The sequence below is a fragment of the Peribacillus sp. FSL E2-0218 genome (assembly GCF_037992945.1).
In the GTDB taxonomy this organism is placed as follows: Bacteria; Bacillota; Bacilli; order Bacillales; family DSM-1321; genus Peribacillus; species Peribacillus simplex_B.
In genome coordinates this window covers 2,224,084-2,339,426 of record NZ_CP150304.1, presented here as the reverse complement: position 1 = coordinate 2,339,426, position 115,343 = coordinate 2,224,084, and the positions used below count along the sequence as shown (strand labels likewise).

At 43.0% G+C, this 115,343-nt stretch carries 108 protein-coding genes, 1 pseudogene and 2 riboswitches (2 of these 111 only partly in view); of the genes and pseudogenes, 13 read left to right on the top strand and 96 right to left on the bottom strand.

All coding sequences use genetic code 11. The annotated features are described in order from the left end of the window. The 4 genes from MHI53_RS11320 to MHI53_RS11305 all read right to left on the bottom strand — a co-directional run. On the bottom strand, positions 1-165 hold the start of the coding sequence (locus MHI53_RS11320; RefSeq protein WP_340373515.1) for a DgaE family pyridoxal phosphate-dependent ammonia lyase. 945 nt of this gene lie to the left of the window's left edge; 165 of the gene's 1,110 nt are visible here — the first part of the coding sequence; the start codon lies at positions 163-165; its stop codon lies beyond the left edge, outside the window. Beyond that, positions 143-1,252: an amidohydrolase/deacetylase family metallohydrolase gene (locus tag MHI53_RS11315; protein WP_340373514.1), complete on the bottom strand. Its 1,110-nt coding sequence runs from the start codon at positions 1,250-1,252 to the stop codon at positions 143-145. The genes MHI53_RS11320 and MHI53_RS11315 overlap by 23 nt, the downstream gene beginning before the upstream one ends. A 711-nt stretch (positions 1,253-1,963) precedes the next feature. Further along, on the bottom strand, positions 1,964-3,556 hold the full coding sequence (locus tag MHI53_RS11310; protein ID WP_340373513.1) for a long-chain-fatty-acid--CoA ligase: 1,593 nt from the start codon (positions 3,554-3,556) through the stop codon (positions 1,964-1,966). Between the two features lie 238 nt (positions 3,557-3,794). After that, complete coding sequence (locus MHI53_RS11305) at positions 3,795-4,238, bottom strand: MarR family transcriptional regulator (protein WP_061141490.1); 444 nt, start codon at positions 4,236-4,238, stop codon at positions 3,795-3,797. Positions 4,239-4,323: 85 nt separating this feature from the next. Here MHI53_RS11305 and MHI53_RS11300 point away from each other — a divergent pair, with 85 nt between their 5' ends. Then, the gene (locus MHI53_RS11300) at positions 4,324-5,544 is read left to right on the top strand and encodes an MFS transporter (protein ID WP_340373512.1); all 1,221 of its coding nucleotides are present in this window, start codon (positions 4,324-4,326) and stop codon (positions 5,542-5,544) included. Between the two features lie 162 nt (positions 5,545-5,706). Here the strand turns inward: MHI53_RS11300 and MHI53_RS11295 are convergent, their stop codons facing one another. From MHI53_RS11295 to MHI53_RS11190, 22 genes are all read right to left on the bottom strand, one after another. Continuing rightward, complete coding sequence (locus tag MHI53_RS11295; RefSeq protein WP_340373511.1) at positions 5,707-6,750, bottom strand: oxidoreductase; 1,044 nt, start codon at positions 6,748-6,750, stop codon at positions 5,707-5,709. Positions 6,751-6,803: 53 nt separating this feature from the next. Then, complete coding sequence (locus MHI53_RS11290) at positions 6,804-7,235, bottom strand: DUF1801 domain-containing protein (RefSeq protein ID WP_061141493.1); 432 nt, start codon at positions 7,233-7,235, stop codon at positions 6,804-6,806. Positions 7,236-7,663: 428 nt separating this feature from the next. Beyond that, positions 7,664-9,139: an N-acetylglucosamine-specific PTS transporter subunit IIBC gene (nagE, locus tag MHI53_RS11285; RefSeq protein ID WP_340373510.1), complete on the bottom strand. Its 1,476-nt coding sequence runs from the start codon at positions 9,137-9,139 to the stop codon at positions 7,664-7,666. Positions 9,140-9,529: 390 nt separating this feature from the next. Next, on the bottom strand, positions 9,530-10,768 hold the full coding sequence (locus tag MHI53_RS11280) for a DUF1343 domain-containing protein (protein WP_340373509.1): 1,239 nt from the start codon (positions 10,766-10,768) through the stop codon (positions 9,530-9,532). Then, on the bottom strand, positions 10,765-12,726 hold the full coding sequence (locus MHI53_RS11275) for a glycoside hydrolase family 3 protein (RefSeq protein WP_340373508.1): 1,962 nt from the start codon (positions 12,724-12,726) through the stop codon (positions 10,765-10,767). Before MHI53_RS11275 ends, MHI53_RS11280 begins: the two co-directional genes overlap by 4 nt. A gap of 138 nt (positions 12,727-12,864) precedes the next feature. After that, on the bottom strand, positions 12,865-13,884 hold the full coding sequence (locus tag MHI53_RS11270; protein ID WP_340373507.1) for a MupG family TIM beta-alpha barrel fold protein: 1,020 nt from the start codon (positions 13,882-13,884) through the stop codon (positions 12,865-12,867). Next, positions 13,881-15,251 (bottom strand): PTS transporter subunit EIIC, encoded by a 1,371-nt coding sequence (locus MHI53_RS11265; RefSeq protein WP_340373506.1) that lies wholly within the window; start codon positions 15,249-15,251, stop codon positions 13,881-13,883. Before MHI53_RS11265 ends, MHI53_RS11270 begins: the two co-directional genes overlap by 4 nt. Positions 15,252-15,286: 35 nt before the next feature. After that, positions 15,287-16,144, bottom strand: coding sequence for a MurR/RpiR family transcriptional regulator (locus MHI53_RS11260; RefSeq protein WP_061141498.1), 858 nt, complete (start codon positions 16,142-16,144; stop codon positions 15,287-15,289). Positions 16,145-16,159: 15 nt separating this feature from the next. Next, positions 16,160-17,068 (bottom strand): N-acetylmuramic acid 6-phosphate etherase, encoded by a 909-nt coding sequence (murQ, locus tag MHI53_RS11255; RefSeq protein WP_340373677.1) that lies wholly within the window; start codon positions 17,066-17,068, stop codon positions 16,160-16,162. 356 nt (positions 17,069-17,424) lie between these two features. Continuing rightward, positions 17,425-18,606, bottom strand: coding sequence for an ABC transporter substrate-binding protein (locus MHI53_RS11250; protein WP_340373505.1), 1,182 nt, complete (start codon positions 18,604-18,606; stop codon positions 17,425-17,427). A gap of 19 nt (positions 18,607-18,625) precedes the next feature. Further along, positions 18,626-19,333, bottom strand: coding sequence for an ABC transporter ATP-binding protein (locus MHI53_RS11245; RefSeq protein ID WP_061141500.1), 708 nt, complete (start codon positions 19,331-19,333; stop codon positions 18,626-18,628). Next, on the bottom strand, positions 19,326-20,090 hold the full coding sequence (locus MHI53_RS11240) for an ABC transporter ATP-binding protein (protein ID WP_340373504.1): 765 nt from the start codon (positions 20,088-20,090) through the stop codon (positions 19,326-19,328). The genes MHI53_RS11245 and MHI53_RS11240 overlap by 8 nt, the downstream gene beginning before the upstream one ends. A gap of 3 nt (positions 20,091-20,093) precedes the next feature. Beyond that, positions 20,094-21,089 (bottom strand): branched-chain amino acid ABC transporter permease, encoded by a 996-nt coding sequence (locus MHI53_RS11235; RefSeq protein ID WP_340373503.1) that lies wholly within the window; start codon positions 21,087-21,089, stop codon positions 20,094-20,096. 1 nt (position 21,090) lies between these two features. Then, positions 21,091-21,954 (bottom strand): branched-chain amino acid ABC transporter permease, encoded by an 864-nt coding sequence (locus MHI53_RS11230; RefSeq protein WP_061141503.1) that lies wholly within the window; start codon positions 21,952-21,954, stop codon positions 21,091-21,093. Positions 21,955-22,338: 384 nt separating this feature from the next. Continuing rightward, complete coding sequence (locus MHI53_RS11225; protein ID WP_260320150.1) at positions 22,339-22,464, bottom strand: hypothetical protein; 126 nt, start codon at positions 22,462-22,464, stop codon at positions 22,339-22,341. Positions 22,465-23,017: 553 nt separating this feature from the next. Beyond that, a complete protein-coding gene (locus MHI53_RS11220; protein WP_340373502.1) occupies positions 23,018-24,715 on the bottom strand; it encodes a sigma 54-interacting transcriptional regulator in 1,698 nt (565 codons plus the stop codon). A gap of 129 nt (positions 24,716-24,844) precedes the next feature. After that, on the bottom strand, positions 24,845-25,246 hold the full coding sequence (locus MHI53_RS11215) for a MaoC/PaaZ C-terminal domain-containing protein (RefSeq protein WP_340373501.1): 402 nt from the start codon (positions 25,244-25,246) through the stop codon (positions 24,845-24,847). Next, complete coding sequence (locus MHI53_RS11210) at positions 25,243-25,695, bottom strand: MaoC family dehydratase N-terminal domain-containing protein (RefSeq protein ID WP_061141506.1); 453 nt, start codon at positions 25,693-25,695, stop codon at positions 25,243-25,245. The genes MHI53_RS11215 and MHI53_RS11210 overlap by 4 nt, the downstream gene beginning before the upstream one ends. An 18-nt stretch (positions 25,696-25,713) precedes the next feature. Continuing rightward, complete coding sequence (locus MHI53_RS11205) at positions 25,714-26,478, bottom strand: SDR family NAD(P)-dependent oxidoreductase (protein ID WP_061141507.1); 765 nt, start codon at positions 26,476-26,478, stop codon at positions 25,714-25,716. 19 nt (positions 26,479-26,497) lie between these two features. After that, positions 26,498-27,673 (bottom strand): acyl-CoA dehydrogenase family protein, encoded by a 1,176-nt coding sequence (locus MHI53_RS11200; RefSeq protein ID WP_340373500.1) that lies wholly within the window; start codon positions 27,671-27,673, stop codon positions 26,498-26,500. Positions 27,674-27,700: 27 nt separating this feature from the next. Continuing rightward, a complete protein-coding gene (locus tag MHI53_RS11195; RefSeq protein ID WP_061141509.1) occupies positions 27,701-28,852 on the bottom strand; it encodes an acyl-CoA dehydrogenase family protein in 1,152 nt (383 codons plus the stop codon). 40 nt (positions 28,853-28,892) lie between these two features. Further along, positions 28,893-30,494: a long-chain fatty acid--CoA ligase gene (locus MHI53_RS11190; RefSeq protein WP_340373499.1), complete on the bottom strand. Its 1,602-nt coding sequence runs from the start codon at positions 30,492-30,494 to the stop codon at positions 28,893-28,895. Between the two features lie 549 nt (positions 30,495-31,043). On the opposite strand from MHI53_RS11190, the pseudogene MHI53_RS11185 reads away from it, so the two are divergent. Then, positions 31,044-32,401 (top strand): annotated as a pseudogene (locus MHI53_RS11185) (IS1182 family transposase). A gap of 150 nt (positions 32,402-32,551) precedes the next feature. Here the strand turns inward: MHI53_RS11185 and parC are convergent. From parC to MHI53_RS11170, 3 genes are all read right to left on the bottom strand, one after another. Further along, positions 32,552-34,996 (bottom strand): DNA topoisomerase IV subunit A, encoded by a 2,445-nt coding sequence (parC, locus tag MHI53_RS11180; protein ID WP_340373498.1) that lies wholly within the window; start codon positions 34,994-34,996, stop codon positions 32,552-32,554. Beyond that, complete coding sequence (gene parE / locus MHI53_RS11175) at positions 34,986-36,971, bottom strand: DNA topoisomerase IV subunit B (protein WP_340373497.1); 1,986 nt, start codon at positions 36,969-36,971, stop codon at positions 34,986-34,988. Before parE ends, parC begins: the two co-directional genes overlap by 11 nt. A 370-nt stretch (positions 36,972-37,341) precedes the next feature. Continuing rightward, positions 37,342-37,752, bottom strand: a complete 411-nt coding sequence (locus tag MHI53_RS11170; RefSeq protein ID WP_061141513.1) for a CoA-binding protein — start codon at positions 37,750-37,752, stop codon at positions 37,342-37,344. Between the two features lie 479 nt (positions 37,753-38,231). Between MHI53_RS11170 and plsY the strand changes: the two genes are divergently transcribed. Continuing rightward, the gene (gene plsY, locus MHI53_RS11165) at positions 38,232-38,825 is read left to right on the top strand and encodes a glycerol-3-phosphate 1-O-acyltransferase PlsY (RefSeq protein ID WP_061141514.1); all 594 of its coding nucleotides are present in this window, start codon (positions 38,232-38,234) and stop codon (positions 38,823-38,825) included. Between the two features lie 49 nt (positions 38,826-38,874). Here the strand turns inward: plsY and MHI53_RS11160 are convergent, their stop codons facing one another. Next, entirely contained in the window at positions 38,875-39,018 is a 144-nt protein-coding gene (locus tag MHI53_RS11160; protein ID WP_155645409.1) for a hypothetical protein, read from the bottom strand. A 476-nt stretch (positions 39,019-39,494) separates the two neighbouring features. Here MHI53_RS11160 and MHI53_RS11155 point away from each other — a divergent pair, with 476 nt between their 5' ends. After that, complete coding sequence (locus MHI53_RS11155) at positions 39,495-39,644, top strand: YycC family protein (protein ID WP_081092342.1); 150 nt, start codon at positions 39,495-39,497, stop codon at positions 39,642-39,644. A 16-nt stretch (positions 39,645-39,660) separates the two neighbouring features. Here MHI53_RS11155 and MHI53_RS11150 read toward each other — a convergent pair whose 3' ends face one another. Beyond that, positions 39,661-40,005: a PadR family transcriptional regulator gene (locus MHI53_RS11150; protein ID WP_340373496.1), complete on the bottom strand. Its 345-nt coding sequence runs from the start codon at positions 40,003-40,005 to the stop codon at positions 39,661-39,663. 208 nt (positions 40,006-40,213) lie between these two features. Next, positions 40,214-40,702, bottom strand: coding sequence for an 8-oxo-dGTP diphosphatase (locus MHI53_RS11145; protein WP_340373495.1), 489 nt, complete (start codon positions 40,700-40,702; stop codon positions 40,214-40,216). Between the two features lie 89 nt (positions 40,703-40,791). Here MHI53_RS11145 and MHI53_RS11140 point away from each other — a divergent pair, with 89 nt between their 5' ends. Beyond that, complete coding sequence (locus MHI53_RS11140) at positions 40,792-41,088, top strand: HesB/YadR/YfhF family protein (RefSeq protein ID WP_061141516.1); 297 nt, start codon at positions 40,792-40,794, stop codon at positions 41,086-41,088. A 40-nt stretch (positions 41,089-41,128) separates the two neighbouring features. Here the strand turns inward: MHI53_RS11140 and MHI53_RS11135 are convergent, their stop codons facing one another. From MHI53_RS11135 to acnA, 7 genes are all read right to left on the bottom strand, one after another. Further along, the gene (locus tag MHI53_RS11135; RefSeq protein ID WP_061141517.1) at positions 41,129-41,425 is read right to left on the bottom strand and encodes a hypothetical protein; all 297 of its coding nucleotides are present in this window, start codon (positions 41,423-41,425) and stop codon (positions 41,129-41,131) included. A gap of 19 nt (positions 41,426-41,444) precedes the next feature. Beyond that, complete coding sequence (locus tag MHI53_RS11130; RefSeq protein ID WP_340373494.1) at positions 41,445-41,876, bottom strand: thioesterase family protein; 432 nt, start codon at positions 41,874-41,876, stop codon at positions 41,445-41,447. A gap of 139 nt (positions 41,877-42,015) precedes the next feature. Continuing rightward, positions 42,016-42,261, bottom strand: coding sequence for a small acid-soluble spore protein Tlp (gene tlp, locus MHI53_RS11125; protein ID WP_061141519.1), 246 nt, complete (start codon positions 42,259-42,261; stop codon positions 42,016-42,018). 66 nt (positions 42,262-42,327) lie between these two features. Continuing rightward, positions 42,328-42,471 (bottom strand): acid-soluble spore protein N, encoded by a 144-nt coding sequence (locus MHI53_RS11120; RefSeq protein ID WP_061141520.1) that lies wholly within the window; start codon positions 42,469-42,471, stop codon positions 42,328-42,330. Between the two features lie 135 nt (positions 42,472-42,606). Then, on the bottom strand, positions 42,607-42,735 hold the full coding sequence (locus tag MHI53_RS11115) for an FbpB family small basic protein (protein ID WP_081092343.1): 129 nt from the start codon (positions 42,733-42,735) through the stop codon (positions 42,607-42,609). A gap of 268 nt (positions 42,736-43,003) precedes the next feature. Then, the gene (locus MHI53_RS11110; RefSeq protein WP_061141521.1) at positions 43,004-43,537 is read right to left on the bottom strand and encodes a redoxin domain-containing protein; all 534 of its coding nucleotides are present in this window, start codon (positions 43,535-43,537) and stop codon (positions 43,004-43,006) included. Between the two features lie 213 nt (positions 43,538-43,750). Beyond that, complete coding sequence (acnA, locus tag MHI53_RS11105) at positions 43,751-46,462, bottom strand: aconitate hydratase AcnA (RefSeq protein ID WP_061141522.1); 2,712 nt, start codon at positions 46,460-46,462, stop codon at positions 43,751-43,753. Positions 46,463-46,851: 389 nt separating this feature from the next. Between acnA and sspO the strand changes: the two genes are divergently transcribed. After that, a complete protein-coding gene (gene sspO, locus MHI53_RS11100) occupies positions 46,852-47,004 on the top strand; it encodes a small acid-soluble spore protein O (protein ID WP_061141523.1) in 153 nt (50 codons plus the stop codon). A gap of 85 nt (positions 47,005-47,089) precedes the next feature. On the opposite strand, the gene MHI53_RS11095 is transcribed toward sspO, so the two are convergent. Next, positions 47,090-47,350: a hypothetical protein gene (locus MHI53_RS11095; protein WP_061141524.1), complete on the bottom strand. Its 261-nt coding sequence runs from the start codon at positions 47,348-47,350 to the stop codon at positions 47,090-47,092. Positions 47,351-47,464: 114 nt separating this feature from the next. Between MHI53_RS11095 and MHI53_RS11090 the strand changes: the two genes are divergently transcribed. From MHI53_RS11090 to MHI53_RS11070, 5 genes are all read left to right on the top strand, one after another. Beyond that, positions 47,465-47,608, top strand: coding sequence for a small acid-soluble spore protein P (locus MHI53_RS11090; protein ID WP_061141525.1), 144 nt, complete (start codon positions 47,465-47,467; stop codon positions 47,606-47,608). Between the two features lie 212 nt (positions 47,609-47,820). After that, complete coding sequence (locus tag MHI53_RS11085) at positions 47,821-48,594, top strand: MurR/RpiR family transcriptional regulator (RefSeq protein WP_061141526.1); 774 nt, start codon at positions 47,821-47,823, stop codon at positions 48,592-48,594. Positions 48,595-48,764: 170 nt separating this feature from the next. Beyond that, a complete protein-coding gene (malX, locus tag MHI53_RS11080; protein WP_340373493.1) occupies positions 48,765-50,048 on the top strand; it encodes a maltose/glucose-specific PTS transporter subunit IIBC in 1,284 nt (427 codons plus the stop codon). Next, positions 50,045-50,326 carry a glucose PTS transporter subunit EIIB gene (locus tag MHI53_RS11075; protein ID WP_340373492.1) on the top strand — a complete coding sequence of 94 codons (282 nt, stop codon included), beginning with the start codon at positions 50,045-50,047 and terminating at the stop codon, positions 50,324-50,326. The genes malX and MHI53_RS11075 overlap by 4 nt, the downstream gene beginning before the upstream one ends. 17 nt (positions 50,327-50,343) lie before the next feature. Continuing rightward, on the top strand, positions 50,344-51,537 hold the full coding sequence (locus tag MHI53_RS11070) for a MalY/PatB family protein (protein ID WP_340373491.1): 1,194 nt from the start codon (positions 50,344-50,346) through the stop codon (positions 51,535-51,537). Positions 51,538-51,753: 216 nt separating this feature from the next. Here MHI53_RS11070 and MHI53_RS11065 read toward each other — a convergent pair whose 3' ends face one another. From MHI53_RS11065 to MHI53_RS10905, 33 genes are all read right to left on the bottom strand, one after another. After that, positions 51,754-52,086: a PTS lactose/cellobiose transporter subunit IIA gene (locus tag MHI53_RS11065; protein WP_340373490.1), complete on the bottom strand. Its 333-nt coding sequence runs from the start codon at positions 52,084-52,086 to the stop codon at positions 51,754-51,756. Between the two features lie 12 nt (positions 52,087-52,098). Beyond that, positions 52,099-52,431 carry a PTS sugar transporter subunit IIB gene (locus MHI53_RS11060; protein ID WP_340373489.1) on the bottom strand — a complete coding sequence of 111 codons (333 nt, stop codon included), beginning with the start codon at positions 52,429-52,431 and terminating at the stop codon, positions 52,099-52,101. Positions 52,432-52,447: 16 nt separating this feature from the next. Beyond that, a complete protein-coding gene (locus MHI53_RS11055; RefSeq protein WP_340373488.1) occupies positions 52,448-53,893 on the bottom strand; it encodes a glycoside hydrolase family 1 protein in 1,446 nt (481 codons plus the stop codon). A gap of 100 nt (positions 53,894-53,993) precedes the next feature. Beyond that, entirely contained in the window at positions 53,994-55,337 is a 1,344-nt protein-coding gene (locus MHI53_RS11050) for a PTS transporter subunit EIIC (RefSeq protein ID WP_340373487.1), read from the bottom strand. A gap of 164 nt (positions 55,338-55,501) precedes the next feature. Next, the gene (locus MHI53_RS11045) at positions 55,502-57,433 is read right to left on the bottom strand and encodes a BglG family transcription antiterminator (RefSeq protein WP_340373486.1); all 1,932 of its coding nucleotides are present in this window, start codon (positions 57,431-57,433) and stop codon (positions 55,502-55,504) included. Between the two features lie 184 nt (positions 57,434-57,617). Then, complete coding sequence (locus tag MHI53_RS11040) at positions 57,618-58,508, bottom strand: ROK family protein (RefSeq protein WP_340373676.1); 891 nt, start codon at positions 58,506-58,508, stop codon at positions 57,618-57,620. A 25-nt stretch (positions 58,509-58,533) separates the two neighbouring features. Next, positions 58,534-59,247 carry a GntR family transcriptional regulator gene (locus tag MHI53_RS11035; protein WP_340373485.1) on the bottom strand — a complete coding sequence of 238 codons (714 nt, stop codon included), beginning with the start codon at positions 59,245-59,247 and terminating at the stop codon, positions 58,534-58,536. 206 nt (positions 59,248-59,453) lie between these two features. Further along, positions 59,454-60,869: a glycoside hydrolase family 1 protein gene (locus MHI53_RS11030; protein ID WP_340373484.1), complete on the bottom strand. Its 1,416-nt coding sequence runs from the start codon at positions 60,867-60,869 to the stop codon at positions 59,454-59,456. 89 nt (positions 60,870-60,958) lie between these two features. Continuing rightward, positions 60,959-62,260 (bottom strand): PTS cellobiose transporter subunit IIC, encoded by a 1,302-nt coding sequence (gene celB / locus MHI53_RS11025; protein WP_061141533.1) that lies wholly within the window; start codon positions 62,258-62,260, stop codon positions 60,959-60,961. A gap of 27 nt (positions 62,261-62,287) precedes the next feature. Further along, positions 62,288-62,620 carry a PTS lactose/cellobiose transporter subunit IIA gene (locus tag MHI53_RS11020; RefSeq protein WP_061141534.1) on the bottom strand — a complete coding sequence of 111 codons (333 nt, stop codon included), beginning with the start codon at positions 62,618-62,620 and terminating at the stop codon, positions 62,288-62,290. Next, positions 62,620-62,931 (bottom strand): PTS sugar transporter subunit IIB, encoded by a 312-nt coding sequence (locus MHI53_RS11015; RefSeq protein ID WP_061141535.1) that lies wholly within the window; start codon positions 62,929-62,931, stop codon positions 62,620-62,622. Before MHI53_RS11015 ends, MHI53_RS11020 begins: the two co-directional genes overlap by 1 nt. A 204-nt stretch (positions 62,932-63,135) precedes the next feature. Continuing rightward, on the bottom strand, positions 63,136-64,086 hold the full coding sequence (manA, locus tag MHI53_RS11010) for a mannose-6-phosphate isomerase, class I (RefSeq protein WP_340373483.1): 951 nt from the start codon (positions 64,084-64,086) through the stop codon (positions 63,136-63,138). Between the two features lie 581 nt (positions 64,087-64,667). Next, positions 64,668-65,687 (bottom strand): thiazole biosynthesis adenylyltransferase ThiF, encoded by a 1,020-nt coding sequence (locus MHI53_RS11005; RefSeq protein ID WP_061141537.1) that lies wholly within the window; start codon positions 65,685-65,687, stop codon positions 64,668-64,670. Continuing rightward, positions 65,684-66,451, bottom strand: coding sequence for a thiazole synthase (locus tag MHI53_RS11000; RefSeq protein WP_061141538.1), 768 nt, complete (start codon positions 66,449-66,451; stop codon positions 65,684-65,686). Before MHI53_RS11000 ends, MHI53_RS11005 begins: the two co-directional genes overlap by 4 nt. 1 nt (position 66,452) lies before the next feature. Next, positions 66,453-66,656 carry a sulfur carrier protein ThiS gene (thiS, locus tag MHI53_RS10995; RefSeq protein ID WP_061141539.1) on the bottom strand — a complete coding sequence of 68 codons (204 nt, stop codon included), beginning with the start codon at positions 66,654-66,656 and terminating at the stop codon, positions 66,453-66,455. Between the two features lie 14 nt (positions 66,657-66,670). Continuing rightward, positions 66,671-67,795: a glycine oxidase ThiO gene (gene thiO, locus MHI53_RS10990; RefSeq protein WP_061141540.1), complete on the bottom strand. Its 1,125-nt coding sequence runs from the start codon at positions 67,793-67,795 to the stop codon at positions 66,671-66,673. 1 nt (position 67,796) lies between these two features. Next, a complete protein-coding gene (tenI, locus tag MHI53_RS10985) occupies positions 67,797-68,408 on the bottom strand; it encodes a thiazole tautomerase TenI (protein WP_340373482.1) in 612 nt (203 codons plus the stop codon). 32 nt (positions 68,409-68,440) lie between these two features. After that, on the bottom strand, positions 68,441-69,217 hold the full coding sequence (locus MHI53_RS10980) for an energy-coupling factor transporter transmembrane component T (RefSeq protein WP_061141542.1): 777 nt from the start codon (positions 69,215-69,217) through the stop codon (positions 68,441-68,443). Then, complete coding sequence (locus MHI53_RS10975) at positions 69,218-70,696, bottom strand: ATP-binding cassette domain-containing protein (protein WP_340373481.1); 1,479 nt, start codon at positions 70,694-70,696, stop codon at positions 69,218-69,220. It lies immediately after the preceding gene. A gap of 12 nt (positions 70,697-70,708) precedes the next feature. Beyond that, positions 70,709-71,293, bottom strand: a complete 585-nt coding sequence (locus MHI53_RS10970; protein WP_061141544.1) for an ECF transporter S component — start codon at positions 71,291-71,293, stop codon at positions 70,709-70,711. 15 nt (positions 71,294-71,308) lie between these two features. After that, on the bottom strand, positions 71,309-71,992 hold the full coding sequence (tenA, locus tag MHI53_RS10965; protein ID WP_061141545.1) for a thiaminase II: 684 nt from the start codon (positions 71,990-71,992) through the stop codon (positions 71,309-71,311). Between the two features lie 129 nt (positions 71,993-72,121). Next, a riboswitch (TPP riboswitch) is annotated at positions 72,122-72,249 on the bottom strand. 483 nt (positions 72,250-72,732) lie between these two features. Further along, entirely contained in the window at positions 72,733-73,770 is a 1,038-nt protein-coding gene (locus MHI53_RS10960; protein ID WP_340373480.1) for a LacI family DNA-binding transcriptional regulator, read from the bottom strand. Positions 73,771-74,432: 662 nt separating this feature from the next. Beyond that, positions 74,433-77,183, bottom strand: a complete 2,751-nt coding sequence (locus tag MHI53_RS10955; protein ID WP_340373479.1) for a pullulanase — start codon at positions 77,181-77,183, stop codon at positions 74,433-74,435. 827 nt (positions 77,184-78,010) lie between these two features. After that, positions 78,011-78,784 (bottom strand): 4-oxalocrotonate decarboxylase, encoded by a 774-nt coding sequence (locus MHI53_RS10950; protein ID WP_340373478.1) that lies wholly within the window; start codon positions 78,782-78,784, stop codon positions 78,011-78,013. Next, entirely contained in the window at positions 78,781-79,842 is a 1,062-nt protein-coding gene (gene dmpG, locus MHI53_RS10945) for a 4-hydroxy-2-oxovalerate aldolase (RefSeq protein ID WP_061141549.1), read from the bottom strand. The genes MHI53_RS10950 and dmpG overlap by 4 nt, the downstream gene beginning before the upstream one ends. Then, a complete protein-coding gene (locus tag MHI53_RS10940) occupies positions 79,835-80,719 on the bottom strand; it encodes an acetaldehyde dehydrogenase (acetylating) (RefSeq protein WP_340373477.1) in 885 nt (294 codons plus the stop codon). The genes dmpG and MHI53_RS10940 overlap by 8 nt, the downstream gene beginning before the upstream one ends. A gap of 16 nt (positions 80,720-80,735) precedes the next feature. Continuing rightward, a complete protein-coding gene (locus MHI53_RS10935) occupies positions 80,736-81,518 on the bottom strand; it encodes a 2-keto-4-pentenoate hydratase (protein WP_061141551.1) in 783 nt (260 codons plus the stop codon). Positions 81,519-81,535: 17 nt separating this feature from the next. Further along, positions 81,536-83,011: an aldehyde dehydrogenase gene (locus MHI53_RS10930; RefSeq protein WP_340373476.1), complete on the bottom strand. Its 1,476-nt coding sequence runs from the start codon at positions 83,009-83,011 to the stop codon at positions 81,536-81,538. 46 nt (positions 83,012-83,057) lie between these two features. Beyond that, positions 83,058-83,519 (bottom strand): RidA family protein, encoded by a 462-nt coding sequence (locus MHI53_RS10925; RefSeq protein ID WP_340373475.1) that lies wholly within the window; start codon positions 83,517-83,519, stop codon positions 83,058-83,060. Between the two features lie 10 nt (positions 83,520-83,529). Next, positions 83,530-84,528 (bottom strand): amidohydrolase family protein, encoded by a 999-nt coding sequence (locus MHI53_RS10920; RefSeq protein ID WP_185113045.1) that lies wholly within the window; start codon positions 84,526-84,528, stop codon positions 83,530-83,532. After that, positions 84,513-85,073 (bottom strand): 3-hydroxyanthranilate 3,4-dioxygenase, encoded by a 561-nt coding sequence (locus tag MHI53_RS10915; RefSeq protein ID WP_061141555.1) that lies wholly within the window; start codon positions 85,071-85,073, stop codon positions 84,513-84,515. Before MHI53_RS10915 ends, MHI53_RS10920 begins: the two co-directional genes overlap by 16 nt. Before the next feature lie 40 nt (positions 85,074-85,113). After that, positions 85,114-85,863, bottom strand: a complete 750-nt coding sequence (locus MHI53_RS10910; protein WP_061141556.1) for an IclR family transcriptional regulator — start codon at positions 85,861-85,863, stop codon at positions 85,114-85,116. A 32-nt stretch (positions 85,864-85,895) separates the two neighbouring features. Beyond that, positions 85,896-87,383: a 4-hydroxyphenylacetate 3-hydroxylase N-terminal domain-containing protein gene (locus MHI53_RS10905; protein WP_340373474.1), complete on the bottom strand. Its 1,488-nt coding sequence runs from the start codon at positions 87,381-87,383 to the stop codon at positions 85,896-85,898. Between the two features lie 902 nt (positions 87,384-88,285). On the opposite strand from MHI53_RS10905, the gene MHI53_RS10900 reads away from it, so the two are divergent. Further along, positions 88,286-89,071, top strand: a complete 786-nt coding sequence (locus MHI53_RS10900) for a protein kinase (RefSeq protein ID WP_340373473.1) — start codon at positions 88,286-88,288, stop codon at positions 89,069-89,071. On the opposite strand, the gene MHI53_RS10895 is transcribed toward MHI53_RS10900, so the two are convergent. The 9 genes from MHI53_RS10895 to hutG form a co-directional block, all read right to left on the bottom strand. Beyond that, the gene (locus tag MHI53_RS10895; protein WP_155645410.1) at positions 89,068-89,235 is read right to left on the bottom strand and encodes a hypothetical protein; all 168 of its coding nucleotides are present in this window, start codon (positions 89,233-89,235) and stop codon (positions 89,068-89,070) included. The two genes, MHI53_RS10900 and MHI53_RS10895, sit on opposite strands and share 4 nt — an antisense overlap. Positions 89,236-89,397: 162 nt before the next feature. Continuing rightward, on the bottom strand, positions 89,398-89,670 hold the full coding sequence (locus MHI53_RS10890; RefSeq protein WP_061141559.1) for an HU family DNA-binding protein: 273 nt from the start codon (positions 89,668-89,670) through the stop codon (positions 89,398-89,400). A gap of 84 nt (positions 89,671-89,754) precedes the next feature. Further along, on the bottom strand, positions 89,755-91,284 hold the full coding sequence (locus MHI53_RS10885) for a cobyric acid synthase (protein WP_340373472.1): 1,530 nt from the start codon (positions 91,282-91,284) through the stop codon (positions 89,755-89,757). Between the two features lie 724 nt (positions 91,285-92,008). Continuing rightward, on the bottom strand, positions 92,009-92,209 hold the full coding sequence (locus MHI53_RS10880; protein ID WP_340373471.1) for a YozQ family protein: 201 nt from the start codon (positions 92,207-92,209) through the stop codon (positions 92,009-92,011). A gap of 213 nt (positions 92,210-92,422) precedes the next feature. After that, entirely contained in the window at positions 92,423-93,850 is a 1,428-nt protein-coding gene (locus tag MHI53_RS10875; RefSeq protein ID WP_061141562.1) for an alanine/glycine:cation symporter family protein, read from the bottom strand. 294 nt (positions 93,851-94,144) lie between these two features. Beyond that, positions 94,145-95,461 (bottom strand): Na+/H+ antiporter NhaC family protein, encoded by a 1,317-nt coding sequence (locus MHI53_RS10870; RefSeq protein WP_340373470.1) that lies wholly within the window; start codon positions 95,459-95,461, stop codon positions 94,145-94,147. Between the two features lie 130 nt (positions 95,462-95,591). Beyond that, positions 95,592-95,698: riboswitch (SAM riboswitch) on the bottom strand. Positions 95,699-95,998: 300 nt separating this feature from the next. Beyond that, positions 95,999-96,670, bottom strand: coding sequence for an SOS response-associated peptidase (locus MHI53_RS10865; RefSeq protein WP_340373469.1), 672 nt, complete (start codon positions 96,668-96,670; stop codon positions 95,999-96,001). Between the two features lie 61 nt (positions 96,671-96,731). After that, positions 96,732-96,887, bottom strand: coding sequence for a hypothetical protein (locus MHI53_RS10860; RefSeq protein WP_340373468.1), 156 nt, complete (start codon positions 96,885-96,887; stop codon positions 96,732-96,734). A 194-nt stretch (positions 96,888-97,081) separates the two neighbouring features. Further along, positions 97,082-98,041, bottom strand: a complete 960-nt coding sequence (hutG, locus tag MHI53_RS10855) for a formimidoylglutamase (RefSeq protein ID WP_340373467.1) — start codon at positions 98,039-98,041, stop codon at positions 97,082-97,084. A 122-nt stretch (positions 98,042-98,163) separates the two neighbouring features. Between hutG and MHI53_RS10850 the strand changes: the two genes are divergently transcribed. Beyond that, the gene (locus tag MHI53_RS10850; protein ID WP_340373466.1) at positions 98,164-99,054 is read left to right on the top strand and encodes a LysR family transcriptional regulator; all 891 of its coding nucleotides are present in this window, start codon (positions 98,164-98,166) and stop codon (positions 99,052-99,054) included. A gap of 75 nt (positions 99,055-99,129) precedes the next feature. On the opposite strand, the gene MHI53_RS10845 is transcribed toward MHI53_RS10850, so the two are convergent. The 14 genes from MHI53_RS10845 to MHI53_RS10780 form a co-directional block, all read right to left on the bottom strand. Then, complete coding sequence (locus tag MHI53_RS10845) at positions 99,130-99,885, bottom strand: IclR family transcriptional regulator (RefSeq protein ID WP_340373465.1); 756 nt, start codon at positions 99,883-99,885, stop codon at positions 99,130-99,132. 151 nt (positions 99,886-100,036) lie between these two features. Further along, positions 100,037-101,032, bottom strand: a complete 996-nt coding sequence (locus tag MHI53_RS10840; RefSeq protein ID WP_340373464.1) for a biotin-dependent carboxyltransferase family protein — start codon at positions 101,030-101,032, stop codon at positions 100,037-100,039. 1 nt (position 101,033) lies between these two features. Beyond that, on the bottom strand, positions 101,034-101,780 hold the full coding sequence (pxpB, locus tag MHI53_RS10835; RefSeq protein WP_340373463.1) for a 5-oxoprolinase subunit PxpB: 747 nt from the start codon (positions 101,778-101,780) through the stop codon (positions 101,034-101,036). Further along, complete coding sequence (locus tag MHI53_RS10830; protein WP_340373462.1) at positions 101,780-102,571, bottom strand: putative hydro-lyase; 792 nt, start codon at positions 102,569-102,571, stop codon at positions 101,780-101,782. Before MHI53_RS10830 ends, pxpB begins: the two co-directional genes overlap by 1 nt. A gap of 63 nt (positions 102,572-102,634) precedes the next feature. After that, positions 102,635-103,774, bottom strand: coding sequence for an NRAMP family divalent metal transporter (locus tag MHI53_RS10825; RefSeq protein WP_340373675.1), 1,140 nt, complete (start codon positions 103,772-103,774; stop codon positions 102,635-102,637). A gap of 112 nt (positions 103,775-103,886) precedes the next feature. Next, entirely contained in the window at positions 103,887-104,645 is a 759-nt protein-coding gene (locus MHI53_RS10820) for a 5-oxoprolinase subunit PxpA (protein WP_061141572.1), read from the bottom strand. Positions 104,646-104,925: 280 nt separating this feature from the next. Next, on the bottom strand, positions 104,926-106,053 hold the full coding sequence (gene solA, locus MHI53_RS10815; RefSeq protein ID WP_340373461.1) for an N-methyl-L-tryptophan oxidase: 1,128 nt from the start codon (positions 106,051-106,053) through the stop codon (positions 104,926-104,928). 106 nt (positions 106,054-106,159) lie between these two features. Next, positions 106,160-107,719: a histidine ammonia-lyase gene (gene hutH / locus MHI53_RS10810; RefSeq protein ID WP_340373460.1), complete on the bottom strand. Its 1,560-nt coding sequence runs from the start codon at positions 107,717-107,719 to the stop codon at positions 106,160-106,162. Between the two features lie 51 nt (positions 107,720-107,770). Next, entirely contained in the window at positions 107,771-109,159 is a 1,389-nt protein-coding gene (locus MHI53_RS10805; protein WP_061141575.1) for an MFS transporter, read from the bottom strand. A 34-nt stretch (positions 109,160-109,193) separates the two neighbouring features. Next, on the bottom strand, positions 109,194-109,355 hold the full coding sequence (locus MHI53_RS10800) for a hypothetical protein (RefSeq protein ID WP_340373459.1): 162 nt from the start codon (positions 109,353-109,355) through the stop codon (positions 109,194-109,196). After that, positions 109,330-110,661, bottom strand: coding sequence for an MFS transporter (locus tag MHI53_RS10795; protein WP_340373458.1), 1,332 nt, complete (start codon positions 110,659-110,661; stop codon positions 109,330-109,332). Before MHI53_RS10795 ends, MHI53_RS10800 begins: the two co-directional genes overlap by 26 nt. Before the next feature lie 149 nt (positions 110,662-110,810). Beyond that, positions 110,811-112,070, bottom strand: a complete 1,260-nt coding sequence (gene hutI, locus MHI53_RS10790) for an imidazolonepropionase (RefSeq protein WP_061141577.1) — start codon at positions 112,068-112,070, stop codon at positions 110,811-110,813. Further along, positions 112,067-113,743 (bottom strand): urocanate hydratase, encoded by a 1,677-nt coding sequence (gene hutU, locus MHI53_RS10785; protein WP_340373457.1) that lies wholly within the window; start codon positions 113,741-113,743, stop codon positions 112,067-112,069. Before hutU ends, hutI begins: the two co-directional genes overlap by 4 nt. Positions 113,744-113,960: 217 nt before the next feature. Beyond that, a protein-coding gene (locus tag MHI53_RS10780; RefSeq protein ID WP_340373456.1) for a helix-turn-helix domain-containing protein crosses the window boundary here: on the bottom strand, positions 113,961-115,343 show its 3' portion. Its footprint extends 99 nt past the window's final position; only the last 1,383 of its 1,482 coding nucleotides appear in the window; the start codon falls outside the window, past its right edge; the stop codon is at positions 113,961-113,963.

Genomic DNA, 115,343 nt, shown 5'->3' with positions numbered 1-115,343 from the left:
TCCTGACTTATCGACTAATTCAGAGATTTCAACATAATTTTGTCCACCTGTTTTCATCGCATCCATCACTGTGTCAGTCGGAGCAGAAACACCAAGTATACTCATTCTTCCGCTAGCATTAATGACTCTTTTCAAACCGTATTTAGCATTCATTGAACTCTCCATTAATAACCACTCCTTTTACGACCACTCTTTTTTCCGCCATCCTTTTTTCGCCTTCGGAATCCTGCAGAAGGGTAGACTCATCCTCAATGGAAAATAGAGTCAGATTCCCCATATCCCCAACTGAAATCCTTCCTAGCTCTGGCTTATGCAGCCACACTGCTGCATTGACCGTAACTGCATCTATTACCTCTTTTAAGGGGTATCCCAGATACAAGAATTTAGTAAGCACATTTGCCATACTATAAACAGGTCCATTTAATCGGTTTCCCCGATATATATCTGTACTGATCGTATTGAAACGAATATCCCTCTTTTTCGCCATTTCTGCAGTTGGAAAAGAAAAGCTTGCTGTTCCATGACCAACATCCAGATGAACCCCCCGTTCAATCGCTTTATTGAACTCAGGTAGGGGCTCTCCTTTTTCATCAAATAAATTATTGGCTTTACCATTTAAGTAGTGCGTAATAATATCTTTTTCCTCTAATAAATTAAGGACGTCTCTAATATCAGGCGGCCCTGAACCGATATGGACCATTAAAGGCAATCCAGTATCGGCAGAGAATTTCCTAGCGATCTTTAATGGTTCGATCCCATTCGGACCAACCACACTCTTACTAATTCTGGCTTTAAGTCCAACGACAAAATCACCATACTGTGAGATTGCCTTTTTTAATTCCGTTTCATCAAGCCATGAAGTATCCGATAACTCATCGATCCTTTTCAAACCAATCCGCGAAATATTCAGAAAGGCGAAAACATTCGTTTTGGATTTTTCACAACTGTTAACTAAATCAGATATCCTATCTGCCCCAGTACTTCCTGCATCAACGATCGTTGTTACACCTGTTTTACAACCAATCTCATCAACATCATCACCATAAGGGTCTAATTCAGGAAAGGCATGTACATGCATATCAATCCAGCCGCTGGAAACAAAAACCTTATTCTCGTAATCAATCATTTCAGCTCCAGTTGCACTTGCAGTCCCTGCCAGAGTGATATCCTTAATCACCCCATTTTCCAAGATGATATCTGCTCCGTTACCATCTAGCATCCTTACATTTTTCAGTATTAACCTACTTGTCATTTCCCTCATCCTTTTTAAGAACGTCCTATTGATTGTAAGTAAAATTCGTAAACGGTTACAATGGAATATGAGAATTCATGATATTCTCTTTACAAAAATAGATTAACATATTTCCCTGAACTAATCAATATAACGTTATAATGTTTAAATGCACCTTCATAAGTTTTGCATATATAAAGTGATTTTTCATGGCTCGTTAAGCATTAACAATCAATATTTTTTATCTTTTCTTCTTTATTTACGACACTATATGGGTCTATGTTGTAGATGGAAAATACATTTCGATCAGCTATCATTGATGGAGACATCCTGATGATAAAACATGGACATAAAGAGTAATTATTAGCAATCATGGCTACTAATGCCCATTTAGGAAAAATGATAACGGCACACCAAAAGGGAACAACCTGGTCAAGCATTGTAAGTACGCTTGTGTTTGCAGATGGCCCAACTGTAGCACTTGCATCGGCACTCGCCGCCAGTCCTAATGGTTAAATAGCAGCATATCATTCCAGAAACGCGCTTACGGTCTATGCGAGGGGTAAAAAGCCAGATTTATCAAAAAACCTTTTATTTATTACACTGAATCCACCCTTTCCTTTAGAAGCCCCGATTTGTCGTGGAAACTGATACAAGCATTCCTCCCAAATAGAATGCAAGAAAAAAACCAAACATGCTGCTTCCATAGCATGCTTGGTTTTACTTTAGACATTAATTCACCTTTTTTGTTCCTTTCCAATGGATTTCCCTCAGACGGTACTTTTGGAGTTTGCCTGTTGCGGTTTTCGGAAGGTCTTCAACGAATTCAACCGTTGTAGGCGCTTTAAAATGAGCCATTCGCGAGCGGCAAAAGGTAATGATCTCGCTTTCCGTCACAAGGGCGTTATCTTTCAGGACTAGTATTGCCTTTGGCGTTTCACCCCAGTTATCATGAGGTACGGCAATGACCGCTGCCTCCAATACATCAGGATGCTTATATAAAATCCCTTCAATTTCAGTTGAGGAAATATTTTCACCACCGGATATGATCAAATCCTTAGCCCTGTCCTGAATTTCAATATATCCGTCAGGATGGGTCACGGCCAGATCACCTGTATAAAACCAGCCGTCCCTGATCGCTTCTGCCGTCTTCTCCGAATCTTTATAATATCCTTCCATCACGACATTGCCACGTGTAATGATTTCCCCTAACTCCGTTCCATCCCAGGCAACTTCTGCCCCGTCTTGATTGACGACCATCGTCTCCCCATTAAAAACCAATTCAATGCCTTGTCTTGCTTTTATCATCGCTTGTTCGTCCGCTGATTTGGCGTCATATTCACCTTTCCATTCATTATATAGGATGAAAGGGGATGTTTCCGTCAGTCCATATACGTGGATCATATTCAAGCCAAGGATCTCCTCTGCTTTATGTATGAGGGCGGCTGATGGCGGGGCTCCCGCCGTTGCCATGCGCGGACGCACCTTGATATCGGTTTCCTTTGCCCCAGGTTCATTCACCAGCATATTGACGACTGTCGGTGCGCCGCATAATAATGTAATTTTGCATTTTGAGAATAATTCAAGAATTTTTGGGGGATCCACTTTTCTTAAACATACATGGGTCCCCCCAGTGGCCGTAATCGCCCATACGCCTCCCCAGCCGTTGGCATGAAACATCGGTAGGGTATGGAGGTACACATCATCATGCTTCAATGTTAGGTGATAAATGAAATTGGCCGCATTCAGGTAATTGCCGCGATGGGTCAACATGACTCCCTTTGGTTTTGAGGTCGTGCCACTCGTGTAATTTATCGTCAATAGCTGATTTTCATCAATATCTGCCACGGGCAGGCGATTTCCGTCATTCACATGCTTTAAGAAATCCTCATAGTTTATTCCGGCCAAATCTGTTTCATGGCCATCTACAGGAACAATAATGATCGTCTCCATTGATAGGTTCGTAACGATTGTCTCGATCGGTGCTGCAAATTCTGCATCGACTATTAACATTTTTACATCACTATGCTTGATGATATACTCCAAATCTTCAGCAGAAAGCCTGTAATTCAGGGGCACCATTACCGCACCCAATTGACAGATCCCATAAAAACATTCCAGCATATGATGCGTATTCGGCAGCATCACGGCAATATGATCTCCTTTTTCAATTCCTGAAACGTGAAGTGCCAGGGAAAGCCGATCGACACGCTGTCCGAATTCCATGTAGGTAAACTCTTTCTTTCCATCTATGACAGCCACTTTATGAGGATAATATTTCACGGCCCTGCGCTTCCAATCCATTGGGGTCAATGGTGAAATCATTAAAACCAGCTCCTTCATCCGATAGTATCACTGACCGTTCGCCGCATCATGAGTCACGTAAAAAACATGGAATCTTCTGATTCATATTCTATTTCGGATTGGCATATCCTCCTTAGATCGAGGGAGAATTCATGAAAACTGTAAGGAATTTCAATTTAAATACATTCAATATTCAGATTATTAACCTTGTAAAGCAGCACCCACTTTTCATAGCACTGCTGTCTTTATTGGAAGATCTTTACTGTTCCTCTATACAAGATGACACATGGTCGGTCAGCTTTCCGACAATTTGTTTTAGCCTCACCGTTTCCTCTTCATTCAAAACGCCATAAAAGTCGTTAAAAATTTTGGTGAAACACCGGTTTATGGAATGATAGGTTTCTTTCCCGATTTCGGTGGCTTGGATGTAAACGACTCGCCGATCATCCTCACTGTGGCATCTTTCAATCAAATTCTTCCGTTCAAGCCTGTCAATCAGCGCCGTCCCGGCTGCAGGCTTGATGTTTAAATGATTCGATATGTATTTTACAGCCAAGGATTCATTTAAGACAATTAGCTGCAATGCGCGATACTGGACGGATGTTAAATCGTATTTCACCAATGACGGTTCGATCAATTCCTGGGAGAGTCTGCTTAACTCCTTGATTTCTATATGCAAATCATACAATTCACTTGGATTCATGTTTGACAATCCTTTCTTATTGACAACTATCTATCTTAAACTATAACATAATTAACGTATCGAAAAATTAACCATGCGAATTAAAATGGTTACTGATTTTAAAGAGAGAGAGAGGCTGTCCATGTCAGCAGAACAAAGAAAAAAGATCATAATCCTTATGATCAATATGTTTATAGCAATAGGAAGTTTCGGCATCATCATTCCTATTTTACCAGCGTACCTCGCTTCCATTGATCAAGGGGGAACCGCCGCTGGTCTTATGATTGCCATTTTCGCGGGGGCACAGCTTATTTTTTCCCCAATTGCCGGAAAATGGACCGACCTATACGGCCGCAGGAAAATGATCATATACGGACTGGTTGGATTGACATTATCGATGTTCATTTTTTTCGCCGTCAATTCGATTTGGTTATTATATGCTTCCCGTGTCATCGGCGGGATCGGAGCAGCCTTGCTTATTCCCGCAATTTTCGCTTATGTGGCGGACATCACCACATTCGATCAACGCGCAAAGGGCAATAGCTTAGTTTCTGCAGCCATGTCCCTGGGCATTGTCATCGGTCCAGGAATCGGAGGGTTTTTAGCGGACTTTGGCTTGAAGTTTCCCTTTTTAATTTCTGCCCTTGTATCACTTTCAGCCGTGGTATTTTCGATTTTCGTTTTAAAAGAAAGTGAAACGGCACAGATTGCCTCTGCTCCGGAGAGCAATGACTCAATGGTTCGCAAGATTGCCTTATCTGTAAAAATGCCCTATTTCATTCCTCTTATCATTACACTTGTAATGAGTTTTGGTTTAATGGCATACGAATCCGTAATTGGTCTTTATCTTGACAATCAATTCGATTCCAGTCCAAAGGATATCGCCGTCATGGTTACAGCGACCGGTATCGTCAGTGTAATCGTCCAGCTATTTGTCGTCGACCGGATTGTTCGCCGTTTCGGGGAAGTCAATGTGCTGAACATTTTTATCAGTGTAGCGGCCATCGGTTTCCTTCTATCCCTTTTCGCTTCAAGTTACCTGACTTTCTTTTTAATCTCACTTATCATCTTCCTATCCACATCCATCTTGCGTCCTGTACTCAATACATTGATTTCGAAAATGGCTGGAAACGAGCAGGGCTTTGCGATGGGAATGAATAATGCGTATATGAGCATTGGAAATGTCCTTGGACCCACTCTTGCCGGATTAATGTATGATATCCATATTACCTATCCGTTCATGTTGGGACTTTTCCTCTTGATCATTACTTTATTGATCACCATGGCTTGGAACAAACGCTCTCATCATGCGAAGGCATTATCGTAGATTTGAAGAAAATATCCATGCCTAATACCCCGAATTTGCATTCGGGGTATTTTTGGCATGTGAAGCCGGAAAAAGTGGCCGCATCTCCTAAATTGAAAGAAAACACGGACAGCTATCATCCGCTTCTTTTGCCTCGGTTTATCAAGTTGAGGCCGAAATGTCTCAATTAATATATACGACTTTCTTGCTTTTACTGCTTTCAAAGGCCGCATCAATGATTCGAATAACCGCCAGTCCCTCTTGAGCCGTGACGGGAGCTTTTTTCCCGATCAGGATACTGTCGGCAATTTCCTTGTAAAAGTTTAAATAAGAGCCATGTATGGTTTGGATCGTTTCATGTTTCACGTTTTCGCCTTCGATAGTAACCAGTTGGCCATAGTTTTCAGGGACATCGGCACCCCAGGAGCTATCCAGCGGTTTTTTGCCCTCGCTTAAGGCCTGCTCCTGGCCATCAATACCATATTTGATGAATGACCCTTTATTGCCATGTACCTGAAACCTCGGTCCGTTGACCGGAACGATCGAGCCAGAATGCAGGATGACCCTCAGCTTTTCATATCCTAATAGGACATGAAAATAATCATCCGTTTCCGCATCCTCCTTTTGGGCAAATACATCTGCAGAAACGAATTGTGGCAATCCGAACAAATGCAGGGCTTGATCTATGAGATGTGAGCCTAAATCATAAAGCGTTCCTGATCCGGGGCCTGGTTTCTCCCTCCATCTATCCCTGACAGCCGGCCTGAATCGATCATAATGAACCTGGTATGTATTGATATCACCAAGCACGCCATCATCCAATAATTTTTTGACCGTCAAGAAATCATTATCCCATCTCCGGTTATGGTAGACACTTAAAAGCAGATGTTCTTCCTCGGCAATCTTGATGAGGTCCGCTGCCTCCCAAGTTTTCACTACCATCGGTTTCTCCAAGATGACATGCTTTCTCGCTAATAAGCTTTGTTTGGCCATTTCATAATGCAATCCGCTCGGTGTCGTGATAACCATCAAATCGATCGATTCATCTTCGAGAATGTCCTCCAAGCTGCCGACCACTTCCACATCCTTCAAGTCTTGTCGGACCTTTTCCTTTTGGGAGCTGACCACTTTCGCTATATGAAATTGCTCTAAAACACTTAATAAAGGTGCGTGAAATGTTGCACCTGACAATCCATACCCAACGATTCCCACTTTAATTTTTCCCATTACCTATCCACTCACTTTCTTTATCCTTAAAAAGAGTTACACCAGACCCGGAATTATTTCACTTCTTCATTCGGATATGTTTCTCTCAAAAACTTTACAGACTGATTTATGAATTCTTTCAATACATCAAGCTCGATATCTGCTACTTTATTGATGTACACACAGCCTTTTCCAGCGGTGTGCTTTCCAAATGAACGCAACAGTTCCTCCCTTTGGTTCTCTTCCAGGGAAAAGTATAAACTGATCTTTGCTTTTCGAGGTGAAAAGCCGACAAGGGGGGCATCTCCTTCGTGACCGGATTCATATTTGTAATGATAGCTTCCGAATCCTATGATGCTCGGTCCCCACATCTTGGCTTCAAACCCTGTCGTTTCCATAAAAACATTTAATAGTTCGTATGCGTCTTCACGCTTTTTCGGATTATCGACATTCTCGATGAACTCAATGACACTGGAATCTGTTTCTTTTGTTTTTGGTTGATACAAGGTCGGTACCTCCCTTATACTGACAATCTTAAAATCCAAAGCTATGGCGGAATCGAGTTTACATTTTATGTAGGCTACTAGAGTTAAAACAGAATGCTATACGAGGCAAATGAATGGAAACGGTTCTATACATCAGGTTATCATAATGATAAAACCCCTTCCTTACTAATTCTCCTCCCTCACATGCAATTCCTTTTTTTCAGACCCTTACTCTATTATAGAACATTTATTCTTTTTATTCTAATCTCTAAAAAGCCCAAATCAGGTTTCCTCACGATTGAAAATAGCCTCTTCCCCATATATTCCTCATAAAACCTCTACGATCAGAAAATCTGTGTACACTTCATTCTTATCGTAGAATAACCACCCTAGCGCCATCCAAAAACCGCCAGCTTCATCCATGCAATTTCATCAGGCAACTCCATGGGCTATCTCTTTCGGATCTTTTCGATTTCTTCAGCTATGAATTGTACCTGAGGCCCAACAATGACTTGTATGCTTTGGGGACCGACAACATTGATTCCGGCAATGCCAGTCGATTTGATTTTGCTTTGATCAACCGCTTCCATATCCTCCACTTCAACTCGTAGCCGGGTAACGCAGTTATCGACAGAAACTACATTGGCCTCCCCACCCAGTCCCTCGTAAATAGCTGAAGCGATCCTGAAAAATTTCCTTTCATTCTCGTTGTGCTCGATCGCCCCACTGTCCGCTTGGGCCTCTTCTTCTCCATCCCGTTCATCTCGGTCATCTTCTCTGCCAGGGGTCATTAAATTGAACTTGGCGATTAAAAAGCGAAATAAGAAATAGTAGATGACAGCAAAAACAAGGCCTTGAAGGAGCAGCATATAAGGTTCATTTGCCAGTGGCAATCTTGAGCTTAAAACGAAATCAATAAATCCTGCGCTAAATCCAAATCCTGCTGTCCAGTGGAACGTTGCGGCAATCGCCAATGAAATTCCGGTTAATAAGGCGTGCACCACAAATAGTGCAGGCGCAACGAACATGAAGGCAAATTCCAATGGTTCTGTAACTCCAGTAAAAAACGATGCGAATCCTGCGGCAAGCATTAATGAAGCCACTTGTTTCTTTTTCTTGGATTTAGCCGAATGGTACATCGCAAGCGCCGCTGCGGGCAAGCCGAACATCATGACGGGAAAGAAGCCGGCTTGGTACATGCCTGTCGTCCCCTTTGTCCCTGTCCCCGCCCAGAAATTGCCGATATCGTTAAGTCCGATCACATCAAACCAAAATACGGAGTTTAACGCATGATGCAGTCCTGTTGGAATCAACAACCGGTTGAAGAAGCCGTAGAGCCCTGCACCAGCCGCGCCTAATTCACTGATTCCCTCCCCGAACGCAACTAACCACGAGTAGATAAGCGGCCACACGAAAAATAAGATAAGCGAAACGAGCAGCATCGCAACCGCCGTGACGATGGGCACCAGCCGTTTGCCACTGAAGAAAGCGAAGGCATCCGGGAGCTCGACCTTACTAAAACGGTTGAACATGGATGCAGCCACAAGCCCAGAGAGAATTCCGATGAATTGATTATCGATGTTCCCAAAAGCGGGATTCACTTCATTTGCATCGAGACCCTGCAGCATCGCTACCGACTCCGGTGAAAGCAATGTCGTTACGACCAGAAAGGCTACAAGCCCGCTCAAAGCGGCTGAACCATCCTTTTCCTTCGACATCCCCAAGGCAATTCCGACAGCAAATAAGATCGACATATTAGATATGACCGAGGAACCGGCCTTGATCAGAAAAGCCGCTAACGGACTTCCCGTCCCCCATCCTGCCGGGTCAATCCAATAGCCTATCCCCATCAAAATCGCTGCTGCTGGCAAGACGGCTACCGGAAGCATCAAGGACCGACCAATTTTTTGAAGGTATTGTTTCATCGACTCTCCTCCTGACAACTATCGATTTAGGGTAAACCCCATATTCTATTAGACAACCGTTCCTTCCATTTTAGAACTTGATTTAATGAATTAATGTTCCTCCAGACTAATGCAATAGCCATTTAAACTTCATGCATGAAACGAATAAAGCCTTCAGAATGATGGGTTCACGCATGGTAAAAGTGCGAGGCTCCGGTACCGCCGCCGAAAGAAACCCCTTGCTGGAGATTGAAATATCACAAGCACATCCTTCGAGCTGCGGGCAATCAGGGTTCTATCTTAATTCGAATGTAACGGTCAAGGTATAACACCATAAAAAAACTGCAGGTAAACTCCTTAATACTAAAGAGTTTACCTGCAGCTTGAGATAAGTTTATACGAGATTTTCTGTTATCGATAAAGCAAGTAATTTTTACGAACCTTTTTAAATGCATCTAAATCATCCTGATACTCATTCATGATTTCATTTACAGACGAGCCTTCGTCAATTTTCCCCTTTACCCAGCCATTTCCGATTAATAAATTAAAATTGTTGGCTTGCAGGAACTCAAAGTCATCCGGATATAGATCATGAATGGTCTTGATGAGATGGAGTCCTGTTGGTACTGCCTTGAATTTCTTTCGATCGGTTACATAGATTTCCACTCCATGGCTAAGCTGACCTGCATGCTTGGAAAACATCGGTGTAAATGAAGCTCCCCTGAATTGAACGCCAGGTAAGCGCAAAGCATTCAATTTCCCGGCAAGGACATCTCCGTTTATATAAGGAGCACCAATCAATTCGAATGGTTTGGTCGTTCCCCTGCCTTCCGAGATATTCGTTCCCTCAATCAATCCTGTAGCTGGATATACGAATGCAGTCGATACTGTGGGCATGTTTGGTGATGGCAGGACAAATGGAAGCCCTGTCGCGTCATAATCCATGTCCCGCTTCCAGCCTTTCATCTTGATGACCTGGAGATTGGCGCCAATTTTGAATTCCTTATTGAATAACGTGGCAAGTTCGCCGACTGTCATGCCATGCTTGAGTGGAATCGGGTACATTCCCACGAACGATGAAAATTCCTGCTCAAGCACGGGTCCCTCTACAGCCTCACCGCCTTGCGGGTTCGGGCGATCCAGCACGATAAAAGGGATATCGTTCTCTTTCGCCGCTTCCATCGCATAAGCCATCGTATAAATATAGGTGTAATAGCGCGTTCCTACATCCTGGATATCAAATACTAACACCTCAACATCTTTTAACATTTCAGAAGTTGGCTTTTTCGTTTTTCCATATAAGCTATAAACGGGCAATCCCGTTTTTTCATCTTCATAAAAGTCCACACTTGCGCCTGCTTGCGCATCTCCGCGAACTCCATGCTCGGGACCAAATAAGGTAGTCAATTGTATCTCCGGATCGTCATGAAGCAAATCGACGACACTGGTTAAATGAGAATCAATGCCTGTTGGATTCGTTATCAATCCCACCTTCTTTCCTTTTAAAAGCTTCTTTTCTTCTTTTAAAAGAACTTCAATCCCAGGACTGACCTTTTGTTTTTTCTCCTCCTTTACAGCGGTAACACTTTTTGAGGAAGAGAGGCAAAATGCCAACAAGAAAACGGCCAATATGATCATCGTCTTTTTCAATTTGCAACCCCCTTCATTTTTAGTGGTTTGCCAGAATTCATGTCTAATCCATATCCAAATTCATAAAGCTTTTCAGTTGGATGGATCACTGATGGTATATCGACCGGCAATGTGCCCCGAGGCTTTGAGGCTCCAAAAATTGCCGAAATGCCTGCCGGAATATTAGGCTGCCTATATCTCCCGTTGGAGTACCCTTTATAACCGTAAACGGCAAGCACCGCTTTCGCTTCTTCGAAGTTAGCGACATCGTAAGGGTTCCTCAAACTCATCACAACCAATTCCTTACCTTTTTTGTTTGCATCATTCATCACTGCTCTTGGGAAAGCCGTTGCCCACCTTTTTGCATCTTGAATGCTGTCATCGATCGCTCCATCCTTGACAACCGGATCGTTTTTGACAATATAGGAACCAATTATGACATAATCCGCTTCATTGATGAGTCGGACCGCTTCATCCGTAAATGTCTTTCCCGAATAGCTCATGCTTGTCACCTGCACTCTCTTCATCTTCTTTTTATCAGCCAATTCGCGGATGCTTCTTGTCAAGGATTCAACTTGATCATCAAAGGGAGCAAGAACTAAAACCTTATCATTTTTCCTTGGTTTGAAGGGGAGGGTTCTTTCTTCATTTTTCAATAGGGTCGTAGCATCCTCCGCCATTTTCCTTTCCTTTTTCAAATGTCCAACACTTCCAACCACTTGTAGTGCTCTTTTGATTTTTTTATCAAGCGGGGGAGCTGGAGCACTTTTATCCAGTATCCCCCTTTTCACTTTCAGCTCAAGTATTCGAGCTACTGAGTTATTCACTTGTTCCAAAGGGATTTCCCCGTTTTCCACGGCTGACTTCACCGCATTGAAAACGGAGGTTAAATTTTTCTCCATGTCGAGCGAATTCACCTGTGCCGGCATCAAAGCAATATCGACACCTGACTTAATGGCTAGCACCACGGCCTCCTCCTGGCCGAAATTGTCTGCAATGGCCAACATATTCAGGGCATCCGTCACCACTACGCCGTCATATCCCATCTCTTCACGAAGAAGACCTGTAATGACCTTATCGGAAAGCGTAGCGGGAACCATGATTTTTTGTCCATCTTTTTTACTGGTATACATCGTATCATCGAACGCAGGAAACTGAACATGAGCCGTCATCATCATATCCACGCCAGCATCGATGGCTTTTTGAAAAGGGACCAGCTCGATGGTACGCAACCGCTCTTTATCATGAGCAACAAGGGGGAGGCCATAATGGCTATCCACAGCGGTATCCCCATGACCAGGGAAATGTTTAGTCGTTGCTATCATGTTCTGCCTTTGCAATCCTTTTATTGTCTGGATGCCAAGCTTCGATACGAGTGACGGGTCCGAACTGAAGGAACGGACGCCAATCACCGGATTACTTGGATTATTATTAACATCGACCGAGGGGCCGAAATTCACATTTATGCCAAGAGACAACAGTTCCGATCCAATGATTGCTCCGGTCTGATAAGCATAATTCTCCTTCCTTGCTGCACCAAGGGCCATGTTCCCAGGAAGATTCGTTCCCGTCTGAAGCCTGGTTACGATTCCGCCCTCTTGATCGATCGTGATGAACAATGGAAGGTCCGGGCTTGCCTTTTGCAGGCCATCCGTGAGCCGAACCGTTTGTTCGGTGTCGACAACATTTTCGGCAAACAAGATTACACCACCTAAATGGTATTTTTCAATGATGCTTGCAACCTCGGAGTTCATTTCAATAAACCCAGTGGCTTTCCCTTCCCCTTGTTTCTGCCAATTGCGAAAGTCCGGCATGAGCATTTGACCGATTTTTTCATCGAGCGACATGCTCGCTATCATTTCATCTATGTTCATTACGGGCTTCCCTTTCACTGATTCCTTAGCAGCGCCATGCCCTCCGAGAAGGGAAATAATCAAGAGAATGGCGAATCCAGCAGTGAACGTTTTCCGAATGATCATCAAGGCTTCCCCCTTTATCTTTTTCAGATCTTATAAAGATCCTGAAAAGAAAGTAGGCAGCTTCCGGTATCCCCTCAGCCGCCTATCTTTAACATGCCCCCAAAACAAAAATTTCCCAAGGTTCATTGTTCTCTGGAACTATTTTCGTCCTTCATTTACCAATACTAAGGAATGACAAGGTTTTAGAAAGGCCAGCAAGGGGAGGTCCTCTTCCACGACTCTCCCTATTACATTGACCCGGTGATCAGCCTGCAAATCCCGTTTGCAAATTTGAATTTCTCCCCGATATCGTCCATATTCATCATTATCCATCGTAATGGCTCCAAGACTGCGTCCTACCGTATGATTCGGCTCAACAGACGCAGTCACGCGGGTATTTTGCAGCCTGAATACATCTCGAGATACATCCGGCCTCAATTTATAGCTTCCGCTTGGCAAGCGTTCGGATTCCATTCTTACAGATAAAATATTCAGACTTTCATAGCTAGATAGATTCTGAAGCAAATTCCCCTCCGTTCCTTGATCGCCAACAAACACGGCATCTACATGGGAGAGCAGGTCGACGCCGGCAGCGTAAGGATTCATGAACCTGTGTTTTTCAAGTGTCGGGAGTCCAGCATGCAATGGGCTCCGCTTACTTCCTGAACCAGGGATGAATGCATAGATCGGTAACCCATGTTTTTTGAACATTCGATTTTGTTCATGAAAGAATGCTTCCACAAGGCCCGTTTCAGGTCTTGGATAAAAATTATGCCATGCAATAAGACTTTGTGGTTTTATCCCGCTTTCAAGTATGGCCAGCAATTCCTCTTCATTCAGCGTGCTAGCATTCAATGAAAGGGAAAACACCTTGGATAAAGCGGTTATCGTGTCCATGTCGAAACCATCATCAAGGCGAATTCCTTTCACACCCAATGGCGCTAAATCCGTAAATTCAGCAATTCCCAAATGATCAAGCGTCTTTAAAGATACATCTGCATGAATGTCCACCCCGAGAGTTTGTGCTAACTTCAATAGCTCGCACATCCTCCCGACAAGCTCACCTTTTTCTTCAGGAATATGAAGCGAGGTAAACGCTCGCCCCACCCCTAGGTTGGCAGCCCGGATGATTTGGTTTGACGCATCCGGATCTTGCAGATAAAAGGAAATCCCTATCACTTGAATTCAACCGCCATTTCATCTTTGAATCCGAATAAATAGGTGAAAATGAACCCAGCTGCATAGGAAAGGAACAATCCAGCCAAGAACAGGAGAATCTGGTTTGCATGCACTAAAAACGTAAGCGGCAGTCCCGATACGCCTATCGCCGACGTCGCAATCCCGAAATGTGCTTGAAATGCCCCGCCCACCCCTGCTCCTAAACAGGCGGTCAAGAAAGGCCTGCCAAGTGGAAGTGTCACCCCGAATATAAGGGGCTCGCCGATACCTAGCAGCCCTGAAGGAAGTCCTCCGCCAATTGCTCTTTTAAGGCTGGCTTTTTTCGTTTTCATGTAGATGGCAAATGCCGCCCCCACTTGACCTGCACCGCCCATGGCTAAAATAGGGAGCAGAGGATCATCTCCAATCGAATTAATCAATTCAAGATGAACAGGTGTCAACCCTTGATGTAAACCAGTTATGACAAGCGGCAGGAATGCAGCACCCAGCACGAAACCAGCCACGACACCGCCCAAATCCAAGAGATTCAGTAATCCGGAGGTAATGGCATCCGATAAAAATCCTCCGACCGGCATAAAAACGACGTACGTGACAATGCCTGTGATCAACAGGGCAATGGTTGGCGTCAATATGATATCGAGAGATTGAGGAATGAATTTCCTGACCTGTTTTTCCACTAGCGCAATGAAAATGGCAGCAAAAAGGACGCCGATCAAACCACCACGGCCCGGGAGCAGGTTTTCACCGAATAATGAAATATCGCCGACTGCGGGATTGATGACCAATATTCCCGCGACTGCACCAAGTGCAGGGGATCCTCCGTATTCCTTTGCCGCATTCGTCCCGACCAAAATCCCCAAATATGCAAATAACCCCGATCCGATGACGGTCAATGTGATCGCCAGTTGGGATTCTGCCGACAGCCAGCCCGCTTGGACGGTCGCTTTCGTAATTCCTGTAATTAAACCTGACGCGACCAATGCAGGAATTAGCGGAATGAAGATGCTTGCGATTCTGCGTAAAAATAGCTTAAGCGGTTTTGCGTTTTTCCTATTAATCTCTGATTTGTTCTTTGAAGCCATTTCTTTCAAGTTTAAATCCCCTGCAGACGACGCAAGAAGTTTTTCAAACTCGGCATGAACCTTGTTCACCACACCTGGGCCGAGCACAATTTGGATCGTCTCCTCTTCAATGACGCCAAGAACGCCTTCCGTATCCTTTATGTCCACCATGTTCACTTTGGAACGATCGATTGGCAGCACCCGTAATCTGGTCATGCAATGTTCAGCTGTGGCAACATTGCCCCGTCCGCCCAATTTCTCCATTAATTCTTCTGCTAAACTGGCATACCTATCTTTCTTGGTCATACCGAAGTCCCCCCTTTGTATAAACTATGAGATTTTCATTTATAACCATCCGTCATCGATTTGATGGCAGCTCTAGTCTTATCGATATATTGGACGGTCGCTTCATATTGCTCCGAAGCCATCCCTAAAAATAAAATGTCAATCAAATACAGTTGTGCCAATCGTGAGGATGTTGCAGCACTTCTAAATGGCGCTTCATTCGAAAACGATGTATAGAGTGAGGCATCGCATAACGAAGAAACTGTCGTTTGACCAAAATGAGTCAGCCCGACCGTCTTCACTCCCCGTTCTTTTGCAAGCTTCAGTATATTGATCACTTCAGGCGTCTCCCCGGAGAATGAGATGGCAAAAACCACGTCACTTTCCTCCGCATTGGCGATTAGTGTTGCAACTAAATGCATGTCTGTAAAAGCGGTTGCCCCTTTATTGATGCGGAGCAATTTTTGCTGAGCGTCGGCAGCAACGATATTGGAGGCACCGACACCGCAAAAGTGGACGGTTTTAGCATTTAGCATTAAGGCAATTGCTTGTTTGAGATTGTCGTGATCGATGATTTCAGATGTGTCCCGAATGGTTTGAATCGAATTGCTCGTCGTTTTCTCGACAATTCGATACAGCGATTCAGAGGGCTCGATATCCCGGTATCCTTGCTCAACGTTCTTCATCAAATCTCCGGCAATCCGTATTTTCAAATCTTGAAATCCCTTTATACCAAGCGATTTACACAATCTGATAACGGCAGCTCCACTTGAATTGGCGGAAGTGCTCAATTCCTGTACCGTGCTGTTCACCACTTCATGAGGATTCTGAAGAATGTATTCTGCCAGTTTTTGTTCTGATTGCGGAAGCTTGTTCAGCATCGTCTGTATGATCGCTAATCCTCCAGTAGCCATTGTTCGCTTCTCTCCTTATATTTCGCCGTTCGAGATGGCCTTTCTGACATCTCCATCAGCTTTTTCTAGTAACTCCATTGCCTGAACATAATCACTTGACGTTTTGATCATGACAATCGCTGGTTTAACTTGATTATTTGCCTTTTCGAGCATTTCCATGGCGTGATCATAGTCTGCATCCGTCACCGTTTCAATGATGCGGATGGCACGCTCCTTCAGTTTTTGATTGCTTACATGTACATCCACCATCAGATTTTCGTACACTTTTCCCATCCGGATCATGGTTGCCGTTGAGATCATATTGAGCACCATTTTATGGGCGGTTGCCGCTTTCATTCTCGTGGACCCCGTTAAAACCTCTGGACCTACGACCACCTCAATTCCCAAATCTGCAGCTCCTGTTATGCTCGCGTTTTTATTGCTTGATAGAGCAACCGCTTTGGCGCCCATTCTTTTGGCGTAATCCAAGGCCCCCCTCACATAGGGGGTACGCCCGCTTGCGGCAATGCCGATCACCGTATCATCCGCTGTAAGGGCTGCTTTGATTAAATCCCGTTCGCCAAACTCTTCTTTATCCTCCGCTCCTTCAATGGCATGAACGTATGCCTTGTTTCCCCCCGCGATTATTCCTACAACCGTTTCAGGAGATGTGCTGAATGTCGGCGGACATTCAACAGCATCGAGGACACCGAGCCTTCCGCTCGTTCCGGCTCCTATGTATATGAGCCTTCCCCCTTTCTTTAAAGATTCGCAAGCCCAATCGACCGCTGTTTCAATCTCCGGTAACACCTCCTGCACGGCAACAGCCACTTTTAGATCTTCCTTATTGATTGCTGAAATGATATCCATCGTATCCATGCGATCGATGTTCATCGTCCCTTCATTCCGCATTTCAGTCGTTAATGAATGCAAATGCTCTTCCATAGACAAATTAGATCCTCCCATTACTAGTTGATTTAAATATAATTTCAACTTTTTGTAGATAATCCTGAAATTATATTTTATATTATATTCAATGATAACGTTTTCATGACCCGGTGACAATATTTTTTTGAATACTCGCGAAATAATGTGAATTCTTAATAAACAGTTTTCCCCGTGCGGCAAACCTCGTTTTTTTCCATGCACATTCATTTCTCTGCTAATCTATCTCTTATCCGGATCCGATTGCTCCCTCCCTTCTATTAGAAAACAAAAAAACGTGTGCCTGCCCCCCTGACAACAATCAGAGGAGCCAAGCACACGCTTTTGAAAAGTTCCATCAAATTAAATGGATATCCTTATCGAATGGGCACGACTTTTCCGTCTTCCACGGCACCTACGACAATGGTCGATGCAAATCCGCCGTGTTCATCAATGGAAGGGATGTCATAGATTTTTTGTTCCGGAGCTAAATTTGTAAGACCATCTTGCATATGCTTACGGATGGCCTGAGCATCATCCACACTGCCTGCTGCTTTCATCGCTTCGACAAACGCATGCATGGCGATATAATTCAAGCCTACTTCCGAGCTTGGATCTTCCTTATATTGCTTTTGATAGTTCTTTACGAAGGCAGGCACTGCCTCTTCACCAGAATCTATCAGCGGCAAAACGCCGATCGAGCCTTCCAATGTTTCGTATGAACCGGCAATCGGTTTCATTTGATCAAGCTTTGCCTGGTCCATGATGATGAAACCGCCTTTAAACCCTAGCTCCCTAGCTTGCTTCGCCACTTTTGCGGTAGGCTCGGACGCACCGCCGATAAACAGCACATCAGGATCTTTCTTCAGTGCGTTCGTAACGATCGTAAAGAAATCGGTCTCTTTGGCGAAATCGATCGAAGCGTTATATACGACCTTTCCCCCTTGCTTTTCCCAATATGGAAGTATCGCTTCGGTCCAGTCTTTGCCATATTGCGAAGATGTCGGCAAAGCGGCTATTTTCTTGCCGAAGTGTTCCATTGCATAGGATGAAAAAGGTTCGATATAGCCTTCGTAATTGGGAGGTATCCGAACGGTCAAAGAATTACCGCTTTCGGTTACCGACGGTTCACTCGTATAAGCGCCAATGATGAATTTTTCTTGTTCATTAAAGACCTGCAGTGCCAGCACCCCTCCGCTGTGCGGCGTGAAGATGATCGGTGTATCATACTCCTGAACCAATCGTTTCGCATTCGCCCCTGTTTCATTCGGTAAGTATTTATCATCGAGCGATACTAGGTTCAGTGTGTATTTTTTACCCTTCACTTCAAATCCGCCTGCATCGTTAATTTCTTTAACGGCCATTTCAACACCATTCAGAGTCCGCTTCCCATATAACGCAGCGGCCCCGCTTAATGGACCACTGAACCCAATGTTCACGACGTTGCCTCCTTTCCCTTTATTGCCGTTGCTGGATGCTGGGCTATCCCCTTTATTGCATCCAGCCAAAACAGTCATGATCACCAGCAGTAGAACGAATGATGCTGTTAGCTTTTTCATAAAAATCCCCCTTCTTTTTTCAGGCCCCGATATATGCTTTCTTCACTTCATCATTAGCCAATAACTCACTTGCTGTGCCTTGAACGACAATTTCCCCATTTTCAAACACGTATCCTTTTTTGGCGATGCCGAGGGCCGCATTCGCATTTTGTTCGGCAAGCAGGATCGTGATCCCTTCGCGGTTTATTTCTTCGATGACCTGAAACATCTGCTCGACGATAAGAGGAGCAAGTCCAATCGAAGGCTCATCGAGCATCAATAATTTGGGCTTCGACATCAATGCCCTCCCTATTGCCAGCATTTGCTGCTGGCCGCCGCTAAGACTTCCCGCTTCATCTTGGTGCTTTTCCCGTAAAATCGGGAATAAATGATAGACGTATTCCAAGGAGCGCTTGATATCATCCTTTTTCTTTCGATGCACATAAGCTCCCATCTTCAGGTTTTCCTGGACGGTCATCTGAGGGAACAGTTTACGCCCTTCGGCACACTGGACAATCCCCTCCCGCACATTCCTATCAGGCGCCCTCCCCCCTATTGGAATGCCTTGAAAGTGGATTTCTCCGCGTGAAAGCTTACTGATGCCGCTGATGGACCGGAAAGTCGTACTCTTCCCGGCACCGTTAGCTCCCAACAGGACCACGATTTCCCCTTGCGCAACCTCGATATTCACATGTTTGATTGCAGTGAAGCTGCCATAAGCTACGGCTACATCTGTTAACTTAAGCACTCGCACTACCTCCCAAATAGGCTTTGATTACCGCATCATTTCCGCGGATTTCCTTCGGTGTGCCTTCGGCAATTTTTTCCCCGTAATTAAGGACCATGATGTGATCTGCCAAGTTCATGATCATATGCATTTTGTGCTCGATTAAACATACGGTCAGTCCCGAACGATTTAATTTTTTAATCAGTTCTGTCAATCCTTCCGTTTCATCAGGGTTTATGCCTGCAGCCGGTTCATCCAGAAAAATTATTTCCGGTACAGTTGCAAGGGCCAGGGCAATCGCTGTCCGTTTCTTCTCTTCCTGAGAGATGCCGGCCACGATTTTGTCAGCAGATTTTGTCAGCCCGACAACATCGAGTGCCTCCATTGCCTTTTCCCTGCATGCCGCTTCCTCCCGCTTTAACCGTTTCGTCCTAAAAATGGCATCCGCCAGATTGGATTTGGTTCGAAGCCTATGTCCGATGACGACATTGTCCAATACGGTCGATTGATCAAAAAGGCTTGTCGATTGAAAGGTTCTTGAAATACCAAGTGCCGCTATTTCATTTGGCGGAAGCTTCGTGATATCGATCCCTTTAAAAAATACCGTACCGGAACTGGGCCGATGAAAACCACTAATCAAGTTAAAAAAAGTGGATTTCCCAGCACCATTCGGTCCGATTATGGCATTGATCCTTCCTTTTTCAATGATGAAATCCACTTGATTGACCGCTGTCAAGCCGCCGAAGCGCTTCGTTAAATTCTTTGTTTCAATCAGCAAAATTCATCCCTCCTCCGCTTTTATGTGCATATCGGCTCTAACCATGGACAATTTTTTATCCTTTCGCTTTCTTTGCCATTCAAAGGCGGCCCCGGCGATACCCCGTGGATAAAAGATGATGATCAACGTAAGCAAGGGACCGAATATCAACATTCGATATTCTTGCAGGAATTGCAGATTCTGAGAAAGGATCACCAACAATAACGTCCCTACCAATGGGCCCGAAAGAGTTCCGATTCCTCCAACCAGCAAATACATCAACAAATCGAACATAATGGCCGTTGACCCGATATCAGGGCCGATGAATCGAATGAAAGAAGCATACAAGGCACCCGCCAGCCCAGCAAAGAATGTAGATAAGACAAAAGCGGTTAGCTTATTCTTCATTGTGGAGATGCCAATCGTCCGGGCAAGATCCTCGCTGTTCCTGATGGCGATAAAGGTCCTCCCCGTCAACGAGTGGATGATTCGATACATGATGACGATCACGGCGATCAGGAAAAGGAGAACGAGGTAATATTGTGAAGCTGCCGTATCAAAGGTGATTGGACCGATGCTGCTTGGTGCCGGGATGCCGATAAGGCCCCTGACTCCTTCCGTAAGCCCTTCCCATTTATCAATGACAAGGTAAATGATATACCCTACGCATAGTGTATAAATCGCGAAGAAATGCTCTTTTGTCCTAAGTGCGATCAACCCGATCAAAAGGCCGATCACACAGGTAATAACACAGGCCCCTGCAAGTGCCATCCAAAAGTTCATTCCCGCCTTCACGGTCAGGAGTCCAAGCGAGTAGGCTCCAATCGCAAAAAAACCAGCATGCGCAAGCGAGAGATAACCGGTATACCCGGATAATAAATTGATCCCATAAACGGCTATCGCCCATATGAATGAAAGAGTCAGCATATGGAGGTAATAGTCGTTTTGGGCGATATATGGAAATGAAAAAGCAAAGATGGTCAGGGCGATCAATCCATTTCGTTTCGTCAATATCTTCATGTTATCTCTCCCCCTTGGCAAAAAGACCTGTTGGCTTCACAGTCAATATCACGACTAATAGAATGAAAGCAATGATGTCTTTATAGTCATTGGATAGGTAGGTTGCGCCAAGGCTTTCACTGAATCCGAGGATATACCCGCCGACAATGGCCCCCGGAATGCTTCCCATCCCGCCGAGGATGATGATGACGAAGGCTTTAAGGATGACCAGGTGCCCCATTCCGGGAAATACTAGATTTATCGGTGAAGCCAGGGACGAAGCGATGGCTGCCAATCCTCCCGATATCATGAAGGTCAGCATCGCGACTTTGTTGATATTGATTCCGACCAATGATGCACCTTCACGATTTTGGGACATCGCAATGATCGTTGAACCTGTATACGTTTTCTTCAGGAATACGTAAAGTAAAACCATCACCACGATAGCAGCGACGATGATCAATAATCGCTGAAGTGTAAATGTCAAGCCCATGATCTGGACAACTTGGCCGTAAGGGGAATTCATGGTATGGAAGTCTGCTCCCCAGACAAATTGGGCGAACGCTTCAAGAAAAAGAAGAATGCCGATTGCCGCGATTTTATCGTGCAAGGGAGGCGCTTCTCTTAACAGGCGGAACACGAAGCGTTCCAAAAGCACCCCAAGCAAGCCAACGACGATAATGGATACAAACATCGCCAGCCAGTAATTGACCCCATATAATGTCATCATGGACAATGTGATATATCCACCAAGCATATAGAGAGCACCATGAGCAAAGTTCGGGATATGCAAAATACCATAAACGAGCGTCAATCCCAAGGCAACTAGACTATATACGCTGCCAATCGTCAAACCATTAAAAAGCTGTTGGATTAATATATCCATTTACTTCCTCCCTGACTAATTATTGAATTTCATCTTGCTAATCATGCTCCCGCAATTACCAATACTATGACTTAAACGCTTCAAGAGGGGGATGGGGGATTCGCAAGTTATTTCACGCAAGTAGAATGGATTGTGTTACACAGCTGGAACTGCTTTTTACAGTCTTGTTTAAAAATTTTCATGTCTGAAGGAGTCGTGAATGAAAACAGTGGTGTGGATGCCCGTAACAGGTTCATCTGTCATGTTTGTTTCAACTCGATTAACTGTTTAGGCAGAAGACTGATATTATTCAGTGGAGTAAGGTATAGGGTTGTATTGCTTCAATTTCCTCCTGCTCTTGAATGAGACGCAAGCAGATTTTGTTAGCGCTTTCATAAATGATGATCATCCATCGACACCATTTTCTCGTAAGCTATCATCCGCTTTCTTTACTGAAGATAACAATTCTGATTGCCCTTTTTGATTTTTCTGATTGATCAGGCCTCGTGTGACGATTGCTTCAATTTGCACTGGTTAACTTTTTCTTCACTTGGCCATCGCCTGATTCCGCCCCCCTCCCTTTACACTTTTCTACAGAATCATTCCGCAGATCTTTTTCCTGTTGCGGATTTTTCCTGGTTTAATGATGCAAGTACCGTGCCACAAGCAATATCACCGTCAAACGGCTATTACCCAGCAAAACAGAATTCATTAATGAATTGTAAAATTGAAAAGAGCGGCTTCCAAAGGGGATGTCCATCATTCACTTTTGATTGAAAAAAATCAGTATTGAATTAAAATAAATGGAGTGTTATTCAAGATCAAGGAGGTAATGAGGCAGGAGATTGATGGGCACAAGACATAAATGAAAATAGTCTTTCATTCATTAAAGATTTCCGCCGCTGAAATCCACAAACGTGTGATTTGCCCCCAACGCATATCCAAAATAATAATCGTCAAGGATGAGCCTCCCGGACCGGTTGCTCACAAGCGGGTGTCTTCAGTTATGGAGACGGTCAGTCCGCGTCCGTCAAAGCTTTGGGCATAATTGAAGGGATACCGATTAAGGCATCCCCTTGCTTGCTTAGGTTTTTTCACTGACCTTCAGTCGATATTTTTTTAGTTTCCTTACGATCGTTGCCTGACTTGAATCAAGGGCAGCTGCGATTTCATATGTCGTTTGGTACGTTTGTGCCGCTTTTGTCAAGATCTCCTTTTCGGCTCTTTCCACAGCCGCTTTTAACGTTAGCGAAGAATTATAATTTGCTTGGTTCCGGTTTTCGGGCTGATATTCTTCCGGCAGGTCATTCATCGTTAATAAAGAATGATCCGTCAGTACGACGAGCCTTTCGACAATATTTATCAACTCACGGACATTTCCCGGCCAATCATGTTGAAAAAAATATTCTTTCAGCCTCGAATCTATTTCTTTCGAAAATTTATATTGTTCGTTCGATTTCTTTAAGAACAAATCAGTCAAAGCCAAGATATCTTCTCTTCTTTCGCGTAATGGGGGAATCGTGATGGGAATGACATTCAGCCTATAAAAAAGGTCTTCGCGAAAATCACCAGACTTGACCATTTCCGATAAATTGCGGTTCGTGGCCGCTATTATCCGAACATCGATTTTCTTCGGCTTCGTACCACCGATTCTTTGAATCTCCCTTTCCTGAAGTGCCCGCAGCAGCTTTACCTGCAATTGCAAGGGGAGTTCACCGACTTCATCCAAAAATAAGATGCCGCTCTCTGCCATCTCGAACATCCCTGGTTTCCCCTTTTGATTTGCCCCGGTAAATGCTCCGCCTTCATATCCAAATAGCTCGGATTCCAATAAATCGGCAGGAATGGCCCCGCAATTTATTTTGATGAAATCGCCTTTCTTGGACCGGATGCTCCGATTATATATATTGCGGGCAAGGACATCTTTCCCGACGCCCGTTTCTCCAAGGATGAGCACGGTCGCATCGATATCCGATATTCTTTCAGCGATCTCGTAAATCGTTTTCATCTTATCACTGACAAAAACGACTCCATCCTGACTTGTTATCTTTCGCAGTTTTTCGATTTCCTGCTTATATTGATGATTCAATTCATTTGCCTTCGTCAATTCGTGCATCAGTTCATTTAAATCTGACAAATCCCTAATATTCGTTACGACTTGCTCGATTTCCCCCGCTTCATTAAAAACGGGGCTACCGGTAATCAATGTTTCTTTTCCGGCAAAATTATCCTGAACGACCGATACAGTTCGTCTCAACTTGACGACCTTATGCGTGACAGAGGCATTCAGGATGCCGCGCTTAATCAGCTGGTCCACCGACTTGCCGATATAGTACTCTTTAGGGATACCGGTGATCCGCTCAATCGCTGAATTGGTATAAAGCGTCGTCCCCTGTTGATCGGTGATATATATCCCGTCATAGGAACTTTCGATTATGGCATCCAGGGCCCGGTTCAGTTTGTCCGACTCATGGGCATCTACCAGTAAATCATCCAAAAATTGTGTTTCACTGCCTATATAAAGACGATTGTCATCATCCGATCGTTTCATTAGCAAAAATAAGTACCGCTTGTCACGCAGTTTTGCTGCCGCAAGTCTATTGTTATCGAGAAATTGCCACTCATCGAATTGTTCGGTTACTGTCGTATCCCCATCATGGTCCATCAACGGATCGAAGTACATGCCCCATTCCTTAATCCGGTTTGCAGAATCCAGGACAAGTGCAGGAAAGGGGTATTCCTTGAGCAATTCGATTGGAGAATCCTGTTTTACTTGATTCATAACTATTCACCGCCGCAAAAAGAATTCTTAATACGTACAATTCTGGATAAATCTCGAATCTCCTTTAAAATTGTCGATTTTCATTCCTAAAAAAAATAGTGATGAAATAATTTTCATCACTACTTTCGTTTAATAGACTTTAAACACAACCTCACCGCTGATCGCTTCTTTGCCTGTCTGGTCAGTTGCTGCCACTTTGAAATGATAACTATCTTCATTTTTTTCTTTTAAATCGGCAGAGAGGGTGATTACATCATTCAAGAAAACCATCCCTTTGAATCGGATCTTGTATTCTTCGATAAAGCCGATTTCATAAAGATTACTGAAAAGCTTTGCCAGATTTCCCATCGTCCACATCCCATGGGCAATGATACCGGGAAGACCTGCATTTTTTGCTTCCTCGTCAATCGTATGAATGGGATTGAAGTCGCCTGATGCTCCAGCGTACTTAATCAGGTCCATACGCGTAACAGGTTTCAGCTCGATTGAATGCAGCGAGTCACCAATATGGAGTTCGGTCAATGTCGTCACTTGCTCATCACCTTCTTTCTGATCGTTTCATTAATGATGACAAGCTGTTCGGCACTAAATACCAATTTACCATCGGCGTCCGATCCATAATTTTTCAAGGCCAGGAATCCCATTTCGCCCTGTTTTCCTTTTTTCTCATAGTAATCCTTCACTTCCGAATAACAGGTGATTTCCTCGCCGACCAAAAGCGGCCTATTGTAGCGATAAACCTGTTCGCCATGAATCAGCCCTTTATCCGGAAGATTCAGCGATTCAATCGTGCCATAATCAAAGACCCGCGGGAAGGTTGGCGGAGCAATATTCGTTCCATATCTCGATTGCCTCCCCGCTTCTTCATCAATGAAAATCGGGTGCGGATCACCAATCGAGCATGCGAATTTTCTTACGGCTCCCCGTTCCACGATGTTTTTAACGGGTTTAGATCGCTTTCCAATGCTATCGTTAAACATATCATCCCGCCTTTTCCCTTAATTTTTTGGACCGCCTGCAACATATAAAACCTGACCGCTGATGAATGAGGATGCTTCATCCGCAAAGAACCCCACAGCATGCGCAATATCACTTGGTTGGCCGCTCCTCGCAACAGGAATGCTGTTTGCCCGATCCTGAATGAATTGATCAAAGCTTACCCCCACCCGCTTCGCTGTTTCTTTCGTCATTTCGGTTTCGATAAAACCAGGAGCGACGGAATTGGCTGTTATCCCATACTTCCCAAGCTCGATGGCAAGCGTTTTCGTTAACCCCTGAAGCCCGGCTTTAGCTGCTGAATAATTGGCCTGACCGCGATTGCCAAGGGCGGAGGTGGAGGATATATTAATGATTCTTCCGTATTTATTCGCAACCATATGCTTTTGGGCGGCACGTACTGCATTGAAAGTGCCTTTTAAATGTACATCCATTACGGTTTGCCAATCTGAATCGGTCATTTTAAAGAGGAGATTATCCCGGATGACCCCTGCGTTATTCACAAGAATATCAAGCGAGCCGAATGTGTCGGCTATCTCGGTAACCGAAGCTTCGACCTCTTCGGGATCGACCACATTTGCCACCTTCGTAAAAATGGTGTATCCCTTGTCCCTCAATTCATTTCCCGCTGATGTCAATACCTCTTCGTTGATATCGATGATGGCGACCTTTGCCCCTTCACTGGCAAACAGCTCGACGATCGCCCGGCCAATTCCTCTGCTCCCACCTGTTACTAGCGCCGTTTTTCCTGAAAATCTTCCTGTCATCTCTTTTCCTCCTAATCTATTATAAGAATTGCCCTAATTTAACATGCCCCTTGATTAAATTACGGGAAATGATCATCCGTTGTATTTCATCCGTTCCATCATAAATCCGCCACAGCCTTGCCTCCCGATACCACCGTTCGATGGGAAGCTCTTTCGTATAACCCATACCGCCATGTATCTGCAACACGCGGTCAACGACCCGGTTCCCCATATTTGCGCCAAAGAGCTTAGCCATTGAAGCCAAATGTCGGTTGTCTTCGCCATTATCGAGTGTGAAAGCGGCGTTCAGTACAAGCCACCGAGCCGCTTCGATCTCCACTGCCGAATCTGCAATCTGCCATTGGATGGCCTGACGCTCGGCGATGGGCTTACCGAAGGTGACTCGTTCTTTCGCATACTCTATCGCCATTTGCAGCAATCTTTCCGCAGATCCGACAGCACGCGCCCCCACAATCCACCTGGCAAACCCGATCCATTCCAATCCCAATTTATAACCGCCATGTATTTCCCCTAAGATGTTTTCCTCGGGTACCCTTACATTATCGAAAACTAACCCGGCTGGTCCCCATTCTCCCATCGTATGGATATACTCGGATCTCCAGCCCATGTCGCGGTCGACGATGAAGCAGGTTACACCCTCGGTCCCGGTCGCCTGGTGACGCTCTTTGTCCGTAACGGCAATGACCATGACGAAATCGGCATCATTCCCGCCAGTAATGAACGTTTTTTCACCGTTAAGCACCCAGTCGGTGCCATCTTTCACAGCCGTCATTTTTATATTCCTTGTATCTGAGCCAGCTCCCGGCTCCGTCATCGCAAAACAGGATTTTTTCTCCCCATTGATCGTTGGGATGAGGTATTTCTTTTTCTGTTCCTCGTTTCCATAATACAGGATATTATCCGCCGATCCGCCAAAGCTAAAAGGGACGAACGTCTTGGATACTTCCATCAAGACGATGGCCATCATAAGCTGCCCCAATTCCGCCCCGCCATACTCTTCCGGCGTATTGATGCCCCAAAAGCCTGCTTTTTTAGCTTTTTCCTGTAATTCTTTCAATGTTTCCTCTGGCAAACTAGGCTTTCCTGCCATTTCATTGCGCAGCACTTCATTTTCCAAAGGAATCAATTCATTCTCCACGAACTTGCGGATTGTTTTTTGGACCATTTTTTGTTCTTCCGATAAGCGTAAATCCATGTGAATCCCTCCACTTTCCCTATTAGACTAGTGTTGATATTTTTTCTTCAATTGCGCAGCTATGATATTTTTCTGGATTTCGGACGTACCTTCATATATTCGAGTGATTCTGGCATCTCTGAAAAAGCGTTCCACCGGGTAGTCCTTCATGTATCCGATACCGCCATGAATTTGGACCGCCTTATCAGCGACCCGATTATACACTTCCGAACCATACAGCTTCAGCATTGCCGCTTCCTTGATGATTTTTTCCTTTTGATCGACCATCCATGCGACCCGATATGTGAATGAACGAAGCGCTTCGATTTCCATTGCCATTTCAGCAAGCATATGAGATACAGCCTGATGATCGATGATCGGCACATCGAACTGCTCCCGCTCCATCGCGTATTTAGTCGAGAGATCCAGCAAATATTGACACGACCCCAAATTCCTTGCTGCAAGTCCCGCCCGTCCATTCGCAAGGATTTTCAACGCATTCACATACCCCTGGCCTACTTCTCCCAGGACATTTTCAGCGGGAACCTCGCAATCTTCAAAAATCAATTCAGCCGAATGCGAGCCTCGAAGACCCATCTTCCGCTCCAAGCTTCCCACTTTAAAACCCGGAAAGCCTTTCTCCACGATGAATGAGGTGATTCCTTTTGCTCCTTTATCCTTATCCGTTACTGCCATGACTGTAAAAATATCGGCTACATCCGCATTCGTTATATAATGCTTCGTCCCGTTCAGGATATAGGCATCGCCGTTTTTGACTGCCGTCATCTTCAGATTGGTCGCATGTGATCCCGCCGCAGGCTCCGTTAGGGCAAATGCACCGATTTTATTGCCGCTTGCCATTTCTGGCAAATACTTTTCCTTTTGCATTTCATTGCCCATTTCGACGATCCCTACCGTCCCGATGCCAGTATGGGCACCAATCAAAGTAGTATAGCCATTATGTGTTTTGCCGATTTCCTCATATAAAGCGCATTTCCCGATCATTCCTATCCCGAGACCGCCATACCTTTCCGGAATGCTCAGTCCGAATAGTCCGATTTCTTTCGATAAATTTATGATGCTATCCGGGATATGATCTTCATCCTCAATTTGCATGGAAAAAGGATCGATTTGTTCTTCAATAAACTGGCGAATGGTTTCTTTTAACAGGACGATATCATCATCTAAGCGAAAGTCCACATGCATTCCCCTTTCTCAGGCAATTTAATTGTCAGCGCTTTCACGTTCTACCTGAATGAACTCGATGAGCCTCTTGAAGCTTGCGTTTCAAGACTTTACCCACCGCCGTCTTTGGGAATTCAAGTTGAAACGTGATCCTTCCGGGTATCTTGAAGGCGGCCAGATGTTTCCGGCAATACTCCTGCAATTCTTTTTCCGTTATTGTTTCAGTAGGCTTTAGAACGACCGCTGCATGTACCGTTTCACCGCGATATCGATCGGGAACACCGAATACGGCAGCTTCCAAAACCTTTGGATGGCTGTAGAGAACCTCTTCAATTTCAATGGGGTAAATATTGAAGCCGCCTGCGATGATCATTTCCTTCTTGCGACCGACAATGTAAAAGAAGCCATCTTCATCCATCTTCGCGATATCGCCAGTATACAGCCAGCCGTTTTGAATCGTCTTCTTCGTCTCTTCGGGCATCCCCCAATACCCTTTCATCACTTGAGGTCCTTTGATGACCAATTCACCTGGGGTATCAACCATGAGAGCTGGCTCACCAGTAACGCTGTCAATGATGGCGGCATCCGTATTTTGTATCGGAATTCCGATACTTCCCGGCTTTTGCAGGCCACTGACTGGATTTCGGTGCGTAACTGGTGATGCTTCGGAAAGTCCATAGCCCTCTGCAATCTTCGAGCCACTCACTTCGTTAAATCTTGATAAGACATGCAAGGGCAATGGGGACGACCCTGAAACGCAGGATTTCAAGGAACGCAAATCAAACGGATGGGACTGGTAATATTGTAATAATGCGATATACATCGTTGGCACACCGGGAAAAATGGTCGGTTTAACCGTTTTGATCATCTCAACGATTTCTGCCACCTCAAACCGGGAAACGATGATCAATTCACCGCCATTATAAAACGTCAAATTCATGCCTGATGTCATCCCATATACATGAAATAATGGTGAAACGCCAAGCACCTTTTCCTTGCCCTCTTGAATTTTGATTTTGGAAGTGGCGGCACTTTGCAGGGTATTGGCCACAATATTCCGATGGGTCAGCATCGCTCCTTTCGAACGTCCGGTGGTCCCCCCCGTATATTGGAGGACGGCGACATCATCTCCGGGATCGATGGATACCGAGTAATCCGTTTCCGCTATAGGCAGCAGGCCCTTCATCAATTCACATTCATTCTTTTCCTTCGATACGGGCCATATCTTTTCAAGTTCGGTTTCATCCAGGACCGCTTCCACTATGGGGATTAAGTCATCCAGGACGATCATGTGCCTGGCACTCGAGTCTTTCAGGACATGTATCAATTCGTTTGATTTATACATCGGGTTGATTTGGACAACGATCGCCCCATTTAAAAGCGTCCCGTAAAAACTGATCGGATATTGCGGACAATTGGGGAGCATAAGCGCCACACGATCTCCTTTTTCAATCCCCGCCTCAGCAAGTAAGCGGGCAAACCTTTTCACTAGCTGTCCTAACTGGGAATATGTATACCTATCCTCATTAAACGTAATCGCGGTATGATCCGCATATTTTTCGACTGATTGATAAAAAAGGTCTGTCACAGACATTTCAGGTATTTCGATTTCCAATGGATTTCCGGACGGGATATGCTTTTTCCAAGGTCTATCCATTTGTCCTCCCCTTTCTTCTTTTGATAAAACAAAGAAGTCATACTATTAATATGCAAGAGCTGTGCCAAAAATGGAACGTGAAGATATCAAGAATACATGAACAGCAAAATCCATTTTTGAATTATTCGGTCTTTATTTATGATTAATGGACTGGTAATATAACCAATTTAAAATTGACTCAAGAAGTCATTTTTGACTCAAAGCGTTTATGAGAATGTTAATCGAAGAAAAAATTAAAAGAAACAAAAAAACGGGATGCTGATTTATCCAGCATCCCGCAGACTGTAGACAAGCTCGATGAAAATCGAGTTTGTCTATTTTTATGGCCTGTACAATTTAGACGTTGATTTCCACTCCAGGCACTCGCTTTCCGCGGGCGGTCGGGGAGCCTCCTCGGCTTTGCCTGCGGGGTCTCCCCTAGACGCGCTTTTCCCGCAGGAGTCTCGAACACCCGCTCCAATCAACTTTGTCTTACCTTTTAGATAGAACACTTTTGACTGGAGTCATTTTTGTTTTAAAATTGAAGGATTAAAACTTGAGGTGATGAGGATGCTTTCTAAACATGATTCTATTCAGCGAGATCAACTTGAAATGATTACTTTAGATCAACTGGTGCCACCGAACCATTTGGTTCGTAAAATGGAGGCTGCCATTGACTTCACTTTCATTTATGACTTGGTGAAAGATATGTACTCAGAGGTAGGACGCCCAAGTATTGATCCAGTTATTTTAGTTAAACTGACTTTCATTCAATATACCTTCGGTATTCGTTCCATGCGTAAAACGATTGAAGAAGTTGAAACCAATATGGCTTACCGTTGGTTCTTAGGCTATGGTTTCCATGATAAAGTACCTCATTTCTCTACGTTCGGAAAAAATTATGAGCGACGCTTTAAAGATACAGACCTGTTTGAACAGATTTTCTGTCGCATTTTAATGACAGCTGCTAATAAAAAGGTAATAAGTGTAGAACACGTTTTCGTGGATTCCACCCATGTGAAAGCCAGTGCGAATAAACGGAAATTTGAAAAGAAAATCGTTCGTAAAGAAACACGAGCGTATCAAGGACGTCTTCAAGAAGAAATCAATCAAGATCGTGAAAACCATGGAAAGAAGCCTTTTCCACCAGATAAATTTGATAAGGAAGAAACCAAAGCAATTAAAGAAAGTACTACGGATCCTGAGAGTGGCTACTATGTGAAAGATGAACGAACAAAACAGTTTGCCTATTCATTCCATGCGGCCGCAGACGGCAACGGTTTTGTATTGGGAACGATTGTAACACCTGGTAATACACATGACAGTCATATTTTGGAGCCACTTGTTGAGCAAGTGATTGAGAAAGTTGGAAAACCAGAAGCAGTTGCCGCAGATGCAGCTTATAAAACACCAGCGATTACAAGCTACCTATTTAACAAAGAAATCACACCTGCTTTACCCTATACACGTCCTCGTACAAAAGAAGGATTCTTTCGCAAACATGACTATGTTTACGATGAACACTTTGATTGTTACCTTTGCCCTTCGGGAGAAACTTTAAAGTACTCAACAACAAATAAAGAGGGCTATCGCGAGTACAAATCGCCCAAACAAATTTGTGCAACATGCTCATTTTTATCACGGTGTACGGAAAGCAAAGACCATCAAAAAGTAGTGACACGGCATATCTGGCAAGCATATGTGGAAGAAGCAGATCATCTGCGCATCATCAAGAGGTAAAACCTATATATGCGAAACGCAAAGAAACGATTGAGCGTGTATTCGCAGATGCAAAAGAAAAGCATGGTATGCGTTGGACTACTTTAAGGGGACTTAAAAAATTGTCGATGCAGGCGATGCTTACTTTCGCTGCCATGAATGTAAAGAAGATGGCCACTTGGACATGGCAAGGTCCTAAAACGGCTTAACATAGTGGCTCGAAGAGCCCAAATCTCGTAACCTTTGGTCAAAATTTCAAAGGAATTTCAAAAGGGGTTCGGAATTTTTTAATTCCGAACCCCTTTTGTCTACAAACTGCGGGATGCTGATTTATCCAGCATCCCGTCAGAAAAGATGAATCACTCCTCCATGGAGGTTTCATCTTCCAATGATATTTTCCATAGTTCTTTCGCCTTCCCACTGACCGTTTCATCAAAAACAAAAGATCCATTCGTGTAGCGATCGTGATTTTTTAATGAGGCCGCATGAACGGTTTCAACCGTTCCCTTTTCCGAAAGAATGAACAAACTGTCGGTTTTATTGACCGTAGTAAATCCGATGACCCGGTGGGGATTCGATTTCAATTCCCTTAATACCACGACACCGCGTTTTGCCCGGCTCGTTTTTTCAAACTCGGTTAATTTCATTTTCTTGATGGCGCCGCGCTGGGTAACGATTAGGATCGATTCTTTGCTATCCTTGGTTAACATCTTGCCGCCGATAACATAGTCATCTTCTTTCAAATTAATCCCTTTTACACCCGCTGCACGGACACCGACGATACTCACCTCTTCTTCATCGAACCATAAACTATAACCGTTATGGGTGACAAGGAAAAGATCTTCCTGACCATCGGTATGATGAACATCGACCAGTTCATCATCGCCTTTTAAATTGATGCCGACCAATGGTTTAGAATGACGTTGGGCTTTATAAGCAGCAAGTTCCGTCTTTTTCACCATCCCGTTTTTCGTGATGAACACCAGGAATTGAGGAAGGGTAAAGTCCTTGATTGGAATTGCTTTTATGATCTGCTCTTCCCTATCGATCGGAATGATGTTCGCGATATGCTGGCCGGTTTCCTTCCAGCGAATATCAGGAAGCTGATGAACTGGACAATAGAGAAAGTTCCCTTTGGATGTGAACAGCAACAGGACATCCGTTGTATTCATTTCCAGGCGCTGAAGCAAGCGATCGGAATCCTTCATGCCAAAATCAAGACCGCCCGATGCCGCATATGACCGTAATGATGTCCGTTTCACATAGCCTTCTTTCGTCACGGTCACCATTACGTCTTCACTTGCGATCAAGACTTCAAGATTAATTTTGATTTCCTCTATTTCCTTTTCGATTTTCGAACGTCTTCCGTCATCATAGCCTTTTTTAATGAACCGAAGTTCTTTTTTTATGACTTGAAGAAGCACCTTTTCGCTGCCAAGGATCTTCGTCAATTCCTCAATCCTGTTTTTCAATTCCGCTGCTTCTGCCTCAAGTGCCGTAATATCCGTGTTTGTCAGTCTATATAACTGTAAAGATACGATGGCTTCGGCTTGCGCTTCCGTAAACGCGAATTGGGCGATCAGGTTATCTTTGGCATTGCGTTTGTCTTTGGAAGCACGGATAACGGCAATGACTTCATCCAATATCGACAGGGCCTTCACTAAGCCATCGACGATATGCGCCCGGTCATGCGCCTTTTGCAGCTCATAACGGGAACGGTTCACGATTACCTCTTTACGGTGATCGATATACGCATCGAGCATTTTTGGAAGGCTCATCAAAGTCGGCCGTTTTTTATATATCGCGACCATATTGAAGTTATAGGCAATTTGAAGATCGGAATTCTTGTATAAGTAATGCAGGACACCGTTTGCATCCGCTTCTTTCTTCAATTCGATGACGATGCGCAGTCCGGTCCGGTCCGTTTCATCCCTTACTTCGGCGATGCCTTCCACTTTCCGGTCTAGACGGAACTCATCCATCTTCTTGACCAGGTTCGCTTTATTGACTTCATATGGGATTTCGGTGATGACGATTTGCTGTTTGCCGCCACGAATCGTTTCCACGTCCGCCAGACCGCGAATGATGATTTTTCCTTTGCCTGTTTCATAGGCTTTGCGAATGCCTTCGATGCCTTGTATGATTCCGCCAGTAGGGAAATCCGGTCCCTTGATGACCGTCATTAAATCCGCGACGGTCGCTTCAGGCTTATCGATCCGCATGATGGCGGCATCGATGACCTCTCCTATTTGATGCGGCGGAATTTCCGTGGCATATCCGGCTGAGATCCCAGTGGAACCGTTTACGAGCAAGTTCGGGAACATCGCAGGCAACACGATCGGCTCTTCCGAAGTATCATCAAAGTTCGGCACGAAGTCGACCGTCCGTTTTTCAATATCACGTAACATCTCCGAAGCAATCGATGAAAGCCTGGCTTCCGTATACCGCATCGCAGCAGGCGGGTCGCCATCGATGCTACCATTGTTTCCGTGCATTTGGACCATGACTTTCCGCAGCTTCCAGTCTTGGCTCATCCTTACCATCGCCTCATATACAGATGAATCCCCATGGGGATGATAGTTACCAATGACATTACCGACCGTTTTTGCAGATTTCCTGAATCCTTTTTCCTGTGTATTTCCTTCCACATGCATCGCATACAAGATCCTGCGCTGTACCGGTTTTAAGCCGTCCCTGGCATCGGGAAGGGCCCGATCCTGGATAATGTATTTACTATAGCGCCCGAAGCGATCTCCGATGACCTCTTCAAGCGGCAAATCGCGAAACGTTTCTTCAAATACCATCGTTATTGACCTCCTCTTCAATCGACATATTTTCATTATCTAAAATATTCGATTCTTCCTCGAGACCAAAAGCGACATTTGCTTCAATCCATTTGCGGCGCGGTTCAACCTTGTCTCCCATTAATGTCGTCACTCGTCTTTCCGCACGGGCCCCATCATCGATTTTCACACGGATCAGCGTCCTTGTCTCCGGGTTCATCGTGGTATCCCATAATTGATCGGCATTCATCTCTCCAAGCCCTTTATAACGCTGAATCATATAGCCTTTCCCCACTTTGTCTATCGCTCCCTGAAGCTCCTCGTCACTCCAGGCATATTCAATCACTTCTTTCTTCCCGGTCCCTTTACTCACTTTATATAATGGCGGCAGGGCAATATAAACCTTCCCTGACTCTATCAATGGTTTCATATAACGGTAAAAGAAAGTCAGAAGAAGCACTTGGATATGGGCACCATCCGTATCGGCATCGGTCATGATGATCACTTTATCGTAATTGGTGTCCGGCGTATTGAACTCGGCCCCGACCCCTCCGCCAATGGCGTGGATGATCGTATTGATTTCTTCGTTCTTAAAAATATCAGCCAGTTTGGCCTTTTCCGTATTGATGACTTTACCCCTTAAAGGCAAAACCGCCTGAAAACGGCGATCCCGCCCTTGCTTTGCGGATCCTCCGGCAGAGTCCCCTTCCACAAGGTACAATTCATTACGTTCGGGATTTTTCGATTGAGCCGGCGTCAGCTTACCAGATAGGATGGCATCGGATTTTTTTCGTTTCTTTCCGCTCCTTGCATCCTCCCTTGCTTTGCGGGCCGCTTCGCGTGCCTGGAACGCTTTAATCGATTTTTTAACCAACAAGGTACTCGTGGTCGGATCTTCTTCAAAAAAGTAGGCTAAGTGCTCTGACACGATGGAATCGACTGCAGAGCGCGCCTCGCTGGTGCCAAGCTTGCTCTTGGTCTGCCCTTCGAATTGAAGCAGTTCTTCCGGAATGCGGACAGAGATAATCGATGACAAGCCTTCACGTATATCGGTACCTTCGAGGTTTTTATCTTTTTCCTTCAATAGCCCCATTTTTCTCGCATAATCATTAAATGCCCTGGTCATGGCCGTTTTTGCGCCGATTTCATGGGTGCCGCCGTCTTTTGTACGAACATTATTGACGAAGCTTAAAATATTCTCTGAGTAGCCATCGTTGAATTGAAAGGCAAGTTCAACTTCTATCCCATTTTGCTCCCCTTCCAGGCTAACAACACCATGAAGGGTCTCTTTTTCCTCATTTAAGTAATCCACAAATGCTTCGATTCCATTTTCATAATGGAAGGTTTCATTTCGGTCGTTGCGTTCATCCGTCAATTCTATCTTCATGCCCTTTAATAGAAACGCTGATTCACGGAGACGTTCACATAGGATATCGTAATTGAAGGTGGTCACCGAAAATATCTTTGGATCGGGCTTGAAGTGAATCTTCGTTCCCGTTTGATTCGTTTTACCGAGTTTCTCCAAGGTCGTTTCAGGCTTGCCTCCATTGAAAAACCGTTGTTCGTATATGAACCCGTCCCTTTTGATCGTCACGACAAGCCATTCAGACAGCGCATTAACGACTGAAGCACCCACACCGTGAAGGCCTCCGCTCGTTTTATATCCACCTTGTCCGAATTTCCCCCCTGCATGGAGGATCGTCAAAATGACTTCAGGCGTCGGTTTACCCAATTTATGCATACCCGTAGGCATCCCGCGGCCCCTATCCGTTACACTTACACTGTTATCTTTATGTATTTTCACACTAATTTGGTCTCCATAACCAGCCAAAGCCTCATCTACGGAGTTATCTACAATCTCGTACACTAAATGATGAAGTCCGCGTGCATCAGTACTGCCGATATACATACCGGGACGTTTTCTGACCGCTTCGAGTCCTTCCAGTACCTGAATTGCATCATCATTGTACTCGATTGCTTTTACCTTTTTTGCCACAGAAATTCCCCTTTCCTTACTAAACACAATTTCCGGGCCAAATCATACTGCAATGAAATGACTCACTAGCTTTAACAATTTTTCACATACGTTACTATTCATATAAAAAGTATAATACTTTCACGAGAAAAGAACAAGTGTTCTATTTTTTTGTCCCTTTTATTAGCGTTAGCCCATTTGCCTGGAACTTTTCGCTTGAAAACGTATCATAGCTACCGTTCTAATTGTAGCGGTAATTTTTCATTTGGCAAATATACTTTTACTATTTTGATCAAAATGTTGTTAAATCCCCTGGATATCCCGCGGCTTTGGCCATGGTTGAGACTCTCAAGCAACATCCTAAAAAGAGCGGATGTCCGCTCTTTTGACTTTACTTCGTCAGGGCGTGTTCGACTTTAATGCATCGATCCATGATGACAGTATAACCCTTTTCCTTCAAGAAATTATAGGCTTCCTCGTTTTCCACACCCAGCTGAGCCCAAAAGATATCAGCATCAATGTCGGCAAACTCTTTGGCAATCTCCGGGAGGAATTCCGAACGGCGAAACACATTGACGATATCGACATGGCCTTCAATATCTTTGAGGGCTTTCACGGCCTTGACGCCCAACACTTCGGATACGGAAGGGTTAACCGGGATGATCTCATATCCGCTGTCCTGCATCGCCTTGGATACCATATAAGACGTCCGCTCGGGGTTATTCGATAAACCGACTACAGCGATCCGCTTCGCTTTTTTTAGCATTTGGCCCATTTCCGCTCTGCTTGGATTTTCTATCATTCTTACCAATCCCCTCTATTTATAAAATGTTATATTGCATAAAAAGTATACTTAACAAGGATATTTTGCAATGGCAAGCTGATTATTTCCCATTATTAAGAAAAACAATTATACAAGAAAAAATATGTTTCGAAAAGGCATGGCTCCCTTGCCGCCCTTTCTGTTCAACCAGCCTGCCACGTATTGTTAGGCTTTATACAAACAGGCTCCATTTTATATATACGAAAATAAGAAATCCTAAACCTTTTGCCCTGCTACAACTTAAACCTATATTAAAAAGTGCATATTCATCAAGTAAAATTCATTTTTCAATAGATTTTTTTCGGACAGCCGTACCATTTTGTCACGAAAATGTTACAATAAGAGATGCTTATCATGCAGTTTAACGCTGTTTTTGGCTATTTTTTTCAAATATGGTGACAATCAGCCTCTTAAACATGAATAAATAAGAAGATTTTTCTTAAAGAAAGGGTCATAGAATGCTTACATTTATCATTATACTGTCCGCCTACTTGATTGGATCGATCCCATCCGGTTTAATTATCGGCAAAACGTTTTACAAAATCGACATTCGGGAGCATGGCAGTAAAAATCTTGGCGGGACAAATACCTTCCGGACATTGGGTGTCAAGGCAGGGCTTACCGTCACCATCATGGATATCCTTAAAGGGACCCTTGCAACTTCACTCCCGTTTTTGCTTAGTGCTGATATAAATATAAATGAGATGCTTATCGGCGTAATTGCCGTCATCGGCCATATGTTTCCCGTTTTTGCAAACTTTAGGGGCGGGAAAGCGGTTGCGACTTCAGCTGGTGTCATTCTTGCTTATGAACCATTATTTTTTCTCATTGCCGTCATCATTTTCTTTATATCCCTATACATTTCCAAATACGTATCACTTTCGTCCATGATCGCCTCCCTTCTTGCGTTTATCTATAGTTTGGTGTTTCATGCAGGTGATTGGGCCCTCATTACAGTGATCGGCGTTTTTATGATCTTCATTTTCTACCGGCACCGGGCGAACATTAAACGAATTATTGATAAAACTGAACCAAAAGTCAAATGGTTATAAGCGATTTTCAGGATGGGAATGGGCCAGGTCCCACAGGTCCATTTCCATTCTACAATGCATGTGCCGTATTATTCAGTGCACCGGCTTGACTGGATACCTTTTCCGAAAAGTCCCTCATTTTCTGGATGACCGATATCAAACGTTGAATGGTCCATTCCATTTCCTTTGAATCGGTAATATTCCCTTCGATCACGCCAATGATTTCATTGAAAGACTTTCCGGTTAAAACCGCTTCTTTGCCTCCTGCCTAAACGACCTCCCTGACCCTTTGGACAGATCCAGCCACTTCCTTCATAATAGCTATCTCCTGCACTCGTTTTACAGCCTCGTTGATGCTGTGGAAGGATTGGTTTTTCCTCGACATATAATCAGGTTCTGTCCTTTTCCGGTCAGGATTTGCCTGCGCTCCTTCCCTTCTTCAGCAATCATGACCTGAAGTCCCATCTGATCCTGCATCCAATATTCCGACCGTATCACTTGCTTTTTCCTGCTTCACTATTATGAAAATGCCCATCCTTATTTAAACCTGCAATCACAAGGATCTTTTTACCTAACATCTTATTTAAAGATATTGTTTCGAGAAGCCTATACAGCTAAGTAAAGATTGATTAATTGTTGCATAGAGGCTAAACTGGAACTAATTACGCTTACCATTAAGGAGAATCCGTCATGAAGCCACTGCAAATTTCACCGGAAACTGCATTGAAATTATCCAAATCCCTCAATTTGCCCTTGGAGCAAATCATGCATATGCCCACACCCATCTTGCTGAAAAAGCTTGCCGAGGCTGAAGCAATCGAAAACGAAAAGAGAAAATAGCTGCAGAAGCCTGCAGCTATTTTTGTGTGCGCTCAGATGTGTGCGTGATCACCTTCCGGATCACCTGCTGAAAGGCGTTCCATTCTTCCCACTGCCCTTGAAATTGGCTGAGGCCCGATTTGGTCGCATAATAGTATTTCCTTTTCGGCCCTTCAAAGGAATCCCTCCAATAGCTTTTTAAATACTCCTTCTCTTCCAGCCTTTTTAATGCAGGGTAAAGCATGCCTTCTTTATATTGCAAATAACCATCACTCAGCTGTTTGAGCTGTTCGATCATTTCATAGCCGTACATATCCTTCTGAGCCAGCAACGAAAGCAATACCATCTCCGTACTTCCTTTTAATAGCTCCGCTTTTCGCAAATTCGGCAGCCCCCTCTAAATAAGATACTTAAATAGGTAGGTCGAAAACTATATATTCTTCATATATAGCGACGCATTCCCCCCTCACGAAACCGCATATTCTTTGACTTTCTTTTTAATATAACAATATTCTGATTTCTTTACTACCTATTAAAATTGAATAGTCTTGTTTATAAAAACCAAATAAAAAACCGCCCATTGGCGGTCTTCAATTGGTTAAAACCGATTCTTTTGCGAAAGGAGGCAGTTCCTTCTTTTTCATGGAAACGAAGTGATCCTTTTCATAGATGCAGGCAAATTCTTGCGGAGGTGAGGCATCCAATACCTCACTAAGATAGTGCTTGATGTTGGATACGACTTCAGCTGCCTCCATGATCCATTGATAAGGCTTCCAAGCCAATTCTCCTTCATCACATGGCCCAACACTTCCCCCTGTATCTTCAGCGCGGTACACATACATTCCGCCCGTCTCATTCCATGTCACGATTCCCCTATAGGTCAATCGCTTGACCTTCAAACCAGTTTCTTCAAAAATTTCCCGTTCCATCGATTCACGGACCGTCTCACCTTCCTCGATTTTCCCTCCAATGCCATTCCATTTCCCCCGATTGGGATCTTTCTTGCGGAATAGCATCAACACTTCAGCTTTATTGTTCGTTTTACGGGTAATGAAACAAATTGTATAAATGATCTCCATTGTATTTCCTTTCTAAAACGCACATTATTCGCATCTACTTCATAATTACTTTATACTTAAATAACGAACCTCAAGGAAGGAGAATGACTATGAAACTGACCATTTCCGATCAAGCAGCCAAGTGGTATGCGGATGAATTGGAGCTCCAGGAAGGCTCACATTTGCGCTTTTATGTAAGATATGGCGGACACAGTTCCGTCCAAAGCGGCTTTTCATTGGGCATCATGCAAGAAGCTCCTGAAAATGCGGCAGCCGTATCATCGACGAATAATGTTCATTTCTATGTTGAAGAAAAAGATATTTGGTACTTCGATGGCCATGATCTGCGGATTACCTTCAACGAAAAGCTGACTGAGCCTGAATTTCATTATGATAAGAGCGCATGACCATGCAGCAGCGGTGCAAACTGCTGTTGCCTCTTCTTTTCTATTCATCGAGAAGCACTACAGAAATCCCTTCCGCTTTGAGGATATCCCTTTGTTTGTCGCCCAGGAGGTCATAATGAGAATAGCCATCCTTGCGGTGATGGATCCACTCTTTTTTCAGTCCGTATTGCTTACCCCATTCAGATAATCGGCCTAAATCTTTACTGCCGACTTTTGTAACCGTCTTGCAGCCAGGAAAACGGTCGTCCAGCCAATAATGAGTTAAAAAAGCGATTTCGCCTTGATCGATCCGCTGTTTCCACTCCACTACATCTTTCCGTTTAATGCCGAAAGCCATGTCTATACACCTCGATTAATTAAACCAGCTCATTCTGCTTTTTATTTTTTTCATAGGCCTCATGCCAATCAGGAAACATACGTTTAATCGATATCGGACGGAAGCTGTCCTTTTTCACGCAAACATGTGAAGAATGGCCAGTAGCCGCCACTTCCCCTTTACCATTGACGATTTCATAATTATACACGACCCGTAACCCGTCATACATATCAATCCAGGTCCTCACCTTTACTTTATCACCATATCGTATAGGCGATTTGTATGAAGCCTGTATGTCCATGACAGGGGATAGGATCCCAACCGCCTCCATATCGGCATAACGAAATCCTAAATCTTCGATTAATTTTGTCCTGCCCAGTTCCATCCATATTAAATAATTGGCATGGTAAACAACACCCATCTGGTCTGTCTCTGCATACCTCACTTCAATATCATTTTCAGCTATGAACATTTTTGTTCCCCACTTTCATTTTTGCAATATAAACATATTACCATAACAACCGTTCTCATTTCATTTAAGCAGGCTTCAGCTCTCATGAAAAAATGGGGAAGAAAGCAATCATGCTTCTTTCTTCCCCATCATCCATAAACTAAATATTATCGGTACTGTAGCCGTTCTCCCGTGCTTCTTGCTCATCTTGTACTTCTTGCTTCATCGCTTCAATGCTCGCTTTTCTTCGCTCGTTTTTGGCTGTAATCGCCATTTTGTCCTCAGCTGATGAAAAGGATGTCGCATCATTCGCCGCTGTCATGTTCTGTTCCGTATTGTGAATCGCGTCCTGAAGTTTCTCTACATTATCCAAACGGTTATCCTGATTATGTTTGAATGAATCCATTGGTTTTCACCCCTAATCAAAAAAATGGTTTACATAATAATATTATCAATTCGCGCTAATCCTTCGTCATTCGCCTTTTGTCTGAATCACCTGGGCATGCTTCCCGGATTTATCCTGCATTTGCTTACCGTTATTGCTTCCAGCTTCCCTTGGCTGTGTTCCAAGATGGCTTGGTCTAAAGTGTTTGGAATCTTTTTTTGGATTACTCATTTTATCGCCTCCTTCTATTATAATGGGTGAAAAGGAAGCAATTCATGAGTGCCAGATTTTGAAAAGCGCAAAATAAAAAGCCAGCACGATTGAAGACAACGTACTGACTCATATTTAGCTAATGAACCCTCTTGGTTACTCAGCTTTTTGCATATGTTTTTTTTCAAGGCGTTCCTCTAGTCTTTCCATTTGTTTAAGGTCCATCATTAATTCCCTTTTGTTTTCTTTGATCAATTCTTCAAATGTTCTTTTTCTTTTTTTCATGTTTTCACCTACTTTTTTTAGTATATGATTCAGCATTGCCAAATTAACGTAAAATTATGACTATATGGTTTTACAACAATAAATTGTCATAATTATCTGACTTTTAATAGCATCAATCATTCCTTACTTTGCCCCTCTTTATACTTTAACCCTTTTCTTATCTTTATTAACCAAAAATTTTGAATTTTAACAATATTATTTTTAATTTTTGACAACTTTGTTAACAAGCAATCATTCAACGAAAAAAACGGAACCTTTAAAGGTCCCGCTACTGCATGCTATTCATGTATCGTTCCATATCTTTAAGCTGCATGGCTGATATCACTTTGTGACTGATCTTGCCTTTCTTGTCGATGAAATATGTAGTCGGAATGCTTAGCACTTTATACTGCTCATTCACTGGATTTTTTGCACTGTTGCTATCAAGAGGTATGGTGAAGGTGATTTTATTTTCCTTCACAAATGACCGTACATCGTTTTCAGGGTCTATATTGACTGCAAGAACGATGGCATCATCACCTGCTTGCTTCGTATATTGCTCCATATCCGGCATTTCTTTTTTGCAGGGCGGGCACCACGTTGCCCAAAAATTCAGCATAACCTTTTTCCCTTTATAATCAGCCAATTCAACTTGTTTTCCATCCAAGGTCTCCAAGGTGAAATTGGGCGCTTTAGCTCCTATTTTCAAACCGCCCAATGAATCCTTTTTCCCATGGTTGTTTGGTTCATTATCCATCGCTTGTACAATCGCAATTCCAATCAGTGACAGTAAGAGCACTGAGGCGATAATTTTTTTAAGCATACACTTTTGTCCCCCTAGTCCCAATACAATAAAGTTATTAAGCCATTTCCAGAAATAGAACAACTTCCCTTTTTCATTTTAACAATAAAAAGACATGGGGAATAGTGAAACCCCTGTATTCGTTTCATGTTATTCGCCCGCCTTCATAATCTTGACACAAAAAAAGAATCGGTAAACCTAGATTCTAGGTTTACCGATTCCAAAAGGGCCGAATTAGCCTTTTAATTTATTGCGCAGTACCATTTGAAGGATACCGCCATGACGGTAGTAGTCGATTTCGATTTCTGAGTCGAAACGAACAAGTACATCAAATTCTTTCACGTTTCCAGCTTCATCAGTAGCTGTAACGGTTACGATATCACGCGGTTTAACGGTTTCGTCGATTTTAACAGCAATCGCTTCTTTACCAGTCAATCCAAGCGTTTCAGCGTTTTCGCCTTCTTTGAATTGAAGAGGAAGAACACCCATCAATGCAAGGTTAGAACGGTGAATACGTTCAAAGCTTTCAGCGATGACCGTTTTGATGCCAAGAAGGTTCGTGCCTTTTGCAGCCCAGTCACGAGAGCTTCCCATACCGTAGTCTTTACCAGCGATAACGGCAAGACCTGTTCCATCAGCTTTGTATTTCATGCAAGCATCATAGATAGCCATTACATCGCCTGTCGGCCAGTAAGTCGTGAATCCGCCTTCTGTACCTGGAGCCACTTGGTTACGGATACGGATGTTTGCGAATGTTCCGCGCATCATTGCTTCGTGGTTACCGCGACGAGAACCGTAAGAGTTAAAGTCACGCGGTTTCACACCGTTTTCACGAAGGTAGATACCAGCTGGTGTATCTTTACCGATTGCACCTGCAGGAGAAATGTGGTCAGTAGTTACTGAATCACCGAATTTACCTACAACGCGCAAGCCAGAAAGCGGGTTAACTGAACCTGGTTCTGGTGATAATCCTTCAAAGAACGGAGGATTTTGAATGTATGTTGATTTGGAATCGAAAGCGTAAATCGCTTCGTTGCTTGTTTGGATTTCATTCCAACGTTTGTTATCGTTGAATACTGTTTCGTATTCTTTACGGAATAATTCCGGTGTAACCGTTGCTTTAACAGCAGCGTTTACTTCTTCTTGTGATGGCCAGATATCAGCAAGGTATACATCGTTGCCATCTTTATCTTTACCAAGTGAATCATTGTTAAGATCGAAGTCCACAGTACCTGCAAGGGCATATGCCACAACTAAAGTTGGAGAAGCAAGGTAGTTTGCTTTCACAAGCGGATGGATACGGCCTTCGAAGTTACGGTTACCTGAAAGTACTGAAGTTACCAGAAGATCGGCTTCAGCAACAGCTGCTTCAATTTCGTCCGCTAATGGACCTGAGTTACCGATACATGTTGTACAGCCATAACCGACTACGTTGAATCCTAATTGATCAAGGTATGGTTGAAGACCTGCATCACGAAGGTAACCAGTAACAACTTTAGAGCCTGGTGCCAATGATGTTTTTACATAATCCGGAACTGTCAAGCCTTTTTCAACCGCTTTTTTAGCGATCAGACCTGCTCCAAGCATTACGTATGGATTTGAAGTATTTGTACAGCTCGTGATTGCAGCAATTGCGATCGCACCAGTTTTCATGACCGATTCTTTGCCATCGGCGAATTTAACAGTCACTTCTTTATCCAATTCGGAATTGTCCATGCCGAAGCCTTGGTTACCCATTGGTGCATTGATGGCATCATGGAAAGATTTCTTCATTTGAGAAAGCGGAATCAAATCTTGCGGGCGTTTAGGGCCTGAAAGGTTTGGTTCGATTGCTGAAAGATCGATTTCCACTACATCGTTGTATGCTGGATCTTCGTTTTCAGGAGCATAGAACAAGCCGTTTTCTTTGCAGTAAGATTCAACCACTTGGATTTGTTTTTCATCACGGCCTGTTAAGCGCATGTAATCGATCGCTTCTGCATCAACTGGGAAGAAACCGACTGTAGCACCGTATTCAGGAGCCATGTTAGCGATTGTTGCACGGTCAGCAAGCGGAAGGTATCCTACTCCTGGGCCGTAGAACTCAACGAATTTACCAACTACGCCGTGTGCACGAAGAACTTGCGTTACTTTCAAAGCAAGGTCAGTAGCTGTCGTTCCTTTAGGAAGTTGGCCAGTTAGCTTAACACCAACCACTTTTGGAACTGGGAAGTATGATGGCTGTCCAAGCATGCCTGCTTCAGCTTCGATACCGCCGACGCCCCAACCAAGAACACCGATACCGTTGATCATTGTCGTATGTGAATCCGTACCGAATACAGAATCAGGGAATACTTCGAAGTCGCCGTTTGGAGTTTCAACTGCGTGTACTACGTTCGCAAGGTACTCAAGGTTAACTTGGTGAACGATACCAGTCGCTGGCGGAACCGCACGGTAGTTGTTGAATGATTTTTGAGCCCAGCTTAGGAACTGGTAACGCTCTGCATTACGTTCGAATTCAAGATCCATATTGGCATCAAGGGAATCCATAGTACCTGCTTTATCAACTTGGACTGAGTGGTCGATTACAAGGTCAACTGGAATTTCCGGGTTGATTTTGTCTGGATCTCCACCAAGGGCCGCGAAGGCATTACGTAGAGAAGCTAAATCTACAACAACCGGCACACCCGTGAAATCTTGAAGGATGACACGTGAAGGCTTGAAAGGTACATCTATATCTTGTTGCTCGCTTGTTCCCCATTTAGCAAGGTTCGCAACATGTTCTTTTGTGATAACTCTTCCGTCCACTTGGCGCAGAACTGCCTCAAGTAATACTTTAATGGAATATGGAAGGCGTGAAACTTTGCCATCCCCTGCTTTTTCAATAGCGTCTAGGCTGTAGTAGTTGTAGCGTTTCCCTTCAATTTCGAAGGATTTACGCGATTGGTACACGTCATTTTTCGTCATGAATATTACCCCCTATTAAACTGTCAGAACAACTTATTCTGCACATGAAAGTAAAACCTGGTTCACTGAAACCATGTTTACCAATAAATATAAACAAAAAAGTTAGTTTGTCGAATTTTCTCTCTGTTCTCCCACCCTAACTCTTCCTTCAACTTAATACTAATATAGAAATGAGTATAAGTAAATAACAAGAAAGTTATTGTTTTTGATAAGTTTCACTTATGTTAATAATTCCTTTTTATATGAAAGTGACGTTTAAGAGCCTTACCCGCCTTCCAATTGGTGAAAAAAACCCCATATACAAGCTGAGAAATTATTCCAACAAAACATATTAGGCAAACATACATAATCATTCCGCATTATCACATTCTATTGGTGGAGGTGTCGAAATGTCAAAACAAAAGGCAAATCATGTCATACCAGGGATGAATGCAGCAAAAGCACAAGGTAATGGGACAGGATACCATGATGAATTGGGAAATGAACCGCCATTATCGGAAGAACAAAGACAAAACAACAAAAAAAGAAAGAAAAACCAATAATATCAATTTTCAGGCATTAATAAAGGAAGGCTTTTTGAAAATCACATGTTCAAAAAGCCTTTTCACCCCTCAAATCAGACATCCATCAGTCCTCAGAATTCACTTCTTGGACGATTGCAGAAATATCCTGCTCGAATTGTTTCAATTGATCCCGTTGGTGCTCAGAAGCGGTAACCAAGGCAGTTTGTATTTGCTGGTAAGCCTCGTTCACTTCCTGCTTCACATGCTTCAATTCCGTTCCATAATTCGGTGCCGTCTTTTCGATTGAAGAATATGCATCAAACACCTGTTGGTAACTTTGCTGTGCTTCCTGGAATGCCCTGCGTTTATCTTGTTTATCCTGCAATGTGATTCAGCTCCTTAATTAGTATCACTCATAGGATGTACGAGGGTTACAAATATATGTATGTGAATAAAAATCCCCGAATTGCTTATCTTAAGATATAGGAGGGATCAGCATATGAACAAAAATGATGGCAAAGATATTCGAAAAAATGCACCTAAAGGGAATAACCCAGGTCAACCTGCTCCGTTAAGCGGTTCCCATAAGGTGAAAAATAGACAGCATTCCCGTCAAAAGCATAATAGCGGCCACGATATGTAAGCTGCTTTTTCATTTGATAACGAAGCGGTGCCTGCCATTTGCCAGGCACCGCTCTTTATTTGGATAACGGACAACCATAAGCTTTATCATTAAACCCTTAAAGTGTTTCACCCATTTAAATCGTCTTCTTATAAAAATTACAACTTCCTACTTTTCTATTTTACGATTATGATAGACTATAAGGTCTGATTCCTTATAAAGAGGGTGAGTTCATGCAAGCTTTTCTGAAGCGTTTATCCCAGCAGCGGGAACGATTGAGCCAGTTAGAGATGGGCGTGTTAGAGTACATATTGCATCATCATGAAATAATTGTGCATATGAATTTAGATGAATTAGCGAAGAAGCTTTTTGTATCCACGGCAACCATAAGCAGGACATGCCAACAGTTAGGTTTTCGTGGATTTCAAGATTTGAAATACTCATTCATAAAAGAAACGACCAAAGAGACCCATAATATTGCTTCTTCTCGTTCTGAAGCCTTAAGTAATCATATTGATCGTTTCAAGCAGGAAATTGAAAGTACGATTGATTATATTGATGAAGGAAAAATAATCGAGGCTGCAAAGTATATACATATAAGTAAGCATGTAGAGTTCTTTGGTGTAGGAAATTCACTGCCACCTTGTGTCGATGCAGCAAGGAAATTAATGTTCTCGGGGAAAATAAGCAGTGCCCGTGAAGATTGGGATGAATTGAGAAGCGTTGCCAATAGTTTACGTGCAGATGATTTGGCGATCTTGGTTTCGTATAGTGGGGAAACGATATACACATTGGAATACGCCTCACTGTTAAAAAAGCGCAACGTTAAAACCATTTCCATCACAGGACAACATAATAATCGGTTACAGCAAGAGGTGGATTTATCTTTCCAGGCACACGTAATGAATCGCTATTATGGTGAATTAGATATGAGCTCGCGCTTCCCTTTGAGCATTATTTTGGATTTCATTATTTTAACCTATCTGGAGAAATATAAAGATTCCTAAAAGACCCGTAGAAAATGCCACTGCATTTTACGGGTCTTTTTCCTTGAACGGGCAGAATTGTTTGAATATACAAAAAATGTACACACATACATCTAGTCTGTCAACGGTTGATACTTTTGATCCTCAGTGTATATTAAAGTTATGTTTATCCGCCGGAAGGAGTCAGAATAATGAAAAAGAATAAACGTCTAAAATCACAGCTTTGGGAGTTTTTCCAAGGACTAGGCAAAACGTTCATGCTGCCGGTTGCTTTATTGGCATTCATGGGGCTCATATTAGGAATTGGAAGCTCGTTCACTAGCCCGACCACTATCGAAGCCTTTCCCTTTTTGAATAATTCTTTCCTTCAGTTCATCTTTAGTTTCTTGGCGACGATAGGTGGCTTTGCCTTTACTTATTTACCTGTACTTTTCGCAATGGCCATTCCAATGGGTCTGGTACGCTATGAAAAAGGTGTAGCTGCTTTCTCAGGCTTTACTGGATATGTAATCATGAACTTAGCCATCAATTTCTATTTAACTGAAACGGGAACTTTAGCAAATCCTGAACAATTGCGCCAAGCTGGCCAAGGAATGGTAATGGGGATCCAAACCATAGAAACAGGTGTACTGGGGGGCATCATTGCTGGGATTACCGTGTATTTATTACATAATCGTTTCTATGAAATTAAATTGCCGGACGCTTTTGCCTTTTTCGGAGGAGCACGGTTTGTCCCTATAGTTACCGCATTCACATTGTCGATTGTGGGTCTGCTTCTTCCAATGATTTGGCCCATTTTCGCCACAGCCATCGCTTTCATCGGTACCATCATTAATAAATCAGGCATGTTTGGCCCGTTTTTATTCGGTGCCGGTGAACGTTTATTACTTCCTTTTGGCCTGCACCATATCCTGGTCGCGATGATCCGCTTCACGGAAGCTGGCGGGACAGAAGTTGTCAATGGTAAAACGATTTCGGGAGCATTGAATATATTCTATGCCCAATTACAAAGTGGAAGTGCAATCAGCCCTGCTGCAACGGCTTTTTTATCACAAGGTAAAATGCCCACTTTCATGTTCGGGTTGCCAGGCGTTGCATTAGCCATATATCATACGGCTCGGATCGAAAACCGTACGAAAATTAAGGGGTTATTAATATCAGGAGTGATTGCCACTGCTGTTACAGGTATTACAGAACCTATTGAATTTTTATTCTTGTTTGTAGCCCCCGCTTTGTTCTTAATTCACGCCATTATGACCGGTTTAGGATTTATGATTATGGCGTTACTGGGCGTGACCATCGGGAATACAGACGGCGGTTTACTCGATTTCTTAATTTTTGGTATCATGCAGGGATTCGCTACAAAATGGTATCTTGTTCTTGTCATTGGACCGATTTGGTTCGGGCTCTATTATATGATTTTCCGCTATGCGATAGTAAAATTCAATTTAAAACTCCGGGACGGGAAAAGATGAGTGATGACCCTGCCAATGATTCTGCTATTACGAAAGGAACAAGCTACAATGCCCAAAAAGTATTATCTGCCCTAGGTGGTAAAGAAAACATCCAATCATTGGATAATTGTGTAACCCGCCTTCGTCTCGTCGTGGATGTAATGGACAAAGTAGACGAAAAAATCTTGAAAGAAGAATGTGGCGCTCTTGGAGTTGTGATTCTCGATGAGCATAATTTACAAGTCGTCATCGGGCCGCAAGTCGGCCTATTAAAATCACAAATTGAAAAAATTTCATGAAAATGGAGTTGTAAATCATGCAGCACGACTTTAATGAAACAATTGATCGCAAGGGGACATTTTGTACCCAATGGGACTATGTGGAAGATCGATTCGGAGAGAAAGACCTTCTCCCCTTCTCGATTTCCGATACCGATTTCGGATGTCCACCTGAAATTTTGCAGGCCATCCAGCAACGATTGCAACATGGAATCTTTGGATATACACGCTGGAACCACTCACCATTCAAAGACGCAATCACCAATTGGTATAAAAAAAGATTTGTTTGTCCAATTGAAGCAGCTTGGATTACTTATAGCCCCTCCGTCATTTACTCCGTTTCCAAGATAATCGAGATCATGACGGCCGAGGACGATCACGTTGTCATTCAAACACCGGCGTATGATGCATTCTTTAAAACGATCCAAGATAATAAACGCCTGATATCAAGTAATGAATTAATCTATCATGAAGGTACATACTCGATCAATTTTTCGGATCTAGAAGAAAAACTAGCCCATCCAAAAGCAAAAGTGCTACTACTATGCAGTCCGCATAACCCTACAGGCCGTGTCTGGACTCGTGATGAACTGAATAACATCGTAGCCCTTTGCAATCGATATGATGTATACATTATTTCCGACGAGATTCATATGGATATCATCCATGAAGGGAATGCCCATACACCAATCATTCATTCGGCTATTGATCCAAATAGATTGTGCATCTGCTCTTCAGCCAGTAAAACATTCAATACTCCAGGGTTAGGAGGTTCATACTGTCTCATACCAGATAGTAGTATTCGTGAAGCCTTTCTTGTTTCCTTGAAGAATAAAGATGGGCTATCCAGTGCCAGCGTATTTGGAATGGAAGCACTGATCACCGCTTATAATGAATGTGAATATTGGGTAGACGATTTAACGGGGTATGTACACGACAACTTACGGATCATTCAAGATTTTTTAAAGGCACACTTACCGATGCTTTCTTTCCATATACCCGAATCCACCTATCTCGCTTGGATTAATGTGTCGCAACTCTCCTTTTCCAGCAATCAAATACAGGATGCCCTTGTACATCATGGGAAAGTAGCGATCATGCCTGGCGAAACATTTGGAGAATCAGGGCGCAGTTTTATTAGATTGAATGTGGGTTGTCCAAAATCAAAGCTATTGGAAGGTCTCGACCGGTTAAAAAAAGCGATAGACTATTTGGAGAATCAAGAGAAATGAGAAGCAAGGATTTCTAGCAACCTGGTTTTCTGAGGTACTAGATACGATTTATTACTATAAGGTACATCTCTCATGAAAAGCAAATGGACTGTAGTCGAATACAGATAGAGTCTTTTAGTCCAATAGAAAAACCCCCAATGGATATTTTCCAAAGGGGGTTTTTCTAGTTATTCAAGGTCCTGGTAACGCCATTTTTCAAGCTCCTGCACCGAGCCGTTAGCCTGTTTTTCCCTCGACTACCATTTTACATAGTTCAATCATTTCGACAGCCATTATCTTTAACGTTTCCGTTGTCAGCATCTGATCTTCGGCATGAATGAACAGCAGGGAGAAAGGTAATGTGTCTCCGTTTGCTTCTTTTTGAATAAGGGAAAAATGCACCTGGTGGATTTTGTTGTACGCTTCTTCCCCCGCTTTAATTAATACATCCGCTTTCTGATAATGTCCTGCCCGTCCTTCACGAATGGCTTCGACAAAATGGCTCCTTGCCTCTCCTGAGTATGAAATGATTTGGAGAGCTGCCGTTTGCATTCCTTCGATTGTTTGCATGCTTCTCCCTCCTCATTTATCATCATTTTTTGCAGCCATTTGTAAAGCAAGATCTAGAATTCTATCTCCATCCGCCGTTCCATACGATTGTGGATCAATGACATCCACAGGAATCCCATAAGGTGCAGCTGTTTTTTCTGCTGCTTTTTTCATGAATCTCACTTGAGGTCCTAAAAGAATCGCGAGTACTTGATCACTTGATTTAGTAAGTTCTTCACCAATAGAAGATTCAGGAATGGCATAAATATTATATTCCACACCTCTTTTGCTTGCCGCTTTTTTCATTTTTGAAACAACCAACGATGTTGACATTCCAGCAGAACAGGCTAAAATAATTCTTTCCATGATATATTCCTCCTTCTTATTTAAACACCGTTTCGTCTTTCACTACGATTACACGATTTTGGATTACATCTTTGTACCAATAAGCCGATTTTTTCAAAGTCCGGTTTCGATCATCGTCTAAATTGATCTCAACCAGCCCATACCTGTTTTTGAAAGCATTCATGGGTGACACATTATCCGTGAATGCCCAGAGCATATATCCCTTGCAATTCGCTCCTTCATCAACCGCTTTGATCAACCACTTTAAATGTTCGCCAATAAATTCAATCCGGTAATCATCCTGTATAATCTGCTGATTATCTTTAAAGGTGTACTCATTTTCAACACCCATACCGTTTTCAGCAATGAACCATTCTATATTCCCATACTCCTCTTGCATTCTCTTTGCCATATCATACATAATTTTCGGATAAATTTCCCAACCCCTGAATGGATTCATTTTTTTACCAGGAAGATTGAACATCTCATAATAATAACTCGGATGAAAAGGCGTACATTCATTCCAACCAGCCGTACGTGCTTGTATCCGATGCGGATAATAGAGATTCAATCCAACATACTCGACCGTGTTTTCTTTAATGATTTGGAGCTCATCAGATGTATGTTCAAAGGTGATCTTATGTTTATCCATCAATGTAAATAGCTCTTGAGGATATTCGCCTTTAATGGATGGATCCAAGAAAACACGATTAAAAAATAAATCATAGATTCTTGCTGCCTCCCTATCATTTTCAGCAGATGACCTGGCATAGGTTACTTCCGGGTTAAGAATGACACCTATTTTCGATCCATATTTCTTTCCATAATCATGTTCCTTAAATAATTGGACAACCTTTGCGGTTGCTAAAGCTTTATTAAAGTTCCATTGCATCCATTTCTTCGTGTTTTGTTCATAAGGATACCGGAGAGCGTCTAAATAGACCCTTGTCTGTATAACAATCGGTTCATTAAAGGTAAACCAATGTTTTACCTTTGCCCCATATCGGCTGAACACCTTTTTTGCATACTTTACAAAAAGCTCCACAACATGTTTGGATTCCCACCCACCATATGTTTTAAATAAAGTTGCCGGTACCTCATAGTGTTCGAGACAAATCATCGGCTCCACACCATTATCTATCAACTCGTCTATAACATTGTCTACATAACTTGCATATTCTTCATCTATTACTGCGTTTTCATAATCGATCAGAAAACGCGACCAATTAATAGACGTTCGAAAATGCGTTAATCCAATCTCTTTCATATGCACTATATCTTCTTTATATCGATTAAAGAAGTCAGTCGCAATTGCAGGACCAAACCCATTATGCCAAACATTCTTGTCGTTTTTATACCAAAGATCTAGATAAGAGTCCTGAGACTCTTTCTTACCGGACCATCCCTCAGTTTGCCAAGCTGACGCAGCTGCCCCTAGGATAAAATTCTCTGGTACTTTTACTTCCATTGTTTCTATATTCATTTCTTTCCCTCACCTTCACCTGGCTGATCACTTGGGGGGTAAACATTTCTGCATCCATACAGATCAACACATCTATGTGGAGTGTCGAAGTTACCCGCTATCATACGCTGACATTAACACTTGTGGCTTCATCCGCTTCTTTTTTTCTTTTTTCTTTAACACCTGCATTGGCCATTATCACGAATGGTAAATAGATCAAAACAGATACAGCAATACAGATGACTTGTGTAATGACGGCTCCTATACTTCCTGCCGTAGATAAGTACGCATTGATAAGCGGTGGTGTCGTCCATGGAACCATTACAACTGCCTTGGCAGCAAACCCTGTCACGGTAGCGATATAACCAATCGTTCCGGTAATCAAGGGCGTGATGATAAATGGTATTGCCATTATCGGATTCAACATGATCGGAAGCCCAAAGATAACAGGCTCATTAATATTGAAAATGCCAGGTCCAAATGATAGTTTTGCGATACTTTTCATTTCTTCACGCTTAGATACGATAAAGATAGCTGCCAATAACCCGAGAGTTACCCCAGATCCTCCTATACTCATATACACGTCCCAGAAAGGCATCGTTATCACATTCGGAATCTCTTTACCTTCTTGGAAGGCGGTCATGTTTGCAGTAATGGCTGCCAATAATAAAGGTTCTCTTATTGGTTTGATCATCTGATTTCCATGGATGCCAATCACCCAGAAGAATTGGGCAACAAACATTAAAATCAGAATTCCCGGTAATCCCTGAACCACACTCTCAAGTGGTCTTTGAATGATATTATAAATTGCTTCATGCAAGTAAATCCCTGTTAGTTGATGAAACGCAAAACCCATAGTCGCAATGATGGTTACGGTTAAAATCGATGGAAACAGCGCTGAGAACGATGTGGCAACATTTGCTGGAACGCTCTCCGGCATTTTAATTTTCAATTTATCAAACGACTCTAATTTCGAAAAAATTTCGACGGATACAATGGCAATAAACATTCCTAAAAACAAGCTTTTCGGATCTGTAAATTGCCTGGAGAGAACATCGACAACCAATTGAGACTGCTCATTCACTACCAATTCAAGCGTAGTAGGGATGACTGCTATGAAAGATATTATGGCGAGGATTCCCGGAAAATACGAAGGATTGCCGTTTATTCTTCCAAGCTCCAACCCAATTAAAAAGATAGCCCCTATCGTAAGGAAGTTTAGTGTCGCGTATTGAATCGCTTTCATGATCGGCTGATAATCTGCTAGAAATGAAAAGAAGTCAAAGGATGCTAAACCTGTTTCAGGACTCATTATCATACTGGAAACCAAGATGGCAAATGCCCCTGTAATTATCACTGGCATTAGAACGACGAACGCTTTTTTTATGGCCATAATATATTTTTGATTGTTGATTTTATAAGCCGCAGAACCCATGACATCATTTGCCTTTTCTTTAAAACTCATCTTCAACCCCCATTTCTCAAATGTTTAATTAAGTCCCTGATACAAAAAACACCAAAGAACAAATATGGCATTTTAAGTACTGTCGAAGCTCTTTGATATGTTTAGTTTAGTTGTTAAGCGCTTTCATTTGAATCCAAACATTTTCCTCCAATAAGAGGAAATCATTATCTTGGACCATACTCTTCCATTCTTTTAATCACCTGCTCAAAGTCAGCATATCTTTCGACCTTAATCAACTGATCTACCAAAGCTTTAGTTTCTATCACTTTAACAAGAAATTGATAGATTTTTTGCATTTCATCTTCATATTCCTTCTGAACACTCAACAAACAGATGTACTGAACCATTTCTTCTCCCCACGCTATTGGTTTCTTTAATGTTAGAACAGACCAAAATGTTTCCTTTGTTAATGGGTGCATCGGATGGGGAATGGCCACTAAATTGCCGTAGCACGTTGGCGACACCTTTTCCCTCTCGATCACTGCCTCTTTAAAACCAGCAGGAATCCTTCCAAGTTTAGTAAGTTCTGCTTCGAAAAAGTCAAATACTTCTTCTCTTGTTTGCAGATCTTTTTGAAAATACATAAGCTCTGGATCTGTATAATCAAGAACCAACGTTATATGATCCACCATATAGGCTTCAATGTGCAGGATGTCCTGATTGCCGAGCAGTGTGTTAACATCTACAACAGGGATGGATAAGTCATCATAAATCGGAATTGTGCTAATGATGAAGTCCAATGATTCTAGTGGATAATTCCTTAATTCATATAAGTTCATCGTGCCAGCAATATCCAAGTGTGACTCAAAGGCAGACTTCAATTTATAATATAAAAGCTGGGAGCTTGCAACACCAGTTGCACAAACAATGACACACCGTTTTGTTTTAGGTTTCAGACGTTTTCTCTCCATGGCCGCTTCAATATGAAGAGCTAAATAGCCAATTTCATCCTCATTTATATGAACACCCAAAGAATCATGAAGAGCCTTACTCATCACAACTCCAGCATCGAACGCAAGAGGATATTTTTGCTTAATTTCTGCTAAAAGTGGATTTCGAATGTTCATTCCATGATAATGTCGATTTATTGCCGGTTTGAGGTGCAAGCCAAGTCCATGTATAAGCTCTTGATCGTCGTGAATGCACAATTGCAGTTCGTTTTCAACCTGATCAATCAGGTTTGCTGTGAGCGTAAGGATTTCTTCGCTAATCAAGTTAACTGGATACAAGGGATCATTTGCCTTCGTATAGGAAACCATTTTTGTTCCGAGTAAGCGGAGTGTGACGTAGGCAACCTCTGAATCGGGAAAGGTAACGTTGAATGACTTTTCGATATCGGTTACGATTTGCTTCGAAACAAGATATTCCGCTTGTTCCTCAAAGTTTTTTATTTCTTCATCCAACATCGATACATAGTTGTGTAGCAGCACTCGCTTACAGGCAATCGCGATATGGATCACTAGATTGGAAAGGCCGATATCCGAAAGCTGAATTCCGGCTCTCTTGGTTTGCTTCAAAATGATCGAACGTATGGCGGCCATTTCCGGATCAGCTACCAACTCCGTAGTCTTTTGCGCTGTATTAAATACATATTCTGCGATACAAAAACGTATTTTCAACTCACTTCCAACAACTTTTAACCCATAATTGGGACGACTATAGACTACCAGCTCATATTTAGTCAATAATTCTCGAACCTCTTTTAAACTATTTTTTACAGTTGACAAACTAACATACAGTTCATCAGCCAACATTTCTAGCTTTATGTAATCCTCTGAAAGAAGCAATCGTTTGATGAGAAAAGTAATACGGTCACTTGGGTCATTTGGAATCCACTGTTCATTCACTCGTTCAAAAGCAACTATCTTTAAAAAGCTACGGAAGGCTGAATGATCATGTATGTGTAATTGATAGCCTTTTCGATGTTTGGCTATGATTTCCGCGCCATGCTCTTCAAGGATGGCCGTTAGGTTTTTTATCATGGAACGAATGGTTCTTGAAGTAATATGAAGGTGGCCCGCCAATTCCAGACCAGTCATCTCCTTATCTGCTTGCATAAGATAACGCAGTAATTTTTGCTCCCTAGTAGAAAACATGTTCCATTCAATCCCTTCAGTCGTCTATAATGCGTCCACGCCGTACAAATTGGGATAATCATCACCACTCTACTATTGTGTGAATTTTCTAAACAAAAAGACCAGGTGCCACTAACACCTGATCAAATGGATTTGTATATGTAACCAAGGGGTACACCTCATACATCTGGATACCTTGATTATGTTAGCTCATCTTTACTTCGTTTTGATAAGCAAGATCCGCGAGCAGAAGTGAACCAATAATTCCGGCGTCGTCCCCTAAGCCGGGCTTTACAATATAATCGGATATTTCGGTTTCAAGTTCTGGAAGTGAAACATACCCATTAAGTACTTCTTTTACCTGATTTCCAATCATTTTGAAAATAGACTGTTGTTTACTGACTCCCCCACCCAGGATAATTTTCTTTGGAGATAGGATTAATATGTAGTGGGCGATCGCCTGCGCTAAATAATAGGCTTCCAGTTTCCAAACTTCTTGTCTGTCCGCTAATTGAGCAGCAGGTTTTCCCCATCTTTCCTCAATCGCGGGGCCGGATGCAAGTCCTTCCACGCAATCCCGATGATAAGGGCATTTGCCTTCATATGAATCTTCTGGGTGCTTTCGGACCATGATATGACCCATTTCCGGATGAGAAAGCCCTTCCAATAATCGCCCGCCAACTACTGCACCGGCTCCAATTCCGGTACCTACTGTTATATACAAACAGCTATCCAGTCCTGCGGCTGCTCCAAACCTCGCTTCCCCTAATGCGGCTGCATTTACATCCGTATGAAAACCGACAGGAACATTACATTCATTTTTAATCGTTTGTAAAAAGGGAAAGTCCCTCCAGCCTGGCTTTGGTGTAGTCGTTATATTCCCGTACGCTGGACTGGCAGGGTCAATATTGACCGGACCGAATGAACCGATTCCAATCGCTAAGAGCTCGTATTCCGAAAAAAAACGGACGACTTCCGGAATGGTTTCATCAGGAACAGTGGTCGGAATTTGAATCCGCTTCAACACATTTCCTTTTTCATCTCCTACAGCACAAACAAATTTCGTTCCTCCTGCTTCAATCGCTCCATATAACATCACGGATCCACTCTCCTCACATGTATTATTTTCGTATGGTAACTGTCGTGAAAACGAATTTATCATAACGATGTCTGGAAAAAGAATATTCAAAAGGCAGGCCATTGTTTAAATAGCCGACCTGTTCAACCTCCAATATCGGGTCATCCGGCAGGCAGCCTAAATGAATTTGGTCCAGTTCATTCGGTTTGTCTGCTCTAATTTTCCGATGTGCACCGCCAATTTTCAATTCAAGTGTTTCATGTATGTAATTATAAATGGATGCTTGTAATACTCTTTCTGTTATTCCTTGAATGGTCGATACTGGCATATAAGTCTTCTCAATGACATATGGCTCATTATCTACATTTCTAAGTCTGATAATATGATAAACCGGTGTATCTTCGCTAATGGCAAGCTGATCGGCCACTTCCTTTTCAGGAAATTGTACATCAAAGGCGATGAGCGTGCTTGAAACTTTTCTGTTCGGAAGTACATTAGACAACCCGAGAGTCTCTTCACTGATGACATTCACCTTCTCGTCATTTACAGGTGATTGAACGATGAATGTTCCATGCCCTCTTTTTCTGAAAAGCAGTCCTTCCTCCACCAGAATATCCAGTCCTCTTTTCATTGTCATCCGGCTGCATTCGAATTCTTTAGCAAGCGTGATCTCATCAGGGATAGGCTGATCTGTCCGATAAAAACCTTGCTTGATCCTTTTTCTAATTTCAATAGAAATTTGTTCATATTTGTTCATTTTTATTCGCTCCTACTAACAAAAACACGAGACAGTTTACTTCATCCGCTTTTTCCATTTTAAGATAACCGGGTTATACTGTAAAGAATCGATTTTTCTGAAAGTTTATTCCATTTCCATTTCAAGCAGGGAAGGGGCAGACAAATGCTGCCAAATCCACATGCATCATGTGCTTAGGACAGGTTGCATAGTCAAACCCCATTTTTTTAAAATCCGTTCTGTTTTGCCACTTCTTTAAACCAATAGCCGCTCTTTTTCACTGTTCTTTGCGCATCATTATCCAAATCGACTGACACGAAGCCATATCGATTTTTGTAAGCATTGCTCCAAGACCAATTATCCATGAATGTCCATAGATGATACCCCAATACATTAGAACCTTCGCTTATGGCTTTATGAGCCCACTTCAAATGTTCGCTAATGAACTCGATTCGGTAATCATCCTGTATCATGCCATTTTCATCACGGAAGCGTTCTTCCCCTTCCACTCCCATTCCATTTTCAGAAATGAAGCATTCGATATTCCCGTAGTTTTCTTTTACATTCATTAAAATATCATAGATTCCCTTTTCGTATATTTCCCAGCCGCGGTGGACGTTCATTTTTCTTCCGGGCATTTCATAATGATCAAAATACAGTTCAGGCAAAAATGGAGCATCAGGGTTACGGGCATGTTCCTTTGCCTTTACACGTCGAGGCTGATAATAGTTGATCCCTAAAAGATCGACGGTATTTTGCTGGATTATATCCAAATCGCCAGCTGCCATAGCAGGCATGAACCCTTCTGTCTTTAAGATGGCAACCAGATCTGATGGGAATTCGCCTTTAACGGAAGGATCCAGGAAAGACCGGTTGAAAAAGGCATCGGCAATCTTTGATGCTTTTAAATCGGCTGGATTCTGGCTTCGCGGGTACGATGGCGTCAAATTCAATATAATCCCGATTTTGCCATCCATATTCATGTCCCTATACTTTTTGATCGCTTTTGCGCTGGATAAAATCGTATGATAACCAACTTGTACCGCTTTTTTAAAATCGACGATATTCGGATAATGAAAATTGTATAAATACCCGCCCTCTACCGGGACAATAGGTTCATTATGCGTGAACCACTTTGCAACACGATCTCCGAACAATTGGAAGCAAGTCGCAGCATAAAATTCAAACGCATCGACGGTGTCCCTGTTTTCCCACCCTCCGATTTCCTGCAGGGCCATAGGCATATCAAAGTGGTATAAATTGACGAATGGTTCTATTCCTGTTTCTACCATTTCATCAATGACCGAATTATAAAAATCCACTGCTTTCGGGTTCACTTCCCCTTTTCCTTTCGGGAACATACGTGACCATGAAATCGATAACCGGAAAGAGTTATGACCAATTTCCTTCATTAACTTTATATCTTCTTTATATTTATAGTAAAACTGAGAAGTATTCTGAGGTCCGACGCCGTTGAAAAAACGATTTGGCTCAACTTCATACCAGTGATCCCAAATGTTTTTGCCTTTTCCGTCTATATCTGCTGCACCTTCCGTTTGAGTGGCCGAAGCAGATGAGCCCCACCAAAAACCTTCTGGAAAATGATATTGTAATTTTTCAGTCGTTTCTTCTTTCAGTTTCATCCTTAATTTCCCCCATTCTTTTTAAACCGGAAACAGTCATGGCATGCCGAATCTGGTTTACGTTTTTTTGTATCTTCCTGCCCTGGTGTTTAAGAAGCCTTGTTTTGATTTTCCGCTTCTCTTTCTTTTTTCACATTTGTCTTATCCAATGCTTTTAGGAATGGAAACCAGATGACGAATACGATCAATAAATTAACGATTTGCAACAAAGAGCCCCTGAAGCTATTGGTCGCAAGGTAACCACTTATTCCGATTGGCACCGTCCATGGAACGGTGACACCTGTTGGTGGTGGGACAATTCCAGTTGCCATGGTGAAATATGTAAAGCCTGTAACCACCATTGGTGCAATAATCCAAGGGATGACAACGATTGGATTCATCACGATCGGCAGCCCAAAAATAATCGGCTCATTTACATTGAAAATTCCCGGTCCTACACCAAGCTTTCCTACTTGTTTCATTTGCTTGCTCTTCATGAACCATAAGATGGCGATGACGACCGCCAATGTCATCCCAGTACCACCCATACCTACAGTAAAGACTTCTATGAACGGTTTAGAAACAATATTCGGTAACTCTTCCTTTCCTCTAAAAGCTTCGAGGTTTTCGAGTGCAAGAGTTGCCCAGATGGGATCCATAACAGAGTTGATGATGATTTGACCATGTAAGCCAAAGAACCACAAAACCTGTATGAAGAATACAGCGATCAAAGTAGGGATGATTCCACTACCTAAACCAACAAGGGGCGCCTGAATCACGTCATAAATAAAATCATGTAAATTCGTATGGAATCCTAGTGTAACGATTACATTTACCGCTAAGAAAACCGTTAACGTGATTAAGGCAGGCAACAGGGCAGCGAATGATTTTGCAACAGCTGGGGGTACACCTGCAGGCATTTTAATCGTTATATCTCTTTGAACGATTTTCCGGTAAATTTCACCGGCAATAAAAGCGGAGATCATTCCGAGAAACATTCCTTTCGCACCAAGCCGGTCAAGTGGGATGACATTAGCGACCGTTTCTCCTGATTCCGCCTCAATCACAAACGGGGTTAGGATTAGAAAGGAAGCAAGAGCGATAACTCCACCAAACACAGCTTCGACATCATAGCTCTTTGAGAGGAAATATCCGATTCCGAAAACAACGAACACCGACAGAATTCCCATCGTGGCCTGTGAAGCGATTGCGAATGAAGATTGCATGGTCATGAGGGAATGGTCACTTAAAAATTGGTTTAAAAAGGGCAAATTAGTTAAAACGACAAATATCGAACCGAATATCGTAAGTGGGAACGCTAACATAAATGCGTCCCGTAAAACCGATAAATAGCGATTGTTATTTAGCTTCCCCGCTAGTGGAATGAGAAACTGACTCAGCTTGTCAAACATAGTAGACCCCCCATTATAGATGAATGATCAGATATTTTTTGCTTTGAAAATATCCAGTAACTCTTTTACTAGTTCCTTCATCGTCAAAGTTGACATCAGATGGTCTTCAGAATGAATGAATAGCATCGAAATTTCCACCTTTTCACCCTGTGCTTCCTTTTGAACCAATTGGAAGTGAACGTCGTGAGCAACAGCCAAATCCTGCTCTGCTTGAGCAATCAACAATTCCGATTCTTCCACGTTCCCTCCGCGATATTCACGTAAGGATTGAATCACCTTGCTGCGGGCATTGCCACTATATAAAATCAATTGAAAATTAATTTGTTCGCTCGTGAGGTCTTCCAACTTCATTTGCTCCATCATTTATTACCTATCAAGGAAATAGCTTGATCATACGCTTTTTTACCATCTGCCATTCCATAAGCCATCATATCGATTACATCTACCTTGATATTGTATATGGATGCCTCTTTTTGAAGTTCCCCCTTAAGGAAACTCATTTGCGGTCCGATTAGCACTACATCCGCATCTGCCATTTCTTTCTTCGCTTTATCCTGGCCAACCGCCCAGATTTTTGCATCCTCGCCTATCGATTTGGCGTGCTGCTCCATTTTAGTAACTAATAAGCTCGTGGACATTCCAGAACTACATGCAAGTAAGATTCGATTCATACTTATTACCTCCCCTTTTGTATTTTTTTAACAATCATCTAAAACGCTTACATTTATTATTATGATCATTTTATTATAAATGTCTAGACATTTAATTAAAATACTATTCAGTTTTTTTAAAAAAGGCTTCATTTCTGAATTTATCATATGAATGTTTCTTCCTTTAAAAAAACCACTCAAGCTTTCACTTGAGTGGTTTTTTGCTTATATAAAACTCGTAATCCATTCCATTTCTCCAGATGCAATCAATTCCTTCAGTTCCCGCGTCATGATCAAGTGATCTCCTTTTTTCACTTCCATCACTTCACTCTCGGATTCGATTTTTCCAGTTCCTTCAATGATGCTGATTAATTGGAAGGTGCCTCTCCCTGCTAACCGATATCCTGTTCCTGATATTTTATGATGAACGACAGAGAATTCAGGAACTTCAATGAGGAATGTTGTTTCCCCTCCAGCAGCCGTTACCGTTTGTGATGCATGAATTGTCTGAGAATCTGGGACTGTCGTTACCTGTAGTGCTTTCTCGAGATGCAGTTCACGTTTATTTCCTTCTGAATCCGTTCTGTAATAATCATATACCCTATAGGTTGTATCGGAAGATTGTTGGGTTTCTAAGATGACGATGCCTTTCCCGATTGCGTGAACGGTCCCGCTTTTTACAAATATGAAATCTCCGCGCTTTACAGGCTGTTTTTGCAGCAGGTCGTCCCACCTTTCGTCCGATGTCAGCTTCACCATTTCTTCTTTTGTTTGAGCTTTATGACCAAGGATGATTTCTGAATCAGGTTCTGCGTCAATGACATACCAGCATTCTGTTTTTCCGTACGGTTCTCCTTCTAGTTCTGAAGCCTGTTCATCATTAGGATGAACCTGGACGGATAAATCATCGTTTGCATCGAGGATCTTAATGAGCAAGGGGAATTCTTCCATTTTATAGTCGCCAAATAGCTTGCTGCGATGGTTTCTCCATAATGCAGATAAGACTTCTCCTTTAAACTCGCCCTCTTCAACGACGCTTTCTCCGTGATGATGAGCGGATATTCCCCAGCATTCACCAATCAGGCCTTTCGGAATCGAGTAATTGAAATCCGTTTCGAGCTTTCTTCCTCCCCAAATTCTTTTTTGAAAAATTGGCTTAAGTTTTAAAATGGTCATGTATTCGCTCCCCTTTGCTAATATGTATTTTGATAATGAGTTCATTACGCATGGGCCTTTGGCTAAACTGACTGTTGATTTCATCAATCGGTACAGATTCTAATATGTTGGATGAGCAGGACGAGGATATGTAATGGTTCTTTTCCTGCTGCTAATGCGGAGCACGACTAGTTTAACCAGTTAGCTATCATGGCTCCATTCTTCAAATAAAAAGGATGGCTAAATGACAGCATTTTTCCCCATTTGGTCGCTACACTTCAAATCCGATCGCAGTCGAGCTATGCGCTTCGCTGTTCAACAAAGCTTTAACATAATTGATTTTTTTCTGTAATCCCCCAGCATTTTTCATCCAATCTACTAACCGGAGCCTCATCTGCGCGGTTGGCTTTCAAATTTAAGATTATCATATTTTTTGTCGTATATTCTGTTAAATCTATTATATTCGCCTTTTTCATTGATTTTTTTTGTTGTTAGTATCTGAGAAGGCGCCCTTACGTAACGATGCTTATTTTCACTTTATTTAGGTTAATGAAAAAGGAGCTTGGGTACCCAAGCTCCTTTTATTCAAACGAAAAAACGTTTCATCCTAAAAATCGATGATATAAAGTTTTTGCTTCCGCAATATCTTTCGTTCCATGAATCAATGCCCGTCCGTCTTTAAAAACGACCAACCGATGTTTTCCGACGGAAAATGAAAGTAAATACGGATTTCTTACAACATGGCCGTCTTGAGCGTGTAAATTGTTTTCGAGCTCCGCGAGATCCCATTCCTGTTCCTTTGATGGCCGAATCTGGACAGTGTCCCTCCCGCATAAGACCGCTGTTTTTGTTCGGTTTGCATAAGAAAGGTGGGGATACGTTCGGTTCTTCCCGCATGAGGGACAACTGTCTTTTTTTAATTTCGCTACATGTATGGACGAATGTTCATTTTTCCAAAGATCGAATGAAACGATTTTGTTTCTTAGGGATCCATAATCTTCGACAAGAATTTTCAAAGCTTCCGTTAATTGATGGGCAACGACCGTTTGAACGGCAGGGCTGATGATTCCCGCCGTATCACAAGTCAGCCCTCCAATCGGAACCGTTTCCAGCAAGCAATTCAAACATGGGGTCACCTGTGGAATCACCGTATAGCTTATCCCATAACTCCCTACACAGGCACCGTATATCCAAGGTATGTTAAATTTTTGTGCACTATCATTTATGAGCATCCTCGTATCGAAATTATCCGTGGCATCCACTATTAAGTCCACTCCGTATACGAGCTGCTCCAGTTCATCAACCGATACATCCGATACGAGCGATTTAACGATAACTTCTGAATTTAAGGCATTCAAGCGCTTCTTTGCTGCCACTGCTTTCGGTAGTCTTTTTTCAGCATCTGCTTCACAATAAAGCTGTTGTCGCTGAAGGTTGCTCCACTCCACATAATCTCTGTCCACAATCGTCAGCTTTCCGATTCCTGCCCGGACAAGACCTTCAGCACTTCCTGTTCCGAGAGCACCTGCCCCAATCACCAAAACATGTTTTTTACGGATTTTCAGTTGCCCTTCTTCCCCTATAGGGCCAAAAAGCTCTTGACGTGAATAACGTTCATTCATCCCATGCTCATTCCTTCTACTGGACTGCTGGCTATGGCGTAATCATTTTTTTCTATTCTTCCAGCTTCATACCCTAGTCGACCAGCCTCAATGGCAAGTTTCATTGCTATCGCCATTTTGATCGGATCTTTTGCTCCGGAAACTGCCGTGTTAAGCAAAACACCATCCGCTCCTAATTCCATCGCGATTGCCGCATCGGAAGGAGTACCGATTCCAGCATCAACAATTACCGGAACTTCGGCTTGTTCGATGATGAATCGTAGATTCAGTGGATTTAAAATGCCCTGACCAGAGCCGATAGGTGAAGCACCAGGCATGATTGCATGACAGCCCACTTCCTCCAGGCGCCTCGCTAGTAACACATCATCCGAAGTGTAAGGTAAAACGATGAACCCCAGTTTCACTAATTCCTCAGCAGCTTTTAACGTTTCAATTGGATCAGGCAAAAGCGTTTTTTGACAACCGATGACTTCAACCTTAATCATGTCACATAGCCCAGAGGCCTTGGCAAGCTGCGCTATGCGAACGGCTTCTTTGGCGGTTTTCGCACCTGCTGTATTAGGAAGAAGTGTATATTTCTTCAAATCAAGTTTTTCTAAAAAATTAGGTTGAGTCGCTTCAAAAATGTTCATTCTCCTAATCGCAAATGTTAATATTTCGGTCTCTGAAACCTCCACAGCTTGCTTTTGAACATCGAAGTTCGGATATTTTCCAGTACCTAACAATAACCTTGAAGAAAATTCATAAGAACCAATCTTTAACATATCATCCGCCTCCTACAAAATGTACAATCTCGACCTTGTCTCCATTTGACAAAAATGTTTTACTTAGGTGTTCTTTCGCTACTATTTCATCATTCAATTCAACAATCACTACTTTTTGATGTAAATTAAAGTGTTGCAAAAGCGCTGTAACTGTTGATTCATCAGCAGGAACCCGTATTTTTTCCCCGTTAATAACCAATTCCATTTCTTTCACCTCCATTAAGAAAAAAGTGGCTGTATTGCACGATCCAATCGAAAAGCGGACCATTGAGGTTTTTTCTTCTTTTCTACCATATCCGCCATAAGTACACCTGTAATTGGAGAAAGCAGGATGCCATTCCTGTAGTGCCCCGTTGCAATGAAAAGTCCATTGCATGCTGGATGTTCACCAAAGTATGGCAGACCGTCCCCTGTTTGGGGCCGTATACCTGCCCATGTCTTTTCCAATTCGGTTTCTTTAATGGCAGGAAGCAATTGCGTTGCTCTTTCCATTAAAGTTGAAATTCCTTCGAGACTTACCTTTTGATCGAAAGTATTCGCTTTAACCGTTGCCCCGACAATGATTCTCCCGCCAACCTTTGGTACAAGATAGCAACCATCCGAAAAAATCGTTCTTTCAAGCAATGGTGAATTCGTCAGAACGGAAAAGCATTCTCCCTTTACCGGATAGGTGTCGAGGGTAACCCCTAATTTCTCAAGGAGGAATGCGCTCCAAGCCCCACTTGCTACAATGACATTTTCACATGAAAATTCTCCTATATTCGTGACAACGCCTTTTACTGCTCCGTCCTTTGTACATAAATCTGAGACATGTACAAATTCCTTTATATCCACACCTAGGGCAGCTGCGGATTTAGTGAAAGCGAGTGACAGTCTGGTGGCTGAAACTTGTCCATCTTTCGGAATATACATGGCTCCTTTAAGCTCATCCGAAAGAAGCGGTTCCGCTTTCCTTGCTTCGGCAGTCGATAACCATTGGGCCTCAAGGCCGGCAGCTTGCTGGGTTTTGATTATGTTCTTCAACTTGGCTGCCCCATCATTCGTTAATGCCACCTTGAACATCCCTTTGTTCACCAATTCAATGTCAATTCCGCTTGTGTCTTTCAATTCTTCGGCCAGTTCCGGAAACATCTCCCTGCTTTCGGTTGCCAATCTAAAAAGTGGCTGATCGACATCTAACTCGGATTGCGCTCCTAACATCCCTGCTGCAGCACTGGATGCTTTACTGGCAAGTCTATCTTTTTCCAATAACAGGACTTTTTTACCTCGTTTGGCTAATTGAAAAGCAATCGACCCACCTATCACTCCTCCCCCAACAATGATTGCATCATATATGGAATTCATCTTATATCTCCTTTCCCAAAGACTTCGAATATTCTTTAACGGCTTTAATCGGATCTTTAGCTTCAAGCACACCTGACATGACTGCAATTCCTCGTGCCCCTGCATCCAGGACGACTTGACAATTGGATGGTGTTATTCCTCCTATCGCAATAATCGGAAGATTGACACTTCTTGTGATTGCATGAAGTTCCTCAATTCCCTTAGGAGGAAGACCGCGTTTCGAATCCGTTTCAAAAACATGTCCGTAAATCCCGTAATGGGCCCCTTTACTGAAAGCGGCTTTCGCTTCAGCCATGGAATGAATCGAACAGCCAACACTCATCCCTGGAAATGCTGCTTGTACGACCCCTGCATCTAAACTATGAAAAGCCAATTGCACACCAAAGACCTTGTGTACCCATGCTACATCCACCCGGTCATTAATGATGATCTTAGAAAGCGGAATCTTTTTATCATGTAAAAGGGTCACTGCTCGATAAAGTTCCGAGGCGCTACTTTGCTTTTCTCTGAGATAAAAGTAATCAACATGTTCCTGTATATGCGAAGCGATCTCTATGAACTTTTCTATTGGCTGTTTCCCGGTAGAAATAATATGCAATTGTTGTGCATTCATACGAAGAACCCCTTACCTGTATACTCATAAAATTAAATCGATACTAACGGGAATTGAATCGATAGATAAAAACCGGCCAACAGCAGGATGATGAAATATAAGATGAATCCTTGGTCGTATTTTGAAAACCCGAAGTCATAATAATATGTTCGATCCCTCGTATCTGTAAATCGCTTCGCCTCCATTGCAACGGCAATTCTGTGAGCTCTTCTAATGCTTCCGGATAACAGCGGAATGGAATAGGCTTTCATTTTGAAATAGATCGATTTAACTCCTGTTCCTCTTTCAAAACCGCGTACCTTCATCGCGTTTCGTATCGTTTGAAACTCCTGCATCATGATCGGAATAAGCCTTAATGCAGCCATGAAACTATAAGCATATTTTGGTTTAAGCTTAACTTGCTGCATTAACGAATAAAACAAGTTCACAGGTCGCGTCGTTAAGGAAAACGTTAAACCGAGTGCTGCAAAAAGCAAAGCTCGAAAGCCTACAAGTAATCCTCTCATGAAACTTTCTTCTGTAATTGATATAAGGCCCCATTCAAACCAAAGTGTCTTCCCTTTACCAAAAAAAATCATCGCTAGAGAAGTGGATATGAAAATGAAACCAAAAGGGATAGACAAGAGTATGATACGTTTTATCGAATGCCCGGTAAAACACAAAAATATGAGTAAAACACCCATGGTGACATTGATCATATAATTCAGATCATCGATGAATAATGCCACTATGCATAACACCATCAATACGAAAAGTTTAAGACTTGGATTAATCTTATAGAGCCATGTTTCTGCATTTGTAACGGTCATCTACATGACACTCCTTTTATATTGAGAAACTTCGGTTTCCATACATCCTGGCTGGATGACTTTTTCATCACTTATTACGTTCCCATCCTGAACCGTCAAGATCCTCGTTGCGAAGTTTTTTGAAATATGATCGTCATGCGTAACCATGATTACGGTTACGCCGCGGCTTCGATATACCTCAAGCCATTCCAGTAGAGCAAAGGTATTCTTCGAATCTTGACCAAAGGTAGGCTCATCCAAGAGAATGATTTTCTTGTCTTTAACGATTGAAGCGGCTACACTTAAGCGACGTTTTTGACCCATTGATAATTGAAATGGATGTTTATCCCGATGTGCCTCAAGGCGGAACACTTTAAGCAATGAACGGACTCTCTCATCTATTTCTTGTTGCGGCCTTTTATCTATCCGCAATGAATAAGCAATTTCTTCATATACCGTATTTGCAACGAACTGAAACTCAGGATTTTGAAACACAAACGTCATATGATCAATTGGGTTTTTCACTCTTTTAATGGAGGTCCCCATTAAATCATAGATACCACTCGTTTTAATGAATTGCATCAGTGCATGCAAAAGAGTACTCTTACCCGCTCCATTTTCTCCCCTGATTACAATCCATTCCCCTGAAGTGACCTCGAGCTCATCAACCTTGATTTTCTCTTCTTTATTCCGAAAACCGCTAAAATCTCGGACTTGCATAAGAGGAACATCATCCGTGAGTGGTTGTTTACGAACAGGTGCATGATTCTTAACATACTCATCCCAAACACCAGGGAACCATATCCCATGTTCTTTCATTTCATTTTTATACCGTGAAAGAATGGTGTCTTTTGGGCCATCAGCAATAATTTGACCTTCATCATTAAAAAGCACGATTCGATCAATGAATTCTAAAACATGGTCAGTTTTATGTTCCACTACAATAACCGTTTTACCTCTACCGACTTCCTTCAATAATTCCCACATTTCTTTTGTTCCTTCCGGATCGAGCATGGCAGTCGGTTCATCTAAAAACAGAACTTCTGGTTCAAGGGCCAGTACTGAAGCGATTGCCAGACGCTGTTTCATGCCGCCTGATAATGTATCAATACTTGTATGAATAGCTCTTAAGTTCAATCCAACTTGATGAAGGTGATGTTGGATCTTCTCTTTCATTTCTTGCTTAGGGACGGAAAGATTCTCGAGAACGAAAGCAACTTCCTCATCGGCAAATGGCATGCAAAACTGACTATCAGGATCTTGAAAAACATATCCCCATGAGGAAGGACACTTCAATTTTCCCGCTTTCAACGGCACTTCAATGGAATTCGGAATCAATCCACTTAACACTTGTAAAAGGGTCGACTTTCCACATCCTGATGGTCCCAACAATAACACTTTTTCACCTTTCCCAAATGAGATCGATAGATCCTTGAAGATCATGGACTCATCACCAGGAAATTTCATTCTTAACTTCTCAACAGAAACGATTTGTTCCATACACATCAACCTCTACTTTTGATCCAGCTCTGCATAATCTTTACTAGAAACTGGACGTACAAGATTCGTTACCCCTGTTGTTTCTAAAACCTTAACTAAGTAGTAAGCAGTCACACCGGCAAAGAAAACGGAACCTATGAACCTCGCTATCATGAATAACGATAGATTCCAGGTAGAGAGCGCTCCAATTTCCCCATATGCAAAATCCATGAAGACTGAACCCAAACAAGAAGCGATCGCCGCTAATACAGCCACTGACATATTGAATTTTTTATATCTGAACACCATGAACACCAGCTCCGCGAACAACCCTTGCACGACCCCATATAAGAGGACGGTCAGCCCCCATGGCGAACCTAGAAAGAATTCACCGGAAGCTGCAGCTATCTCCGCCAGAAGTGCCACACCCGGTTTCCGTAAAATTAAAAAGGCTACGGGACCAGCAATAAACCACATTCCATAAATAAGTTGATCTACATGTAACCCCAATGGTTTAGCGAAATAATAAATCGAACCCCAGAGGATATAGATGATCCCAAATGCTACAGCAATCACGATCGTGACTAAAACATCCGTTAATTTCAACCCTTTTTTCATGGTTATTAATCTCCTTTACACTTCTAGTGTTTCCTTATGCACCGGCCATGTTTCCAAATCGTAAGCCATTTCCCAAAATGAATATTCATACTGGCTGCTAAGGATAAAATGCTCTTTCATCCGTTCTCTATCTGCATCCGTTACTTTTTCAGCAATCTCATCAAGCCTCGCAATTTGTTCTTCCACCAAGGTGCGGAACCACTCTCCACCGTACGCCGCTATCCATTCTTGATAAATCGGCTCATCGGGTATGCACCCCTGCAGCTTTTCACCTATTTCATAATACAGCCAATAACACGGCAGGATCGCTGCAATAACATCTCCTAAATGTCCCGAATAAGCCGCACGATACATATGGGAAGTATAGGCATAAGCAGTCGGTGCAGGCTTGAAATCATCCCTTTCTTCTTTTGTGATTCCTAATCTCTCAGAAAAATTCTCATGAAGCTTCAACTCCGCTTCATATGTACCTTGTGCATGGCCGGCAAGCCTGCTGGTTGTATGTAAATCTGGAGCTTTGACTGCCCCTAATGCTTGAACTCTAGCAAAATGTGATAAATAATAAGCATCTTGCAAAACATAAAAACGAAAACATTCCAAACGTAATGTACCATCACCTATTCCTTTAACAAATGGGTGATTAAAACTCGCTTCCCAAATATGATCCACTTCCTGCCGAATTTCCTCTGAAAACTTCATCATCATTTCCTCCAAATTTTTATTTTTTTAAAGACTGAACCGTGAAAGAACCTCCTTTTTTTTGGCAAATAAAAAACCACTTTCTTTGACGTAAGAAAGTGGTTTTACTTGAAATAATACAAAAACGTATTGTTCCAGCCCCCACTTCCCTACGCTGGTATAAACCAGATCAGGTTCTAAGGGTCTTAAAGTCATACTTTAATCTCAGCTTCTCAGGTAAAATAGCTTTTACCAATAAAGCACCCCTAGTGGTACAAATTGTATATATCATGCAGTTGCCTTTATATTAACACGATAAATTAAATTGTCAAACAGATTAGAAAAGTTTTCTGGCCGATACCTTATAAGGTTGGATTGCTAGTTTGCCAAGGTTGGCGGATTACTCGTCAATTTGGACTATTATGGCACTTAAAGATATTTTTGTTAATTCAATGATTTTTGGAGCTGGTTTAGCGATAGTATCTTTATTAGCTGCTGGGTGTATTTGCACCATCTAACTTTAATCAATATTTTTGATATGATCATCTTTCCAAAGCTTCATTTTTTCATGACACGATTTTTGTAGTTTCTTCTTAAATCAATCTGTGTATCAATCATTTCCTCGGTGGTGGCCGTTTTTGTCAATTTCCTTGATTATCATGAAATAAAGAGGTATGGCAACATCCAGCCTTATTGCTGATTTTTTTTTAGAGCTCATGGAAAAGGAATCAAAGCGGATAAGATAGGGCCCCTCCAACAGATCAGCGGCGTGTTGATCTAGGAGGAGCTGTGCTACTCCCTACCATAAATGTAACAGGTAGCGAAATTCGCGATTGTTGTTTGAGACGATTTGCATCTTCTATTTGTAAAAAGAGTAAATCTACGGCTTTTTCACCTTTTTCCCCTACATCCTGTTTGACTGTTGCTAAAGTCGGCGTCATAAAAGTAGAAAAGTAAGATCCATCAAACCCTACTACAGAATAATCGTCAGGAATTTTACAACCTTTTTCGTTCAGGCATTTGTACACCCCTAAGGCGGACACGTCTGAAAAAGAAAGGATGGCAGTGGCATTTGTTTCTGTTATTATCTTTTCAGTCGCTTCAAAACCGCCTTGAGCGGACGTGTCTGATTCGAATATGAGATTTTGGTCAAAGCTGCGATTTTCCTGAAGCGCAGATCGGTATCCACGAAACCGCCGTCCGTTCACAGAGTCCGGCTCCAAGTCCCCAGTGATGAGGGCTATGCGCTGATGACCAAGTGATAACAAATGCTCGGTTGCGACGCGTCCGCCGAATGCGTCATCAATCCCTACTTGAAAAGGAGCCGACTCATCCAAGTAGCTGTCCAAAAACACAATCGGAAGATCCAGCTCTTTCACTTTTGCTACAACTGGCGAATCCGATTTCGCACCTACAAGAATCAGTCCATCCAGGTTCCTTTGAGTTATAAAGGTTGTCAGTTCTTCGGGGGATTCGATTCCCTTAAGGACAATATCAAATGATTTTTCCCTTGCCTTTGATTCAATCCCTGAGACCAACTCCCAATAAAACAGGTTATTCTTAATCCTACCTTCCGGCTGTAAAAGAGAAACGACCACTCCAAATAGGTAGGACTTCCTTGTCCGAAGATTTTTGGCAGCCAGGTTCCCGCTATATTGATAACTGTCGATGACCTCTTTCACACGAAGGGCTGTTTCCACTGATACCCTGCCCTTGGAATTGATCACGTTTGATACGGTAGCGATGGAAACATTCGCCTTCTCCGCGATGAATTTAATGTTGATATTTTCCTGAAGCATCTTCCACCCCTCCGACTTATTAATAAACAAATCGTACCATAATTTTCAAAAAAACGCAGGCAGGTATCTGATCTGCACCCCAATTGTTAGAAAAAAACGTCTATCTATTGGAGGTGCAGTTTCTTTATGGCCAAATTCACACCACAACATTAAATACAAGCTGTACAAAGATATTTTCAAGGTACAGAGAGGGTTAAAAGGATAGCTAAATCCATTGGTGTATTCTCTGGATTTAATTGGAGAAATCATCGCCTGCAATATCCAATCAAGTCCAATTTAACCTTTAGTCTCCCAGATGGTAGACCAGGTCCTTATGCGATTGGAATTGGAAGATTCACGCATCCTTCATTCGGATCAAGTCTGGCATTACCAGATGAAATCAAATTCACATACCTTGAAGACATACGGGATTACACAATGTATGTCTCGGAAGGGAAATTGTCTCGACATCACTGTGATGGAAAACTTCTTCGGCTTATTAAAATCTGAATTACTTTATTTACAGAATTTTATGGAGCATTCCAAAGAAAAACTGGAAAATTACATACATTATTACAATCATCAGTGAATTAAAGTGAAATAAAAAGGCATGAGTCCGGAAGATTTCCGGTTTCATGCCCTCATGGTTGCCTAACTATTCTAACTTTTTGGGTTCATTTCACTTATTTCTGCTTAATCACGACCGTTGTTAAAGGATCGATGGTGATTTGGTTTTTATTCACCGTCAAGCCCGATACTTTCTTGACTTGCTTCCGGCCCGCTTCATCATCATCGACAAGTACCTTACCTTTTCTTAAATCTACATCTAGTGTAAGCGATCTCTGTTTCTCATCGGCGTTGATGAACACATAATAGGTATCTTTTCCTTTTTTTCCTGTGGAAATACTTTTATAGGCCAGGACCAGATCGGTCTCTTCAATCTCAGGTGCGGCAATCATCGTTACATTAGAATCCACGAGAGAGCGAGAACCCAATCGGAACGCATTGGTCGATTTTCTCAGCTCAATTAACCCTTTTGTATATTCCATTGTTTCCTTATGAATCGTATCATTTGTTACAGCCTCCCAATCGAATTGGTTGATTACATCCGTAGAATCGTAGGAATCGTGAATGAAATAAGGGTTTTCAAACGGTTTTCCATTTTCATCAGTCATGTATGTGTACTTCGCCTCTGGCTTCTCTTTATCTTTCCACTGTTTGGTAATTCCATATTCTTGACCTGCGTGAAGGAAGGAGATACCTTGACTTGTTAATACCATGGAATTCCCGATTCTAATACGCTTTTGGATTTCTTCCTCGTGCTTGGCTGGATCTTTTTGAATTGACTGGGCGATCACATCATGTAATGTGAGATTATCATGAGCAGCAATGTACTGCACGACATCACCAGGGTCATCTTCTGACACATTTCCAGGCTGTCCTTTGATATTATTGAAAATGGTTTGGACGTCTCTTGCACCGCCTGTAATAAAACGAGGCTCACCTTCACTACCGTATCCTGATTTCAATTCATTACGGATTTCATCAGAAAAGACAGCAGCTCCATTGGTTTCGTCCATCCAATCCTGATCTGCTGGAGTAACGCTTTCACCTGAACTGCCATCACCGACAAAGGTGCGCCAGCCTTCCCCTAACATTAATATATCCGGGTTCAGCGCTTTCGCTTCCTCGTAAGCCATCTGCACACTTTTGGCATCGAGGTCGCCCATCAAGTCGAAACGAAAGCCATCCACCTTGAACTCATCTACCCAGTATTTGATGGAGTCGATCATCAACTTGCGCGACATGTCATGGGTGGTTCCCACTTTTCCACCGCCATAACCGACCTTCACGTCCCCTTCTTCATCCATAAAGTGGTAATAACCTGGAACTAGGTCTTCAAGGATACTTACTTTGGCTGTGTGATTATAGACAACATCCAAAATTACACCCATTTTACGCTTATGGATTTCTTTTATTAGGTGCTTAAATTCAGCGATCCGCTCTTCAGGATCTTGCGGACGTTCTGAATACATTCCGGATAGAGCAAAATACGAATGTGGGTCATAGCCCCAGTTGTAATTGTTGTCCTGGGCTGAATACTCCATCTCTCGGGTACTGCTGTCCAGTTCATCACCGAAATAATATTTCATCACTGGAAGCAACTGTATATGTGTAACCCCAAGCTCTTTCAAGTAATCTAATTTCTCAACAAAGGCATTGAAGGTACCAAATTGGGAGTCTAATTCGCCTTCTATGCTTGGGTCTGAAGTGAAATCACGCACATGTGCTTCCCAAATGATCGCATCTTCCCGTTTTTCAAATCCTTTGATTTTAGCAAAATCCAGTTTTGGTCCAATGGATGACGGATCAACAATCGCGGCTTTTCCTACCTCATCATTGTCTTCATTATTGGATGCTGCCATTGATTTTGCATAAGGATCCAGCGCCAGTTTTTCTTCACCGTAGGCTTCAATTTTGTATTGATAAAAATAACCTTTTAAATCTTTTATCCCTGTATTGCGTTGATCTAATGTGATCTCCCATACGCCATTCTTCCCTTTTTCCATAGCGATATCGTCTTTAATCACTTTATACTGGTCATCCTTATCATAAAGAACGACTTCCACATTGGCTACGATTGGTGACCAGAGTTTCAGTGTGGCTGTGCCGTCTTGGTGGGGGATAGCTCCCAATTCATCATCGTAAGCAAACTTTTTATCAATAAGCTTCCAGTCCACTTTCACGTTAGTGGATGTTTCTTGGTACTTCAATGTATGGGTCTGAGTTAAGTCTAGCTTTTTGGATGTTGTTAAGGTTACTGCCTGCCCTTCAGCTCGTTGTGAAACCAGTGGAATCACTTTTCCATCCGCACGAACTAAAGTGAAATCCGAGATTTTGGCATCTTCGACCTCCTGACTGAGCTTGGCAATTATTTCTCGATCACTTGTGATTTTTGCCATTTTTACACTTGTACTTACATATGGTTCATCTAAGTATACATTTGTATCTCCTTGGACAATCCAGAATTCTCGTTCCCCTGTGGCAGGAAAACTCCGGTCGTTTGACGTATCTTTCTGGTCTCCTTTGTGTACGATAAAATTCAGCCCATTTTTAATATCGATGACAGGGATGTCCACATATCTCCCCCACTCGGATGTTTCATCAAATAGGACTGGAGAACTGAAATCGCTGTCCGATTCAATTGCCGGGCTGCTAGGATCCTGATTCCACAAGTGCAAGCCCCACCCCTCATAATTCCCGTCTAAGCGTTTGTAATGAACACGCACATGATCGTCAGGTATTTCTGACAATAATGCGCCTTCTGCATAACTTGGGGAAGTACCTGTCCAAGTTAGCAAGGGTGATAAACTAAGAACTAAAATCATCGTAATTCGCAAGACAACTTTTAACCAACCTTTCTTTTTGTGCACGTTTCCTCTCCTCCTTTTTTGATTAAACGTTTAATCAAAGCAAAAAAATAAAAAGTCGCCTTTAAAAAAAGCTTTCAAGCACATATATTGTAACACAATTCTCCATTTTCTGATTTTTTGATCTCAGGAAAGTACGAAACACTCACTAAGACCTGATCTTTTATTCCTGGTTTGCGACTCTTTCGAAATATGTGGGGAGCGAAGAAAGCCTCATTCTATCTTCTAGTTGATTTGGTTGGTAATTTTTCTCCTGAAGCAATCGAGTCATCTTCCACCGTAACTTCTGGGTGATAACTTGGGAGAGTGATGTTTCCTGATTCATCGAGTGAGAATACTGTGTATGAGTACCAGACTCCTCGGATGCTTGGAAACTATTAAGAAATGAATCCCTAGAATGGAACCCCAAAATCCATATTCCGGAGGAGATCAAGTCACGTAACAAGGGTATGTGGACGATGGGGGGACAGCCCTGGAGGAACAGAAATTGGGATATTAATAGAACAAAAAGACAAGGTGATTATGAAGGTTCTCTTTACGTTGTGATATCAAGGATCATTAAGGGCTAGACCCATTAGCACTATTAATTCCCAATTATCTTGATTAGATGTGAGAACTATTGAAATTTAAATGGTTCTCACATCATTTACATGTATTTAATGTACATATTGTTTTCTAAAAGTTTGATCATTTTATGGTGTCTTGTTAAACTAAAGCATTTTTTATGGCGAACAAACACCACATAAAATTCATTAAATGTAAAGGGTCCAAATTTACTATTGGCGACCTCTTCCGATGCATTGACTTCACGCAATTGATTCCCACCTCTTTCACGCTATGACATGCAATATCAGTTTCCCAAGCTTACCGTAATCTGCTATAATTTCATCGTTTGCCTGTATGGAAATGGCATCTGTAATACCGCCTACCAAAACGATCATACCAGCTTGAATGGAAAGTCCTTCCCGGCTTATCATCTTTACAAGTTCCACGATTGAATGAATCGGGTGATCGAGTACAGCCTCACCAAGCCCCTTCTTTTGCATTTCACCATTTTGAAAGAGCATAACTTCTGCTAGTGCCCAGTCCGTGTGATATGGAGAAAAAGCTTGATTGCTAAGCAGGATTTTGGCTGAGGATGCGTTATCCGCCACTACATCTGTAAGTGTAAAAGAAAAATTTTTATAACGACTGTCAATGACTTCCAATGCTAGAAATACACATTCTACGGCCGGCCATACGTCTTTCGCCGTTATATTTGCACCTTTCAGCTCGTTTTTGAACATGAAAGCAAATTCGGGTTCCACTCTTGGATGAATGAATTCCCCAACTTTTAATACTGGTTGAGTTAATTCCATGGCAGATGTCAGCCTACCATAGATCGCTTCCTCTACCCCTACTTGCTGTTGCTTGACTTTGCTAGTCAAGCCCATCTTCCACCCGATGAATTTGTTATCACCGGTGAGCGTTTCATTAATGCTCAACTTCTGAATTTCATAGGCTTGATTTACTGTGAGTTCTGGATTGGATAATGTAAGTTTATCCATCTCATAGCCATTTCTTTGCGATTCTGCTACATGTTTTGCTAGTTGAACAAGTTTCATCTTAAAGTCCCTTCTTTCTGTAACGCCATTTGCTTTGCCACTTCAATGATCGTATCTTCCTGTCCACCAACCACTTTTTGCCGACCAAGCTCCATTAAAATATCCCTTGCGTCGACTCCATATTTTTTCGCCGCTTTATTCGCATGCAATAAAAAGCTGGAGTACACGCCACTATATCCCATTATTAAACTCGAATCTGTTATTTCCTGGGGCTTTTGCATGATTGTATTTCCCACTTCCTCCGAAAGATCAAGCATTTTATATAAGTCGATATCCGTACGGATGCCCAGCCTATCCAGAACGGCAACAAGCACCTCCGTCTGGGCATTCCCGGCTCCTGCACCGAGACAGCGGATGCTGCCATCAATTCGATTCGCCCCCTCTTCAATGGCTACAAGTGAATTTGCCACAGCGAGTGATAAGTTATTGTGAGCATGAAAACCGATATCGATATTCAAATTTGTTTTTAATAAATTGATTCGCGTCTTCACTTCTTGGGGCAAAAAAGCCCCTGCGGAATCAACCACATACACAGCATCCGCTCCATAGGATTCCATTAAAAGGGCTTGTTCAACAAGTTTTTCGGGGGATGCCATGTGAGACATCATTAAAAATCCAATTGCTTCCATACCGAGATGTTTCGCAGCCTCCAGATGCTGCTTTGAGACATCGGCTTCGGTTACGTGTGTTGCAACGCGCGCCATTTTGGCGCCTACATCAGCTGCTTCTCTTAATTGATCAATTGTTCCTATACCCGGAATTAAAAGGACGGAAATAGCGGATTCGCCAGCTACCTCAACAGCCGCCTCAACTAATTCGATATCATTCACTTTTGAAAAGCCGTATTGCAAGGATGATCCGCCTAGGCCATCTCCGTGTGACACTTCAATGTAAGGGACACCCGCAGCACTGAGTTTCCCAGTCAGATTCTTTACTTGCTCGATCGTAAACTGATGTGCCACTACATGGCTCCCATCCCGCAAAGCCACTTCCGTTACTACTACATCTCTTTCCAAACGAACTCCTCCTTTACCACTTCCATTTTCGTTTTCATACATAACCATTGAAAATATTTTTCGCCATTTCTTCCCCTACTTTTACAGCTGAAGCCGTCATTATATCCAAATTACCTGCATAAACGGGCAGATAATCTCCTAACCCCCTCACTTCCAGAAATACGGTTATTTGTTTACCGTCAATGATCGGCTCTGCCTTCAGACTATATCCAGGAACATATTCAGAAACCTTTTCGACCATCTTATGAATGGAGGTCATTATCGCTTTCACATCAAAAGGATCAGATTGAAGGAGACAGTGAATCGTATCCCTCATAATGAGTGGCGGCTCGGCAGGATTTAGCAGAATGATAGCCTTTCCCTTTTTCGCTCCACCGACCTGCTCCAGTGCCCTTGCCGTCGTTTGGGTAAACTCATCGATATTATCCCGAGTTCCGGGACCGGCACTCTTGCTGGAAATGGTCGCGATTATTTCAGCATATTCGACTTGGGCCACTTGACTGATCGCATGAACAATTGGGATTGTCGCCTGACCGCCACAAGTAATCATATTAACTTCCATTTCTTCCATATTGTTCTGCAAATTGACAGAAGGAACAACAAAGGGTGCGATTGCGGCCGGAGTCAAGTCTATGACCCTCTTGTTCAACTTTTTCAGGGCTTCATAGTGAATCATCACGTGAGCCTTCGCGGATGTGGCATCAAACAAAATGTCTGCAAGCTCCGGCTTATCTAAAAATCCATCCAGGCCATTTGCAATGATATGATGTCCGTGCGCTCTAGCCCTCGATAAACCCTTTGATTCCTTATCAATACCAATCATTACCGACATTTCAAGAACATCCGACCGGTGGATTTTCATCATTAAGTCCGTTCCGATATTCCCTGATCCGATAATGCCTACTTTTAGCTTTTTCATGGCACTTGAGCTCCTTTCACTCAAAATTAATCGTGACTATTCCAAGTTTTTCTCCAAAGTCAGCAGAAAAATGGTCACCCGGTTTCGCTTCGATTGCGGCGGATAGTGCACCTGATAGTATGACTTCGCCCGCATTCAATGTACCATTAAACGCATGCAGTTTGTTTGCTAACCAGGCCACGCAAGTCGCTGGGTTTCCCAATACCGCCTCACCTGTTCCTTCGTTCATGAAATCACCATTTTTATATAAACTCATTTGGACGGAAGGGAGTTCGATTTCACGTAATTGGATTTTGCGGTCTCCCAAAATATATAAGCCGGATGAGGCATTATCCGCGACAGTGTCCGGAAGTTTAATCTTCCAATCCATCACCCGGCTATCAACCACTTCGATTGCGGCAACCACATAATCCGTGGCTTCGATTACATCATCAACCGTAATATCGGGACCATGTAGATCTTTCTTTAAAATGAAAGCTACTTCTGCCTCCACTTTCGGTTGAATCAATCGTGAACTGGATATGCAGCCACCATTCTCCACCCTCATTCCATCCAGTAAATGTCCGTAATCTGGTTCATTGACCCCCAGAACTTCCTGCATAGCCTTTGAGGTCAAGCCTATTTTCTTTCCTGATACCTCTAGACCGGATTGGATTTTCCTTCGAATGGTTTCAAGCTGAATTTGGTAGGCGTCCTCCACGTCCAAATCTGCAATTTCACTGGTGGGGGCCGCTATTCCGATTCTTGTTTTTTCCGCTTTCAAAAACCTGGCAGACCATTCCGTTAAACTAGCGTTCATGATGCTTTCCCCCATCCCTATAATTTAATCGTGACGTTAGACAATTCACTGTAAAATTCGAAGCTATGCGATCCGCCTTCACGGCCGATGCCACTGTGCTTCATACCACCAAAAGGTGTACGCAAATCACGCAAATACCATGTATTCACCCAGATAATGCCCGCTTCTATTTTAGAAGCGACACGATGTGCTCTCCTTAAATCATTGGTCCAAATCGTTGCCCCCAGACCGTAATGAGTGTCATTGGCATGATCTAGTACTTCTTCTTCCGTTTCGAAAGGCATGACCGTTACTACAGGGCCAAAAATTTCTTCCCTTACACAACGGGATTCACGCGTAACCCCGGCAATGATAGTCGGTTCAATGAAAAACCCTTTTTCATATTGTCCAGCTCTTCTTCCACCCGTTACTATTCTTGCGCCTTCTTCTTTCGCCAAATCAATGTAACTCATCACTTTTTGAAAATGTTCTTCTCCTATTACAGCTCCTACCTCCGTTTCGGAATCAAACGGATCGCCAACTTTTAATTTTTTTGTTCGTAAGACCATCTTTTCAAGGAATTCGTCATACAAACCTTGCTGAACATAGATACGCGATCCACATAAACAAACTTCACCTTGGTTCATGAAGCTTGATTTCAATGTCGTTTCGATTACTTCATCAAGATCTGAGTCTGCAAACACAATATTCGGATTTTTCCCGCCCAGTTCAAAAGAAATTTTTTTCAACGTAGGCGCGGCAGCTTTCATAATCGCCGTTCCCGTTTTAGTTTCCCCTGTGAAAGTTATCGCATCGACGTCCGGATGTTCACTCAGAGCAGCTCCGGCAGAATTGACACCAAATCCATGCACAAGATTGACAACTCCATCCGGAACTCCCGCTTCCTTGCATATTTCCATTAACTTTGTCGCTGTCATCGGTGTCAGTTCTGCTGGTTTCAAAACCGCTGTATTGCCAGCTGCCAGGCATGGTGCCAATTTCCAGGTCAACAATAGCAAAGGTAAATTCCAAGGATTAATCATCCCTACCACCCCTACAGGCCGCCTAATGGAATAATGAAGGGCCATGTTGTTTTGATTGAAGGATTCATTGCCAAGTGTGGTGATATAGTCTGCGAAAAAGTGAAAATTGTGAGCGGAACGCTTGATGTCCATTTCCATTGCAAGACTATATGGTTTCCCTGTATCAAGCGTTTCCAAAATTGTCAGTTCTTCCTTCTTTTCCAAAATGAGATCACCAATTTTCCTTAAAACCTTAGAGCGTTCACTATCGGTAAAAGATTTCCAAGGACCTTTAAGTGCATGTCTTGCTGCCGAAACAGCCAGATTCACCTCCTCTTTCCCCCCTTCTGCAACCCAGCCAAGTTTTTCTTCGGTTGCGGGATTGATATTATCAAAAGTCTTGGATTGATTTGGATTCAGGAATTCCCCGTTAATAAAGTGCCGGCAATCTATAGATTTAGCTGTATATCTACTATCTTTTGCTGCTTGCATGAAACATCCCTCTCCCTTTATTGAGGTATTGGCTTAGACAAGTGCCTCAATCTTGTATTTCCACGATCATTTCAATTTCAATTGCCGTATTATTCGGAAGTTGGGCCATTCCCACTGCTGACCGAGCATGTCTACCCCTCTCTCCGAATACGGCCACAAGCAGATCTGATGCACCATTCAATACTTTGGGCTGGCCTGTGAAATTTTCTGTGGAATTCACCATTCCGAGAATTTTGATGACCTTCTTCACTCTTGTCAGATCACCAAGCTCAGCCTTAAGCACCCGCAGAAGATTTACCATCGACTGCCTCGCTGCCTGGTACCCTTCATCTTCCGTCAGATCTTTGCCAAGCTTTCCATGATATTCATCCACACCTTGTCCGGATGTGAAAATCAAATTTCCAACACGGACGTGGCTGACATAGTTACCAACCGCTTCCCTTGGCGGCTCGAGCATGATTCCAAGTTCTTCAAGCACTTGCTCCGGTGCTTTAATCTGCTTTTCCATGATTCTCCCCTCACAATTCCAAATTTAAAAACCTTAATGCATTTCCCCCCAATAGTTTCGCTTTCACTTCATCTGAAAGATTTAGAGTGTCGTCAATCACTTGACCTGGAGGCTTTTCTCTCAATAAAAATGGATAGTCGGATCCCATCAGCACTTTCTGATATCCAAATCTATCAATCAGATATTCAATATTCCGGGTATCATAGTTCAAGGAATCGAAATAAAACTTTTGTGCATAATAACTTGGTGGCATGGAAGTTTTTCTTAATTCAGGCCATACTGCCCACCCCTGATCGATCCGCGGTAAAATATATGGAAATGAGCCGCCGCCATGTGCAAAACAGATTTTCAGATCCGGGAACTTTTCCATGACGCCACTCCAGGCAATGCTAGCTGCCGCCAATGCCGTTTCACTCGGCATGGCCACTGTATACATGAGGTTATGCCGTTCCGTCCGGTCCTTTGCCATTGTCTCCCACGGATGTATAAACAGAGGGACATTCCATTTTTCGGCCATTTGGAAGAATTCCAATAAAACAGGTGAATCCAGGTTTTCTCCATTTACATTCGTTCCTATCTCGATTCCTGCCAGACCAAGTTCGAATTTACAGCGTTCCATTTCCTTAATTGCTACTTTCAAATCCTGAAGCGGTACTGTACCAAGTCCGATGAATTTGTCAGGATGCCTGTTGACAGTCTCAGCAATGAAATCATTCTGGAAGCTGGACATGTATAGGGCTTGATCAATTGGCGCCCAGTATGAAAATGTCACTGGCACCGGTGAGAGCACCTGCATATCGACGCCTTCCGCATTCATATCCTGAATGCGTTTTTCAGCGTCCCATACCTGGTCAGTCACTTTCCTGAACAGCTTTCCGCTAACCATGATATCCGCGCCGCAAGAACATTTCAGTTCCAGGACTGGCCAGCGGTCCTGACCAAATTTACCAGATAAGTCCGGCAGATCCAACGGGAGAATATGTGTATGGAAATCTATTCGCATTTCCAAGCCTCGACGTTTTCTGACATAATATGACCGCATTCGTTACAGGTGCGCAGTTCTTTACTACCATTGAAGGCCTCGATCGCTTCTTTCACCTGGACCTCAATATTCGTCAATTGGACCGTGACTTTGTGCATCTCATGGTTACAATTCCCGCAGAACCAAACAAAGTCTTCAAGCTCACCTTTTGCACGCTTCCGTTCTACAACAATGCCGTAAGTATTCGATACACGGTGAGGGGAGTGCGGTACATCAGATGGCAGCATGAACAGTTCCCCTTCTTTTACCTCCACTACCTCACGCTCACCGTTTCGATTGATGCATTCAACATAGCAGGAACCTTTTATCTGGTAAAATAGCTCGTCAGAAGGATCCACATGAAAATCACGCCGATAATTCGGTCCACCCAGAAGCATGACAATGAATTCGGAATCTTCCCAAAGCACTTTGTTATTGACTGGCGGCTTCAATAAATGCTTATTGTCCTCCATAACTTTCAATAGGTTCAATGACCTAGCCTGTAGTTTTAAAGATTGAGCTACTTCCTTCATAAATAAATTACCTCCTTATTTTTCTTAATATTTTGAAAATTTACATTAACGACATATAACCAACCTGTTTTGAAATCATTTGTGCCGAACGGATCACCGACTGAATAATTCTCGTTTTTTCTTTTCCAATCATATAATTCCGCTCACCTACAAGGTTAAGTGCAGCAATAACTTGGCCATTATATGATTTGATCGGCGCTGCAACCCCATACATTCCATTGTCATTTTCATCATCACTGATTGCATATCCCCGTTTGCGGATGTCCTTCAACTCTTCATTCAATTGGTTAATGCAAGTGATCGTATTAGTTGAGTGCTTCAATAGCCCTTTCGCAAACGTAGGCTGAATAAAGGATGGGTTAAAGGCAAGTAATACTTTGCCGCTGCTCGTACAATGAGCTGGTTTTCTTGCTCCTATATATGTGGCCATATGCTCGGCATGAGGGGACGACATTTTCATCACAAACCTGACTTCGCCTTCGTGAAACATACCGATGTGAGAATTACCTCTAAATTGCAGGACAAGATTACTGATAATCGGGCCAGCTTCAAGATGAATATCCTGCTGATACATAACTTTACTGCTCCACTCAAGTAACTTCCATCCTAGCCGGTATTTTCGGTCTTTGCCTTGGATCAACATCCCGTCCTTGCACATCGTTTTCACTAGATGATGAGATGAACTTGGACTCATATTCAATTTTTCTGCTATTTCCTTATTCCCAAGTGCAGGTTCTTCATTCGTGAATAAATCAAGTATCTTTATCAGCTTCTCGACGGACGAAATCATGATGGCCCCCCCTCACTATTCAACTATTAGTATTATTGGTTAACCACATCGATGGCGACATGCTTCGGATTGTTAAGAACCTCATCGACCATGCTAACGTTTTTGTTTTTGTTTTTCTTATATTTATTATAATAAATGGCTCTTTTACGAACTGGGTCACCCGTGTAATAACGTTCGTATTGGAGGAGTCGCTGCCCAAATGCTTCGCCGCATAAATCCCACGCGAGTTTAAACACCCGAACGCGCTCTTCCGCTGTAACTCCGCTTCGCCCTCCATAATATTTATCGATATCTACTCGCAATTTTGGATTATTAAAGTCGGCCTCAGTCGGAGACATCAACAGGCCGCCAGCTCCGATGGTCTGGATAATCTCGATGGCACGGGGATACATCTCAGGAAGGAAACCACGAATCGTTTCCAATGCATCCGGATTTGGGCGAGCCTCACCGTATTCATTAATCGCATACTCATATTCGGCTACCCGGAGCAGTGAACGGATGACTTCGACAGATTGCACAAGTTCACCCAAATCACGCTGAACATGCAGGAATCCATCAACCCCGATGGAGTCTGCCACTTTACAAGCGACTTCAACGGCAAACGCCAATTTAATATATCCACGCACCCCAGATTGGTGAGCAGGCTGTTCGGCGATTCCCGTCATTGGATACAAGCGGTTTGCAGCCTCCACATTGTTGTATAAGAAGACACGATCCCAAGGAACCAAGACATCATTGAATACTAGCAGAGCGTCCATTTCCTCATAGCGGGAGGCCAGAGGATGATCAAATATCGAGCGTGTTCCGTCCTGCATTGGTTCCCGGCAAATTATACGAAGTCCAGGTGTATCAATCGGCAGTGCAAAGGCCACCGCATGACGTTCATCCCCAGGTAGGAAGCCTGGGAAAGAATAGATAATCACTTCATCTGTAATGGGTGCAAGTGTGGCTAACATTTTTGCACCGCGGACCAGTATTCCTTCTTCTTTTTCCTCAACTGTCCCTAAGTGGGTATATATTTCCTTTTGTTCATGAGATTGCTTGCTTCGATCATTTTGAGGATTAATGATTGCATGCGTCAAGAAAAGGTCGTTGTCACGAATATAGGTATAATAATCATGGATGTTCTTAGACCAGTCTTTGTTGTATTGATCAAGAAACCAGGAATTATGTGCCATGGAAGTGATCACGACATTTAAAAAGTCCGGCGTTCTCCCCATTAGTCCATATGTCATCCTGGCGTACACTTCAAATAATTTACTTCTTTTCTGCAAATCCTCCGCTGTCTTCGGGAATAAAAAAGCATTGTTAACACGTTCTCCGGTTTCATTGCAAATATGGGTGATATCATCTTGATATTCCGGATCATGTTGAATGTCATAAAGCTTTGCAATTTCTTGTATCGGCTGTTTAAAAATTGGCTCATTATGAATATCTTCAATTACTCTTCCACCAAGCCAGACTTCTGGCTTTCTGGATTTAATTCTATTAATATAGTCTGCGCCGGTTTTAATCCCCATAAATTCTCCCCTAACTTACAAATTGATTTGTAGCTTCCATTTTCACTCGATAAAAAAGTAAGCGCTTCCAAATGATCAAAGAATATCTCCTGTATTTCACCTTTGAACAGTACATGATCACCAGCGTCATACTCTCTCCATGTTTGCATTCCGGCCAGGCAGCATTACCATTTATTTATGGTGAAATCCTTCATTCCCCCCATCAATCTTAAGCGGGCTTCCTGCAGATTTCCATGCAATGGGGATTCTTGTTCATCTGACAAATTATTGATGGTAAAAGATTTATTTTTAATGCTAGTGCAGGCTTTTGCTTCTTTATGAATGAATACTAAAGCAAGCGGCGGTCCAGGGAAGCCGAAGTAAATGGATTTACAGTCATGCCCTTTTGGAATTTCCCACAAAGCAGCTCACTATCGGGTCTCCGAATGGGAGTTCATCCAAACCATTTCTCAACTCGTGCCCATTCATCCTTTCACCTCCTACGCTTTTATTATGAGATCATTATATTAAATGTAAAAAATAAAAAAATTTGTTAAATTTCACATTATGAAATCTTGAAAAAAATTTTAAAAGCTTTTTTACATGATGAATTATCGTGTAACAGGACGTTAACTCGTTAGTTTGATTGTTTTACTGTTGACCTTGGGCAATCACTCGTCAATTTGGAAGATTTCTTAATAATTGGTGACATATACTAGTGAAAGTTGGTAGTTTGCCCTCGAATCCAATCACTTTACTCGCGAGTTTTTTCGAAGCTTGTAATTACCGTTGTTTTACTGATTTCTAAAACCATATCATCTCTTACATTACCTCATTTTCATCATTCAGTGGTACACTAGCCATGATTCATTTTTAAATGGTCATTATTAGAATGCATGAAAGGGGTGAGGGACGTTTCAATTTTGCGTACCATTAGAAAAATCTATCAATTTTTTGTGGATAAGCCCTTAAAAAAAGGAGTCGTTTTACATAACCGCTACGAAATCACCACTGTCATCGGAAAAGGAAGCTACGGTATCGTTTATCTTTGCAAGGATTGGCAAGCGAATGAACAAATCGTGATCAAACAGCTCCGGAAAAGCAAACGCCGCAGCAAAAAAGATCTTGAACAGTTCGAACAGGAAATCTCCATATTACAAGCCCTGGACCATGAAAGCATCCCCACATTTCACGAGGAATTCACGCACCGCGAAAATGTTTATTTTGTGATGGAATTCATTGAAGGAGATAATTTGGAAGACCATATTTTCTACAATCATGAAACGTTCACTGAGAAGGAAGCCCTGCTTTTCCTTGCTGAGCTGGCGGGATTGGTAGCTTATTTGCATGACCATGAAATTGTCCATCAAGATATACGGATACCAAATATACTGCTGCAGAACCATCAGCCCATTTTAATAGACTTTGGGTTGTCCAAACGATTCGTTTCGACAGATATCACGGATGAACTTGTTTTGGAAATGAAACGGCAGGATTTTTATGATTTGGGGGAAATACTCCTATATGTCCTTTATACGACGTATACCGCCAAAAACAAAAAAACCCTTCCTTGGACAGAAGAGCTTTCGTTAGAAAAAGAAACGGTGCATATCCTGAAAAGGCTATTAAGCATCCAAGAGCCATATTCGGATATCGAAGAAATTGCCATTGACCTGAAGGCTGCATTATATTCCAAGGCCTTGAATTAGCTGCTGCTGCCGCGTCCTCTTCTCTTGTAGCGGTCACTGCCGCTCAAGGGAGATCGCTTATACCCCCGGCTGCTGCTGCTGCTGCCCCTGCGGTAATGGCCATGTCTTCGCTCACTGCTGCCTTGGGAAAATTGTTTGATCTTTTTCATTATTTTCTTCAACATATCTTTCACCTCTTTTTTTGGATTTAAAGCCTGTTATTCATTTAGCCTAACATAGTCACAGTATAAACCTCATTAATATGTACTATAAGTTTTTTTCATTCATTGGAGCACCAAAAAAAAACCTGACGACTTTACAGCGCCAGGTTTTTTTGCGTTCATCTATTATTTTACAGCTTCTTTTAATTCTTTACCTGCTTTAAAAGCGGGTACTTTGCTTGCTGCAATTTGAATTTCTTCACCGGTTTGCGGGTTTCTTCCAGTACGAGCTGCACGGTCACGCACTTCAAATGTACCAAAACCAACTAATTGGATTTTCTCTTCTTTAGCAAGTGTAGACGTGATCGTTTCAAATAATGCATCCACCACTTTTTTTGCATCGTCTTTTGTCAATTCAGCTTGTGCTGCCACACTGCTTACTAATTCTGTTTTATTCATATGAACACCTCATCCTTTTTTTCTTAAAAAATATGTAGAGAAGACAACATAACATATCTTCTATGCGTCTGTCACTTAATAAGGCTAATTAAAAGTTTGATCCTCCATTGATTCAAGTTCCAGCCATTGATAGATGGTATCCATATCAATGTTTTCTTCCAAGTGGGAGGCCAAGAGATTATAAGCCTCCTCCCGATGCTCTGAGTCGCTTTGAATGTTTTCCATCACTTCATCCAGCCCCTTGCTCCGTCGTATTTGGTTAACCATTAATCTCGTAAATAGGCGATTATGGAATATGCCATGAAGATATGTGCCGAAAACCTTCTGGTCCGCCGATATGGCCCCATCCTTTCTTCCATCCTTCAATAAAAGAAAGGGCTGTACTTGTGGATCCAAAGTCGTTTGACCTAAATGAATCTCGTAGCCGCCCAGCTTCATTTCGCCTTCCATAATCCCTGAAGCAAGGACACCTTCCATTTGCACGGTCTTCTTTTCCGCTTGAAAAATGGTTTCCACGGACAGAAGTGAAAGACCTTCTGCGTTTTCCCCCTTACCTTCGACCGCGTCGGGATCGAAGAGGTTCGTCCCGAGCATTTGAAAACCGCCGCATATTCCAACAATGACCGTTCCAAGCTCACGCAGCTCTTTAATGGCACCATCCATTCCCGCACGCTTCATCCATTCTAAATCTTCGATCGTATTTTTTGTGCCAGGCAAGATAAGAAGGTCTGGATTTCCTAATTCATGGATATTTCCGACAAGCCTGACACCCACTCCCGGTTCATCGAAAAAAGGGTCCAGGTCGGTAAAATTGGAGATGTGCGGGAATCTCAAAACCGCTACATCGATGGGGAATTCACCCTTTTCAGGCTTTTTGAAACGTAAGGATGATAGTGCCAGCGAATCCTCCGCTTCGATGTTCACGTCTAAATAAGGTAACACCCCGAGGACTGGGATCCCGGTTTCCTTTTCCAGCCATTCGATGCCGTCGTCCAGTAATTCACGTATGCCGCGAAATTTATTGATGATGATTCCCTTTACACGATCACGTTCATCATCATCCAATAAGGCGAGTGTCCCGATGATGGACGCAAATACTCCGCCACGATCGATATCGGCCACTAAAATGACAGCGGCATCCGCAAGGTGGGCCATCCGCATATTGGCAATATCCCGGTCTTTAAGGTTAATTTCCGCAGGGCTGCCTGCTCCTTCAAGAACGATGATGTCGTATTCCTGCTGCAGTTTTTTGACTGACTTTCGAATGATCGGCATCGCCTCTTGAACAAACTGATTTCGATAGTTCATGGCATTCATATCAAGAAAATGTTTTCCGTGGACGATGACCTCCGAAACCATATCCCGTTTTGGCTTCAGCAAAATGGGATTCATATCGGAGGTTGCCACGATCCTTGCCGCTTCTGCTTGCACTCCTTGGGCCCGTCCTATTTCACCGCCTTCCACGGTTACATAAGAATTCAAGGCCATGTTTTGCGATTTGAATGGAACGACACGGTACCCTTTATTGGCAAAAATTCGGCAAAGTGCCGTACTAATCAAGCTTTTCCCTACATCAGAAGCCGTTCCCTGTATCATGATCGATCGTGCCTTCATTTCAGTCCCCCTATACCTCAAGTCTTTGACTACACGCCGATGATACCCCATTTTCACCTTCATAAGCACCGTCACGCCTTCTTACCTGTAATGGCCACTTGCCTATGCCGAACCATTACAGATGTCGTCAATGATCATACGCCAGTGGCAAGACAGCTTCAGTCCAGGAACTTATATATGAACCTTTCCAGAGCCTGAACAATAGATGCCTGTTTCGTCTTTTTTTGCATCTGTTATTTCCAGTATATATCAGAAAAATTCATTTCGCATCACTCATTCATTTGCCTATAGACGTTCACATTGATTGTATATAGGAGCACAACGATGATAAATGGCATCGATTTGACCATTTCAATGCTCGGGAACATGGTTCATACGCTTCCGTCCATCTCTGGTAGCCCCTCTAACCGGAAATTTTAGCAACGAAAACAAAGGAATCGGCTGCATGTTTGGTAAGTTATTTGCAAATGTTAAGCAGATATATTGCCGGTACTAATGAAATTGGTTGGGGAAGATTTGCAGTGGGGAAAATGAAAAGCCGCCTCCTTTTTATTAACTGTCGCAAATATGACGAAATTCGTCAATTCGTATGTTGCTGAGGAAGGTCCTTAACTCTAATGCACCGGCTATCTTGATGTAGGCTGGATGCCTAATTTGGGGCTAGATTCTTTTAATAAAACAAAGCCCCTGCTTGTTGGGAAAACTCAACAAGCAGGGATTTGATTTACCTTTCTTTTTCTTCGTTCTCACTGTCCTTTTCATTTCGATCGGCAGATGTTATCCCGCCAGCGTTATACACATCCGAAACTTGTTCGTGGGTGGTGGTAAGACCAGATGATAACGTGTCATCACGCTTGTAATCACTGACATCATACACTTTTCCAGCAATATTTGAAGATTCCTCTTTTGATTTTTCGTTATCCATTGTTTTCACTCCTATTTTTCAACTTGTCCCATCATTGCTTGATTGTCGTTCATAAAGACAAGGGTATTTTATGCAAAAAATAAAGCATTATACAGGCATGATGGAAATATATATGAAAGCCTGACTTTTTATATGCTCTTCAATTGAAAAATGAAAAAAGGCTTACAGGCAAAATCCATTCTCAGGACCGATGCTTGTAAGCTGAATAAAAGCCTAGTTTTCCTTATTATCGTCTATATTATCTGTTGGGTCTCCCCAACATTCCACATTCTTCAAACCTTTAATATTATTGATATGGAAGACAGGATTTTTCCCACTTTTCTTTTGTTTTTGATAATCCGCCAAGGCCGCAAATGCGATCTTTCCAAGTAAAGCGATCGCGACTAAATTGATAATTGCCATTAACCCCATCAATAAGTCAGCTAGACCCCACACCAATTTCAGTGATGCCAGAGAACCGAATATTACCATCCCTACGACTGCGACACGATAAACATTCAACCAAACTTTATTCTCATTGATGAATCCAATGTTCGATTCTCCATAATAATAGTTTCCCACAATGGAGCTAAAAGCAAATAACAAAACAATGATGGCAAGGAAAACGCCAGCCCATGAACCCAATGCCGTACCAAGTGCATTTTGGGTAAGAACAATGCCATCCACTTCTTTCGAGGTATAAAGACCTGAAAACAAAATGATAAAGGCGGTCGAACTGCAGATGACGAGCGTATCTACAAATACGCCAAGAGACTGAATCAACCCTTGCTTGACGGGATGACTGACATCTGCGGTTGCACCAGCATTGGGTGCACTGCCCATCCCAGCTTCATTGGAAAATAGCCCCCTCTTTATTCCCTGCATCATGGCAGCTCCCAAGGCTCCGCCAGCCACTTCTTTTATACCATCAAATGCACTTTCAAAGATTAGCCCTAAAACACTGGGCAATTCGGTTATATTCATGATGATTATTGTTAATGCCACGATTACATATGCTCCGGCCATGATCGGGACAATGACTTCAGATACTTTTGCAATCATTTTGATGCCACCAAAAATGATGAACGCCGTCACGATAGCCAGAATGACTGCAGTAACCCACTTTTCAATGCCAAATGATTCATTGAATGCGCTTGTGATCGTATTGGCTTGTACCGAGTTGAACGCAAGTCCAAATGTAAGCGAAATTAATACTGCGAATGTGATGCCCATCCACCGTGCATTCAAAGCTTTTTCCATATAATACGCAGGACCTCCACGGAAAGCGTCCCCATCCTTGACTTTATAGATTTGGGCAAGTGTACTTTCTATGAACGCAGAAGCAGACCCAATCAGAGCGATAAGCCACATCCAGAATACGGCGCCTGGACCACCCATCGTAATCGCCAAGGCTACACCTGCAAGATTACCAGTTCCTACCCGTGAAGCGGTGCTGATGCAAAAAGCTTGAAAAGATGTAACACCCTTTTTTTCCGCCGAAGCACCTTCACCCAAAAGCCTGAACATTTCCCCTGCCATTCTGAATTGAACAAATTTAGTTCGAATTGAAAAATAAATGCCCATGCCAATCAGTAAAATGATCAAAATGAACGACCATAAAAAATTATTTGTTTCAGTAATAAAATTCCCTATAAACTCCATTTCTCCAAAAAACCCCTTTAATCTACATGAATTATTATAAAAACATTTTGTATTTTAATTTATTTCCCGTTTCCTCTGGGAAATAAACAAACAAAAAAGGAAATCCAAACATGAATTTCCTTACAATAATCTATTATATCCTACGATTCTATTTTTTTCATTCAAGAATTTGCATGAAAGAGCCAAAAAAACGCCATTAATAAACACAGAAAATTAAGACATTTTCATCGAACGCAAAACTATCTGAATATAATGAAACGTCCTGAATCTTAAGATTCAGGACGTTTCCATGGTTTAAGATGCCCGTTTTTTTACTTCGATATCTTTTGCCTGAAATCGTGGATAACCAATCAAGATGGCTATGACTCCACAAATTCCAATTAGTATCGGGTAATATGAATAGGGGAGGATGCTTATTGGCGAAATTTTTGCCACCCCCGCTGCAACAAGCAGTTGTGCGCCATAGGGAATCAATCCTTGGACACAACAGGCAAAAACGTCTAGCAGGCTCGCTGATTTCCGAGGATCGATACCATACCTTTCGGCAATGTTTTTCGCTAACGGTCCGGCAATGATGATCGAGATCGTGTTATTTGCCGTTGATAGATTTGTTAAGCCTACTAGTCCGGCAATGCTGAATTCAGCTCCTTTTTTTGATTTGCTTTTTTGGGTGACGACATGCAGTAAATAATCGATGCCGCCATTATGTTGGATGACCGCTACCATACCGGCAATCAAAATCGCCAGGAACGAGATTTCATACATGCCAGCCATTCCATCTCCCATTTTTTGGATCACATCCAGCAACTTATAACTTCCATCCGCTAAACCGATAATACCGGCAAACACGATGCCGAAGGATAGGACAAGAAATACGTTGACACCTGCCAATGCCGTGATCAATACACACAGATACGGAAGGATTTTCACCCAATTATAGGAATGTTGCGTAATGGCCGCCTGCTCACCTACCGTTAATATTCCCAAAATGACACATGTGACGATGGCCGCAGGCAGGACGATGAAGAAATTCACTTTAAACTTATCCTTCATTTTCGTCCCCTGCGTACGTACTGACGCAATCGTCGTATCGGAAATGAATGATAAGTTATCGCCAAACATGGCACCGCCGATAACCGCAGCCATTGAAAGCGCAAGAGTTATATCCGTTTGCTCACTAATGCCTACTCCTATCGGTGCAAGCGCTACGATCGTTCCCATGCTTGTTCCCATGGATAAAGAAATAAAACAGGCAATTATGAAAATCCCTACCATCAAAAGATTTTGCGGAAAGACCGCTAAGGCAAGGTTGACCGTTGATTCAACTGCCCCCATGCCATTCGCCACTTCTGAAAAAGCACCGGCCAAGAGGAATATGACAACCATTAACATGATATTGGAGTCCCCTGCTCCTTTACAAAAAATGTCGACCTTTTGATTGAATGATTCTTTCCGATTCATGGACAATGCCACTGCCGCTGCAATGGAAATCGCCACTAACACTGGAAATGAATAAAAATCTTTTGTAACGATTCCTGAGCCTATAAATAAAATCAAAAAAACGACAAATGGGATCAGTGCCCACGGATTTCCTTTGTTGTGTGTACTCATGATGAACTCCTTTTGTATATTGATTTGCCAAAGCATTTTAGCTTAATCGTGTTCTATCTAAATCCAATAAATATAAAAGACCTCTTCCAATAAACACAAGAAGAGGTCTTTTATTTTATAAAAAACACCCTCCTTATCTTTCAGGCGAAATGAACCTGCTGGATTTGGCACAGCACTCCTGAAAAGTCTGCTGCCGAGACATCTGCGGGCCAGTCCCTCCGTCTCTCTTGATAAGAAGATTTATAGTATATTATGGTATCAACGACATCATAAGCCGCATCGAAAAGCAAATATAAGAGTACAGTATTTTGTATGTTTTCGCAAGGATTAGTTGAAAGTATTCGACTTCGATTCTTAAAATGGTAAGAAAGACGCCGGAGATCCCGGACGGCCTCTTGCTAGAAAAACGCCTACTAAGTGAAATGGAAAGCTCAAATCCAAACTAGCATGTATCAATAAAAACACCCCAAAGATGTTAGTTTTGTGTCTAACATCTTTGGGGCCGTTCACTCTTGGTTAAAGGAGTCTAACAACCTATCAGCACATTTGTTGGATGAGGCTTGGCGAGTTGTTTTTAGGCGAATTCACATCAGTCGATACCTCAAATGCTTCCATTTGCTCCGAATCGAAGGGCTTTAAGTATTGCTGAAGATATCCTGTATCATGAATGGAAAGGTCCAGCCAAGCTTTTTCATCTCCACGTTTAAGGATGACGGGCATGCGATCATGGATGCCCGTCATCAGCTCATTGGGTGCAGTGGTGATGACCGAGCATGAATGGATGCTCGTGCCATCTGGAGATTTCCACGTTTCGAACAGACCGGCCATACCGAATGGAGCGTCATCCTTCAGTTTGATTCGCATCGGTATTTTTCGTTCCGGTGTCTTCTTCCACTCATAAAAGGAATCAGCGATGATCAAGCACCGTTTCTTCTTATAAGAATTCTTGAAGCTTGCCTTCTCTGCAATGGTTTCCGCCCTGGCATTGATCATTTTATAGCCCACTTTTTCATCTTTGGCCCAGAAAGGAATGAGTCCCCAACGAAGGTATCCAAGTCGATTCCTGGTTCCATCATTAATGACGGATAGCACGGAATGGGAAGGGGCTATATTATAACTGAATTGATAATCTTCATCGAATGACCCTTGAATATCGAAGCGTTCCATTATTTCTTCCATACTTGTAAAAAGAGTGAACCGTCCGCACATACTATCGCCTGCTGTCCTGTAAATTTATTACAGTTTAACAAAAAAATCCGACAGGTACAAATCAGCGTTCTAAAATCCTGATGTCCGTGAATGGTTGATTAAATAATTCACTCGTAATCAACAGCGTGCCCAGCACTTCCCTTTCATCTTCAGCTACGATGATTTCTGACAAAATCATCATACTGCCATTTTTGACCGTTACACGATATTCATTCATAAAATCCCCCCTCATATGCCTGGATGGTAGCTATTATAAACCATAAGCATCCTTCTATCACCATGTAACACTCGCTTCCTCCCGCCTAAGCAAAAAGACTGCCGTGAATCACACGACAGTTTCGTCCTTACTTCATTCCATTCATACTTTAAAATATGATGATATCGATAATAGGGAGGAGATGCGATACTGGCTCATGAAATAACATGCAGCAAAACCTCATTGACTAAGTGTGCCGCCAATGTAACGGTTTTATTGTTTTCGTCCAAACTTGGATTCACTTCCGAGATATCAAAGGAAAGGATCTTTTCATTTGCTACGACATGCCGCAGCAGGCTACGTACCAATTTCGGATCGAGTCCAAATGGCGATGGTGCACTTACACCAGGGGCATAAGCTGAATCGATGACGTCCGTGCATAACGTGAGGATGATGAAGTCGTTTTCCTTGGCAAATTCGTTGATCCGATGTTTCGTATCTTCCATATCATTCAAAGACAATTCTTCTTCCAATATGTATTCGACTTTATTTTTTTCGGCCGTTTTGAATAAGGCCTTTGTATTGCCCTGCTTTTGAATTCCCACACATAAATAACGGCAATTTTGATCCTTATCCAAGATTTGTTTAAACATCGTTCCTGATGAACTTTCTTTTTCATAAGGCCGCATATCAAAGTGGGCATCGATATTAATCATTCCCAATCTAGCCTTCGAGCCGAGGAATTTCCTGGCGCCGAGATAATGACCATAAAAGGTTTCATGTCCACCGCCTAAAATGATGGGAATTACGTCACTCTCCAGAATCCTGGCAACTGCTGCACCCAATTGGTCTTGCGCGGCCTCCATTTCCCCAGATTCACATACGACATCGCCAGTATCCACCAACTCCGTTTCCGGTGTTAAATGGCAAGGTAGCTTGGCCAATGACTGCCTAATATAATCAGGGGCTTCACCCGCACCGATCCTGCCTTTGTTCCTTTTGACACCTTCATCACATTTGAAGCCAATCATTCCATATGTTTTTGATTCCTTGCCAGTGATGGACAATTCGGAAATCGGCCTCATTTTCACTCTTTGGTGGTATCTGAAGCTATCCATATCCGTTTCGGAATCCACTCTGCCATTCCAATGGGTTAATGACGGTTTATTATACATAATTTCTCCTTTCGCTAAAAAATTCAGAAATATCTTTTTTTACAGTATAATGGAGATGATATATAATTACTAATACCATTTTTCAATAGATCTATAGTTTAAAGCTATAAAAGGAGACTAGTATGGATTTTCGCCAACTTCGTTATTTCATCACCATCGTCCAGGAGATGAGCTACTCCAAAGCAGCTAAATTATTGCATATATCACAGCCGTCCTTAAGTAATGCGATCATGAAATTGGAGAAAGAAGTTGATTTACAACTATTGGAACGCAATACAAGGGGAATTGAGCTTACGGAGGCAGGAGCCGTTTTTTATTCAAGATCTCAGGATCTGCTGCGGAGGTTCAATAATATGCAAGTGGAATTTGAGGAAATGAAACAGGTTGGAAGCGGGACAATATCGATAGGATCGATTGAATCATTCAAATTTTGGTTCCCAAAAATCATCAGGACATTTAAAAACGATCATCCTGCCATCCATTTAAAGGTTCGGGAGATCTTGGGCGAAGAACATGTCATCGAGGCGCTGAACCAGTATCAAGTTCATTTCACGATCACCAATCAGCCGATAAACCATGCCGAGATCATATCCATTCCCCTTTATAAGGAACAATTCATGCTTTTGGTCCATAAAGATGACGACTTGAATGAAAAAGATTCCATCACTTTACATGACCTTGAAGGGAAAGAAATGATCATCAGTACAGCTGGATTTCAAACAAGAGATGATATTATGGAAGCCTTCAAAAATGAAAAGGTGAACCCGAGCATCTTTTACGAAATTGAAAGGCTGGAAACAGCTTGCAGTTTGGTTGAAGAAGGCTTGGGCGTCACCATTTTACCTGAAAGCTATATTAAATCCGTTGAAACCAGGAATACTGCGATCCTTGAAATAAATTCGATGTTTTTGCATAGGACTGTTTATATGGCCTACTTGGCGGATCGATATTTGCCGACATCTGTTAGTAATTTGGTTAATGAGATTGAAAGTTTTTTCAAGAACAAGGAATAATAGATTCGGATGATCTTCACCCCTTATGCCCCCTTTTTGCACAAGGGGGCTGTTCGTTTATGTATAAACCTTATCTTAATGAGTTTGCGAACCTAGTTTCATCGAAATCTCCTTGGCTGCTTTCGTCACCTTTTCTATCAATTCAGGCAAACGGTCCTCCTGAAATCTTGCTTCAATCCCAGCAACGCTAATGGCAGCGATAATTTGATTTTTTCCGTTAAGGATCGGTGCGCTGACCGATTTTGTATAATTCTCCAATTCTGACGAAGTTATCGTGTAGCCGTTCGCCCTCGCTTCTTCCAAAGCATGCCGGAGTGTGTTTTCATCAGTTATCGTTCCAATTGCTATGGGATGAAGATCGGTGCCGTCGATATACGTTTCACGTTCTTCTTCAGGCAAATACGCGAGTATGATCCGAGAGTCGCCGGCATATAGAGGTGAACGCCTACCGATGGACGTATAAAGCCGGACGGGCTGCAAAGTATCAACCTTTTCAATATACATGGCTTCGTCCTTATCCCGCACGATCAAATTCACGGCCTCCTCTACGTCATCCCGAAGTTGCTTCATGATGGGATAAGCGATTGCTCTGATATCCAAACGCTCACCCACCAGTTGACCAAACTGCAAGAATATTAGGCCAAGTGAATAGAGACCATCATCATCCCGTGTTAAAAAACCCATTTCTTCCAATGATCCCACCATTCGGTGCAATGAGGTTTTGGGCAGGTTGGAGTGTTCCATCATTTCATTAAAGGTGAGTTTCGGATGATCAATGAAAAGCGTAAGGATCTGCATCGATTTCACGACGGTTTTGTTATGTGCGTGCATGCCATGACTCCTTTCAAAGTTTTTCCTCAGTGTTCTTCTTCCTTATCATCTCTCATTCTATTATAAAACACGGAAAAAAGATGTAAGCAAAAGACGAAAAAAAAACTGAAACAGGAAAGAAGGCGCCCGGCACGGGAACCTCCTGATGGAATCATATGAACTGCCATTTATTCAAGGCCAATGAAATCGAAGTCTGCAATTCTTTCATTTCGCGTTCTTTTTGAAGGTACAGGAGTTCTGCCTCCCTTAAGTTCACGCGGGAAAATTGGATGGATTCCCCTGGTTTAACCTGAGCAATCATTGATAAATCGGCGGTTATTACTTGAGCTATTTTAGGATATCCGCCCGTCGTTTGGCTATCCGCAAGGAGAATGATCGGATTTCCATCCGGCGGAACCTGGATCGAGCCATTAGTGACCGCCTCGGAAAGCAGCTCCTCTTGATTTTGCCATTCAAGCGCCGGTCCTGATATTCTATATCCCATCCGGTCAGATTGATTGGAAACCTTAAATGAATGCTCTTCAAAACGTTGTTTACTCGAATGGATGAATTGCTCGTACTGGCTTCCAGCAATGAAACGGATGAGTGGATTTCGAGCTGGTATGAACTCCTTTTCATTGACGTACCACTTCGGAGAGGAAAAAGAGCCCTTCAACTCCTTCCTGCCCATAATGGTTTGAAGTTCATTACATGCAAGCACATCGCCAGCCTTTAAAGCCCTTCCCAAATAGCCTCCGATCCCAGCTCGTAAATAGGTGCTCTTGCTACCCATCACTTTTGGAACCTCATATCCCCCGCCAACGGCTAAATAAGTCCGGCAGCCTGATTTACATCCTTCGAAGCGCAGGATGGATCCTTCCTTTACATAAATGGGCCTCCACATCGGGGCATCATGATTATCGATTGTAGGTGTTAAATTCGCACCCGTTATCGATATCAGGCAATTTTTCTCCATTTTTATAGTGGGCCCCATCAGTGTAATTTCCATGGCTGCCTCTCCTTCATGATTACCTACCAACATGTTGGCAATCCGCAGTGAATAGCGATCCATCGCCCCACTTACGATCACCCCATGTTGCTGAAACCCTTTTCTGCCTAGATCTTGAATACTAGTCAATAATCCGGGCTTGATTATACGAAGGCTCATCTTATCCCCCCTTGATCTCTTTATATTCTTGTTCAGAGATTGGCTGGAACTTCACCATGTCTCCCGCTTGTAATAAGCTTGGGGGGGTTACATTCGGTAAAAATAATTCCATTGGCGTTTGTCCAATCAATTGCCATCCCCCAGGTGTTGATATCGGATATACCCCCGTCTGCATACCGGCAATCCCGACTGCACCTGCTGGTATAGTCATTCTCGGGGAAGATCGCCTCGGGGTTGCGATGACTTTCGAAAGTCCTCCCAGAAACGGAAAGCCCGGGGCGAATCCTATCATATAAGCTAAGTACTCACCGGTTGAATGGATATGGATGACTTCATCTGTGGTCAAATCATGATAACGAGCTACATCTTCCAAGTCCGGTCCATACTCCCCTCCATAACAAACAGGGATGGAAACCGTACGATGTGACACCTTTGTGTCTTCTATTAAGTCAAGCAGTTTCCTGTTCAATATCGACCGAACCACGTCATAGGGAGAAGTAGCTTCATTGCTTTGCTTATGAATGTTATAGATTACGAGCGGATCATAAAAAATCGTCAAATTCGTAAAAGCCGGTACACATTCCACAAACCCGGCAAAAGGTTCTTCTTCCAACAAATCCATAAACAACTTTATCTTTTTGTGAATGCTGTATTCCATTCCATTCCCAAATGTAATCACGATTGCGGAATCGCCCAAGGGAGACATGTTACAAGCCGTTTCATTCAAAAGATTTTTCGACCTGTCCATTATAATACACCTAATTTTTCATCACGGATGTCTGTGATGAACATATGTCCAGGTGCATGTGTGATCATGATTTCCGGTTTTGTTTCCATGGCGATGGATTGCGGCGTTACGCCACATGCCCAAAAGACTGGCACTTCCCCCTGATGCACCGTTACGGGATCACCAAAGTCCGGTTGATCGATATTGCACACCCCGATTGCTTCAGGATCCCCGATGTGGATCGGTCCCCCATGAACTGCCGGGAAACGCGAAGTCACTTGAACAGCCCTCACCACATCCTTTTGAGGGATCGGTCTCATGCTAGCCACCATCTTGCCATGGAAAATCCCTGCCTCCATACAAGGAATATTGGTTTTATACATGGGTACATTACAGCCCTCTTCAATATGGCGAATCGGAATATCATTGTTTAACAGAGCGTGCTCGAAGGTAAAGCTGCACCCAATCAGAAAACCAACCATATCCTCTTCCCAGTATTTTGATATATCTGTTACCTCATCAGTCAATTCCCCACGTTTGTATACCCTGTATTTAGGAATATCCGTGCGTATATCCCCATCGGGAGCTGCAAATGCGGGAATGGCAGAACCAATTTCCGTTACATCCAGCAAGGGACATGATTTAGGGTTGCGCTGACAGAATAATAAGAAGTCAAAAGCATGCTCCTTTTTTAAGATGGCCAAGTTTGCCTGGGCATACCCATTGGCCATTCCTGCGGTCGGTTCAATCAATTCGGCATTTCGAATCATTGAACGCAACTCCGCGGGGTCCGCTTGAGAAAGATCGATCATACCTATACATCTCCTATTCAAGAATGGCAGGTTAGAAGTGACCTGCCCATCACAGTCATTGTATTAAAATAGTGTAGGCAATTGCTTGATTAATGTATATCCACCCATCAGCGCCATGACGATTACGACAAAGACACCTGAGATCGTTAACCATAGCGGGTGTTTATAATCGCCGACAATGTTTCGCTTATATGCGGCAATCAATAATGTCCCAAGTGCGATCGGCAAAATCAAGCCATTGATGGCGCCTACAATTAGCAGTACTTTAACCGGCTGGCCAATTAACAAAAAGCAAACTGTCGACAAGACGATAAAGCCAATGATTATCCAGTTTGCCTTTTTATTGATCATTTCGCTGAATGTTCTGATAAACGAGACGGAAGTATATGCAGCTCCAACGACAGAAGTGATTGCCGCTGCCCACATCACGACCCCGAATATGCGGTATCCGACGTCTCCGGCAGCCAGTTGAAAAACGGATGCTGCAGGATTATCCTGATTGATCTGTAAACCTTTCGATACGACACCAAGCACTGCCAGAAATAACGCGACACGCATGACGGTGGTGATCAAGATTCCCACTATTGAACTCTTAGTTACTTGAGGTAATGCTCCAACGCCTTTAACGCCTGCATCCAATAGCCGATGGCCCCCTGCAAATGTTATGTAGCCGCCGACCGACCCTCCCACTAAAGTGACGATGGCGATGATATCGATTTGAACAGGTGCAAATGTCCTCACTACCGCTTCCCCTACTGGAGGAGAGGTTGTCCAGGCAACGTAAATCATCAAACAGATCATGAAGAAGCCGGCGATTTGCGTAAAGCGGTCCATGGCCTTTCCCGCTTCCTTGACGACAAATATCAAGACCGCGATGACCGCACTTATTGCGGCGCCCGCTGTAGGCGATATCCCCGTCATCGCATTGAGTCCAAGCCCTGCTCCTGCAATATTGCCAATATTGAAGGCGAGGCCTCCCATGACGATGAGTGCCGCCAGGACATAACCAAGACCAGGCAAAACCATATTGGCAATCTCTTGACCCCTCTTTTCAGATACAGCAATGATGCGCCATACATTTGTTTGGGCAAAAATATCAAGAAGGACCGAAATAAGGATGACGAAACCGAAACTTGCCGCAAGACTTTGGGTATAAACGGTCGTTTGCATTAAAAATCCCGGCCCTATTGCCGATGTAGCCATTAAGAAGGCTGCACCCAATAATAAAGTGCGGTTTGTTTTCGGCTTAGCGGGAATCTTTTCCTGAGCTGCAGTATATTTGTTTGGCTCCAATGGACTGACCTCCTATGCAGGTTTATGAAAATGACTTGACTGTTATTTCGGATAATTCCAAAGAATTTTTCACATGTCGGGCAAAGGCCAATGCATGTGCACCGTCCCCATGGATGCAAATCGTATCTGCCCTCAAAGCCACATCGGATCCTTGTTGGGACAAAACCTTCCCTTCCTTTACCATCCGAATCACCTGCGCAGCAGCATCCTCATCATTTTCCAATAAAGCATATTTCTCCATTCGTGAAGTCAATGAACCATCTTGTTGATAGGTGCGATCGGCAAATACTTCACTGGCCGTTCGCAAGCCGACTGCCTCACCAGCGCGAATCAATTCACTTCCCGACAAACCAAAGAGAATAAGCTCAGGGTTCACTTTATATATAGCCTCGGCAATCGCCATCGCTAATGCTTCGTTTTGGGCGGCCATATTGTACAAAGCGCCATGCGGTTTCACATGCTGCATGCTTCCTCCCTCGGACTGCAAGAAACCATTCAATGCGCCAATTTGATAGACGACAATGTCATAAGCCTCCTCGGGCGCAATATTCATATTGCGTCTGCCAAACCCCATTAAATCCGGTAAACCAGGATGAGCCCCGATCCTGACACCTTTTTCCAAGGCAAGTTGAACCGTTTTTCGCATGACGGTCGGATCACCAGCGTGAAAACCACAAGCGACATTGGCCGATGTGACATAATCTAAAATTTCCTTGTCATTCCCCATCCGGTAGGCGCCATAACTCTCTCCTAAATCACAATTCAAATCAACGGCATTCATTGTTCCTCCTCCTTCATTTTGAAAAATTCCCGTTTATGATTTCCTTAAAAGTATGTAATGAAATACCGAAATTCGGAATTTTAGTTTCAAATTTCGGAATATTCTTATTCTACCACGCATTATTTTTTTAGACAATAGTTGGCAGATAACCCCATTGATGTTTATTGCGCCGTTAACTTATAAATCAAGAGAACGGGAACAATATAAAAAAGCCGTTGCTTCCCTTGAAAAGGAATCGACGGTTAGCCTATTCGTTTTATATGTTGGTAAAGCGATGAACCTATTGGAATCTGTTTAGCGAAAATGGGGAAATATCATTCTCCGTCTTTCCCGAAAGAATAAGGTCACTTAAACTCTCACCAATTACACTGCTGAACTTAAATCCATGTCCCGAGAAACCCGCTGCAATGGCAATGTGGGGATGATGAGGATGTAGATCAACGATAAAGTCCTCATCCGGCGTCATCGTATAGATGCAGTTTTTTCCATGTCTCAACGTTTGACCGAAAGGCATGAATCGGTTCAAGAAACGTTCCAAATCCCCGGCATCCTCCGCAAATTCACCAAATCGGGCCATCGTTTCTTCGGGATTCATCCGGTTTCCCCCGTCATGTCTCCCAAGTTTCAAACCAGCTCCACTTATACTTGGAAAGCCATAGTATGTACCTTCAGGTGTATCGAACGTGAATGCAGGAAAGCCATTGTGACCATATAATTTTTCATCTGCGTCGAACCAGGCGAAGGTTTTCCGGATAGGTGTCAGTGGCACATTCAACCCTAACATATCCAATAACTTCGGTGACCAAGCTCCTGCTGCAACGACCAATGCTTCGGCATGATAGCTTTGGTCATCGGTTTTCACCGTGACCCCGTCACCTTGGACAGTCAGGTTCCTTACCGGGCTGTTCACTTTGATGTCGGCACCGTGTGATTCGGCAAGCTGCTGGTAAGCCCGAATGCACTCTTCACTTTTTAGCACTCCTGAAGCAGGTTCAAAGCAACCTATATAATCTTCTGGAAGGGTGATGCCTGCCCATCTTTTATGAACCTGATTAGCATCGAGTTTTTCCAAAGGCAAACCAAATTTATTCGAACTTGCGATCACTTGCTTGATGAAGGGGGATTGCTGACTGCCGGCATTCAGAACGCCCGTCCGAAGAAATAGTTGTCTTTCCGTAAGCTGCTCTAAGTGTTCCCATAGGTCTTGCGCTTTCAGGACCAGTGATACATACTCTTCCCCTTCCCCATACGCATGTCTAATGATCCTTGTTTCTCCATGATGACTTCCTTTATTGTGAGGCGGGACGAAAGAGTCCAATAATACTACCTTCTTTCCGGACTTGGATAGGTAATAACCTGCCGACATACCCATCGATCCGGCTCCAATTACAATTACATCATAATGCATGTTTCCGTTATTCCTCCGTTCTTGTTGATGAACACCTATTCGTTTGTGAGGCGGGTCACGAAACTTTGCAACAGGCTTGACTAAAAAAAACCGCCTGCTATCATCTTTAAAACTCGATTTCACCCATTTCCAATTCGACAAGTTGGGTTAGTTCTCCTTCATGAATTTCCCCTTTAATCACTTCTATGTCAGGATGAAAGAAACGATCTTCTTTTACCATCGGTACTTTCCTGCGTATTAAACGGTACACCTTCTCCGTGATAGGGGCAGGTTTCAATGGGTGATGAAAATCCATAGCTTGCGTTGCCGTCATAAGTTCAATCGCTAAAATATATTCCAGCTTCTTTGAAATCTGATAGGCTTTCCTCGAAGCAAAATAGGAAAAACTTATCACGTCTTCCTGATTTGCACATGTCGGCACATTATCGATTGTTGCAGGTTGTGTAAGTACTCTGATTTCATTCAATAATCCTGCTGCAGTATATTGCGGGACCATGTAGCCGTTATTTAAACCCGGGTTTGCCACCAAAAAATTCGGCAGCTCACTAAGGTGATGGTTTACTAGGCGATCGATCCTTCTTTCGGTGACCTTTGCCAGATTCGCCAGGGCGATGCACATCATATCTGCATAAATCCCTACGAATGATCCATCAAAGTTCCCCCCCATAAGCGCCGTCCCGTCAGCACCATCCGGATAAATGATAGGATTATCACTTGCAGAGTTCATTTCATTTTCAATAGTGGCCTTCGCGTCCTTCAACGCTCTTTTTATGGCACCGTGAATTTGTGGAATGCATCGTAAACTAAGCGCATCTTGTACTCGATGTTCCTTATATGTGTCCATGATTTGACTTCCTTCGAGGATCCTTGACACATTTCTGGCTGTCTTTGCCTGTTCTCCATGCTTTTTTAATTTGTGGGAGCGAGGGTCAAAAGCATGAATGGTACCCTTAAGCACCTCCAAGGACATAGCTCCCGTAATATCCGCCGTTTTCGCAGCCTGGATGCCATTGTATACCGCTAAGGCTGCCATCGCCGTGGCGGAAGTCGTTCCACTTATAAGGGCCAATCCTTCTTTAGGACCTAATGTGACAGGTGCCAATCCGGCTTTTGCCAAAGCTGCCGCTCCAGGGATGAGCTCGCCGTCTTGCCATGCCTTCCCCTCTCCGATCAGCACTAGGGCCATGTGAGATTCAGGTGAAAGGTATCCCACTGAACCATCACCCGGGGCAAATGGGACAATATCGTGATTCAGCAGCGAAGCAATCAGCTCCAAAACCACTAACCTGACCCCAGAATAACCTTGACCCAAATTTACCAGGATCATCAATTGAATGGCCCTCACTACTTCTCTTTCTAAAGGCTCCCCTACGGAGACCGCATGAGAACGAATGATGTTCCGTTGAAGCGTTTCTGCATCTTCCGGGGAAATCATCTCTGTCACATTGCTGCCAAACCCTGTTGTCACACCATAAATAACCCTATTTTCCAACAGGAACCTATCCATTAAACTTCTTGATTCATCGACCCTATTACAATACTCTCTTGTAAAGGAGACCTCTGCCCCATATCTTGCAACAGCAATTACCTCATTGATGGAGATGGGACCATCACCCAATACGACTTTTTTTATATCCTTTGCGTGTCTGCAATTTGTCGTTGTCACGGTTCACTTCTCCTTCAACACTATAATTTATTGATAAACTATCGGATTGCATCATTTAATTTCTTCTCTGATTTGCCGCAATGAAGCATGACTTCCTGAAGCAGGCTGACCACCTTCAAGCATGGGATCACTTGCTTCATTCAGGGAGAGTGCCTTTGTCTCTGGTGCCCAGGCTATGGATGCGATCAAACCGACTAGCAAGATGACCGCCATGCCGACCATTGAAGAGCTTAAACCAAAGGAATTGAGACTTAATGGCAGAAGGAAAGTTCCAATTGCAGATCCAATCCTGCTGATTGCCGTGACCATGCCAATTCCCGTTCCACGAATCTCCGTTGGGAATAGTTCTGCAGGGTAAACTAACGTTAGGTTGGAAGCAGCCGACATGAAAAAAGTGAAAATCAGGAAGAATGTCAACATGAAATATTGTGAGCCATTATGCAGGAGACTGAGGGAAAATAAAGAAACTGTGAGTATCGCAAAGGCACCTATTGTAAAACCTCTGCGGGAAAATTTTGCAAGGAACCAAAGGCCGACGATCGCACCGACCAGCAAGAAAATGTTTAGCATCGTATCGGCAAAAAAGTTTTGTTCAAAACCCATTGTATGCAAAATGGACGGAAGGAAGGTGTAGATGGCGAAATACGGAATGACGAGAGTCAATTTGAATATCCCGCCAAAAGCGGTACGCTTGCGCAGCTTTTGGCTGAAAAGGCCACGGAATCCTAAATCGGATGGGTTTACTGCATGCGCCGACGTTTCGCCCATTTCCACGTTCTGTCCTAAATGCTTCTTCACGATAAGCCGCGCTTCTTCGGCACGTCCCTTGCTCACGAGCCACCTTGGAGATTCTGGCGTTCCAATCCGCAAGAATAAAACCACTACAGCAGGAATGGCTGCACTGACTAGCATCCAGCGCCATGATCCTGGCCCAGCTTGTCCTAAATAATATCCGACAAAGTTAGATGCTACATAACCAAGCGTCCAAACGACGTTTAAAGATGCGAGGAGCGGGGCCCTATATTTTTTCGGGGAAAATTCTGCAAGTAATGTTGTCCCGACTGCATAATCTCCTCCAAGCCCAAAACCTATCAGCAACCGCAAAACAAACAGCTCTGCCGGTCCATTAACGAAAAATTGAAGAATCGTCACAACGGTAATCAGCAAAAAATTGACAAGGAAGATTTTCTGCCTGCCTATACGATCAGATAGTTTTCCAAGGACCAATGCACCTGCAAAAAGCCCGATTAATGCCGAGCTGCCAATCAAACCGCTCCACATGGCATTCAGCTCTAATTGCGGTCCGAGCAATGTCAGAGCCATCGCGATGATTCCTAAGGAATAGCCGTCACAGAAGCTGGACCCGAAAGTAAGTCCTGCAATTCTAAAGTGGAACTTTTTAAATGGTGCATCATCAATTGTAAATGTTCGCTCGCTCAAAATAAACGCCCCCCAATTATTATAATTTTCAGATTTAATCCATTAAAATTTTTTGATAAGCCCGCTTCAGGTCCCACCGTTGCCTTGCACTGACCATCGAAGCGATATCTTCCAAAAAAAGAGCAATCGCTGTGACGATTGCTCCAGCCAAGCTGTAGGTTCTTATTGAGCTATGCTTTCGAATCGGCCATTTCATTGGTGACCTGCGGGAATGTCCCTTGCTTGCCCGGCTTCACGAAAACCATGGCGATCATGCCGATCGTGACGGCGATGGATGCCGCGATGAACATCGCATTATATCCATGAATGGCGACAAGACTTCCTGTCAGGGTCGGTGCAATGATCGTGGCGAGATTGGCGATGAAATGCGTTACCCCGCCGAATGTTCCTGCTTTTGTCGGTTCCGTGTCCAGGACGACAATCCAATAGATCGAATTGGGTAAATAATTGAACGCATTGCCGAGACACATCAAGGCAAGAACGGCGGCTGCACTCTCGACGGTTGGAATCAACAAGAAACAAACAGCTGTACAAAATAGGGACACCACCGTGAACCAAGATCTTGCTATCCGTAAATTACCTGTTTTCACCCGCAGCAGATCCGAGATTTTACCGCCTAACAGTCCCGTAATGATAGCACCTATCCAAGGGATCATCCCGATATAGGAAAGCGATGAAAGCGAATAATTGAATTCGTCCTGCAGGTATTTCGGCGTCCAGGTCAATAAAAGGATATTGACATATAAAAAAGCGAAATATCCAATGGCATTCATAACCAAGGTAGGGTTCTTGAAGAAATGGTACCATGGTATAGGCATTTGCTGATCCAATGTCGTTTCTCCTTGAATCAATTGGTCGGCACTTCGAATGCCTTCCAGCTCGGCTTTAGTAACTCTTGGATGTTCTTCAGGTAAGTTAGTGAAGACTTTATTCCAGATAACGACCCAAATGATCCCTAATAGTCCAAGAATAACAAACGTCGCTTTCCAATTTGTATAGGTAAGCAAGCCAACGACAACAGGGGCAGTAACCAAAGCACCTATTGGGGTTCCAACCAATCCTAATGCCACGGCGAACCCCTTCTCTTTCGGGGAAACCCAATTGGCCATCGTCCTGTTCATGACGGATAGTGTAGGACCTTCAGCGAATCCGAATAAAACACGAAACACGGCAAATCCCGCTAAGGCTGAACCGCCGAATAATGCCGTCCCGATATGACCGGCGAATATGGTCCCGATTTCAAATATTGACCAGGCGGTCCCCGCGATGATCCACATGAATTTCGGTCCTTTTTTGTCTGCCAGTGCTCCACCCAACAATGCCCCGAATATATATCCATATCCAAAGTACCCTAAGATCGCTCCCCAGCTAGCCGGATTTAAATGAAACTCATCGATGATTTCTGCCTGGGCATACGACAAGGCACCCCTATCAATGTAGTTGATGATCGTGATGACAATGATCATGAAAATGATAAAATAACGATAATTATTTTTCAACATATAGTTCCCCCTTGTTGCATTGAAAAGGATGATAGTTTGGATCATCGATAGGAATTGGTTTGCCTCCAGGCATACTCCCTCCGCGCAGGAGCTGGAGCCGCCTGGAGCAACAAAAAATCACGTGCGTGCGAAGTGCCCAAACCCTGCCATCATTTCACGACTTGCACTCCGTTTTTCCATACAGACTTAACATGGTTGACCCCGAATAAATATTGCAATTCCTGATAGTTTTCAACATTCCATAAAACGACATCCGCTTGTTTTCCGACCTCAAGTGAGCCGACCTTGTTTTGCCTGTTGATGGCACACGCGGCATTGTATGTTGCCGCCGTCAGTGCTTCGGCAGGGGTAAGACGCATCGAAATGCATGCCAGGTTCATGACGAGCGGCATGGAAGTCGTCGGGGAGGAACCTGGATTGCAATCGGTGGAAATGGCAACGGCCACACCTTCATCGACCATCCTCCTGCCAGGGGCCGCTTCTTCCCGTAAGTACAAAGCGGTGGCCGGAAGCAAGCAGGCAATCGTTCCTGACTTTGCCATTGCCTTTATCCCCTCTTGTGAAACCTTCAATAGATGCTCGGCTGAAATCGCCCCTACCTTGGCCGCTAATTCAGCTCCGCCATATGGCTCAATTTCATCGGCATGAATTTTAGGAATCAATCCATACCTTTTTCCAGCCGTTAAAATCCGCTCCGATTGCTCAGGAGTATAGACACCCTTTTCACAAAATACATCATTGAATTCAGCTAGCTTTTCTTCAGACACGATTGGAAGCATATCATTAATCAAATGATCGACAAATTCATCTTCACGACCTTTATAATCGTTGGGTACCGCATGTGCTCCCATAAAAGTGGGAACGAGATCGATGGGATGTTCTTCCTGCAGCTTTTTCATCACTCTCAGCTGTTTCAATTCCGTTTCCACATTCATTCCATAGCCGCTTTTACCCTCTACTGTCGTTACACCATGAGCGAGAAACGAATCAAGGCGGCGTGCGGTTTGCTCCATCAATTCTTGTTCGCTTGCTTCACGGGTCATGCGGGTGGTGGCATGAATGCCGCCTCCAGAGTTCATGATGTCCATATATGTTGCACCTTCGAGACGCATCTCGAATTCACGCTCCCGGCTCCCGCCGTATACGACGTGTGTATGCGGGTCAACCAGTCCTGGGGTCACCAAATGGCCAGCGGCATCGAATACTTCAGCTTCATGAATCCTATCTGCATAGCGTTCTTCCAATTCTTTGGTAGTTCCGACCGCTTGAATCAGGCCAGCTTCCATCCAGATGCTTCCGTCTTCAATCAACCCCAGCTCAGACATTGCTTCCTTGGAACGAGGAGCCCCGCCATGTTGTGCAAGTGTAGCGAGTTGTGCGGCATGCTTTATCCAAATCGGTTTTGTCATGACTCATCATTTCCTTTGTTAAGCATTGGGATATGAATCCCTTTTTCACGTGCCGTTTTCTCTGCCAGCTCATAGCCTGCATCCACATGTCGAACTACACCCATCCCCGGGTCGGTCGTCAAGACACGTTCAATTCTCGCCCCTGCTTCTTTCGTGCCGTCAGCGACAATGACGACTCCAGCATGCATGGAGTACCCCATTCCCACTCCGCCGCCATGATGTACGGACACCCAAGTGGCTCCACCCACGGCATTGACCATTGCATTCAAGATCGGCCAGTCAGCCACTACATCCGAACCATCCTTCATCGCTTCCGTTTCACGATTCGGTGAAGCGACAGACCCTGAATCCAAATGATCTCGCCCAATTACGATCGGCGCCTTCAATTCACCGCTTGCGACCATATCATTGAGGATTTTCCCGAAGCGGGCACGCTCGCCATAACCAAGCCAGCAAATGCGCGATGGCAAACCTTGAAATTGGATTTTTTCTTGAGCCATTTTAATCCAGTTACATAAATGTTCATTATCAGCAAATTCGCGTAGAATCGCTTGATCCGTTTTATAAATGTCTTCAGGATCACCAGATAACGCCACCCAGCGAAACGGACCTTTTCCTTCACAAAATTGCGGCCGGATATAGGCTGGAACGAAACCAGGGAAGTCAAAGGCATTCTCCACCCCTTCATCTTTCGCAACTTGACGGATATTGTTGCCATAATCGAACGTAATGGCCCCTTTTTCCATCATCTCTAGCATCGCACTTACATGTTTGGCCATGGAAGCTTTTGAGAGTTTAATATATTCATCTGGATCTGCACTTCGTAATTCTGCAGCCTCCACCATATTCATGCCTGAAGGCGTATATCCATTTAGCGGATCATGGGCGGAAGTTTGATCCGTCAGGACATCCGGAATGAAGTTCCGGGCGATCATTTCAGGAAGAAGATCGGAAGCATTCCCAATCAAACCAATCGATAATGCTTTCCCTGCATGCTTGGCTTCCGTCGCTAAACGAATGGCTTCATCCAATGAATCCGTTTTCACATCGGTATAACGAGTTTCGATCCTTCTGTCGATCCTTGTCTCATCCACATCGATTCCAATACAGACTCCGCCGTTCATCGTAACGGCTAGCGGCTGTGCCCCACCCATACCGCCTAAACCTGCCGTTAACGTAATCGTGCCTTTTAATGAAGAATTGAAATGTTGTTTGGCAAGCTCGGCAAATGTTTCATATGTACCTTGCACAATTCCTTGTGACCCGATATATATCCAGCTACCTGCCGTCATTTGTCCATACATCATCAAGCCTTTTTTATCGAGCTCATGGAATGTTTCCCAATTTGCATAAGCAGGAACGATGTTCGAATTGGCAAGCAGGACGCGCGGCGCATCGGTATGCGTTCTAAAAATCGCCACCGGTTTACCCGATTGGACCAATAAAGTCTCATCATCTTCAAGCTCTTTCAGTGATTTGACGATTGCATCAAAGCATTCCCAGTTACGAGCTGCTTTCCCAATCCCGCCATAAACCACGAGATCCTCGGGCCGTTCGGCTACTTCAGGATCCAGATTATTCATCAACATCCTCAGCACTGCCTCTTGCTGCCATCCTTTTGTATGCAAATCTGTCCCTCTATAACGGATAACCTTATTTGTCGTAGTGTTCATAGTATTGCCTCCTTGTTTCGGTATATTTTCATTGTATAGGAAAAATTCAGAAAATTACTTATAATATAATGATTATTTTATAAATAGTTTCATATTTTTACAGTTAAAATTATAATATTATGAATGATTCCAATCTGTTTAATATTTTCTACAAAAAAATACGGTTCAGCAGCGACTGAACCGTTGAAAAAATATCGTTTTCAATAGGTTTTGACCTTTACATAGAACCCTTTAATCCCCACCGATAAGCTGAAGGGGTGCAAGCCTCAAACAATTTGAATTTGGCATTGAAGTAGGTTTGGTGGGAATAGCCCGCCAATTGTGCGATTTCCTCCAATGATAAATCCGTTTCCTTTAAGAGACGTTTTGCCTCCCTTATCCGCACTTGATGAAGCGTACTGCGGAATGACGTGCCGGACTCAGCTGCAAAACGACGGCTGAGGGTGCTTTTATTAATACGCAATATGTCTGCACAGGCCGATAAATTCCACTGGGGATCCCAATAATTGGACTCAATCAGTTCCCTTGCTTTTTCGCTTAGTGTGTTCGCTCCTTCTTGTACTTGTTCATGATCCTGCTGAAGCAAATGGGTGGTGAACGAGTGCAAGGCTTTTACGATTTGATGAATGACCGGTTTATGTACGATTTGCTGGAAGACGTCATAATAAATCGCTTCTAGAGAGGCGGTTTGCAGGTTATATGATTTCATGTGCCTGCGAATTTGCGCCAGTACGCTTGTTAGGCGAATGCGAACGATTTCCGGGTCGGGATATGGCCGTTGGAAAGTGAGGAATTCGCGTTCGGTCCATTCCTTGATCGCTTTCGCATCCCGCCTTTCGAGCATTTCTATCCACAGTCTTTGTTCAAGAGGAGTAAGGAATGGATCCATCTCCTTCGGGGACATTCGTTGACTTTCAGCCAAGATGATATCATATCCATCAAAAAAGATTTGTCTCGTCAATTCACGCGTTTGCTGATAGATCTTTTTTAAAGAATCGGCGGGCGTTGCCGCTTTGATGATGATGGCAAGCGGCTCGTCCATTTTTTCTTTCCATTGAGCGAGGAATGCTTGGTATTCTTCCTTGAACACCTCATCCCCCTCCGATTCCTGGACGCATAAAATGAAATCCGATAAAGCGAAGATCTGGTTTTTTCCGATAAAGGAATACCGCTGAAGATCATCATAAACGAGAGGAAGCGTTTTATTATCCGGCGTCAAAAATGCGGCCATCGTAATTCGATGATCATGCCTCCGCTCTGTCAGGAAGAAATCCGGATAATTGATATCCAATGATTGCTCTTCGCCCAATGTGTTCCTCGCGTGAATGCCTTGTCCATTTCTTAATTGATAACGCAATTGTTGAATATGCTTCACCAAATCCGCTGAAGAAAAGGGACGGAATAGAACATCTTCTGCACGAAACTGCAAGGCCCGATAAGCCGTTTGAAATATTCTCTCCGATGAAATGCCTAACCATCGAATTCCCCTTCGTTTTAATGAAACGCCCATCGCTTCACTATCATTTGTCCACATATCCATATCCAAAATAACGAATTCCGGCTGCTGGTTGCGCATGTCTTTTTCGAATTCTTCAATCGT

Excerpts from the sequence above, each read along its gene's own strand:
- MHI53_RS11315 (WP_340373514.1), bottom strand. The coding sequence starts at position 1,252 with ATGACAAGTAGGTTAATACTGAAAAATGTAAGGATGCTAGATGGTAAC.
- MHI53_RS11310 (WP_340373513.1), bottom strand. The coding sequence starts at position 3,556 with ATGATTTCACCATTGACCCCAATGGATTGGAAGCGCAGGGCCGTGAAA.
- MHI53_RS11305 (WP_061141490.1), bottom strand. The coding sequence starts at position 4,238 with ATGAATCCAAGTGAATTGTATGATTTGCATATAGAAATCAAGGAGTTA.
- MHI53_RS11300 (WP_340373512.1), top strand. The coding sequence starts at position 4,324 with ATGGTTACTGATTTTAAAGAGAGAGAGAGGCTGTCCATGTCAGCAGAA.
- MHI53_RS11295 (WP_340373511.1), bottom strand. The coding sequence starts at position 6,750 with ATGGGAAAAATTAAAGTGGGAATCGTTGGGTATGGATTGTCAGGTGCA.
- nagE (WP_340373510.1), bottom strand. The coding sequence starts at position 9,139 with ATGAAACAATACCTTCAAAAAATTGGTCGGTCCTTGATGCTTCCGGTA.
- MHI53_RS11275 (WP_340373508.1), bottom strand. The coding sequence starts at position 12,726 with ATGATCATTCGGAAAACGTTCACTGCTGGATTCGCCATTCTCTTGATT.
- MHI53_RS11265 (WP_340373506.1), bottom strand. The coding sequence starts at position 15,251 with ATGACCAAGAAAGATAGGTATGCCAGTTTAGCAGAAGAATTAATGGAG.
- MHI53_RS11260 (WP_061141498.1), bottom strand. The coding sequence starts at position 16,144 with ATGGCTACTGGAGGATTAGCGATCATACAGACGATGCTGAACAAGCTT.
- murQ (WP_340373677.1), bottom strand. The coding sequence starts at position 17,068 with ATGGAAGAGCATTTGCATTCATTAACGACTGAAATGCGGAATGAAGGG.
- MHI53_RS11250 (WP_340373505.1), bottom strand. The coding sequence starts at position 18,606 with ATGAAAAAGCTAACAGCATCATTCGTTCTACTGCTGGTGATCATGACT.
- MHI53_RS11235 (WP_340373503.1), bottom strand. The coding sequence starts at position 21,089 with ATGAAGATATTGACGAAACGAAATGGATTGATCGCCCTGACCATCTTT.
- MHI53_RS11230 (WP_061141503.1), bottom strand. The coding sequence starts at position 21,954 with ATGGATATATTAATCCAACAGCTTTTTAATGGTTTGACGATTGGCAGC.
- MHI53_RS11220 (WP_340373502.1), bottom strand. The coding sequence starts at position 24,715 with ATGAATCAAGTAAAACAGGATTCTCCAATCGAATTGCTCAAGGAATAC.
- MHI53_RS11210 (WP_061141506.1), bottom strand. The coding sequence starts at position 25,695 with ATGTTTAACGATAGCATTGGAAAGCGATCTAAACCCGTTAAAAACATC.
- MHI53_RS11205 (WP_061141507.1), bottom strand. The coding sequence starts at position 26,478 with ATGACAGGAAGATTTTCAGGAAAAACGGCGCTAGTAACAGGTGGGAGC.
- MHI53_RS11200 (WP_340373500.1), bottom strand. The coding sequence starts at position 27,673 with ATGGATTTACGCTTATCGGAAGAACAAAAAATGGTCCAAAAAACAATC.
- MHI53_RS11190 (WP_340373499.1), bottom strand. The coding sequence starts at position 30,494 with ATGGATAGACCTTGGAAAAAGCATATCCCGTCCGGAAATCCATTGGAA.
- parC (WP_340373498.1), bottom strand. The coding sequence starts at position 34,996 with ATGGTATTTGAAGAAACGTTTCGCGATTTGCCGCTTGAAGAGGTCATC.
- MHI53_RS11170 (WP_061141513.1), bottom strand. The coding sequence starts at position 37,752 with ATGATAGAAAATCCAAGCAGAGCGGAAATGGGCCAAATGCTAAAAAAA.
- plsY (WP_061141514.1), top strand. The coding sequence starts at position 38,232 with ATGCTTACATTTATCATTATACTGTCCGCCTACTTGATTGGATCGATC.
- MHI53_RS11155 (WP_081092342.1), top strand. The coding sequence starts at position 39,495 with ATGAAGCCACTGCAAATTTCACCGGAAACTGCATTGAAATTATCCAAA.
- MHI53_RS11145 (WP_340373495.1), bottom strand. The coding sequence starts at position 40,702 with ATGGAGATCATTTATACAATTTGTTTCATTACCCGTAAAACGAACAAT.
- MHI53_RS11140 (WP_061141516.1), top strand. The coding sequence starts at position 40,792 with ATGAAACTGACCATTTCCGATCAAGCAGCCAAGTGGTATGCGGATGAA.
- MHI53_RS11135 (WP_061141517.1), bottom strand. The coding sequence starts at position 41,425 with ATGGCTTTCGGCATTAAACGGAAAGATGTAGTGGAGTGGAAACAGCGG.
- MHI53_RS11130 (WP_340373494.1), bottom strand. The coding sequence starts at position 41,876 with ATGTTCATAGCTGAAAATGATATTGAAGTGAGGTATGCAGAGACAGAC.
- tlp (WP_061141519.1), bottom strand. The coding sequence starts at position 42,261 with ATGGATTCATTCAAACATAATCAGGATAACCGTTTGGATAATGTAGAG.
- MHI53_RS11120 (WP_061141520.1), bottom strand. The coding sequence starts at position 42,471 with ATGAGTAATCCAAAAAAAGATTCCAAACACTTTAGACCAAGCCATCTT.
- MHI53_RS11115 (WP_081092343.1), bottom strand. The coding sequence starts at position 42,735 with ATGAAAAAAAGAAAAAGAACATTTGAAGAATTGATCAAAGAAAACAAA.
- MHI53_RS11110 (WP_061141521.1), bottom strand. The coding sequence starts at position 43,537 with ATGCTTAAAAAAATTATCGCCTCAGTGCTCTTACTGTCACTGATTGGA.
- acnA (WP_061141522.1), bottom strand. The coding sequence starts at position 46,462 with ATGACGAAAAATGACGTGTACCAATCGCGTAAATCCTTCGAAATTGAA.
- sspO (WP_061141523.1), top strand. The coding sequence starts at position 46,852 with ATGTCAAAACAAAAGGCAAATCATGTCATACCAGGGATGAATGCAGCA.
- MHI53_RS11090 (WP_061141525.1), top strand. The coding sequence starts at position 47,465 with ATGAACAAAAATGATGGCAAAGATATTCGAAAAAATGCACCTAAAGGG.
- MHI53_RS11085 (WP_061141526.1), top strand. The coding sequence starts at position 47,821 with ATGCAAGCTTTTCTGAAGCGTTTATCCCAGCAGCGGGAACGATTGAGC.
- malX (WP_340373493.1), top strand. The coding sequence starts at position 48,765 with ATGAAAAAGAATAAACGTCTAAAATCACAGCTTTGGGAGTTTTTCCAA.
- MHI53_RS11075 (WP_340373492.1), top strand. The coding sequence starts at position 50,045 with ATGAGTGATGACCCTGCCAATGATTCTGCTATTACGAAAGGAACAAGC.
- MHI53_RS11070 (WP_340373491.1), top strand. The coding sequence starts at position 50,344 with ATGCAGCACGACTTTAATGAAACAATTGATCGCAAGGGGACATTTTGT.
- MHI53_RS11065 (WP_340373490.1), bottom strand. The coding sequence starts at position 52,086 with ATGCAAACAATCGAAGGAATGCAAACGGCAGCTCTCCAAATCATTTCA.
- MHI53_RS11060 (WP_340373489.1), bottom strand. The coding sequence starts at position 52,431 with ATGGAAAGAATTATTTTAGCCTGTTCTGCTGGAATGTCAACATCGTTG.
- MHI53_RS11055 (WP_340373488.1), bottom strand. The coding sequence starts at position 53,893 with ATGAATATAGAAACAATGGAAGTAAAAGTACCAGAGAATTTTATCCTA.
- MHI53_RS11050 (WP_340373487.1), bottom strand. The coding sequence starts at position 55,337 with ATGAGTTTTAAAGAAAAGGCAAATGATGTCATGGGTTCTGCGGCTTAT.
- MHI53_RS11045 (WP_340373486.1), bottom strand. The coding sequence starts at position 57,433 with ATGTTTTCTACTAGGGAGCAAAAATTACTGCGTTATCTTATGCAAGCA.
- MHI53_RS11040 (WP_340373676.1), bottom strand. The coding sequence starts at position 58,508 with ATGTTATATGGAGCGATTGAAGCAGGAGGAACGAAATTTGTTTGTGCT.
- MHI53_RS11035 (WP_340373485.1), bottom strand. The coding sequence starts at position 59,247 with ATGAACAAATATGAACAAATTTCTATTGAAATTAGAAAAAGGATCAAG.
- MHI53_RS11030 (WP_340373484.1), bottom strand. The coding sequence starts at position 60,869 with ATGAAACTGAAAGAAGAAACGACTGAAAAATTACAATATCATTTTCCA.
- celB (WP_061141533.1), bottom strand. The coding sequence starts at position 62,260 with ATGTTTGACAAGCTGAGTCAGTTTCTCATTCCACTAGCGGGGAAGCTA.
- MHI53_RS11020 (WP_061141534.1), bottom strand. The coding sequence starts at position 62,620 with ATGGAGCAAATGAAGTTGGAAGACCTCACGAGCGAACAAATTAATTTT.
- MHI53_RS11015 (WP_061141535.1), bottom strand. The coding sequence starts at position 62,931 with ATGAATCGAATCTTACTTGCATGTAGTTCTGGAATGTCCACGAGCTTA.
- manA (WP_340373483.1), bottom strand. The coding sequence starts at position 64,086 with ATGACCATTTTAAAACTTAAGCCAATTTTTCAAAAAAGAATTTGGGGA.
- MHI53_RS11005 (WP_061141537.1), bottom strand. The coding sequence starts at position 65,687 with ATGAATGAACGTTATTCACGTCAAGAGCTTTTTGGCCCTATAGGGGAA.
- MHI53_RS11000 (WP_061141538.1), bottom strand. The coding sequence starts at position 66,451 with ATGTTAAAGATTGGTTCTTATGAATTTTCTTCAAGGTTATTGTTAGGT.
- thiS (WP_061141539.1), bottom strand. The coding sequence starts at position 66,656 with ATGGAATTGGTTATTAACGGGGAAAAAATACGGGTTCCTGCTGATGAA.
- thiO (WP_061141540.1), bottom strand. The coding sequence starts at position 67,795 with ATGAATTCCATATATGATGCAATCATTGTTGGGGGAGGAGTGATAGGT.
- tenI (WP_340373482.1), bottom strand. The coding sequence starts at position 68,408 with ATGAATGCACAACAATTGCATATTATTTCTACCGGGAAACAGCCAATA.
- MHI53_RS10980 (WP_061141542.1), bottom strand. The coding sequence starts at position 69,217 with ATGACCGTTACAAATGCAGAAACATGGCTCTATAAGATTAATCCAAGT.
- MHI53_RS10975 (WP_340373481.1), bottom strand. The coding sequence starts at position 70,696 with ATGGAACAAATCGTTTCTGTTGAGAAGTTAAGAATGAAATTTCCTGGT.
- MHI53_RS10970 (WP_061141544.1), bottom strand. The coding sequence starts at position 71,293 with ATGAAAAAAGGGTTGAAATTAACGGATGTTTTAGTCACGATCGTGATT.
- tenA (WP_061141545.1), bottom strand. The coding sequence starts at position 71,992 with ATGAAGTTTTCAGAGGAAATTCGGCAGGAAGTGGATCATATTTGGGAA.
- MHI53_RS10960 (WP_340373480.1), bottom strand. The coding sequence starts at position 73,770 with ATGCTTCAGGAAAATATCAACATTAAATTCATCGCGGAGAAGGCGAAT.
- MHI53_RS10950 (WP_340373478.1), bottom strand. The coding sequence starts at position 78,784 with ATGAAACTTGTTCAACTAGCAAAACATGTAGCAGAATCGCAAAGAAAT.
- dmpG (WP_061141549.1), bottom strand. The coding sequence starts at position 79,842 with ATGTATGAAAACGAAAATGGAAGTGGTAAAGGAGGAGTTCGTTTGGAA.
- MHI53_RS10940 (WP_340373477.1), bottom strand. The coding sequence starts at position 80,719 with ATGAAAAAGCTAAAAGTAGGCATTATCGGATCAGGGAATATCGGAACG.
- MHI53_RS10935 (WP_061141551.1), bottom strand. The coding sequence starts at position 81,518 with ATGAACGCTAGTTTAACGGAATGGTCTGCCAGGTTTTTGAAAGCGGAA.
- MHI53_RS10930 (WP_340373476.1), bottom strand. The coding sequence starts at position 83,011 with ATGCAAGCAGCAAAAGATAGTAGATATACAGCTAAATCTATAGATTGC.
- MHI53_RS10925 (WP_340373475.1), bottom strand. The coding sequence starts at position 83,519 with ATGGAAAAGCAGATTAAAGCACCGGAGCAAGTGCTTGAAGAACTTGGA.
- MHI53_RS10915 (WP_061141555.1), bottom strand. The coding sequence starts at position 85,073 with ATGAAGGAAGTAGCTCAATCTTTAAAACTACAGGCTAGGTCATTGAAC.
- MHI53_RS10910 (WP_061141556.1), bottom strand. The coding sequence starts at position 85,863 with ATGATTTCGTCCGTCGAGAAGCTGATAAAGATACTTGATTTATTCACG.
- MHI53_RS10905 (WP_340373474.1), bottom strand. The coding sequence starts at position 87,383 with ATGGGGATTAAAACCGGCGCAGACTATATTAATAGAATTAAATCCAGA.
- MHI53_RS10895 (WP_155645410.1), bottom strand. The coding sequence starts at position 89,235 with ATGTTGAAGAAAATAATGAAAAAGATCAAACAATTTTCCCAAGGCAGC.
- MHI53_RS10890 (WP_061141559.1), bottom strand. The coding sequence starts at position 89,670 with ATGAATAAAACAGAATTAGTAAGCAGTGTGGCAGCACAAGCTGAATTG.
- MHI53_RS10885 (WP_340373472.1), bottom strand. The coding sequence starts at position 91,284 with ATGAAGGCACGATCGATCATGATACAGGGAACGGCTTCTGATGTAGGG.
- MHI53_RS10880 (WP_340373471.1), bottom strand. The coding sequence starts at position 92,209 with ATGGATAACGAAAAATCAAAAGAGGAATCTTCAAATATTGCTGGAAAA.
- MHI53_RS10875 (WP_061141562.1), bottom strand. The coding sequence starts at position 93,850 with ATGGAGTTTATAGGGAATTTTATTACTGAAACAAATAATTTTTTATGG.
- MHI53_RS10870 (WP_340373470.1), bottom strand. The coding sequence starts at position 95,461 with ATGAGTACACACAACAAAGGAAATCCGTGGGCACTGATCCCATTTGTC.
- MHI53_RS10865 (WP_340373469.1), bottom strand. The coding sequence starts at position 96,670 with ATGTGCGGACGGTTCACTCTTTTTACAAGTATGGAAGAAATAATGGAA.
- MHI53_RS10860 (WP_340373468.1), bottom strand. The coding sequence starts at position 96,887 with ATGAATGAATATCGTGTAACGGTCAAAAATGGCAGTATGATGATTTTG.
- hutG (WP_340373467.1), bottom strand. The coding sequence starts at position 98,041 with ATGTATAATAAACCGTCATTAACCCATTGGAATGGCAGAGTGGATTCC.
- MHI53_RS10850 (WP_340373466.1), top strand. The coding sequence starts at position 98,164 with ATGGATTTTCGCCAACTTCGTTATTTCATCACCATCGTCCAGGAGATG.
- MHI53_RS10845 (WP_340373465.1), bottom strand. The coding sequence starts at position 99,885 with ATGCACGCACATAACAAAACCGTCGTGAAATCGATGCAGATCCTTACG.
- MHI53_RS10840 (WP_340373464.1), bottom strand. The coding sequence starts at position 101,032 with ATGAGCCTTCGTATAATCAAGCCCGGATTATTGACTAGTATTCAAGAT.
- pxpB (WP_340373463.1), bottom strand. The coding sequence starts at position 101,780 with ATGGACAGGTCGAAAAATCTTTTGAATGAAACGGCTTGTAACATGTCT.
- MHI53_RS10830 (WP_340373462.1), bottom strand. The coding sequence starts at position 102,571 with ATGATCGATCTTTCTCAAGCGGACCCCGCGGAGTTGCGTTCAATGATT.
- MHI53_RS10825 (WP_340373675.1), bottom strand. The coding sequence starts at position 103,774 with ATGGCTACATCGGCAATAGGGCCGGGATTTTTAATGCAAACGACCGTT.
- MHI53_RS10820 (WP_061141572.1), bottom strand. The coding sequence starts at position 104,645 with ATGAATGCCGTTGATTTGAATTGTGATTTAGGAGAGAGTTATGGCGCC.
- solA (WP_340373461.1), bottom strand. The coding sequence starts at position 106,053 with ATGCATTATGATGTAATTGTAATTGGAGCCGGATCGATGGGTATGTCG.
- MHI53_RS10800 (WP_340373459.1), bottom strand. The coding sequence starts at position 109,355 with ATGAAATGGCCGATTCGAAAGCATAGCTCAATAAGAACCTACAGCTTG.
- MHI53_RS10795 (WP_340373458.1), bottom strand. The coding sequence starts at position 110,661 with ATGTTGAAAAATAATTATCGTTATTTTATCATTTTCATGATCATTGTC.
- hutI (WP_061141577.1), bottom strand. The coding sequence starts at position 112,070 with ATGACAAAACCGATTTGGATAAAGCATGCCGCACAACTCGCTACACTT.
- hutU (WP_340373457.1), bottom strand. The coding sequence starts at position 113,743 with ATGAACACTACGACAAATAAGGTTATCCGTTATAGAGGGACAGATTTG.